General features: G+C 43.7%; 101 protein-coding genes, 2 tRNA genes, 3 rRNA genes and 1 pseudogene (2 of these 107 running past the window's edge). 40 read left to right on the top strand and 67 right to left on the bottom strand.

The window, feature by feature from the left end; translation table 11 throughout:
- The 6 genes from accC to ABDD95_RS03110 form a co-directional block, all read left to right on the top strand.
- On the top strand, positions 1-1,132 hold the 3' portion of the coding sequence (accC, locus tag ABDD95_RS03135) for an acetyl-CoA carboxylase biotin carboxylase subunit (RefSeq protein ID WP_345950444.1). It extends 209 nt beyond the left edge of the window; 1,132 of the gene's 1,341 nt are visible here — the last part of the coding sequence; the start codon falls outside the window, past its left edge; its stop codon occupies positions 1,130-1,132.
- Between the two features lie 71 nt (positions 1,133-1,203).
- Positions 1,204-2,076, top strand: coding sequence for a twin-arginine translocase subunit TatC (gene tatC / locus ABDD95_RS03130; RefSeq protein WP_345950443.1), 873 nt, complete (start codon positions 1,204-1,206; stop codon positions 2,074-2,076).
- Positions 2,077-2,115: 39 nt separating this feature from the next.
- The gene (gene rpiB / locus ABDD95_RS03125) at positions 2,116-2,550 is read left to right on the top strand and encodes a ribose 5-phosphate isomerase B (protein ID WP_345950442.1); all 435 of its coding nucleotides are present in this window, start codon (positions 2,116-2,118) and stop codon (positions 2,548-2,550) included.
- 83 nt (positions 2,551-2,633) lie between these two features.
- On the top strand, positions 2,634-4,181 hold the full coding sequence (locus ABDD95_RS03120) for a M28 family peptidase (protein ID WP_345950441.1): 1,548 nt from the start codon (positions 2,634-2,636) through the stop codon (positions 4,179-4,181).
- A 149-nt stretch (positions 4,182-4,330) separates the two neighbouring features.
- On the top strand, positions 4,331-5,722 hold the full coding sequence (locus ABDD95_RS03115; protein ID WP_345950440.1) for a LutB/LldF family L-lactate oxidation iron-sulfur protein: 1,392 nt from the start codon (positions 4,331-4,333) through the stop codon (positions 5,720-5,722).
- A 2-nt stretch (positions 5,723-5,724) separates the two neighbouring features.
- Positions 5,725-6,303, top strand: a complete 579-nt coding sequence (locus ABDD95_RS03110; protein WP_345950439.1) for a dihydrofolate reductase family protein — start codon at positions 5,725-5,727, stop codon at positions 6,301-6,303.
- Between the two features lie 89 nt (positions 6,304-6,392).
- Here ABDD95_RS03110 and ABDD95_RS03105 read toward each other — a convergent pair whose 3' ends face one another.
- From ABDD95_RS03105 to ABDD95_RS03095, 3 genes are all read right to left on the bottom strand, one after another.
- The gene (locus ABDD95_RS03105; protein WP_345950438.1) at positions 6,393-7,997 is read right to left on the bottom strand and encodes a catalase; all 1,605 of its coding nucleotides are present in this window, start codon (positions 7,995-7,997) and stop codon (positions 6,393-6,395) included.
- A 280-nt stretch (positions 7,998-8,277) separates the two neighbouring features.
- The gene (locus ABDD95_RS03100; RefSeq protein ID WP_345950437.1) at positions 8,278-10,065 is read right to left on the bottom strand and encodes a PAS domain-containing protein; all 1,788 of its coding nucleotides are present in this window, start codon (positions 10,063-10,065) and stop codon (positions 8,278-8,280) included.
- A 337-nt stretch (positions 10,066-10,402) separates the two neighbouring features.
- On the bottom strand, positions 10,403-11,521 hold the full coding sequence (locus ABDD95_RS03095) for a DUF6515 family protein (RefSeq protein ID WP_345950436.1): 1,119 nt from the start codon (positions 11,519-11,521) through the stop codon (positions 10,403-10,405).
- 197 nt (positions 11,522-11,718) lie between these two features.
- Between ABDD95_RS03095 and ABDD95_RS03090 the strand changes: the two genes are divergently transcribed.
- Positions 11,719-12,045, top strand: a complete 327-nt coding sequence (locus ABDD95_RS03090) for a hypothetical protein (RefSeq protein WP_345950435.1) — start codon at positions 11,719-11,721, stop codon at positions 12,043-12,045.
- A gap of 65 nt (positions 12,046-12,110) precedes the next feature.
- On the opposite strand, the gene ABDD95_RS03085 is transcribed toward ABDD95_RS03090, so the two are convergent.
- Genes ABDD95_RS03085 through ABDD95_RS03070 form a run of 4 tightly spaced genes read right to left on the bottom strand, consistent with a single transcriptional unit; the run spans position 12,111 to position 17,960 of the window.
- The gene (locus ABDD95_RS03085; RefSeq protein WP_345950434.1) at positions 12,111-12,584 is read right to left on the bottom strand and encodes a lipid-binding protein; all 474 of its coding nucleotides are present in this window, start codon (positions 12,582-12,584) and stop codon (positions 12,111-12,113) included.
- A 19-nt stretch (positions 12,585-12,603) separates the two neighbouring features.
- Positions 12,604-13,257, bottom strand: a complete 654-nt coding sequence (locus ABDD95_RS03080; protein ID WP_345950433.1) for a DUF5011 domain-containing protein — start codon at positions 13,255-13,257, stop codon at positions 12,604-12,606.
- A gap of 26 nt (positions 13,258-13,283) precedes the next feature.
- Positions 13,284-14,747: a SusD/RagB family nutrient-binding outer membrane lipoprotein gene (locus tag ABDD95_RS03075; RefSeq protein WP_345950432.1), complete on the bottom strand. Its 1,464-nt coding sequence runs from the start codon at positions 14,745-14,747 to the stop codon at positions 13,284-13,286.
- A gap of 15 nt (positions 14,748-14,762) precedes the next feature.
- Positions 14,763-17,960: a SusC/RagA family TonB-linked outer membrane protein gene (locus tag ABDD95_RS03070; protein WP_345950431.1), complete on the bottom strand. Its 3,198-nt coding sequence runs from the start codon at positions 17,958-17,960 to the stop codon at positions 14,763-14,765.
- Positions 17,961-18,131: 171 nt separating this feature from the next.
- On the opposite strand from ABDD95_RS03070, the gene ABDD95_RS03065 reads away from it, so the two are divergent.
- From ABDD95_RS03065 to ABDD95_RS03055, 3 genes are all read left to right on the top strand, one after another.
- Positions 18,132-18,464 carry a PadR family transcriptional regulator gene (locus ABDD95_RS03065; RefSeq protein WP_345950430.1) on the top strand — a complete coding sequence of 111 codons (333 nt, stop codon included), beginning with the start codon at positions 18,132-18,134 and terminating at the stop codon, positions 18,462-18,464.
- A gap of 26 nt (positions 18,465-18,490) precedes the next feature.
- Positions 18,491-20,251, top strand: a complete 1,761-nt coding sequence (locus tag ABDD95_RS03060; protein ID WP_345950429.1) for a PspC domain-containing protein — start codon at positions 18,491-18,493, stop codon at positions 20,249-20,251.
- A gap of 329 nt (positions 20,252-20,580) precedes the next feature.
- Positions 20,581-23,031, top strand: coding sequence for an outer membrane beta-barrel family protein (locus tag ABDD95_RS03055; RefSeq protein WP_345950428.1), 2,451 nt, complete (start codon positions 20,581-20,583; stop codon positions 23,029-23,031).
- Between the two features lie 85 nt (positions 23,032-23,116).
- Here the strand turns inward: ABDD95_RS03055 and ABDD95_RS03050 are convergent, their stop codons facing one another.
- Positions 23,117-25,633 (bottom strand): M14 metallopeptidase family protein, encoded by a 2,517-nt coding sequence (locus ABDD95_RS03050; RefSeq protein WP_345950427.1) that lies wholly within the window; start codon positions 25,631-25,633, stop codon positions 23,117-23,119.
- A gap of 112 nt (positions 25,634-25,745) precedes the next feature.
- Here ABDD95_RS03050 and recQ point away from each other — a divergent pair, with 112 nt between their 5' ends.
- Complete coding sequence (gene recQ / locus ABDD95_RS03045) at positions 25,746-27,896, top strand: DNA helicase RecQ (RefSeq protein WP_345950426.1); 2,151 nt, start codon at positions 25,746-25,748, stop codon at positions 27,894-27,896.
- A gap of 362 nt (positions 27,897-28,258) precedes the next feature.
- Here the strand turns inward: recQ and ABDD95_RS03040 are convergent, their stop codons facing one another.
- The 14 genes and pseudogenes from ABDD95_RS03040 to ABDD95_RS02975 all read right to left on the bottom strand — a co-directional run bounded on the left by ABDD95_RS03040 (position 28,259) and on the right by ABDD95_RS02975 (position 38,504).
- The gene (locus ABDD95_RS03040) at positions 28,259-28,978 is read right to left on the bottom strand and encodes a hypothetical protein (RefSeq protein WP_345950425.1); all 720 of its coding nucleotides are present in this window, start codon (positions 28,976-28,978) and stop codon (positions 28,259-28,261) included.
- 7 nt (positions 28,979-28,985) lie between these two features.
- Complete coding sequence (locus ABDD95_RS03035) at positions 28,986-29,360, bottom strand: GntR family transcriptional regulator (RefSeq protein ID WP_345950424.1); 375 nt, start codon at positions 29,358-29,360, stop codon at positions 28,986-28,988.
- A 4-nt stretch (positions 29,361-29,364) separates the two neighbouring features.
- Positions 29,365-30,144 carry a hypothetical protein gene (locus tag ABDD95_RS03030; protein ID WP_345950423.1) on the bottom strand — a complete coding sequence of 260 codons (780 nt, stop codon included), beginning with the start codon at positions 30,142-30,144 and terminating at the stop codon, positions 29,365-29,367.
- A gap of 7 nt (positions 30,145-30,151) precedes the next feature.
- Positions 30,152-30,976, bottom strand: coding sequence for an ATP-binding cassette domain-containing protein (locus tag ABDD95_RS03025; protein WP_345950422.1), 825 nt, complete (start codon positions 30,974-30,976; stop codon positions 30,152-30,154).
- A gap of 145 nt (positions 30,977-31,121) precedes the next feature.
- On the bottom strand, positions 31,122-31,946 hold the full coding sequence (locus tag ABDD95_RS03020; RefSeq protein WP_345950421.1) for an ion transporter: 825 nt from the start codon (positions 31,944-31,946) through the stop codon (positions 31,122-31,124).
- 137 nt (positions 31,947-32,083) lie between these two features.
- On the bottom strand, positions 32,084-32,533 hold the full coding sequence (locus ABDD95_RS03015; RefSeq protein WP_345950420.1) for a tail fiber domain-containing protein: 450 nt from the start codon (positions 32,531-32,533) through the stop codon (positions 32,084-32,086).
- Positions 32,534-32,625: 92 nt separating this feature from the next.
- Positions 32,626-32,970 carry a hypothetical protein gene (locus ABDD95_RS03010; protein ID WP_345950419.1) on the bottom strand — a complete coding sequence of 115 codons (345 nt, stop codon included), beginning with the start codon at positions 32,968-32,970 and terminating at the stop codon, positions 32,626-32,628.
- 98 nt (positions 32,971-33,068) lie between these two features.
- A complete protein-coding gene (locus ABDD95_RS03005) occupies positions 33,069-34,106 on the bottom strand; it encodes a DUF2157 domain-containing protein (RefSeq protein WP_345950418.1) in 1,038 nt (345 codons plus the stop codon).
- A 175-nt stretch (positions 34,107-34,281) separates the two neighbouring features.
- Positions 34,282-35,214, bottom strand: coding sequence for a bifunctional riboflavin kinase/FAD synthetase (locus tag ABDD95_RS03000; RefSeq protein WP_345950417.1), 933 nt, complete (start codon positions 35,212-35,214; stop codon positions 34,282-34,284).
- Positions 35,211-35,717, bottom strand: coding sequence for a DUF559 domain-containing protein (locus ABDD95_RS02995; RefSeq protein ID WP_345952087.1), 507 nt, complete (start codon positions 35,715-35,717; stop codon positions 35,211-35,213). The genes ABDD95_RS03000 and ABDD95_RS02995 overlap by 4 nt, the downstream gene beginning before the upstream one ends.
- Positions 35,694-36,386: pseudogene (gene truB, locus ABDD95_RS02990) on the bottom strand (tRNA pseudouridine(55) synthase TruB); the annotation flags it as partial. The pseudogene truB and the gene ABDD95_RS02995, both read right to left, overlap by 24 nt.
- A 162-nt stretch (positions 36,387-36,548) precedes the next feature.
- Positions 36,549-37,343: an undecaprenyl-diphosphate phosphatase gene (locus ABDD95_RS02985; protein ID WP_345950416.1), complete on the bottom strand. Its 795-nt coding sequence runs from the start codon at positions 37,341-37,343 to the stop codon at positions 36,549-36,551.
- Positions 37,340-37,621, bottom strand: coding sequence for a DUF3098 domain-containing protein (locus ABDD95_RS02980; protein ID WP_345950415.1), 282 nt, complete (start codon positions 37,619-37,621; stop codon positions 37,340-37,342). The genes ABDD95_RS02985 and ABDD95_RS02980 overlap by 4 nt, the downstream gene beginning before the upstream one ends.
- A 4-nt stretch (positions 37,622-37,625) precedes the next feature.
- Entirely contained in the window at positions 37,626-38,504 is an 879-nt protein-coding gene (locus ABDD95_RS02975) for a permease-like cell division protein FtsX (protein ID WP_345950414.1), read from the bottom strand.
- Positions 38,505-38,691: 187 nt separating this feature from the next.
- On the opposite strand from ABDD95_RS02975, the gene ABDD95_RS02970 reads away from it, so the two are divergent.
- Positions 38,692-38,937: a hypothetical protein gene (locus ABDD95_RS02970; protein WP_345950413.1), complete on the top strand. Its 246-nt coding sequence runs from the start codon at positions 38,692-38,694 to the stop codon at positions 38,935-38,937.
- A gap of 117 nt (positions 38,938-39,054) precedes the next feature.
- Here ABDD95_RS02970 and ABDD95_RS02965 read toward each other — a convergent pair whose 3' ends face one another.
- Entirely contained in the window at positions 39,055-40,860 is a 1,806-nt protein-coding gene (locus ABDD95_RS02965; protein ID WP_345950412.1) for an ABC transporter ATP-binding protein, read from the bottom strand.
- Positions 40,861-41,046: 186 nt separating this feature from the next.
- A complete protein-coding gene (truA, locus tag ABDD95_RS02960) occupies positions 41,047-41,793 on the bottom strand; it encodes a tRNA pseudouridine(38-40) synthase TruA (RefSeq protein ID WP_345950411.1) in 747 nt (248 codons plus the stop codon).
- A gap of 52 nt (positions 41,794-41,845) precedes the next feature.
- Between truA and ABDD95_RS02955 the strand changes: the two genes are divergently transcribed.
- Both ABDD95_RS02955 and ABDD95_RS02950 read left to right on the top strand, forming a co-directional pair.
- Positions 41,846-42,313: a DUF4293 domain-containing protein gene (locus tag ABDD95_RS02955; protein WP_345950410.1), complete on the top strand. Its 468-nt coding sequence runs from the start codon at positions 41,846-41,848 to the stop codon at positions 42,311-42,313.
- 162 nt (positions 42,314-42,475) lie between these two features.
- A complete protein-coding gene (locus ABDD95_RS02950) occupies positions 42,476-44,284 on the top strand; it encodes a DEAD/DEAH box helicase (RefSeq protein ID WP_345950409.1) in 1,809 nt (602 codons plus the stop codon).
- 92 nt (positions 44,285-44,376) lie between these two features.
- Here the strand turns inward: ABDD95_RS02950 and ABDD95_RS02945 are convergent, their stop codons facing one another.
- The 4 genes from ABDD95_RS02945 to ABDD95_RS02930 all read right to left on the bottom strand — a co-directional run bounded on the left by ABDD95_RS02945 (position 44,377) and on the right by ABDD95_RS02930 (position 46,826).
- Positions 44,377-44,985, bottom strand: coding sequence for a hypothetical protein (locus tag ABDD95_RS02945; RefSeq protein WP_345950408.1), 609 nt, complete (start codon positions 44,983-44,985; stop codon positions 44,377-44,379).
- 70 nt (positions 44,986-45,055) lie between these two features.
- On the bottom strand, positions 45,056-45,376 hold the full coding sequence (locus tag ABDD95_RS02940) for a hypothetical protein (protein WP_345950407.1): 321 nt from the start codon (positions 45,374-45,376) through the stop codon (positions 45,056-45,058).
- A gap of 59 nt (positions 45,377-45,435) precedes the next feature.
- Positions 45,436-45,792, bottom strand: a complete 357-nt coding sequence (locus tag ABDD95_RS02935; RefSeq protein ID WP_345950406.1) for a hypothetical protein — start codon at positions 45,790-45,792, stop codon at positions 45,436-45,438.
- A gap of 26 nt (positions 45,793-45,818) precedes the next feature.
- A complete protein-coding gene (locus ABDD95_RS02930) occupies positions 45,819-46,826 on the bottom strand; it encodes an NAD(P)H-dependent glycerol-3-phosphate dehydrogenase (RefSeq protein ID WP_345950405.1) in 1,008 nt (335 codons plus the stop codon).
- 211 nt (positions 46,827-47,037) lie between these two features.
- Between ABDD95_RS02930 and ABDD95_RS02925 the strand changes: the two genes are divergently transcribed.
- A complete protein-coding gene (locus tag ABDD95_RS02925) occupies positions 47,038-47,655 on the top strand; it encodes a polysaccharide deacetylase family protein (protein WP_345950404.1) in 618 nt (205 codons plus the stop codon).
- Positions 47,656-47,820: 165 nt separating this feature from the next.
- Here the strand turns inward: ABDD95_RS02925 and ABDD95_RS02920 are convergent, their stop codons facing one another.
- A complete protein-coding gene (locus tag ABDD95_RS02920) occupies positions 47,821-48,258 on the bottom strand; it encodes a hypothetical protein (protein WP_345950403.1) in 438 nt (145 codons plus the stop codon).
- A 127-nt stretch (positions 48,259-48,385) separates the two neighbouring features.
- Positions 48,386-49,201 carry a hypothetical protein gene (locus tag ABDD95_RS02915; RefSeq protein ID WP_345950402.1) on the bottom strand — a complete coding sequence of 272 codons (816 nt, stop codon included), beginning with the start codon at positions 49,199-49,201 and terminating at the stop codon, positions 48,386-48,388.
- Positions 49,202-49,341: 140 nt separating this feature from the next.
- Between ABDD95_RS02915 and map the strand changes: the two genes are divergently transcribed.
- Positions 49,342-50,109, top strand: a complete 768-nt coding sequence (gene map, locus ABDD95_RS02910; protein WP_345950401.1) for a type I methionyl aminopeptidase — start codon at positions 49,342-49,344, stop codon at positions 50,107-50,109.
- Positions 50,110-50,172: 63 nt separating this feature from the next.
- Here map and ABDD95_RS02905 read toward each other — a convergent pair whose 3' ends face one another.
- The 3 genes from ABDD95_RS02905 to ABDD95_RS02895 all read right to left on the bottom strand — a co-directional run bounded on the left by ABDD95_RS02905 (position 50,173) and on the right by ABDD95_RS02895 (position 53,082).
- On the bottom strand, positions 50,173-51,504 hold the full coding sequence (locus tag ABDD95_RS02905) for a Gfo/Idh/MocA family oxidoreductase (RefSeq protein WP_345950400.1): 1,332 nt from the start codon (positions 51,502-51,504) through the stop codon (positions 50,173-50,175).
- Between the two features lie 133 nt (positions 51,505-51,637).
- Positions 51,638-52,525, bottom strand: coding sequence for a glutamate--tRNA ligase family protein (locus ABDD95_RS02900; protein WP_345950399.1), 888 nt, complete (start codon positions 52,523-52,525; stop codon positions 51,638-51,640).
- A gap of 35 nt (positions 52,526-52,560) precedes the next feature.
- Positions 52,561-53,082, bottom strand: a complete 522-nt coding sequence (locus ABDD95_RS02895; protein ID WP_345950398.1) for a DinB family protein — start codon at positions 53,080-53,082, stop codon at positions 52,561-52,563.
- A 281-nt stretch (positions 53,083-53,363) separates the two neighbouring features.
- On the opposite strand from ABDD95_RS02895, the gene ABDD95_RS02890 reads away from it, so the two are divergent.
- Together ABDD95_RS02890 and ABDD95_RS02885 are read left to right on the top strand one after the other, a co-directional pair.
- Complete coding sequence (locus ABDD95_RS02890) at positions 53,364-55,631, top strand: aconitate hydratase (protein WP_345950397.1); 2,268 nt, start codon at positions 53,364-53,366, stop codon at positions 55,629-55,631.
- 83 nt (positions 55,632-55,714) lie between these two features.
- Positions 55,715-56,902: a retropepsin-like aspartic protease gene (locus tag ABDD95_RS02885; RefSeq protein WP_345950396.1), complete on the top strand. Its 1,188-nt coding sequence runs from the start codon at positions 55,715-55,717 to the stop codon at positions 56,900-56,902.
- Between the two features lie 9 nt (positions 56,903-56,911).
- Here the strand turns inward: ABDD95_RS02885 and ABDD95_RS02880 are convergent, their stop codons facing one another.
- Positions 56,912-57,331 (bottom strand): DUF983 domain-containing protein, encoded by a 420-nt coding sequence (locus ABDD95_RS02880; protein ID WP_345950395.1) that lies wholly within the window; start codon positions 57,329-57,331, stop codon positions 56,912-56,914.
- Entirely contained in the window at positions 57,309-58,211 is a 903-nt protein-coding gene (locus tag ABDD95_RS02875; protein WP_345950394.1) for a helix-turn-helix transcriptional regulator, read from the bottom strand. The genes ABDD95_RS02880 and ABDD95_RS02875 overlap by 23 nt, the downstream gene beginning before the upstream one ends.
- Before the next feature lie 186 nt (positions 58,212-58,397).
- On the opposite strand from ABDD95_RS02875, the gene ABDD95_RS02870 reads away from it, so the two are divergent.
- Entirely contained in the window at positions 58,398-59,045 is a 648-nt protein-coding gene (locus tag ABDD95_RS02870) for a DUF6624 domain-containing protein (protein ID WP_345950393.1), read from the top strand.
- Positions 59,046-59,111: 66 nt separating this feature from the next.
- Positions 59,112-59,795, top strand: coding sequence for an NAD-dependent epimerase/dehydratase family protein (locus ABDD95_RS02865; RefSeq protein ID WP_345950392.1), 684 nt, complete (start codon positions 59,112-59,114; stop codon positions 59,793-59,795).
- Here ABDD95_RS02865 and ABDD95_RS02860 read toward each other — a convergent pair.
- Together ABDD95_RS02860 and ABDD95_RS02855 are read right to left on the bottom strand one after the other, a co-directional pair.
- Entirely contained in the window at positions 59,792-61,288 is a 1,497-nt protein-coding gene (locus tag ABDD95_RS02860) for a hypothetical protein (RefSeq protein WP_345950391.1), read from the bottom strand. The genes ABDD95_RS02865 and ABDD95_RS02860 overlap by 4 nt on opposite strands.
- Before the next feature lie 127 nt (positions 61,289-61,415).
- Positions 61,416-63,050 (bottom strand): ABC transporter substrate-binding protein, encoded by a 1,635-nt coding sequence (locus tag ABDD95_RS02855; protein WP_345950390.1) that lies wholly within the window; start codon positions 63,048-63,050, stop codon positions 61,416-61,418.
- 95 nt (positions 63,051-63,145) lie between these two features.
- Here ABDD95_RS02855 and ABDD95_RS02850 point away from each other — a divergent pair, with 95 nt between their 5' ends.
- Together ABDD95_RS02850 and ABDD95_RS02845 are read left to right on the top strand one after the other, a co-directional pair.
- On the top strand, positions 63,146-63,733 hold the full coding sequence (locus ABDD95_RS02850; RefSeq protein WP_345950389.1) for a TMEM175 family protein: 588 nt from the start codon (positions 63,146-63,148) through the stop codon (positions 63,731-63,733).
- Positions 63,734-63,840: 107 nt separating this feature from the next.
- Positions 63,841-64,710, top strand: a complete 870-nt coding sequence (locus ABDD95_RS02845) for a DUF5694 domain-containing protein (protein WP_345950388.1) — start codon at positions 63,841-63,843, stop codon at positions 64,708-64,710.
- Between the two features lie 61 nt (positions 64,711-64,771).
- On the opposite strand, the gene ABDD95_RS02840 is transcribed toward ABDD95_RS02845, so the two are convergent.
- The 3 genes from ABDD95_RS02840 to uvrA all read right to left on the bottom strand — a co-directional run bounded on the left by ABDD95_RS02840 (position 64,772) and on the right by uvrA (position 68,998).
- Positions 64,772-65,251 carry a DinB family protein gene (locus ABDD95_RS02840; RefSeq protein ID WP_345950387.1) on the bottom strand — a complete coding sequence of 160 codons (480 nt, stop codon included), beginning with the start codon at positions 65,249-65,251 and terminating at the stop codon, positions 64,772-64,774.
- A gap of 21 nt (positions 65,252-65,272) precedes the next feature.
- On the bottom strand, positions 65,273-66,070 hold the full coding sequence (locus ABDD95_RS02835; protein WP_345950386.1) for a M90 family metallopeptidase: 798 nt from the start codon (positions 66,068-66,070) through the stop codon (positions 65,273-65,275).
- 105 nt (positions 66,071-66,175) lie between these two features.
- Positions 66,176-68,998, bottom strand: coding sequence for an excinuclease ABC subunit UvrA (gene uvrA / locus ABDD95_RS02830; RefSeq protein ID WP_345950385.1), 2,823 nt, complete (start codon positions 68,996-68,998; stop codon positions 66,176-66,178).
- A 583-nt stretch (positions 68,999-69,581) separates the two neighbouring features.
- Between uvrA and ABDD95_RS02825 the strand changes: the two genes are divergently transcribed.
- From ABDD95_RS02825 to ABDD95_RS02805, 5 genes are all read left to right on the top strand, one after another.
- Complete coding sequence (locus ABDD95_RS02825; protein WP_345950384.1) at positions 69,582-70,166, top strand: sigma-70 family RNA polymerase sigma factor; 585 nt, start codon at positions 69,582-69,584, stop codon at positions 70,164-70,166.
- A gap of 88 nt (positions 70,167-70,254) precedes the next feature.
- Positions 70,255-70,452 (top strand): hypothetical protein, encoded by a 198-nt coding sequence (locus ABDD95_RS02820; RefSeq protein ID WP_345950383.1) that lies wholly within the window; start codon positions 70,255-70,257, stop codon positions 70,450-70,452.
- Between the two features lie 51 nt (positions 70,453-70,503).
- Positions 70,504-71,256 (top strand): endonuclease III, encoded by a 753-nt coding sequence (nth, locus tag ABDD95_RS02815; protein WP_345950382.1) that lies wholly within the window; start codon positions 70,504-70,506, stop codon positions 71,254-71,256.
- Between the two features lie 57 nt (positions 71,257-71,313).
- Positions 71,314-72,042: a hypothetical protein gene (locus ABDD95_RS02810; RefSeq protein WP_345950381.1), complete on the top strand. Its 729-nt coding sequence runs from the start codon at positions 71,314-71,316 to the stop codon at positions 72,040-72,042.
- A 10-nt stretch (positions 72,043-72,052) separates the two neighbouring features.
- Positions 72,053-72,292: a hypothetical protein gene (locus tag ABDD95_RS02805; RefSeq protein ID WP_345950380.1), complete on the top strand. Its 240-nt coding sequence runs from the start codon at positions 72,053-72,055 to the stop codon at positions 72,290-72,292.
- 7 nt (positions 72,293-72,299) lie between these two features.
- Here the strand turns inward: ABDD95_RS02805 and ABDD95_RS02800 are convergent, their stop codons facing one another.
- The gene (locus tag ABDD95_RS02800; protein ID WP_345950379.1) at positions 72,300-72,737 is read right to left on the bottom strand and encodes a hypothetical protein; all 438 of its coding nucleotides are present in this window, start codon (positions 72,735-72,737) and stop codon (positions 72,300-72,302) included.
- 245 nt (positions 72,738-72,982) lie between these two features.
- On the opposite strand from ABDD95_RS02800, the gene ABDD95_RS02795 reads away from it, so the two are divergent.
- Positions 72,983-74,719 (top strand): phospho-sugar mutase, encoded by a 1,737-nt coding sequence (locus tag ABDD95_RS02795; protein ID WP_345950378.1) that lies wholly within the window; start codon positions 72,983-72,985, stop codon positions 74,717-74,719.
- Between the two features lie 87 nt (positions 74,720-74,806).
- Positions 74,807-75,277: an OsmC family protein gene (locus ABDD95_RS02790; protein WP_345950377.1), complete on the top strand. Its 471-nt coding sequence runs from the start codon at positions 74,807-74,809 to the stop codon at positions 75,275-75,277.
- 252 nt (positions 75,278-75,529) lie between these two features.
- Here the strand turns inward: ABDD95_RS02790 and ABDD95_RS02785 are convergent, their stop codons facing one another.
- From ABDD95_RS02785 to ABDD95_RS02770, 4 genes are all read right to left on the bottom strand, one after another.
- Entirely contained in the window at positions 75,530-76,876 is a 1,347-nt protein-coding gene (locus ABDD95_RS02785; protein ID WP_345950376.1) for a DUF418 domain-containing protein, read from the bottom strand.
- Between the two features lie 100 nt (positions 76,877-76,976).
- Positions 76,977-77,231, bottom strand: coding sequence for a DinB family protein (locus ABDD95_RS02780; RefSeq protein WP_352432925.1), 255 nt, complete (start codon positions 77,229-77,231; stop codon positions 76,977-76,979).
- Positions 77,141-77,518, bottom strand: a complete 378-nt coding sequence (locus ABDD95_RS02775; protein ID WP_345950375.1) for a DinB family protein — start codon at positions 77,516-77,518, stop codon at positions 77,141-77,143. Before ABDD95_RS02775 ends, ABDD95_RS02780 begins: the two co-directional genes overlap by 91 nt.
- Positions 77,519-77,585: 67 nt before the next feature.
- Positions 77,586-78,389: a methyltransferase, TIGR04325 family gene (locus ABDD95_RS02770; RefSeq protein ID WP_345950374.1), complete on the bottom strand. Its 804-nt coding sequence runs from the start codon at positions 78,387-78,389 to the stop codon at positions 77,586-77,588.
- A gap of 201 nt (positions 78,390-78,590) precedes the next feature.
- Between ABDD95_RS02770 and recA the strand changes: the two genes are divergently transcribed.
- Positions 78,591-79,610 (top strand): recombinase RecA, encoded by a 1,020-nt coding sequence (recA, locus tag ABDD95_RS02765; protein WP_345950373.1) that lies wholly within the window; start codon positions 78,591-78,593, stop codon positions 79,608-79,610.
- A gap of 233 nt (positions 79,611-79,843) precedes the next feature.
- Positions 79,844-80,875, top strand: a complete 1,032-nt coding sequence (locus ABDD95_RS02760) for an aldo/keto reductase (RefSeq protein ID WP_345950372.1) — start codon at positions 79,844-79,846, stop codon at positions 80,873-80,875.
- Between the two features lie 53 nt (positions 80,876-80,928).
- Here the strand turns inward: ABDD95_RS02760 and ABDD95_RS02755 are convergent, their stop codons facing one another.
- From ABDD95_RS02755 to tsaD, 3 genes are read right to left on the bottom strand one after another with little or no spacing between them, the layout of a single operon-like run.
- Positions 80,929-81,861, bottom strand: a complete 933-nt coding sequence (locus ABDD95_RS02755; protein WP_345950371.1) for an alpha/beta hydrolase — start codon at positions 81,859-81,861, stop codon at positions 80,929-80,931.
- An 11-nt stretch (positions 81,862-81,872) separates the two neighbouring features.
- On the bottom strand, positions 81,873-82,043 hold the full coding sequence (locus ABDD95_RS02750) for a hypothetical protein (RefSeq protein WP_345950370.1): 171 nt from the start codon (positions 82,041-82,043) through the stop codon (positions 81,873-81,875).
- Positions 82,044-82,053: 10 nt separating this feature from the next.
- Positions 82,054-83,055, bottom strand: a complete 1,002-nt coding sequence (gene tsaD / locus ABDD95_RS02745) for a tRNA (adenosine(37)-N6)-threonylcarbamoyltransferase complex transferase subunit TsaD (RefSeq protein ID WP_345950369.1) — start codon at positions 83,053-83,055, stop codon at positions 82,054-82,056.
- Positions 83,056-83,145: 90 nt separating this feature from the next.
- On the opposite strand from tsaD, the gene ABDD95_RS02740 reads away from it, so the two are divergent.
- Entirely contained in the window at positions 83,146-87,555 is a 4,410-nt protein-coding gene (locus ABDD95_RS02740) for a translocation/assembly module TamB domain-containing protein (RefSeq protein WP_345950368.1), read from the top strand.
- Positions 87,556-87,568: 13 nt separating this feature from the next.
- Here ABDD95_RS02740 and ABDD95_RS02735 read toward each other — a convergent pair whose 3' ends face one another.
- The 19 genes from ABDD95_RS02735 to ABDD95_RS02645 all read right to left on the bottom strand — a co-directional run bounded on the left by ABDD95_RS02735 (position 87,569) and on the right by ABDD95_RS02645 (position 105,741).
- Positions 87,569-88,756, bottom strand: coding sequence for a molybdopterin molybdotransferase MoeA (locus tag ABDD95_RS02735; RefSeq protein ID WP_345950367.1), 1,188 nt, complete (start codon positions 88,754-88,756; stop codon positions 87,569-87,571).
- The gene (locus ABDD95_RS02730) at positions 88,753-89,913 is read right to left on the bottom strand and encodes a HesA/MoeB/ThiF family protein (protein ID WP_345950366.1); all 1,161 of its coding nucleotides are present in this window, start codon (positions 89,911-89,913) and stop codon (positions 88,753-88,755) included. The genes ABDD95_RS02735 and ABDD95_RS02730 overlap by 4 nt, the downstream gene beginning before the upstream one ends.
- A gap of 2 nt (positions 89,914-89,915) precedes the next feature.
- Entirely contained in the window at positions 89,916-90,911 is a 996-nt protein-coding gene (moaA, locus tag ABDD95_RS02725; RefSeq protein ID WP_345950365.1) for a GTP 3',8-cyclase MoaA, read from the bottom strand.
- 4 nt (positions 90,912-90,915) lie between these two features.
- Positions 90,916-91,326: a molybdenum cofactor biosynthesis protein MoaE gene (locus tag ABDD95_RS02720; RefSeq protein WP_345950364.1), complete on the bottom strand. Its 411-nt coding sequence runs from the start codon at positions 91,324-91,326 to the stop codon at positions 90,916-90,918.
- Between the two features lie 17 nt (positions 91,327-91,343).
- A complete protein-coding gene (moaD, locus tag ABDD95_RS02715; RefSeq protein ID WP_345950363.1) occupies positions 91,344-91,583 on the bottom strand; it encodes a molybdopterin converting factor subunit 1 in 240 nt (79 codons plus the stop codon).
- Positions 91,584-91,640: 57 nt separating this feature from the next.
- On the bottom strand, positions 91,641-92,495 hold the full coding sequence (locus ABDD95_RS02710; RefSeq protein WP_345950362.1) for an ATP-binding cassette domain-containing protein: 855 nt from the start codon (positions 92,493-92,495) through the stop codon (positions 91,641-91,643).
- A complete protein-coding gene (gene modB / locus ABDD95_RS02705; protein WP_345950361.1) occupies positions 92,492-93,166 on the bottom strand; it encodes a molybdate ABC transporter permease subunit in 675 nt (224 codons plus the stop codon). Before modB ends, ABDD95_RS02710 begins: the two co-directional genes overlap by 4 nt.
- A 43-nt stretch (positions 93,167-93,209) precedes the next feature.
- A complete protein-coding gene (modA, locus tag ABDD95_RS02700) occupies positions 93,210-93,953 on the bottom strand; it encodes a molybdate ABC transporter substrate-binding protein (RefSeq protein WP_345950360.1) in 744 nt (247 codons plus the stop codon).
- A 5-nt stretch (positions 93,954-93,958) separates the two neighbouring features.
- A complete protein-coding gene (locus tag ABDD95_RS02695; RefSeq protein WP_345950359.1) occupies positions 93,959-94,450 on the bottom strand; it encodes a hypothetical protein in 492 nt (163 codons plus the stop codon).
- A gap of 37 nt (positions 94,451-94,487) precedes the next feature.
- Positions 94,488-95,636, bottom strand: coding sequence for an NTP transferase domain-containing protein (locus ABDD95_RS02690; RefSeq protein ID WP_345950358.1), 1,149 nt, complete (start codon positions 95,634-95,636; stop codon positions 94,488-94,490).
- The gene (gene moaC, locus ABDD95_RS02685) at positions 95,629-96,117 is read right to left on the bottom strand and encodes a cyclic pyranopterin monophosphate synthase MoaC (protein WP_345950357.1); all 489 of its coding nucleotides are present in this window, start codon (positions 96,115-96,117) and stop codon (positions 95,629-95,631) included. Before moaC ends, ABDD95_RS02690 begins: the two co-directional genes overlap by 8 nt.
- A 216-nt stretch (positions 96,118-96,333) precedes the next feature.
- Entirely contained in the window at positions 96,334-98,562 is a 2,229-nt protein-coding gene (locus ABDD95_RS02680; RefSeq protein ID WP_345950356.1) for a xanthine dehydrogenase family protein molybdopterin-binding subunit, read from the bottom strand.
- Positions 98,559-99,554: a xanthine dehydrogenase family protein subunit M gene (locus ABDD95_RS02675; protein ID WP_345950355.1), complete on the bottom strand. Its 996-nt coding sequence runs from the start codon at positions 99,552-99,554 to the stop codon at positions 98,559-98,561. The genes ABDD95_RS02680 and ABDD95_RS02675 overlap by 4 nt, the downstream gene beginning before the upstream one ends.
- Entirely contained in the window at positions 99,547-100,092 is a 546-nt protein-coding gene (locus tag ABDD95_RS02670; protein ID WP_345950354.1) for a 2Fe-2S iron-sulfur cluster-binding protein, read from the bottom strand. The genes ABDD95_RS02675 and ABDD95_RS02670 overlap by 8 nt, the downstream gene beginning before the upstream one ends.
- 393 nt (positions 100,093-100,485) lie before the next feature.
- Positions 100,486-100,597, bottom strand: a 5S ribosomal RNA gene (gene rrf, locus ABDD95_RS02665).
- A 154-nt stretch (positions 100,598-100,751) separates the two neighbouring features.
- Positions 100,752-103,636: ribosomal RNA gene (locus ABDD95_RS02660) — 23S ribosomal RNA — on the bottom strand.
- Positions 103,637-103,872: 236 nt separating this feature from the next.
- Positions 103,873-103,946, bottom strand: a tRNA-Ala gene (locus ABDD95_RS02655).
- A 21-nt stretch (positions 103,947-103,967) separates the two neighbouring features.
- A tRNA-Ile gene (locus tag ABDD95_RS02650) sits at positions 103,968-104,042 on the bottom strand.
- Between the two features lie 178 nt (positions 104,043-104,220).
- Positions 104,221-105,741 (bottom strand): 16S ribosomal RNA (locus tag ABDD95_RS02645).
- The 16S, 23S and 5S rRNA genes sit together here with 2 tRNA genes alongside, the layout of an rRNA operon.
- A 1,107-nt stretch (positions 105,742-106,848) precedes the next feature.
- On the opposite strand from ABDD95_RS02645, the gene ABDD95_RS02640 reads away from it, so the two are divergent.
- The 8 genes from ABDD95_RS02640 to ABDD95_RS02605 form a co-directional block, all read left to right on the top strand.
- The gene (locus tag ABDD95_RS02640; protein ID WP_345950353.1) at positions 106,849-107,667 is read left to right on the top strand and encodes a hypothetical protein; all 819 of its coding nucleotides are present in this window, start codon (positions 106,849-106,851) and stop codon (positions 107,665-107,667) included.
- Between the two features lie 391 nt (positions 107,668-108,058).
- Positions 108,059-108,994 (top strand): outer membrane protein assembly factor BamD, encoded by a 936-nt coding sequence (gene bamD, locus ABDD95_RS02635; RefSeq protein WP_345950352.1) that lies wholly within the window; start codon positions 108,059-108,061, stop codon positions 108,992-108,994.
- A gap of 14 nt (positions 108,995-109,008) precedes the next feature.
- Positions 109,009-109,344 carry a DNA-directed RNA polymerase subunit omega gene (locus tag ABDD95_RS02630; protein ID WP_345950351.1) on the top strand — a complete coding sequence of 112 codons (336 nt, stop codon included), beginning with the start codon at positions 109,009-109,011 and terminating at the stop codon, positions 109,342-109,344.
- Between the two features lie 142 nt (positions 109,345-109,486).
- Positions 109,487-110,686, top strand: a complete 1,200-nt coding sequence (coaBC, locus tag ABDD95_RS02625) for a bifunctional phosphopantothenoylcysteine decarboxylase/phosphopantothenate--cysteine ligase CoaBC (RefSeq protein WP_345950350.1) — start codon at positions 109,487-109,489, stop codon at positions 110,684-110,686.
- Positions 110,683-111,579 carry a DUF4835 family protein gene (locus tag ABDD95_RS02620; RefSeq protein ID WP_345950349.1) on the top strand — a complete coding sequence of 299 codons (897 nt, stop codon included), beginning with the start codon at positions 110,683-110,685 and terminating at the stop codon, positions 111,577-111,579. Before coaBC ends, ABDD95_RS02620 begins: the two co-directional genes overlap by 4 nt.
- A 93-nt stretch (positions 111,580-111,672) precedes the next feature.
- Positions 111,673-113,334 carry a DNA repair protein RecN gene (gene recN / locus ABDD95_RS02615; protein WP_345950348.1) on the top strand — a complete coding sequence of 554 codons (1,662 nt, stop codon included), beginning with the start codon at positions 111,673-111,675 and terminating at the stop codon, positions 113,332-113,334.
- A 246-nt stretch (positions 113,335-113,580) separates the two neighbouring features.
- Positions 113,581-114,393, top strand: a complete 813-nt coding sequence (locus tag ABDD95_RS02610; RefSeq protein WP_345950347.1) for an SDR family oxidoreductase — start codon at positions 113,581-113,583, stop codon at positions 114,391-114,393.
- A gap of 79 nt (positions 114,394-114,472) precedes the next feature.
- Positions 114,473-115,343 carry the 5' portion of a carboxypeptidase-like regulatory domain-containing protein gene (locus ABDD95_RS02605; RefSeq protein ID WP_345950346.1) on the top strand. Its footprint extends 353 nt past the window's final position, so 871 of the gene's 1,224 nt are visible here — the first part of the coding sequence; its start codon is at positions 114,473-114,475; the stop codon falls past the right edge of the window.

Genomic DNA, 115,343 nt, shown 5'->3' with positions numbered 1-115,343 from the left:
TGAGTTAACCAATGCTGATGCCATACATCCTGGTTACGGTTTCTTATCTGAGAATGCCAAGTTTTCGGCCATCTGCGCCGAGTACGGTATCAAGTTTATTGGTGCCACAGCCGATCAGATTAACGACATGGGCGATAAGGCAGCAGCCAAAGCAACCATGAAAAAAGCCGGTGTACCTACTATTCCGGGCTCTGAAGGCTTGCTCCACGACGTTAAAGAAGGCATACAAATAGCCAACAAAATAGGTTACCCGATTATACTGAAAGCTACCGCTGGAGGCGGCGGCCGTGGTATGCGTATTGTTTGGAACGATATGGAGTTTGAACCCGCCTGGGATTCGGCCCGTGCCGAGGCCGGCGCTGCCTTTGGTAACGATGGTATTTACCTGGAAAAATTTGTTGAAGATCCACGTCACATCGAGATACAAGTAGTAGGCGATCAGTATGGTAAAGTTTGCCACTTATCTGAACGCGATTGCTCTATCCAGCGTCGTCACCAAAAACTGGTTGAAGAATCGCCTTCGCCTTTCATGACCGAAAAACTGCGTAAAAAAATGGGTGAAGCTGCCATTAAAGGCGCCAAAGCTGTTAGATACGAAGGAGCTGGTACTATAGAGTTTTTGGTTGACAAACACCACAACTTCTATTTTATGGAGATGAACACCCGTATACAGGTGGAGCATCCGGTAACCGAAGAGGTGATCAATGTGGACCTTATCAAAGAGCAGATTAAAGTGGCAGCAGGTACACCTATATCGGGCAAAAATTACGAGCCTACTATGCATGCTATTGAGTGTCGTATTAACGCCGAGGATCCGTTTAACAACTTCCGTCCTTCGCCAGGCAAGATCACCAATTTTCACTCGCCGGGTGGCCATGGTGTTCGGGTTGATACGCACGTTTACAGTGGTTATGTAATTCCACCGAATTACGACTCCATGATAGCCAAACTCATTTGTGTTGCACAAACCCGCGAAGAAGCTTTAAATACCATGGAGCGTGCACTAAGTGAATTTGTAATCGAGGGTATCAAAACAACTATTCCATTCCACTTACAGTTGTTGCAAGATCCTAATTTCAGGGCTGGCAACTTTACTACCAAGTTTATGGAAAGCTTTGTGATAGCCGAATAATTTTCATGAAATAAAATTAAACTACAATACCATTCGTATGTAATACAGAATGGTATTTTTGTTTGCAGTACATGAGCGATAATAAGATAATAAAAGCAATAAAGGATAAGAGTAAAGACCTTGAGGTCGAAATGTCGTTTTTTGACCATATTGAGGTGCTTCGCTGGCACTTGATACGTGCGTGTATAGCAATCCTCATATTTACTTCCCTGGCCTTTTATTATTATGATTTCTTATTCGATAAGATTATCATGGGCCCAATGCGCCCTGATTTTTGGACCTACCGCATGCTATGTAAACTGGGCGATTACCTCAACCGCCCCGGTTTCTGCGTAAAAGAAATTCAGGGAAAGATCATCAATACTGAAATGGCCGGGCAGTTTACGCTGCAAATAAATTCGGCGCTTATAGTAGGTGTTACCCTCGGCTTTCCCTACCTGCTTTGGGAAATATGGCGCTTTATTAAACCGGCCCTGCATGATAATGAACGCAAAGCGGCTTCAGGGTTTGTGTTATATGCTTCATTGCTGTTTATACTGGGCATTCTGTTCGGTTACTTCATTATAGCGCCCGAGTCGATAAGCTTTTTGGCCGGTTATAAAATCAGCGATATTATAGAAAATACGTTTACTATCGATTCATATCTTTCATCAGTAGCTACGCTTACATTAGCTACTGGTGTAGTATTTCAGTTGCCAATCCTGGTTTATATCCTATCAACATTGGGTATCCTTACCCCCCAGTTTATGCGTTCGGGACGCCGCTATGCCATTGTAGCTATATTAATTATTGCGGCAGTTATTACCCCTACGCCCGATATGATGACCATGGCCATTGTTAGTTTACCGCTGTTTGTGCTTTATGAAGTGGGCATTGTTGTAGCCGGTTCGGTTGAACGACGTAAGCTCAAAAAGCATAGTGAGGTGATGAAGACCGGAAATTAAACAGGTGATAGAATCTTTCCTGTCAATTCTATAAAATTCATGAATACAGAACTTAAAATAGCCATAGGCTCCGATCATGCCGGCTTTAAGTATAAACAAGCCTTACTAGAGTGGTTGCCTCAAACTGCTATTAAGGATTTCGGCACTTACTCAACCGATTCAACCGATTATCCTGATTTTGCACACCCTGTGGCATCAGCTGTTGAGAGCGGTGAATTTGATTTTGGCATTCTCGTTTGTGGTAGTGCCAATGGTGTAGCTATCACAGCCAATAAACACCAGGGTATACGTGCCGCTATATGCTGGCAGCCCGAGTTGGCCAGTTTAGCACGCCAGCATAATAATGCCAATATTGTTTGCATACCCGAGCGCTTCATATCACTTGCCGATGCCAAAGCCATTGTAGAGTTGTTTTTAACAACCCAATTTGAAGGTGGCCGCCATGCTACACGGGTTGGTAAAATGTCTTGTTAGCATTTTATAAAAGTCACGCATTTGTTGCTCATGCAGTTGGTAAAGTTTCGTTACCTTGCTGCTTGTAATTGTTGTATTTGAAAATGAGAAAAACATTATTATGTAGCGCTGCCTTAGTTGCAGCACTGGGGGCATGTGCCCAAAAAAATACCACTGCGGTTAAATATGCGCAGTATATAACTGTTGCCGATGCTAAAAAGCACTTAAGCATTATCGCTTCCGACGCTTTTGAGGGTCGTGAAACCGGCAAACCAGGCGCTGACAAAGCAGCCGCTTACTTGGCTGGCGAGTTCAAAAAGATGGGCCTTCAGGCTCCGGTTAATGGGTCATATTTTTTGGATATACCTTTAACCAATACAGCTTTCACTCTCAAATCGGTTACCTTAAACGGCACCACGCTTACTTATGGTAAAGACTATACATCGATGGGTGGTACAGGCACACAAACTGTAAAAGCCAGCGAAGTAGTATTTGTGGGTTATGGTACCGAAGCGGAGTTAGCCAATGTTGACCTTACCGGCAAAGTAGCCTTAGTTATAGCCGAGCCTAAACCAGGCACCACCGTTGATAATTCCAATCCTCGTGCAGCCATGATGGCCTTTACACGTTTGGTACAAGGTATACGTGCAAAAAATGCAGCTTTAGTACTTGCAGTTGGCACTGTAACTCAAGGCAGCATGGCCGGTAAGCAAAGCGAGCGTATAACGCTTAAACAAGCTAACCCACGCCCTATCACGCCGCGTCCACTGGCACTGACCATTACATCTGCCGTTGCCGACCAGTTGCTTAAAGCAAGCGGTAAAACTTATGAGCAATTAAAAGCTACAACTGCTATACAAACCGTTAAGGCTGATGTTACAGCCGATTACGAAACTGTAGTAAAAGATGCCAAAGCAGTTGATGTTTTAGGCTTTTTACCAGGTTCGGACGCTAAATTAAAGGAAGAAGTTTTAGTTTTTTCGGCACACTATGACCATATTGGCATGGAACCCGAAGGTACGCCTGGCGACCGCATTAACAACGGCGCTGATGATGACGGTTCGGGTACTACCGGTATTTTGGAGATTGCCCGTGCATTCACACAAGCAAAAAAGGACGGTAAAGGCCCTCGCCGCAGTATCCTGTTCCTGGGTAACGTAGGTGAAGAAAAAGGTTTATTAGGTTCAGAGTATTACTCGGAGCACCCGGTATTTCCATTGGCTAATACCATTACCGATTTAAACATTGATATGATTGGCCGCCGCGACCCTGCTCACGAAAAAACACCTGATTATTGCTACCTGATTGGTTCTGATAAACTGAGCACCACGCTGCACAAGATCAGCGAGAATGCTAATAACACTTACACCAAGTTAGCGGTAGATTATAAATATAATGACCCGAAAGACCCTGAGCGTATTTACTACCGCTCAGATCATTATAACTTTGCGAAGCACGATGTGCCAATCGTATTTTATTTTGATGGTGTACACGCCGATTATCACCGTGTAAGCGATGAGGTAGATAAAATCGACTTTCCATTATTAGTTAAACGCGCACAGCTGGTATTTTATACCGGTTGGGATTTAGCCAACCGCGATGAACGCCCCGTTGTTGATGTGAAAAACGACATGCCGGCAAACAGAAATTAATGAATGTGTGAGTTGGAATGAATGAAAAGTTAACCGCTCAAACATTTTTGATCATAAAAAGGCAGCTTATACAAACTATAAGCTGCCTTTTTCTATTTTAACTACTCATTTATTCACTAAGTACTCACTCACCAATTATATTTGCGGATATGGGAAGCACGGCCGAGAAATTTTTGGTGGATTCGGAAGAGAAGGCATTCAACCCTGAACATCGCCAGATTATTAATTATAACATGGGCAAGTACCACACGGCAGTTGCCCGTGGCACTGCCCGTTTAGTCAATTTAGAAACGGCTAAGCGTAAAGCACACGTAGTAAAATGGCGGGTGATGGAAAACCTGGACAAGTTTTTACCCGAGTTTGAAGCTAATTTTCAGCGCCGTGGTGGCAAGGTAATCTGGGCCAATGATGTAGCTGAGGCACAGCAGGAAATACTTAGTATTCTGCAAAGGGCAAACGCTAAAAAGGTGGTCAAATCCAAAACTATGGCTACTGAAGAGATTCATTTAAATGAGTTTTTGGAGCAAAACAACATAGAGTCGTTAGAAACCGATTTGGGTGAGTACATTGTACAATTGCTTGGCCAAAAGCCTTATCATATTGTAACACCGGCTATGCACCTCTCTAAAGAGGATATAGCCAAACTGTTCCATGAAAAATTTGGCACTCCCATAGATGCCACACCCGAGCAACTTACGGCCAAAGCCCGCGAATTACTGCGCGACAAATACCTTCAGGCTGATGCAGGTATTACCGGCGCCAACTTTCTGATATCAGACACGGGCAGCATTGCCTTAAGTGAAAACGAGGGTAACACCCGCTTAAGCACTACCTTTCCTAAAATACATATTGCCGTTGTAGGTATTGAGAAAATTATACCGTCTATTGCTGATCTCGACCTGTTTTGGCCACTCTTGTCCACTCATGGCACCGGGCAAAACCTAACCGTATACAATACTATTTTAACGGGTCCGCGCCAGCCGGGCGAAAAGGATGGACCGGAAGAAATGTATGTAATATTACTGGATAACGGCCGTACCGATTTGCTTGCTCAGAAAGACCAGCGGCAGGGTCTGTACTGCATTAGATGCGGGGCGTGCTTAAATGCCTGCCCGGTGTATCAAAATGTGGGTGGCCATACCTATAATACCACCTATAGCGGGCCTATTGGATCGGTAATTACACCGCATATGAAAGGCATGGAAGAGTTTAAACACTTAAGCTATGCCTCCAGTTTATGCGGGCGTTGTACCGAGGTATGCCCTGTTAAAATTGATATTCACAAAATGCTGTTACTTAACCGGCGTGATGCTGTAAAATCGGGCGTGGTGAATACGGTTGAGAAGTGGAGCTGGGCCGGCTGGAAAAAAGCTATGCTAAGCCGTAAACTAACCGATTTTTTCGGCGGTAAAATGAAGAACTTTTTATTGCGTACTTTCTTCAAAAAATCATGGGGGCATCACCGCGAAATGCCTACCGTAGCCGAAAAATCATTTGCACAACGCTGGGCCGAAGAGCACAACCAAACCGAAAAAGATTGAAAATGAGAAAAGTTGTTTTAAACCTTGCCGTTAGCCTTGATGGATTTATTGAAGGCCCTAACGGCGAGTATGACTGGTGCCTTGCCGATCAGGACTACGGCATGACTGAATTTTTTGCGCAGACCGATACCATATTTATTGGGCGTAAAAGCTATGAGATGATTGCAGGCATGGAGGATGAGTACTTTCCGCATATCCAAAAGGTCTATGTTTTTTCAGATTCTTTGAATACAGCTGCCAATGCAAAGGTTGAGTTTATTAAAAGCGCAGATTTTGATGAACGCGTAAAAGCCATTTTAGAACTTGATGGTTCCAATATTTGGTTATTTGGCGGAGCCAACCTGCTATCAACTTTTCTTCAACGCAGATTAGTTGCCGAGATGCTGCTATCTGTTCACCCGCTTATATTAGGTAGCGGCAAGCCTTTATTTACGGAGCTTAGCAATCGGGTTGACCTGTTATTGCAAAACACCCAAACTTATGATACGGGTTTAGTACAGCTTAGGTATGCGCTAAAACCTATATTTGATAGCAGCCTGCTAGACACGCCTTTTGTGCATTCGGGTTTGGATGATTTTTGATGAGCAACCGATCACTGAAATTGCCAAACGGATATAAACAGAAAACGCCTGCAAATTTTGCAGGCGTTTTCTGTTTATATAAATATGAGTTAATAAGGCTTTGATTCCTGCGCAACGTCTTCTGCCTGCTTAACAGCTTCGTCAGAATGGGTAGCACCGATGGGACCTTTTGAGATATTAGCGCTGGCGGCTTGAATACCTTCGGCTACACGGCGGCCATAATCTGCATCGCACTGGGTAAACAGTTCAATCATTTTATCCTGTATATGTTTCTGAACAGGTGCTAAGGTGTTAACCAAGTTGTTAATCAGGTCATCACGCTCCCAATCTTCAAGCAGGTGATAGCGTTCGCCGGCTTGAGCAAAATTGTTGGTGCGGTCAATTTTTTTCCGAACCAGTTTAGTGGTCTTGTATTCCGGCTCATGATCTGCACCTGCTTTTGGTGCTTCCTGCAAACCGTTTAAAGTTGAAGGTTCATAGTTCACGTGCGCATTAGCACCTTGTGGTAAATCTACATGGTAAGCCATCTGTCCATCGCGCTGGTTAGTAGCCACGTGGGTTTTAGGTGCATTTATTGGCAGTTGCAAATAGTTTGACCCTACCCGGTAACGCTGCGTATCGGAGTAAGAGAAGGTACGCCCCTGCAACATTTTATCATCGCTAAAATCTAATCCATCAACCAACACACCTGTACCAAAGGCCGATTGTTCAACCTCAGCAAAGTAATTAACCGGGTTGCGGTTGAGGGTCATTTTCCCTACAGGTAGCCAAGGGAACTGATCTTCAGGCCATATTTTGGTATCATCCAAAGGGTCAAAATCCAGCTCAGGATGTTCCTCATCACTCATAATTTGAACCAGCAATTCCCATTGCGGATAATTACCAGCTTCAATAGCATCAAACAGATCTTGCGTAGCGTGGTTAAAGTTTTTAGCTTGTATGGCTTCGGCCTGCTCCTGTGTTAGGTTCTTAATGCCTTGCACCGGCTCCCAATGGTATTTTACCAATACGCCGGTTCCTTCTTTATTCACCCACTTGTAAGTGTTTACGCCCGAACCCTGCATTTGGCGGTAGTTAGCCGGAATGCCATAAGGCGAGAACAAGAACGTGATCATGTGCATAGCCTCAGGCGTATTGCTGATGAAATCGAAAATACGCTCGCCATCTTGCCTGTTGGTTACAGGATCGGGCTTAAAGGCATGGACAAGGTCGGGGAATTTCATCGCATCGCGAATGAAAAACACTTTGAGGTTATTACCTACCAAATCCCAGTTACCATCCTCTGTATAAAATTTAACGGCAAAACCACGCGGGTCGCGTAAGGTCTCGGGCGAGTTACCGCCGTGTATAACCGATGAAAAGCGTACGAACACGGGTGTTTGCTTGCCTTTCTCCTGAAATAGCCTGGCACGGGTATACTTACCTACCGGCTCATCACCTACCGTTCCGTAAGCTTCGAAGATACCGTGAGCACCTGCACCGCGGGCATGTACTACCCGCTCGGGGATACGCTCCCGGTCGAAATGAGATATCTTCTCCAGGAACTGATAATTTTCGAGCGTTGCCGGTCCGCGGTTACCTACTGTACGAATGTTCTGGTTATCCGTAACGGGGTGCCCTTGGCGGGTGGTTAAGGTTTTAGCACCTTCCCCCTCCTGCTGGCTGTTTGGGTTTAAAATTTTTCCGTTGTCCATAATGTTAAGTTTTGCTGGCGTAAGAATTAACGGTTTAGATCAATTATAATCTGTTTATTCTTTGAATCTACTTATAAAAGTACAGCTACACTTTGTAAAAGTTCAGGGTATCAAATAATAAGATGATATATAACATTTGTCTATAATAAGTTCTTGACTAATTAGACTGCATTTATAGACGCACATGTGCCCATATGTAATCACAAATAAGGCTTATTACAAACAGTCCACATAAACGAAAGTTTTTAAACGAATAATTAATACGCCATTCTTCTTGGCATTAGATATTCCGTAAAAGTTTGAAGTAGAATGTAGTGCCTTCGCCCGGATCGCTCTCAAACCATATTTTACCGTCCAAATGTTTAACAATCTCCTTGCATAAGTACAGCCCAATGCCCAAGCCTGGTGCTTTATAAACATCGTTTACCTGGTAAAATCTGTCAAAAATATACGGCTGCTGCTCCCGCGGTATACCTCGTCCAAAATCCTGAATGCTAAATGTTAGGTACGCTTCATCACACACCAGGTTAATAAATATTTCATTGCCTAACGGTGAGTACTTAACGGCGTTATCTATTAAATTGGTAATGAGCTGAATTGTACGGTTACGATCGGCGTTGATCTTGCAAGGCTGATTTTCGGTAATTACTAAGCGATGGGATGTAAATACCAATTGTAGGTCGCTAACCAGATCGGCAAGCAGCACATCCATTTCCAGTTCAGTTGCATTGAATGTTAATTTACCCGATTCTATACGTGATATATCAAGCAGGTCTTGCACTAATGCATCCAGTCTGCTTATCTGTAGTCGCATGCGCCCTAAGAAGCTAACTGCTTTAGGGTCATCAACGGTTTTTAAGCGCGATATTAGCTGCTCATAAGCTTTAATAGAGGTAATCGGCGTTTTCAGTTCATGGCTTACAGTGCTTATAAACTCATCCTTTTGCAACTCCAGATACTTTTGCCTGGTAATATCGGTACACGAGCCAACAAAGCCCAAAAATTCATCTTCCTGATAACGGGGCAAACCAGTTGAAGTTAGCCAGTGCAGTGAACCATCTTTCAGCATAATACGGTAATCAACGTTGTACTCAGCCCGGTTAATATGCGCCTTTGTAAAACGGTCAACAACCATCTCCAGGTCATCTGGATGAATGATCCGGCTCCACTGGCCTCGCAAATCCTCATTGCCTTGTACATCACACCAGTCTTTCCACTTTTGGTTGGCGTAAATGATAGCCCCGTCGAGATCTGACATCCATAAAGCTGTGGGCGATGCTGATGTAAGGGTATGCAAGCGCGCCTCCGTATCTAACCGGGCCTGCAACAATGCAACCTGTTCGCTGGTATCCATCATAGACCCTACCATACGCAGAGCTTTGCCATCTTTAAACAGGGTATAACCACGATCCAAAATGTAGGCATAAGTACCGTCAGCTCTTAGAAAGCGGTACTGCCCGGTCCAGTTCTTCTCTTGGGTGTTAATTACCTCATATATACTGCTCATTACCCGGTCCCGGTCATCGGGGTGGATACGGGCCGACCAGAATTTTGAACTTGACTCGATATCACTGGCCGTATAGCCGAACATCTGCATAAACGATTTGCTCCACAAAACCTCGTCACTTTCCAGGTTCCAGTCCCAAATAGCATCATGGGTAGCCTTTGAAATCAGATTAAACCGCTCAATAAGCAGTTCTTGTTCGGTAACATCATGCACCATCACCAGGCGGGCATTATAACCCTCATAGGCAACAGGATAAGAAATAAGTTGTACGTGAATGATGGCGCCATCTCCTTTTATATGCCTGAACGGGCGTTGCATTGTGTTGGCACCATTCAGGGCCCGCCTTACTTCCTCAAATCTTTCCAGATCTTCTTCCGGACGAATGTCACGTACCGTCATGCTTAAAAAAGCTTCGCGACTGTAACCATAGTGCTTGGTAGCGGCATCATTCACTTCAAGAAATCGCAAAGTAACCGTATCGAAAAACCACATGGGTTGTGGGTTTTGATAAAAAAGGATCTTAAAAAATGGCTCTACGCCTTGGTTTACAATTCCATCCATACACGGGCTTAATTAGGGAGTACTTATACATAGATAGATGCAAGCAAATATATCATTACGACTAACAATACAGCATCCCTATAAGCTTATTTACGTATAGACTACAAAAGAAGTTATGGCCGGAAAAAAAGAATCCTGCTGTTAGCTGAGAGGACAGCAAAAGCCGAGAGCCGGTTTCTTAATTATTCCGATACACCAAACCTAAGAGCAAAGTGCTGCATATTACCCGCTATCATTTTGCCGTGCTTTGTTAATGCAAACATTTTTATTTGTATAAGAATAAAAAAGGGTACGGCATATGCCGTACCCTTAGAAAAAAACTATTATCATTTATTAATTAATTCTGATCATCATTATCGTCATTACCGGGTACGCTGGTTACTACGAAAATCTTTTTGCCGCTGGCATCGCGTTGCTCGTGTAAATAAACACCTTCGGGAGTTACGTAATATTTTTCGCCATCTACCTTCACCTTACGGGCGCCATCAGGCAACTCTTCAATAACGTCTCCTATTTGCGGATAATCACCATTATCGTCGCCATTGTATTGGCTGTTGTTATTATCAGTATTCAACTCGCCGTCTTTACCGGCTACACGGTAAGCAATGCGGCCGTTGTCTTTAGTAACCGGCTGGTAGTATACACCATTCGATTCATAATATTCCTGACCATCAATAGTGATGGCTTCGGCATCATCGGGTAAACGATCTATCTCGGCACCTACCGGTGGTTCAACCACAGTATATTGATTGTTATACTGTTGATAATAAAAACCATTGCTGTAAAAATACGGGTTACCTCCCCAATTAAATGAGTAATAACCAAAAGGTAACACACCAAGACTAAAACCTAAACGTGGATAATAATAACTGTTGTAATAACCCCGGTAATTATGGTAGAAGCCAGTATACGGACGACCGTAGTAACCTCTTATACCACCACGATAGTACGAACGGCCATAAAAATAGCTGCGCCCAACACTACCTCTGTAACCCGGACGACCATAGAAACCCTGACGGCCTACATTGCCGCGGTAGCTGTAATTGCCGCGTGGATAACCAAAAGAACCTCTGGGTGCGCTGTAAGTACGGTTACGATCAAAGCTTCCGCGAGGTGTAATGCCTTGCCTGTCGCCAAAATTTGGACGCATGCCATAACTCTGGCGGCCTGGGCCTGAATTACCTCGTGGCGTATTGTAACTGCCCCGATTACCAAAATCGCCACCCCGTGGAGAAAAGCTGCCACCTGAGCGGCCCTGGAAACCACCGCCTGAACGACCTTGAAAACCGCCACCGCCAAAACCACCACCACGAGACCCGCCAAAACTGCCGCCGCGGTTGCCACCACCAAAACCACCGCCTCTTCCGCCGCGTTGTGCATCTGCAGTTAAGGAAAGGGACAGTGTTGTTAAAACGCTAAGTCCCAGTGTAAGCAAATATTTATTAAGTTTTTTCATGTATGATATGAGGAGTTTAAAGCTTACCTAAGCAAGCTGTTGTTTTTGTTTATTTGATTAGTTTGACTGTATAAACTGACTACGGTTTAACAGCGCTCTATTAATTTTTACTAAACATTAATTCCCTGCGCACACCCCTTGTTAACTTAAAGTAAAACCAGTAACGGCTTTGTACGTTGTTTAATAAAACCATATATATGACAGAATATGATGATGCTGGTTTAACTAATCAGGACGATTATTTAAACACCGATAACGATAAAATACAAGATATGGCCAACAGCGATGCTGCAAAGTTTAACACAGATGAGCAGGAAGAGGCCGTAAACGAACGCGAAGAGACCGAATACGAAGATGCTGAAGACATTGACGCCGGTAGCGCAGTGCCGCATAATGAAACGCAGCCTCCATTAACTACCCAAGGTGATATTGGCGAGGTTGAAGAAAATATGGGCGGCACCACAAACCTGTCGCTTGACCAGCTGAAGCAGGAAGGTGACCCGGAAGGACTTGATGGCGAATAACCGGAATTGGTTTAAACAAAAAAGGAGCAGTTACCTGCTCCTTTTTTGTTTAATGTGGTAAACGATTAATGATCGTCTGATAAAAACTTAGTTCTCCGGTAGCCCGTGTAGGTAACCTGGTTGTTACCAGAAGCATTTGAAAACGTAGCAGTAAACGTAATCAAGTCAGTAGGAACACCAGAGCCAGGTGCCTTTGTGCCATTTTTTACAATTTTACCAGCTGTTATAACTATCGGCTTAGCTATATAACTTCCTGTAATATCGGTGCCGTTTGGCTGAGAAAACGTACCATCAGTTAAGTTTACGTTGACCAAAGTTTGGTACCCGTAATCTTCTTCTTTTAGCCACATTTGGGTAGAAGAATTAGATGCAGTATTAAAGGTGGTAATTTTATAAAAAGAATCATCGCCATCATCGGCCTGAACCCAAAATTCACCAGCCATCTCTTGCACGTTTGTGCCTCCAGCTTCTATTTCATCTTTGCGACAAGAGCTAAACGCAAACGCAAATGCTACCAGTATATAAATTATCTTTTTCATAATGTTCATCAATAATTTGTTATTGTTTTAACCATCTGCGAGTTGAGCCGGCTATACCTTGATCAAGCAAATCAACAGAGTAATTCAAAGTACTACCCGATGTAAATCCGGCTAACTTTGCTGTCCCCTGCAAGCGGCCATAGGCTGTACTTTGCAGCGGAATAGTCCAGTTTAAACCATCGCTTGTAATAACGTATGCAGGAATTGTTGTAGCTGCTGAATACAAATTACTTGTTCTGTAAAAACCTGGAGCTAGTTTAGTAACCGTAGCAGTAGTACCTCCGGAAGCATAATCATAACTTCCGGCAACATTCACACCAGCCACTTCAGCAGTAGGTATTACAGCAACGTAACGGGTTACACTTGCAGGGAAACCATCGCTGTTGGTTGCACTGTAGCTGATGGTATATAACCCAACAACAGCTGTGTTAACTGTACCGGTTGCAGTTACTTTCAAATCCGAACTACCTTCTTTTGCAGCCGCTCCGGCATCAGTGTAAGTACTACCCTTTACTACAGAAGTATAAGTATCCCCTTTCATGGTAAACGTCGCGTAGTTCGTTATTTTCGACTCGCCAACGTACCCTTCCTTATAATCGAATTTATCTTTTTGGCATGAGTATACCGAAATACAAACTAATGCTATTCCAATAAGCTTTATATATTTTTTCATAATAAGAATCAATTTTTTTTGAACAATTATTTACCCCACCATACCGGTGTAGTTATAGGCACCTCGGCCGGAGTATTGTTGTTACGGCTACGCTCAACATCAGGAAACACCAGGCGCTTAGGGAACAATTTGCCAGTAGTTACACCAGTGGCAGAATAAACCCACTGACCAGGTACATAAGCAAGGGCAGTTGAGTACACAGGGCTAATTCTTGGATAGCCTGTACGCTCCTGCTCAAAAAAGCCTTCTAAAGTATGGCCAGTTTTAGGTAAAGAGGCCCATTTTTGTACAATGATAGCTTCAATCTTTTGTTCGGTTGTTCCTGCAGTTGGGAAAGGATAAAGGTTACCGCGCACAGCACCAACTTGTTCAAAAGCTGCATTAACCCCTTCGTTGTACAAAGCAGCAGTATTTACACCTCCATTAAACCGCAAATCAGCTTCAGCCTGCAAAAAATAAGACTCAGCAGCAGTCAGGAAAAAAACAGGATCTGTAGCGTCCTGATTAGGAGTATTAGCAGTTGAGTATTCAGGGCGTGCCGCAGGTGTTGCATTAAAATCGCCCTGATTAATTGAGGTAGTGGTAGCTGAGGTAAAATAAGGCACTATACGTGGGTCGCCATTGGTTTTCAAGTAAGAAACCAACGTAGTACTGGCCCTTAAGTTAGTTGAACTGTTTAAGGCAAATACGTTATAAGTGTAAAACGGATTACGTTTATCTGTGGCATCAGTGTACTGCGTAACGCCAGCATTTACTGTAAGGTAATCAGCTTTTCGGGCTACCAGCTTTTGGTATCCGGCTTGTGCTTCAGCCGGCTTGGCATTAATCATACGTAAATACATTCTTAATTCTAATGTATTTGCAAATTGGCGCCACTTATCCATATCACCGCCAAATACTAGGTCGGCGGTAGCAGCTGATCCAACCAGCTTACCATTGTAGTTCGTAGCCAAAGCTGCATCAATTTCGGCTAATAAACCTTTGTAAATGCTATAACCGTCATCAAACTTTGGTTGTATGTTCTCAATTCCCTTAAATGCCTCGGTATAGGGAACCTGGTCATACAAATCAACCAATGTTTCATATACAACAGCTTTCATCACCGTACACATTAAATAGTACTGATTGTTATTCGCAGCTTTTGCCTGCGTAATAGCTAACTGCAAATCGCTTAACGAGCCAGCAAATAATTCGCTATAATTGGCATTTAGATCGGTACGTATCAGATTGTAAGAATCAATACTGCGGTATTGGGCTGAACTGTTGGATTGTGTCCAATACTGTGACCAAACGCCTCCTAATATATTTAACTCGCCGCCAATGCGGCCCGCTGCTGAAAGAACAGCCGAAGGAAACAAAATTTGTGGTGTAGCCGCATCAACCGAAGGGTTGTTGGGGCTAACGTTTATATCAGCAATTTTGCTACAGCCAAATGACAAAAATGCTATGCCAAATGTAAGCGCTGATTTATATAATGTATTTCTTTTCATGTTTTTCAGATCAAATTAAAATGAAACTTTCAATGACGCTCCGAAATATCTTAACGGAGGTGCTGTTCTAAACTCTCCAAACTCACTGGTCAAATCTATACCCTGGTTAGACACTTCCGGATCAATAGTTTGATTACGTTTTGGCAACCATGTATATAGGTTGCGGCCAAATACCGTAAACATTGCTCTTTGTGCACCTATCTTTTGAGCAATAGCTACTGGGAGAGTGTAAGACAATGTAAGTTCACGCAACTTAACGAAGGTTTTGTCCAAAATACGGTTTTGGTAAGCTATCCCCTTGTTTTGGTTAGTATAGTAGTAATCGTCGTAATTGATTTCGCTGATAGGTGTAGTGTTTTCTACATACGTTGTCGTACCATTTGGGCCTGCAACAGCTTGTACCGAATTAGGAACGATGAACGGACGACGATCATTATATAATGTTTTTTGATCAGCACCCACAAAATTCAACAAATCTGCAGTTCCAGAATAGAAACGGCCACCCTGACGCCAGTCAAATGTAAAACTTAGTGCAAAGTTTTTTACGCGGATACTGTTGCTTAAGCCCATCTGAAAATCAGATTGTGATGTACCATAGTTACCCAACGCTGTAGAAGTAACCGGGAAGCCCTGGTTGTTAACTACAATACGGCCTTCTGGATCATAAACTGGTACAGGTGCCAGGAAAACTCCCAATGGTTGGCCAGCTATAGCAGCAAATTGAGCATCATAGGCAGAAGTCAATACAGCTTTTTCAAGACCGTTATTTAATTCAAGTACCAAGTTGCGGTTGCGTGTAAAATTGTAGTTTACATCCCAGGTAACTGTTTTGGTCTGTATTGGGGTGCCATGAATGGCAAGCTCAATACCACGGTTTCTTACTTTACCAAAGTTCAATATCGCAGTGGTGTATCCTGATGAAGGAGCTGTAGCAACCGGTAATATTTGATCTTTTTTAACACGGGCGTAGTAGGTAAAATCAAAACCTAAACGGTTTTTAAAGAAGTTAGCTTCGGCACCCAACTCGAGCTCGGTTTGCGTTTCAGGCTTCAGCGTGCCGTTGTTTAACTGGTTATTGATGGTATAACCTGGAACTCCATTAAAAGGTAATGTATTATTACCAAAGCCCAAAACCACGTTTGTAGCGTTAAGCGTGTTAATAATACGATATGGATCTGTATCACTACCGGTTTTACCATAGCTCGCTCTTAATTTAGCGCTCGAAACAGCAGTGTTTTGTAAACCTAACGACTCAATTATGTTATACGCTAAGCTAGCTCCTGGATAAAAATAGCTGTTACCACCTTTAGGTAGTGTTGAAGACCAGTCGTTACGGCCTGTAAGGGTTAAATAAAGGTAACGTTTGTAGCCAAATGTTGCCTGTCCGTATACACCTAATAAACGGCGATGTGTTTCTGATTCACTAGCAGTTGGCAAGTTAGAAGTATTAGATAGTTGATAGAATCCAGGAATAGTTAATCCTTGAACTTCAGTATACAGGCTACGGGTACCTCTGTCATTATAGTTCACACCTACCAAGCCATTCACGTCAAAGTCTGATGTAATTGTTGTATTGAATAAGGCGTTAAGTTTTGAATCATATTCAAATTGCTTAAACGATTCCTCAATAACGTTACCAACATCAGCTGCGCGCTTAGCGCCTTCCGGATTGGTTGGATCTATTGTATCATCTCCACCGTTCCAGCTGCCCGGCACAGGGCTGTTTACATTATGCCAGATTTTGTCGCCGGCATTATTAACGTCAACACCTTGCTGTATCTGGAATGACAGCCATTTGTTGGCTTTGTAATTCAGGTTAATGTTACCGTAAATCCTGTCACTGCGATAACGGCTGCCGTTTTCGTTTAAAACGTAGTATGGGTTTTCAGCAAATGGCGTAAAGTAATTATCTACGTTGAAATACCGGTTCTTGTAATCGCGTAAGTCACGGATTGGAATGTTACCCGGAATTTGCAGTATTTCCTCATAAAAACCAGCACCAATACCAGAATCACCCTGGCCGGTAGCTACAAACCTCGAAGCTTTGCTTACGTAGTTCATAGAAGCCTCGGCAGTAAAGCCTTTGTAAGAGGTAGATCCTTTTAAGCTGAAGTTGTTTCTTTTATAGCTATCGTTGCTGGTTGGCAGAATACCATTGCTATATACATTACCGTATGACATGTAATAGGTAGACGTTTCGTTACCACCGCTTAAGGCAATCTGGTTGTTGGTTTCAAAACCAGTATCAAAAGCATTCTTTACGTTATTATCTACATAAGAAAATGGCTTAAGCAATTGCGAGTTATTTACAATAGCACCCCAAGGCCTTACTACACCATCAAATTTGGGCCCCCAGTTACCATTTTCAGATATGTAAGATTGAGAATCCCAACCCTGTCCAAAAACCTTTTGAGGGTTATATACTGAAGCCAGGCTTGTTAGGGTAGTACCCAGTGTAACGTCAACAACAGGCTTACCTGCCTTGCCCCTCTTTGTAGTAATTAAAATAACACCGTTTGAACCACGAGAGCCGTATAAAGCAGTTGCAGCTGAACCTTTGAGGATACTCATGCTCTCAATAGAGTTAGGATCGATGTCGTTCGCATTGTTACCAAAATCGAAGTTATTATCTGAACCTGGACGTGAGTTGTCAATAGGCACACCATCTACGATGTATAAGGGCTGGTTACTTCCGGTAATGGAAGAGAAACTACGGATAATAACCTTAGTTGAACCACCTGGTGAACCCGAAGTGTTAGAAATATTAACACCAGCTACTTTACCTTGTATACCACTAAACAGGTTTATTGATGATGAAGCATTAATTTGCTCAGCAGTAACCGTTGTTTGGGCATAACCTAATGATTTCTTTTCGCGGCGTGTACCTAACGCTGTTACCACTACCTCACCTAGTTGCTTTACGTTAGGCTCTAAGGCAACATTCAGTACGTTACCTCTAGCTGCAGCCTCAAGTTGAACGTAGCCAATAAATGAAAACACCAAAGCACTGTTGGCTGGCGCCTTGATAGAGTATTTGCCGAACCCATCCGTACTAACCGCAGATTGGGTCCCTTTAATTTTCACAACAACACCAGGTAGGGGTTGTCCGTCGTCTTTACCTGTAACCGTACCTGTTACTGTACGGTCTTGCGCATAACTCTGCCCAAAAAAGAGCAAAACCATGCACAAACTCAGAAGTAGAAGTTTCTTCATTTGTTTGTTAATATAAGATCAGTTAATAGTTAATTAATAAAAGTAGGCTGAAGTTCCCAAATACACAAGTATTAGTTAAAAATTATTAAAAATTTATAAACATTCCATTTAAGAAAAATAATTTAGTACTATGTATTGCATAATACATTACAAAACATATATCTTTGTATTATGCTTGTAGAAAACACCCAAACCCAAATGCGAAAAGGCATACTCGAGTACTGCATACTGAGTATAATTGCCAGAGGCGAAATATACGCGTCGGATATAATTGCCGAATTGAAAAAAGCGCAACTTCTTGTAGTTGAGGGGACTCTGTACCCCCTGCTTACCCGACTGAAAAACAACGGCCTGCTCAGTTACAACTGGGTCGAATCTACATCGGGACCTCCACGAAAATATTATGTACTGTCTGATGAGGGCCTCCACGTGCTCCAACAGCTAGACAAAACCTGGCAGGAACTGGCATTTGCCGTGCAATCCTCTATCGAAGGAAGAAAATAAAAAACCTTAGTAAACTATAAATCATCATGAACAAAACAATCATTATCAATATAAACGGCACTGTATTTCACATAGAGGAGCAGGCTTACGAGCTACTTAAGGAGTACATGACCGATGTAAAACGTCATTTTTTCAACTCGGCCGACAGTTTGGAGATTACAACCGACATCGAAAACCGCATTGCTGAGATGTTTACCGAAATACTTGCCCGCGAAAACCGTCAGGCACTGGTAGATCAGGACGTACAAGCCGTTATAGAGCAGATGGGGTCGGTAAAGGATTTTGAAACGCTTGATGAAACAGGAGGTACTGCAGGCTTTGGCGAACCAGCTTTTGAAGCACCTATGGGTACTCGCCGCTTATTTCGCGATCAGGATGATCATTTAATAGGCGGTGTTTGTGCAGGTATTGCTAATTACTTTGATATACAAGCGGTTTGGGTAAGGTTATTCTTCGCTGTGGCATTCATATTTGCAGGCACAGGTTTCTTGGTATATATTATATTATGGATCATTGTTCCGAAGGCAGTTACCCGTGCCGACAGGATGGCCATGAAAGGTGAACCCCTAGATTTACAAGGCTTTAAACGAAACTTTGAAGCTGAATTGAGCGCAGTTGGCGGCCGTTTACATGATGTAAGGCAGGAAGCCCGCCCCTTAGCTTATAAAACCCGCGATTTTGTGAGCGATTTTTTCCATCACCTTGGCAAGTTTTTAGGAGGTGCTGGCAGTGTGCTGGTAAAGGTGCTGGGTGTTGGCATCATCTTGTCATGCATTGCCGGTATTATAGCCATTATAGTGTTATTAATAGGTACCATGTTTTTTGGAAATACCAATTTCTCCGTACCCGACATGTTCTTTAGCTACGAGTACATCAACCAGGTAAGAGTTGCCTTTGCCTTGTTAACTATCATACCGCTTACAGCGCTTATTGTAGTTATTTCAACTGCTGTGTTTAATACCGTATCGTTAAACAGGTCTGCTGGTTATACCTTGCTTATTATATGGGTAAGCTCCTTGTTTGTGTTGCTTTACCATGGCGCACGTGCGGCCGCAGAGTTCAAAGAATCAGCCGGGTTTACGCAAACTATTAATATAAAGCCTAATGCTAAACAGATATACTACCTGGAACTGAACGATGCCATGTTTTTAACCGCAGAAGACAGCGCCCGTTTAGACATCAAAAACAAGTTTAAAAACCTAACGCTGACCGATGAGGGCGATGATGACTTTGAGCCGCGTAACGTTAGAATTGATATCGAAAAAGGTGATGTACCTTACCCTGTATTAATTGAAGAATTCACCGCCCGAGGCAAAAATTTTGAGGATGCACTGGATCATGCCCGCAACACCCGCTATGTTTTTGTTCAGCAGGATTCTATCTTAAAATTTGATTCAAAACTTCGCAGATTGAAGAACAATCAGTGGTACAATGAAGAAGTAAAACTTACTTTACGCATTCCGCTTAACGCAACTATAATGGTAAGCAATAAGATGAATGAATTTATCTCCAACTATATGGATGTTGATGCTTGCTTTCCGGGTCAACGCGACCATTCGCGTACTGAACCCGCACCATTCATCATGACCGAGGAAGGTTTGAAGTGTAAGCTGGACAGCGCAATCACAGCTGTAAAACAAGACGCTCCTGTTAAAGATACAACCATAGCTCAAATGGATACCACAGTTAAGGTATCAACAGATACGGTATATATAGATAGCACTGTGGCTCCGGCACCAGTGCGCAAAAAAACGGTGGTAATACGCCGCTTACACAAAAAGCAATAAAACCGGCGCCCTGCCTGTGTACTAAGGTTCATGATGTCATGGGCAGGGCGCTAATTTTGCTAACACCGATCCTTACCATAACGTAGAGGAAGTGTGTTGTTAAAAAATTATGGTTAAAAGCTGGTGACGATAGTATTTTAAAAAATTTCATTTTTTGTGTAACCAGAAGCGCCCTTTCTGCATCTTACTATCAAATAACAGAACACAAGCTGCCCGCACTGGCAGATAAATCAAAAACAATCAAGTTTAACAAATTAAAAAAAGACTATAAATCTTTAACTGGATATCTATTGCCCAAACTTTACAAATCACATAAACCCTAACCCCACATGAAATCAATAATATATAACACACTTCTACTTTTAGGGCTTACAACCTGCCTGGCTACAGTAAAAGCACAAAACATAGGCCCTACCGGCAAAATCACAGGTTCGGTAATTACAGAACAAGGAAAACCTGCCGATTTTGCAACCGTTAGCCTGTTACGCGTTAAAGACTCTTCTATAGTAAAAAGCAGCCTAACCAACGAAAGCGGCCAATACGCTATTGAGCGTGTTGTAGCCGGTACTTATTTAATTAAAGCCACCATTATAGGGTATGATAAATCAGTTAGCGGACCAGTAACCGTTGCTGCAAACGCTGTAGTAAGCGTGCCCGTGCTGAAACTTGTACCAGGCAGCAACAGCTTAAAAGCTGTAAGTGTTGTAGCTACCAAGCCCTTAATTGAACGCAAGATAGACCGCACCGTAATGAATGTGGAGAACAGTGTGTTGGCCGCCGGCAATTCTGCCATGGAGATTTTAGAGCGTGCCCCTGGTGTTACGGTTGATAAGGATGACAACATAAGCTTAAAAGGCAAACAAGGGGTTACTGTGATGATTGATGGTAAGCTTACCTACCTTTCAGCACAACAGCTATCAAGCCTGCTGCGTTCTACTGATGGCAACTCTATTCAATCCATAGAAATCATCACCAACCCATCGGCTAAATATGATGCTGCCGGTAATTCAGGCATCATTAACATTAAGATGAAAAAGAACCGCAACGCCGGTACTAACGGCAGTATTGCAGCTACAGGCGGTTATGGCAACAATCACAAAGCCAGTTCATCATTAAACTTAAACCATAAAGATGGTAAGCTAAACGTTTTTGGTAACTACAGCTACTTTAACAACAAACGTCCGCAGGATATAAATCTGAACCGGACTATAAACAATGCCGGTGTTAATACATTTTTTAACGAGTCGACCGATATGTTAGGCAGTCGTAGCGCTCACAATTATAAATTAGGTGCAGACTATGATTTGAGCAAAACCAACACGCTTGGCATTCAACTAACCGGATACAACTCATCGTTTGATGCCAATACTTTCAATAACACACTAATTAGTCTGGATCGGATTAATAACAGCGCGGTGACTACAACCCGCAACACATCTGCCGAGAGATATAACAACATTACCGCTAATATTAACAACCGGATTATTTTAGACACTTTAGGCAAAGAGTTAAGTATGGATGCCGATTATTCACACTTCGCTAACAGGCAGAGTAACAATTACACCAACAACTTTTTCCAGGCTGATGGCAGCACTTTGAAATATGGCTCTTTGCTTAGAAACAACCTGCCTACCAAAATAAACATTGCCACCTACAAAGCCGATTATACCAACCCAATTGGAAAAACCATGAAGCTGGAAGCAGGTATAAAATTTAGCTATGTGGGTACTGATAATGATTTACGTACCGACTCGATATTGAACGGTAATTGGGTAACAGATGCCGGACGCACTAACCTGTACAAGTACACTGAAAACATTAATGCCGGTTATTTTAACTTTAGTAAGAGCTGGAAAAAAACCTCAGTTCAGGCTGGTTTGCGTGCGGAGCAAACGAACTCTAAAGGCGATTCACGCGACATTTACAATGTAGCCACTGTGAACGACAGACATTACCTGAGCTTATTTCCAAGCGTATTTGTAAACCATGAATTTTCGGACAATCACAGCCTCGGGTTAAATTACAGCCGCCGTATAGATCGCCCAAGTTATGATGACCTGAACAGCTTTACCCAGATACTGAACGCTTACACTTATGTGCAAGGTAATCCTAATTTAAAGCCACAGTACACCAACTCTTATGAATTGTCATACACTTTTAAAAAGAGGTTTAATGCTACTTTAGGCTACAGCCTAACAACCGATGTAATGGCTGAGGTACCTAGACAAATTGACGATAAAAAGATAACTTTTATTACCCGTGAAAACCTGGCCGAGCAAAATTCATTTAACCTGAACCTAAGCCTACCGTTCGGTATCACCAAATGGTGGAACATGAATAACAACGTTACCGGTTTTTACCTGGGCTTTAAATCTGCTGCACTTGAATTAGATAACGGACAGTATGCCCTTCAAGGCAATTCCATCAACACCTTTACCTTAAGTAAAACCGTAAAATTTGAAGGAACCTTTAACTATCAGTCTCCGTTAACCTACGCTTTATTCCATATTGGTCATCAATATAACTTTGATGCAGGTATCAGTAAATCTTTTGCGCAGAAAAAAGCTAATTTGAAATTTTCGGTTAGCGATGTGTTTAACACCCGTAAGCAAAACTTAACAGTGCGCCAGGGCAACTTAAACTTCAACGTGTTCCAAAAGAATGAAACGCGTGTGGCCCGCTTAACTTTCACTTATAATTTTGGTAACAGCAAAATACAAGCTCGCAAACGCACTACGGGTTCTGATGCGGAGAAAAGCCGTGTAAAATCGGGTAACTAAACTTAGCCGGCCAACAATAAGAGCCAAGAGACAGGGGACTTTGAAAATCAGCTCACCTGTCTCCTGGCTCTTTTTTGTATCTATCTTAATTTACCATAAATACAGCGTTACTAAACAACAGCTTACCGTTTTCCCAAAAACTGCGGAACAGAGGATCATCGGTCAGGTAAACTATAGATCCACGGCCCATTGATTGTACGCCGAACAATAAACCGTTACTTAATTTTTCTTTGGCTTTTTGGCCAGCAAAGCCTGATACATAACTATCCTTTTTAAGCACACCCACATTTACGCCGCTGTTATCCAAATAATCGTAAATATCATCCCCTAATTTTAAAGTGTAGTAGAAAGGAGGGTAGCCATAACCCAAAGGATGTGTATTATCAAGGTAAACCTTAAATATAGCGCCCGGCACATTGTACTTTATCGATTCGCGATCGCGGCTGTTATAGGCCGAAAGATCGGGCGTCTTTTTGCCGTCTTTATCATCCTTCTTTTCGTCCTTACTTTTTAAGGCAAATCCTTTTTTGTCAGCAAACTGGCGGATAGCACCTCCCATGGCAATCAGTTTGCCTCCATCATTAACCCAATCCTGCAAACGATCTAACGGAAAATTTGAGTAGCGGCCATCGGGCAATATTGCCACGTCAAAATCGCTCAGTTTGATTCTGCCTAAATCCTGGTAACGCACAATAGATACCGGGTAACCAATCTGCTGTTCAAAAAAGTGCCATACCTCGCCCATATCATTAGCTGAGACGCCCTCGCCTGATACCAACATTACACGTGGCTTGGTTATAAAACCTACTGCGCTGGAACCCAAATCGGCACCGGTATCGGCAAAACCCGTGGCTAAAGGTGTAAGCGTGCGCGAGTAGCGTTCACTTATCTCGTTAATCATCCGGTCAAAATTGGGCTGATTGTTACTGGCACGTGTGATAATGATAGAACCGGCATTGAACTTCTTATTGCCCATTGTAAACGCATCTGATGCATAGCGCACCTTTATACCTTTTTGCAGCAATGCCGATAAAAACTTCACGTCTTCTACAGAGGTCCACTGCGCTACATAAGCATAGGCCTTTCCAGTTTGTACAGGTTTGGCTGGCTGATGTGCTAACACAACTTCTTCATTTTTGCCGGGTGCCGGTTTATTAATGGCGTCCTTTAATCCGTAAGCTTTTAAGCCATACGCATAAGGTAACGACCATGCGGTGATGTCATAGGTGTTAGAGTCTGCAATGAAAGTTTTGGGTTCTAACAGCACATTCAACAATACCGCTTTGGGTTGGTAAGCGCTAATAACCATATCGTTTTTATTAATAGTAAAACTTTCGTTTTTACCATTAAAGTAGTTATAACCGCTGGCCTGTCGGCTTGTGCCTACCGAAAACGTAATTTGATTAGCGTACAATAGCTCTTGCAGCTTCCTCATCTTATCCTCATTTTCGTTTTTAATAACATAAGTTTTATACACGCCGGGCGGGTTGGTACGGCTGTTATCAAAATACTTTTTATACTCAGCAAGTATTTTAGACGCATTATTAGATGCCGTTTCTACGGTACTTAGCCCATTTGAGTGATGGTGAGCAATACGGTCGGCCAGGGTTAAGGTATCGCCGCTACGCATAGTAACTGCCAAACCACCTGCAGGCCCGCCACCCTGTTCGTAGGTCATACCAATAGAGCCGTTATAAAGCGGATAAGTATCACCGTATGATGGATAAAGTAAATCAAACACTTCTTTAGTAAAGTATAGCCAGCCATTTTGGTCAAAGTACTTAGCGTTATTTTTGCCAATGGTAGTCTGAAACTCGCGTTGCCATGGCGTGATATCTTTATGAAAAGGCTCTGCAGCAGGTGCAAAATAATATGGGTTATTGAAGCCCTGCTCGTGAAAATCCACATGAATTTGCGGCAGCCATTGGTTGTACAACCCTACCCTGCCTTGCACTTCTTTTTGTGTTTGCCAGGCCCAGTCGCGGTTTAAATCAAAATAATAATGATTTACGCGCCCGCCCGGCCAGGGTTCAATATGCTCGCGCGATGATGAATTGGGATCGGGCAGTAAGCCGCGTGTTTGGTTATAATAGTTCACGTACCGGTCGCGCCCGTCGGGGTTAAGGCAGGGGTCAATTACGATAACTGTATTTTTTAGCCAGGCTTGCGTACGCGTGTTAGCGGGGTTAACCAAATCATACAACGTTTGGAGCGCAGCCTCACTGCTGCTGGGCTCGTTGCCATGCACGTTATAGCTCAACCAAACAATAGCAGGTGCATTGCTCAAGGTTGCGGGTCCGTTACTTAAGCCGGCCAGGTAAAGATTGTGCTTTCGGATATCATCCAACCGGGCTATATTTTCTTCACTGCCTACAAAAGCTACCATAAGCGGGCGCCCCTCATTAGTGGTGCCGTAAGACTGCAACTTAACCAGTTTAGAGTTTTGTGCCACATGCCTTACATACTCTGCAATGCGGTAATGGTAAGTGTACTGACTACCCAGCTCATACCCTAAAAAATGCGCTGGAGACTGCAAGCCCTGGGCGGAAACTGAACGGATTAAGCTTGAACAAAGCAATAAAAGCGTAAAGATTTTCTTCATAACGTTGTATGCATTAAAACTAACAAACTATTGTCAATTACCTTACGGGTTGCTATAAATAATTGACCGTTTGCCCAATTTTGAGTATCTTTAATACCCTTTATTTATATACATGACCCCTATACAAGCCCTGCAAAAATATTTTGGTTATACCCAATTTCGTCATCAGCAGGAAGCCATTATACAACAACTGCTAAACGGAGGCGATGCCATGGTGCTGATGCCCACCGGCGGCGGTAAATCCTTATGCTATCAGTTACCGGCCGTATTGCTGCCCGGCCTAACCATTGTTATTTCGCCACTTATTGCTTTGATGAAAGATCAGGTAGACAGCCTGAACATTAACGGCATACCCGCGGCCTATTTAAATTCAACACAAAGCAACGGTGAGCAGCAAGATATTATTAACCGGTTAAAAGCCGGGCAGATTAAGTTGTTGTACCTGGCACCTGAGCGCTTGTTTAGCTCTGAAAGCCGATTGGTAGGCTTTTTAAAGTCGCTGCCCGTAAGCTTGATTGCTATTGATGAGGCACACTGTATTTCACACTGGGGGCACGATTTCAGGCCCGAATACCTGATGCTGTCGCATTTTAAAACGGAGTTCCCGGCCATTCCGGTTATAGCGCTTACCGCTACCGCCGACACCCTTACCCGGCAGGATATTAAAGAAAAGCTAGCCCTGCACCGGCCTGCCGAATTCGTATCCTCATTTAACCGCCCCAATATAAGTTATACTGTAGCGCCCAAGAAAAACAGTTACGCACAACTGCTCGATTTTTTGGCTTCCCGTAAGGATGACTCGGGCATCATTTACTGTCTTTCCCGTTCTTCTACCGAAGATGTAGCAGCCGACCTACGCAGCCAGGGATATGCAGCCAAGGCCTATCACGCGGGTTTGGATAACGAAACCAAAGCCCGTAACCAGGAACAATTCCTGCGCGATGAGGTTAAAATTATGGTGGCTACTATTGCTTTTGGTATGGGCATCAATAAATCGAACGTGCGCTATGTGGTACATTATGACCTGCCTAAGAACATAGAAGGTTATTACCAAGAAACCGGCCGCGCCGGGCGCGACGGCCTACCATCGGAGGCACTGCTGTTCTTTTCGGCTGGTGATGCGTTTAAGCTGCAGCGCTTTGCCAAGGTAGATGGCAATGAGGAGCAGAGCCGCATAATGCTTAAAAAGCTGGATGATATGGTTAAGTACTGCCAGCTGCAAACTTGCCGCCGCCAGTACCTCATGCACTACTTTAACGAACAGTTCCCTGAGCATTGTGGCTCCTGCGATGTTTGTTTAACGGAGTTTAAAAGGTTCGACGGCACTATATTGGCGCAAAAAGCGCTATCGGCAGTGGTGCGGCTTCATCAGCGGTTTGGCACTACCTACGTGATTGACCTGTTGCGCGGCTCCAAAAGCGAGAAGATCAGGGAAGAACACAAGCAACTGAAAACATACGGCATTGGGGCCGATGTGAGCAAGGCCGATTGGCAGCGCTACTTAAACCAACTGGTTACCCAAGGCTACCTGCAGGTTACTGATGACGCTTACCCGGTGCTTAGGCTAACCCCCGCCAGTGATGCTGTGCTGAAAGGCCACCAAAAAGTGGAATTTATTGAAGCAGAAGCAATAGAAGTTGCGGCCGATATACAAACACCGGCATATGAGGGTGGCCTTTTGGAGGATTTGAAAACTGTACGCTACAATATGGCCATGAACGAAAATGTACCTGCTTATATCATTCTCTCAGATGCTACGCTGCTGGAGATGGCAACCTATTTGCCGCAAACGGCTCAGGAGCTTGGCCGGATATCGGGCTTTGGTGAGGTGAAGCTAAACCGTTACGGTGCCGGATTTTTGCAGGCCATTAACGCTTACTGTGAGCAGCATGGGTTGTCGTCTCAAATAAGCAGCAAACGGGCTAAGCCACCAGCGCGTGCAAAAACTAAAACAGCCCGTGCGCCTAAAAGTGGCACGCAGCGCGAGAGTTTTGAGCTTTACCGCTCGGGCAAAACCATAGCCGAGATTGCGGCCCAGCGCAGCTTGTCGGTCAATACCATCGAGTCGCACTTGTGCAGTTTTATACAAACCGGCGAAATGGATGTGACCGAGATAGTACCTCAACAAAAAATGCAGGCTATACAAAAGGTGATAGAAAATTATGGTGCAGACCGACTGGCCCCGCTTAAAGAAGTGTTAGGCGACGGCTATAGTTATGCCGAAATTAAGGCAATGGTGAGCTGGACAAAGCGCGAAGAATAACAGGCTTTTCACCAATCATAGTTATCCCAGTGAGGTGTTCGATACTGCGGGAAGCTATTATGAAAAAGCTGATTACCTAAACCATAAAAGGTTAATGACAACATTGTGTCAGTAAGGTGACCCTTATTAATCCTCAATTTTAGCTCAGCAAGTGTCCATAAAGTACTATGCGAACACTTGTTCAGGACGAGACATACAGTAGAAATTGATAGCCGGGCAATCACCCTTCAAGCATTATGAACTGCTGTTTCGCCGCTAACATATGATCATCAACCGCACTATTGGCTTGTAGCCTTACCAACGCAAAACAAAAAAGCCACTGCCCCCGCGGCAGTGGCTATGAATACAAAACTAAAACTAAATTATTGTTGCGGCACCAGTTTCAGCGCTTGGCCCGATAAGGTAACCATAGTGCTGTCGCCAAAGTGGTAGTTACCTTTTACAATGGTTGGGTTATCTAAATTTAACTGGCTGCGGCCTTTAAGTTGCAGGTTAGCCGCCTGTATGGAGTTGCTGTTATAGATGAATAGTTCGGCTCTGTCTTTTGCTGTACCTAAATTAACATTAAGCATACCCAGCTTATTCTTAGATAGGAGGATATCAACACCCTTGTCTGCCGTGATACTAAGTGGTACGGTTTGGTTTAGCCCTATTATTTCTATTCTTCCATCGCCGTTAGCATTGTCCTCGTCATGTGCAGTTTTCAATTGGTGCGTACTTAAGCCTTTTAATTTAGGACAGGTTATTACTATGCTGGCGTAATATGGACGCCTGCGAAGATCTTTAGTAGTATCACAATTGATGTTGAGGGTTGTGCCCTGCTGTTCAATTTTTACCTGATCTTTCATGTTGTCATCAACCCACACGCCATACTTATCGCCCTGCTCTATTTTAACCCCTGCAATGTTAGTAGTGTTATGACTAATAGAATCAAAGTTACTCACTTTGAACTCTGTCATTCTGTAAAATTTGTTTTTGTAAGCACCCTTATCGTACTCGGCTTTCAGGGCAAAGTCATACCCTACGGTGTAAGCTACTACAATAAGCACAGCTGCAAGCAATATTTTATTACTGGTTTTCATGATGTGTTTAGTTTGAAAAGTTTTGGGCTTTAAAGGTTTCGTAATGCTGTTGTACCTCATTAAGGCTTATGTCTAACAGGTACAGGCTCCTGAAAAAATCGGGTAGTTCCTGTTGTAAAAAACGCTCCTTACGTATTACTTTAATTTTCTCTAAAGCATCGGGCGCTACAAACAAGCCAAGTCCACGCTTATTAAAAACCACTTCCTGATTTTGTAAATGTTCGTAGGTACGCATAACGGTGTTAGGATTTACTTGCAGCTCGCCTGCCAGCTCTCTTACTGAAGGCAACTTTTGCTCGGGCTGCCATTTACCCAGTGATATATGTTCGCTCACATACGCTGCTATTTGCAGATATATGGCTTCTTTGTCTTTAAAATTCATGTAATTAAACCTCCTTTTCTCTAAGCTTAAAGTAAGCGCATCCCCACACTAAAACTGAAATGAGCATGGTAATAATAAAGTGAACCACAGGCGCATCAAAGCCAGGTTCAATACTGCGATAGTGCCCGCCGTCGTCAAACCGCAAGTTTTCAAAAAGCACACCTTTGAAAATATCCCTGCCTATTATAGCTTGCAAAACAGGCTGGTTAATAAGCGTTAATACCAGCACAAAAATGAAGAACAAAAAAGCTGTTTTAATAAAATGCAGTTTCTCAAACCAAATTGCGCCGCAAAGTGTAAGTGCGTTAAATAATGCGTAGATGGTAAATACATAGTAAAACTTGCTGTTATCATCAAGGAGATTAACCAACTGCAATTTACCGGATGGAGCCGTATTACTGATACTAAGTACAATACCATCAACAGCATAAAATAGACCAATGTACACCAATTGATAGATGATGAAAGAGTACACCCAACCAATTAAATATTTTTCGAGATGTGAAGCCGGCAGTGTTAGTACGGGTACTGCCTTCTTTTTATCACCTAGCTCGGCAAAGATTAAGCTGGTGAATATACTGCCGGCAAACAATAAAAAAATGACAAAGATTACTCCTTGTGAGCCCGGTTGAAGATCTCCATGGTTTATGTATGAAATAAAACCCAGGCTTATAAATAACAAGCCGGCCAGCACAGCCGATGATAAAAGATAGGTTTTGCCATGCTCAAGCGTGTGCTTTTTAAACAGCATGGTAAAACGCTTAAAACTAAATGTATTGCTCATGATAAGGTTATTTTAAAATTTCGGTTAGTTGTTTATTATTGCTAATAATGGCATTAAATAGTATTTCCATATCTACCTTGCCGTAATCGCCGTCCGTGTTCGGCGTAATGGCATTTAAACCCAGCATACCCTCTTCGGCATAAATAAAATCAGTACGGGTGGTTGGTATGTTGCCAAAAGTTAGCTTCTCGGCAATTTCATCAAGCGATTTGTTAACCACAATTTGGCGGTTATGCACTACCACTATGGTGTCAATTAAGTTATCTAAATCGCGTACCTGGTGGGTTGATATAATTACACACTGCTCATCACTTAAAGCCGAGGCAATAATTTTTCGGAACTGGCTTTTTGAAGGAATATCGAGTCCGTTAGTTGGCTCATCCATAATAAGCAGTGCCGTGTTGGTTGCTAAACCAAAGGCAATCATTACCTTTTTTTGCTGACCGAATGAAAGCTTGGTTAAAAGCTTATCGGGCAGTACATCAAACTCCGATAAAAAGTTGGCAAACTGCTGCGGGTTAAAATTTGGATAAAAGTGCCCGGTGCTTTCGGCAAACTGCGTAGCGGTTACTGCCGGCATGTAAATTTCTTCGGGTACAAAAAATACCTCCTGCAGAAAATCTGGCTGGCGTTTGGCGGCGTTGTACCCTTTTACGGTACACTTACCGCTCCAAGGAAAAACCAACCCTGCCATGTTTTTAAGCAGGGTTGATTTGCCTGCACCATTTTTGCCTAATAACCCATATATATGGCCGGGCTTTAAGGTTAGGTTTAGGTTATCGAAAAGCTTTTGCTTGCCATAACCAAATGTTAATTGTGATAATTCAACCATAATAGTGTATTAGTTACATAGTACACTACAAATGTAGATAAGTAATTTACATTAACAAATAATTTTAAAAATATTTTTATTCTCAATTAAGAGGTGTAGTAGAATGGCTTATAAGAACCATAATGGACACAGAATTTAAAGGGCCTCAGGCGTATAGGTTAGAACCGCAATACTTACAGTAATTGGCATCGCCATCATGCCCTTCACGGCCGCAATTGGGGCATGACTCGGGCAATTCCTTCTTCTGCCGGGCTGCCATAGCCAGGTCATGCGTTAATATACCAGTGGGTACTGCTATAATGGCATAACCTATAAGCATTACTACTGAGGCCACAAACTTACCAACAGGCGTAACGGGCGATATGTCTCCATACCCAACCGTGGTAATAGTAACAATGGCCCAGTAAACACTCTCGGGGATGTTTGAAAAACCGTTCTCGCGTCGTTCCACCAGGTACATGATTGATCCTAATATAACGGCCAGCGTAAGCACGGTAAGCAGGAAGATACTGATTTTACGCAAGCTGCTTTTCAACGCCACGGTTAAAAAGTTAATTTCTGTAAGAAAGCGGCTTAATTTAAATATCCGGAAAACACGCAGCAACCGAAGCGCCCTGAATACCAGCAGTGATTGCGCGCCAACGAAAAATATGCTTAAATAAGAGGGAATTAATGCGAGCAAATCAATTATACCCAGCGGACTAACAACATAGCTGAGCGGCCGTTTAATGCTTACTAACCTTAAAACATACTCTATAGTGAACAGTATGGAGTAAGCCCATTCGAGATAATAGAACAATTCGCCATACTTTTGGTGAACGTTTTGTACGCTATCCAGCATTACCACAATGATGCTGGTGAAAATAGCTATCAGCAAGGCTACGTCGAATGCCTTACCTGCCCGCGTGTTCGACTCATAAATAACCTCATGCAGTTTAAAGCGCCAGTCTTGAGGTTCGCGTAATGCCATTTTTTTAAAATAGAAGCCGTTGTGAAAAATGATTGTAACAGGTAACTAACACCACATACGCAGCTTTGTGTTAGCACAGCCATTTTAACAAAAAAGCCCCGCAGTTAGCGGGGCTCATATATAAATGGGAACTTACATTACCTCACAGCGGCAGATGTAGTTCGGTTTTGTTTAAGCGATTGCACTTCAGCTTTCAGCGCGTCTATTTGCTGTTGCTGTTCTTTAATAGCGCCCAGTAACACCGGGATGAGGCTTTGCACATCAACCTTGCTTATATCGGCCGAGCGGTACTGATTTTTACCTGCCGGGTATAAAATACTTTCGGTTTTAACCAAACCAGGTAACGCCGATTGTACACTGGCTGCATTAAAGCCATATTGTGTTCCGGTAGGTAACTTGGTATTTTTAATTGCCTGCTGATTGTACTGGTAAGTAATAGGCTCAATCAAATTTACAGAGGCTAATGCACCGGTTATAGGTGTAGTGTTTTCTTTAAGCTGACTTTCGCTAACTTTTGTTTGGGCGTATCCTACAGTGGTGAAAGAGGCTAACGCTAATAATGCTATAACAAATTTTGAAGTTTTCATGATTTTAATAATTATATAACACAACATGCCCTCCTTGTTCAAAGGACGAACATTATTACTTTATTTTAGATGATTACAGATGCTAATGAAACTTAGCAGTTTGGCGGGGGCGTAAGTACGTCGGGACAAAAGCTATACCACAGCTTTGCTAAATAGCCAATGGGCTGACTTACCGGCAAGGAAAATACAGGTTCGTTAAAATTGTAAATAACGGTGTGGTGCAGCCAGGGCTTAATCGTTTCAACCCTAAAATTTTCAGATTCCTTAACCGGATCCTCAGCGCTTTTATCGTCTGCCTGCTTGGTAGTATTAACAGATTTGCCAAAAACAGACAGCACACGGATTCCGTTGCTCTCGAGTATACCAATAAGCAAGCAAAATATTATTCCGTATGTAAAAGCTTTGGCTCTCACGTCAATTCGTTTTATGTACTGCAAATTTACAATACTCTTTGGTTTAACTGTTTAAAAGTGCATTTGTTTTTTACACGGAAATGTAAGCTTTGCAGCATTAAATCCTAATGAGCTTCTAATAATTATTGGGTATCCAGGTTCCAAATTTTCTCTGCTTTACGTCCAATAAACCAAAATGATACGGCCAGTATGGCAAAGAATAAGGTATACGGTATGTGGTTCCACAAGTACTCAAAATACTTGGTATATATAAAGATGAGTACAAAGGTAATTCCAAACTCGCGGGCAATGCCGTCCTTGGTTTTCAGTCCGTACAAGGTAAAAGCCCCTGCTACAGCTAACGATATGATACCCCAATAGTATAAGCTCAGTTGTTTTACCTGCAGCCACTCCTCCAGCTGGCCGTAATTACCAAAAATACTAAGCAGCCAAAGCGATAAAAACAGGTACAGCAAACCAACTACATACGTAAGCTCCCAAAAAGGTTGTATCCATTTACGGCCTTTAAGCATATAGCAGCCCACCAGTAACACCAGGCCAAACAGCACAAAACGCAGAGGATAGTTCATGCCCAAAAAGTAATAGCTCCATTTGGTCTGGTAACCGGTTTCCGTGCCAAACCAGCTCCCCAGTGATACCAGCGCAAACAGCCATATTAAGCGAGAATTGAGCTTGATTCCTAAAAAGCCATACACAAACACCGAAAGTAAAAAGAGCAGGGAGTAATGCCCTGAGCCGTTATCGAAAGTTTTGCCTAGGTAAGCAATACAACATGCCGTAAACAGTATACCGGTAAATATAGTAGCCTCATTACTAAAAACTCGCTCGGGGGTAAGTTTTTGACGCCGCCTGCCCAGGTAAAAAGCGCCTGCAGCAATTATACCGGCACCTATACTAATAATAATATCGGGCGTATAATACAAGCTTTTAAGCCAGTTAATAACCTTATCGCTGATGATGAGCGAGCCGATGGCGATGGCGCCGCAAACCAAAGCTACCCAAAAAGAGTACTTAGCCAGGCGCATCCAATCAAATCCCTTAACCTCAGCCGAATTACGCAGAACCTGTGCCTGGTCTTCCGAAATAAGCTGTTCTTTTTCCCAGTGTGCAATCACCCGGTTTAAAAATTCGCTTTCCTGTTTATCGAGGTTAAGTTTCATGGAGTTAGTTCAGGAGTTGGTAGCCGAAGGTAAGGTGTTTAAACCCCAGTCAACTGCAACTAAAATTCGAATTTAATAACTTTGAACAATTTGCAGCAATGTAATAAAAATTAATAGGGTGATGGTTGATTGTTCATCGTTGATAGTATATCTACTCTGGTCGGGCTACAATAAACTACTCATTCTCCAGCAACTTCAGTACATCAATCTTATCCTGTGCCAACTGCTCCTTCAATCCTTCCAGCGAAGTAAACTTTACATCGTGCCTTACAAAATGTAAAAAGTTCATTCGTAAGGTTTGGTTGTAAATATCACGGTTAAAATCAAAAATATTAACCTCGATATTACGGGTCATGCCGTTGATGGTTGGCCTGTGACCAATGTAGGCCATGCCTTTAAATACTTCATCCCCCAATTGCACAGTAACCGCAAATATGCCATCGGCCGGTATGAGCTTGTAGCTTTCTTCTATCAGTAAGTTAGCCGTAGGATATCCCAGCTGCCTCCCAATTTGGTTGCCGCGTATTACACCGCCGGTTAAAAAGAAAGGATACCCTAAAAAAGCATTAGCCTGTGCAATATCGGCCTTAAGTAAGGCCTGCCGTATACGGGTGGAGCTTATGGCAACGTGGTCAATATCCTGCTCGGGTATCTCAATCACCTCGAAGCCGTAAACCGGCGCAGCATTTTGCAAATCGGCCAGTCCGCCCTGGCGATCTTTGCCAAAACGATGATCGTAACCAATAATGATTTTGCGTGTACCGATCTTATTAACTAATATATCGCGTATATAAGCCTCAGCAGTTTGGTTAGAAAAATCACGGGAGAAAGGCGTTATAATCAAATGATCTACGCCTAACTGCTCCAACAACGTAGCGCGTTCCTGTATGGTGGTAATCAGCTTTAGGTCCTGCTGCTCAGGGTGGATGATCATACGCGGATGCGGAAAGAAAGTGAGGATGACTGTTTCGCCGCCGGTTTGCCGTGCCAGTTCTTTAAGTCCGGCTATAATTTGCCGGTGCCCCTGGTGTACACCATCAAACGTACCAATGGTTACCACTGCATTGATCAGTGGTTTAAACTCATCTATATGGTGGTAGATCTTCATAAAGATGCCCCTCCCCGACCCTCCCCACTAGGGAGGGTGTTTTGATGATCAGGCATGCTACCTATTTTAGTTTTAATCGTTTCAAAGACTTGCTGTGGAAATTTCAACACCTCATCATTAGTAAAGCGCACAGCTTCGAATCCCCAATGATTTAACATGCCAGTTCTTATAGCATCAGCTTCTTTAGTTAGCTCGTGATACTCGCCGTCTACCTCAATAACTAAACCCTTTTGCAGGCATACGAAATCAGCAATATAATTATCTATTGCATGTTGCCTCCAAATTTTATAACCTGTACTATCTTGTCTTAATAACTGCCATAAAACATTTTCTGCCTCAGCAGAGAAATGGCGATTTACTCTACTATTATCTTTCAGAGGTTCATAACGGATGGAATCGGCATTCTCCCTAAAACTGGAAACATTTGTATTCTTTTCTAGAAGTTCCTCTTTCTGGGGAGGGTTTGGGAGGGGCTGATTTCTGATCACATTCACCAACTCCATTACCTCCCAGGCATCTTCAACCTTATAGTTACCGCTCCGGGTGCGCCTGAGCCTGGATAGATAGGCGCCGCTGTTCACTGCTTTGCCAAAATCGTTTACTAAGGAGCGTATATAAGTGCCCTTACTGCACACTACCCTAAAATCAATTTCAGGGAGTTCAATACGCGTAAGTTCAAATTCGGTTATGGTTAAGGTACGTGCTTTTAGTTCCACATCTTCGCCACGGCGGGCTTTTTCGTACAAGCGTTCGCCGTTTACTTTAATGGCCGAGTGCGCCGGCGGGTACTGCTGTATCTCGCCAATAAACTGGCTGCAGGCATCTCTTAAAGATTGCTCATTCAGATGAGCAGTTTCAAATTGCTGGTCTGCCTCAGTTTCCATATCATAAGACGGCGTGGTGGCACCGAGCGTCATCGTGCCGGTGTATTCCTTTTCCTCCGCCTGGAAGGTATCAATTTGCTTGGTCATTTTACCGGTGCAAACAATAAGCAAACCGGTAGCCAGCGGGTCTAATGTACCAGCATGACCAACTTTGAGCTTTAAGGGCTTAAACGCGTTGCGAACTTTGCCTACGATATCAAAGCTGGTCCAGCGATAGGGTTTGTTGATGAGCAGCAGCTCACCTTCGGCAAAGTTAAAGTCTTTATGTTTGGGATGTGATTCGCTCAAAATTCAATAGTAAAGTGCAAAAGTAACTATTAGAAACAAGAAACAAGAGCCAGTAACGAGCACCTTGTTGCGCAATAGTTTATAGAGGATATTACAAAAGCAAAAAGCCCGCGTAAAGCGGGCCTTATATATTCTTAGCTCTCGTTCTGTTAAGTTTATTAGTTATATAACTTCCAGGTTATGCCCGGTCATGTACAAGCCGATGATGACAGCGCCTACAATAATGCGGTACCAGCCAAAAAGAACGAAGCCCTTACGTTCTAAAAAGGTAATAAAAGTACGGATAGCCAACAGCGCGACTATAAAAGCAATTACATTACCAATGGCCAACAACTTAACTTCTTCGCCCGTAAAAACGTGACCTTCTTTGTAAAAGTCGTACAGTTTTTTGGCAGTAGCTGCAAACATGGTGGGTACAGCCAAAAAGAAGGAGAACTCAGCGGCTGCGGTACGGCTCAGCTTTTGCGACATACCCCCAACAATGGTGGATGCCGAACGTGAGGTACCCGGTATCATAGCTATACACTGAAAGAAACCAATTTTTAGTGCAGTAAGATAACTGATATCTTCTTCCTTCTCGATAGTAGGGTTGTTAAACCATTTATCCACAAAAAGCAAAATGATGCCACCTATAAATAAGGTTATGCCTACGGTAAGGGCGCTTTCCATCAGCTCGTCAATCTTATGGCTAAATAATACACCAAACACTGCGGCTGGTATAAAGGCCACCAGCAGTTTAATATAAAAATCGAACGACCGGAAAAAGCGCTTAAAGTATAGCACCACTACCGATAAGATTGCGCCTAACTGTATGGCTACAGTGAATAGCTTTACAAAATCGTTATTGGCAATACCCATGGCCGATGAGGCAATGATCATGTGCCCGGTCGACGACACCGGCAAAAACTCTGTTAGGCCCTCAATAATGGCCAGGATGATAGCATGTATTAAATTCATGCCTCAGCACCTGATTTTTTAAAGATAGCATAAAAGCCTAAGCCAAAACCGGCTAGTACCACCAGTGGTGCTATTACAATTTTAGTAGTGCTGTAAATATCGGTAGTGCCCGACATGATTACGAAGCCGAAAGCGACAACCAGAACGCTGGCCAGCAGCAACTGGTAATTAGCCTTTCCGAATACAAAATGCACCGGCGCGGTAGCCGTTGTTTTAGTTTCACCCAAAATGGATGGGCGGGTAGTGGTAGCCGTTGGCTTCACATATTTTTGTGCCATAATATTATCTGTATAGTTGATAAATTTTTAAACGTAAAAAGCGGTTAACGGCCAAAAAGGTGCTAAAACCTGCTATAAATATCCCCAGCAATACAATGCCTAAAAATACCAAGGCAAACTCGTAAGGGTTTTGCAAAATTACAAGGTCGGGTATTTGGCGGTAGGCCAGGTATAAGCTGCCTACCAATAGTATAGTTGCAATAAGCGCCCCTAACAAACCATGCCATATACCGTAAAGTAAAAATGGTTTGCGTATAAAGGCTTTGGTTGCCCCCACCAGCTGCATTGATTTAATCAAGAACCTTTGCGAGTAGATTGCCAAACGAATGGTATTATTAATTAAAGCAACAGATACCACCAGGAATATACCTGTAAAACCTAATATGATCAGCGTAATATTGGTCATGTTACGGTTCATCTGGTCAACCAGCGAAGTTTGGTATTTAACTTCCTTTACCAGCGGGTTTTGACGCAGTTGGTTGGCAAACCTAACCAAATCTGCATTGTTGGTATACTCCGCTTTCATGTATACATCAATAGACTGCGAGAGCGGGTTTACGCCTAAAAACTTCACAAAATCGCTGCCCAGGTCTTTTTGCAGATTACGTGCAGCCAGTTCCTTGCTCACATACTGGGTACGTTTTACATACTTATTGGCATCCAGCTGCCGTTGAAATTGCAGTACATCCGTTTCGCGAGCGCCTTCATCCACAAAAACGTTAACTACCATGTTTTCTTTAATGTAGCGCGAAACACCGTTAATGTGCACAATAATCAACCCCAGCATACCCACCATCAGTAATACCATAGCAATACCCAAAACCGTTGAGATGTAAATGGCTTTGGTTTTTTTGGCGGCCGTGCTTGCTTCAAATTCTTCCATATAGTACCAGTTGGAATGCGAAATTAAAAAACGCGTGGTTAAAGGTAAAACTTTATTGGTTATTAATACCATTTAGGTAAGCAGGGCGCTATGGTTTTAACAAAATTTAACGCATAATGCCTGTTACGCCGCACTGCTACATCTAAACAAAGCCGCATTGCGGCTGTTATTCAAAAAACAATAGTATATGACAACCCCAGCTAACTCTCATAACAAACCCTCTCCTTCAGACACGCCTACCGACAGGCCGGACGACAATGGCAACAAAACCGTAAGACGTGAAGAGGATGAAGAATACCATGCTGATAATGCAGATTTTGGCAACGTAGCCAAACAGCACGAGCAGGACGAAGAACCGGTAAATCCGATTAAAACGCCACCCGACGAATTTCAGGATCCGGAGAAGGATAATCCACCGATTCCGAAAAGCTAGTTTCGGAACCAAGAGTATAGAGTTAGCAATACAGGCAGAAGCCACATTGTTCAACGTTTAGTATGCAAATAGCAGTTCCAAATTGAAATCTTGACTCTATACTCTTTACTCTTAAAACTACCTCTCTATTCCTGCTGAGTTAAATTGCAGGTCGTAGAGTTTGCGGTAGTAGCCATCTTCTATACGCAAGAGTTCCTGGTGGGTGCCTACTTCTTTAATTTCGCCGTGGTCCAGCACTATAATTTTATCGGCTTTTTGAATGGTGGATAGCCGGTGGGCAATCACAATAGCTGTACGGCCTTGCATCAGCTTATCAATAGCGTTTTGAATGAGTATCTCCGTTTCGGTATCTACCGATGAGGTAGCCTCATCGAGCACCAGGATAGCGGGGTTATAAACCAGCGCCCGTACAAATGAAATAAGCTGCGCCTGCCCTGCCGAAAGCGTAGCGCCGCGTTCCATCACATTATAATCATACCCGCCGGGTAAACGTTCTATAAACTCATGTGCGCCTACATCGGTAGCCGCAGCGATGATCTGCTCACGGGTTATGGCCGGATTGTTAAGGCTGATGTTATTGGCAATAGTATCCGAAAACAAGAACACATCCTGTATAACGGTAGCAATCTGTGAGCGCAAAAAACCCAGCTCGAAATTTTCAATATCTACGCCATCAACCTGTACGCTGCCCTGCCCTATCTCGTAAAAACGGTTCAGGATGTTAATGGTTGACGATTTGCCTGCGCCTGTAGCCCCTACCAATGCCAGGGTTTCGCCGGGTTGGATGCTAAAGTTAATATTTTTGAGTACCCAGTTATCATCAATATAAGCAAACCAAACATTTTTAAATTCAATTTGCCCCTTTAAGGTGCCGGTTGTAATGGTGCCGGTGTTGGGTGCCGTCTCATCAGTATCCAGCACTTTAAAAATACGGTCGGCGCCAACCATACCCATTTGCAGGGTATTAAATTTATCGGCCAGCTGGCGTACGGGCCTAAACAGTAAGTTTAAAAAAGTCATGAACGCCAAAATTTTGCCCGGCGTTATGCCATGCTCATCGGCCGTTAAAGATGCCATTTGCTGATCGCTCAGGATACGTTTACAGCCATACCAAACCAGCAGGCCAATGGAGCAGGCCACAAAAACCTCCACCACCGGAAAAAAGATAGAGTAATACCAGTTGGAGCGAATATTAGCATCGCGGTACTTTTCATTTACGCCTCTGAATTTGCGCATTTCCTGCGCCTCGCGAGCAAAGTACTGGATAATGCTAACCCCCGATATATGTTCCTGTAAAAAGGTATTCAGTTGTGCCACATGGGTACGCACATCCTGAAACGACGATTTAATGGCCTCCTTAAACACATACGTCGCCCCCAGCAAAAAAGGCAGCGGTATAAGAGTGATCAGCGTTAGTTTCCAGTCCTTTACCAGCATGCAAATAATGATAGCAAACAACAGCAGTATATCGCCTATAATGGAAATCAGCCCTTCTGAAAAAATATCGGCTATGGTTTCCAGATCAGACACGGTACGGGTAATGAGCATGCCTATAGGCGTACGGTCAAAATACCGCAAACGCAAGCTCATGATATGGTTAAACACATGAATACGCAAATCGCGGATCACAGACTGGCCCAGTGCATTGGTAGAGTAGGTTTGATAATACTGGGCAACGGTTTGGACACCCAGTTGCAGGATCATTAAAATAACAATAAACACCAGCCCGTTGTAATTACCCGAGAGGATGTATTTATCCATCGCTGTTTCCATGAGGATGGGCTGCGCCAAAGTGATGATGGCTAAAAATATAGTAAGAGCAGCCGCAATGATAAACGTACGCTTGTATGGCTTTACATACTGCATTATGCGTTTAAGCAGCTCCCAATCAAATGCTTTACCGGTTACTTGAGCTTGAGACATGTATCATTTAATGAATGAGTGAAGGAGTGAATGAATGATTTGTTTTGTAAACACCACTCCTCCTGTCATTTTGAACGTTAGCGAGAAATCTCTTCTAGGCGATAGTTTGTATTGCCCGGAAACTCAATACCGTTCGAGATGACAAAGTTAATCATATATCATTCCGAAATCCTTAAATCAGCTGTTTTAAAGATACGGGTACTTTACTTCGGTTAAGTATAAACCACAGGCAGGCACAGATGTTCCGGCGTTGCTGCGGTTTTTACTTTCTATAATCTCGCGGATACCTTCGGGCTCAATTTCATGACGGCCAACCATCATGCAGGTGCCTACAATGGCCCGTACCATGTTGCGCAAAAAGCGGTCGGCCGAGATATGGAACACTAGTCCATCGTTCTTGCGTATCCACTCGGCCCGCATTAGCTGGCAGTTATTGGTAAATACCTGTGTATTTGATTTGCTGAAGCAACTAAAATCGGTGTACGCCATCATTACTTGTGCAGCTTGGTTCATGGCGTCCACATCTAACTCACCTTTAACCAGCCATGAGTAATTTTGCTTAAACGGATCCTTATGAAAGTGCAGGTGATACTCGTAAGAGCGCATAGTAGCATCAAACCGTGCGTGTGCCTCATCGTGTACCGGTAAAATGCGCTTTACGGCAATATCATACGGCAGTAACGCGTTCAAGCTCGCTTCAAATTTTACATTTGCAATACCAGGCGCTGCGTCCAAGTGCGCAAATAACTGCCTGGCATGTACGCCCGTATCAGTACGGCCTGCGCCTGTGGTTTCAACCGGGTGGCGCAACAGGGTAGTTAGCGCATCATTTAATTTTTGTTGTACCGTTACGGCATTGGGTTGCAGTTGCCAGCCGTGGTAAGCGGTACCCTGGTAAGCCAGTTCTAAAAAATAACGTTGTAGTTGAGCCACGGCGACAAATTTAGGCAAACAATTTTATCTTTGCCCTGCTAATACGCTTACCATGATACAACGTGTACAAAGTATATACCTGTTTTTAGCCAGCCTGGCTATGTTTGCTCTTTACCTGGTTACCATTGCTAATAATGTGTATTTAAACAATGTACCTACCAGTGTTAAAGTAACCGGCCTGTTTCAGGATGTGAACGGGGCACAAACACATACCCAAAACTTTGTGGCGCTTACGGCCGTTACCGCTGTTGTAGCTTTGCTGCCATTGGTGATTATATTTTTATTCCGTAACCGCAAACAGCAGGTTACACTTAGCTACAGCACTATACTGGTAATTATTGGCCACAGCTTTTGGCTGGCCCAAACGGTAAAAGCAGCTACAGGCGGTGCTATATTAGGCACCAACAACTTTGGCGTAGGTTTATTCCTGCCGCCTATTGCCATCCTGTTAATTCTTGCAGCCATTAAAGCTATTAAGCGCGATGATGCGCTTGTGCGGTCGGCAGACAGGTTAAGGTAAATATCGGCGTCATAGATTGGCAATAGTTAAGTATTTGTCAATCAAAAACTTATTACGGCGAGTCACTACAGTCTCATTTTAGAATAATGGTTTGAAATGGTGCATATCTTTCGTACCTTTGCACCCGATTTGACGATGTTGTCAAATTCGTTATTTTAATTCATGAACAACCCATTTATTGAACTGGGAATCCGTCATGATATTGTTAATGCCATCACTGAGTTAGGATTTGAAAATCCTACACCAATCCAGGAACAGTCAATTCCGGTATTGTTAACAGGCAGCAACGATTTTGTCGGATTAGCCCAAACCGGGACCGGAAAAACTGCTGCTTTTGGCTTACCATTATTGGAACTGCTGGATTTTGAAGAAAATTATCCACAGGCACTAATTCTGTGCCCTACACGTGAACTTTGTTTACAAATCACCAATGATTTGAAAAACTACTCCAAAAACATGAACAACGTAAATGTTGTGGCTGTTTATGGAGGTGCCAGTATTTCAGATCAGTTACGCCAAATTAAACGCGGCGTACAGATTGTTGTTGCTACACCGGGCCGTATGCTCGATATTATCAACCGCAAGGCTATTGATTTTTCGCAGGTACAATTTGTAGTACTGGATGAAGCTGATGAAATGCTCAACATGGGCTTTCAGGAAGACATTGACAGTATCTTATCCACCACGCCCGAGGATAAAAAAACATGGCTATTTTCAGCCACCATGCCAAGCGAGGTACGCCGCATTTCTAAAAAGTACATGACCGACCCTTTTGAGTTGACCATGGGCGAAAAGAATACCGGCAATGCCAATATTGAACACGAGTACTACATTGTACGTGCCCGTGATAAATATGCTGCATTTAAACGTATTGTTGACTTTAACCCCGAGATTTTTGGTATCGTATTTTGCCGTACCAAAATAGAGACTCAGGAAATTGCCGAGGCCCTGGTAAAAGACGGTTACAATGCCGACTCTTTACACGGAGACCTTTCGCAGCAACAACGCGATAAGGTAATGAAACGCTACCGTGAGCGTAACCTGCAGTTGCTTATCGCTACTGACGTTGCCGCCCGTGGTATTGACGTTAACGACGTTACACACGTTATTAACTACTCGTTACCTGATGAGATTGAGAACTACACCCACCGTAGCGGCCGTACAGCCCGTGCTGGTAAAACTGGTGTATCTATCGCTATCATCAACGCCAAAGAAGTTGGTAAAATACGCCAGATTGAGCGTGTTATTGGTAAAAAGTTCATCAAAGCTGAGATACCTACCGGTTTTGACGTTTGCGAAAAACAACTGTTTGGCCTGATACACAAGGTGCATAACGTTGAAGTAAACGAGCAGCAGATTGAGCAGTACCTGCCACGCATTATGGCCGAGTTTGCCGATTTAAGCAAAGAAGATATCATTAAGCGTTTTGCCTCTATTGAGTTTAACAGCTTTTTGGAATACTATAAAAACGCTCCGGATCTTAACGTTGCCGAAGATACCCGCATGGGTCGCGATTCGGGTGATAAATTTGCCCGCACAGGTGGTTCACGCGGAGACTTTACCCGCTTGTTTATTAACCTGGGTTCGGTTGATGGCTTTACCCGTGGCGATTTGTTAGGGTATTTTTGTAACCAAACCGGTATTGTTGGCCGCACCATTGGCAAAATTGATGTAAAGGGTGTTTACTCTTTCCTGGAAGTTGCCAATGAGGATAAAGACAAAGCATTTGAAAGCTTCAAATCTGCCGAATTTAAAGGCCGCGAGGTTAGGATAGAAGTATCTGCCGATGGCGACCGTGGCGAAAGCCGTGGCGGATTTGGCGGCGGCTACAAAAAACGCGAGGGTGGTGGTAACCGTCGTGATGGAGGTAGCAGCAGCAACCGCGGAGGCGAAAGAAGCAGCGGCGGTGGTTTCCGCGACTTTTCAGGCAAGCGCCGTGAAGACCGTGGCGAACGTCGTAAAAGATACTAGTGATTTAGTTTAAGCTTCAAAGCTTATTGAAGCAGTTAGTTTTAGTTTAGTTTTTAAGGCCTCCCGTTTGGGAGGCCTTATTTATTTATAGCTTAGTTGGTAAAATGATAATTGACGCCCAAGATCATCCCCTGATTAACGTTAAAACCAAATGTATTATAAGAAGCTGTAGTGCCCAAGGCCGTATCTTTGTTAGTTTGATGCAGGTATCTCAAACCGCCGTAGCCAAAGGTAATTGCAATATGCTTGGTTGGAAAAAGAGCCATATTGGGAGTGATATTCATATTGTAACTCTTAACACTTGCCCCCGCATCCCCTACTGAAAATAAATAACTCCCCGATAACTCTGGAAATAAGGCTAACTGGGGTATAATCATCCAGTAATGCCTTACCGACAAGCCAATACCTAAGAGTTTGGACTTGTGCCCTGATTTACTTGAATAATCTTCGTACTTGTAAAATGATGAATCTCTTGCGTAGGAATACTGTGGAGTAAGGCCGATACTCCAGTTATTCCCCAAAAACACGCCAACGGTAGGAAGCAGATCCATGTTAATGTGTTTGCTGTTGTTGGTTAGGTCTTTTGATGTTTGTGAATTATAGGAAATTCCACCGCCTACAAAAACGGTTCCCTTGTCGGTTTGTGCCTTAACGGCAATGGTTGAGATAATAAGAATTAAGGTTGAAATAAATTTGTTCATGTATTTTATGTTTCATCAAGAACGATAAAAGCATAAGAGATATATGACAAACCAAAAACTTAATAATTCCTTAACGCATAAAGGCCACACTCACTGAATCGGGATACAAAAGTTTGAGATTGTGGTCGTCGAGCTGCTGTATCACAAAGCGGGTATAAGGCTGGTTGCCTTCAAAAGAGGTGAAAATGGTGTCGCCTTTTAAGAAATAGTCTTCGGCAATGGGTGCATCTTCGGTCAGGATAAACTGCTTGCCTGTAATTTCAAGCTTTGTACTTCCATCGGATGTATGCCACTTACCTTTTAAATTACTTTTGGGAGAGTCGGAACAAGCGGCGAATAACAGTATAAATGCACATACAACGTGCACTGCAACTAACAAAGAATTTTTCATGGCAAACGGTAGAAATAAGAACACGAGCGCCTGCTTTACAAGCGCCCGTGGTAAAGGTATTACATAGGTTTAACAACCAAATCAGCTTCTCTCACATAAATGTGACGGCCTTTTTTGTTAACGTAATAATAAGCCGAGTTTTTATCGATATAGATGGTTTGTCCGCCCGGACCAACCTTGCTATCATACTTTTTATCAACAACGGCCGATTTACCTTTTGAGGCTACCTCGGCGGTTTTATTTCCGGCTTTTTTTGCACCTTTGCCTACAGCTTTTGCGCCGTCTTCGGCAGTATTACCTACCGCTTTAGCACCTTTTTTAATGGCTGTTCCGGTTTTTTTAACAACTTGAGCTTGAGTATCGGCAGCTACAAATAATCCCGCTGCCAGTAAAGCAACTTTAATTACGTTTTTCATGGTTTCAATTGAATTAATTTGTATAACTAACTCAATTGTTCTGCCAAACGTCTCATTTCCAGTACGGGGGCTTGTTTTTTATATAAAATACGGTAAACAGCCTCGCAAATAGGCATTCTTACGGTGTATTGTTTATTTATTTGGTGTAGGCAATTTACTGCATAATAGCCCTCAGCAACCATATTCATCTCCAACTGTGCAGAGGTTACCGTATAGCCTTTGCCTATCATGTTGCCAAAAGTACGGTTACGGCTAAATTGCGAATAGGCAGTTACCAGCAAATCGCCCAGGTAAGCCGATTCTTTAATATCCCGATCAATAGGATGTACGGCATCTACAAAATCTTTCATCTCGCGGATAGCGTTGGAAATCAGCACGGCCTGAAAGTTATCGCCATACCCTACTCCGTGGCAAATACCGCTGGCAACGGCATAAATATTTTTTAATACGGCCGCGTACTCGGTACCGTATATATCGTCGGATACGATGGTTTTGAGGTAACGGGTGTTTAACAAACCAGCCAGTTGCGTGGCCAATTCTGCATCGGCCGAGGCGATGGTTAAATAAGACAATTTCTCCAGCGCCACCTCCTCAGCATGGCAAGGCCCGCTGATTACCACCAGATCATTAAAAGGGATGTTATAAAACTTGTGTAAAAACTCGCCGATGATTAAATTCTCATCGGGCACAATACCCTTAATAGCCGATATGATTTTTTTGCCGGCCAGGTCGGCAGGTGTAATTTCGGCCAAGGCTGTTTTTAGGAAGGCGGCCGGTACGTTTAATAATACAAAATCGGCTTTAGCTACCAGGCTCTTCAGATCGGCCGAAATATTATCGGCAGGAACTTTAATTTCCACCGAGCTTAGGTAATTAGGATTACGCCTTAACTTTTGCACATCCTCCACAGCCTGCGGGTTACGCATCCACCAAAATATTTCCTTTTGCGTAGTATTGTCGGTAAGCATTTTTATGTTGGCGGTGGCCCAACTGCCCCCTCCTACTACCAAAATTTTATATGGTTCGCCTTGCATGGTTTAATTATAGGCCGTAAAATAGTTAAACGGATGGCAAAGATATAAGTTTTGGTGTGCAAATGTGCGTAAACGCCTGTGTGACGGTAAAAGACGCATGCAATGATGTAAAGTTTATGTTACGGTGGCATACCCAATAAAATTGGGCCGTTTAATTAGTCCTGTAACTGACTAATTAAACTACTTAAGCATAAAATAACTTACTTTGTGCATGTACCTGGTTAAAACGCCCTGGCTGCTCAAAAAGCTTTATCCAAAACTGGTTTGGAACCAAAACCGTACTGAGCCGGTATTGTACTTAACCTTTGATGATGGCCCCATACCCATTGTAACGCCATTTGTGCTTAGAACGCTAAAACACTACCATGCTAAAGCTACCTTTTTTTGCATTGGCGATAATGTACAGAAACACCCGGATATTTTTAAGCAATTACAAGCCGATGGACATGCCATTGGCAACCATACTTTTAATCACCTGAAAGGATGGAAGACCGAAGATGCCGTTTACACGCAGAATTTCCTACAGGCCGACGAGTTGTTGCATTCCTCCTTATTTCGCCCGCCCTATGGTCGCATTAAGCGCTCGCAAATAAAGCAACTCAAAGCCTTACGACCTGATTTACAAATTATAATGTGGGATGTACTGAGCGGCGATTTTGATATGACCTTAAAACCACACGACTGCCTGAAGGGGGTGCTAAAACACACCGGCAACGGTGCTATCATTGTATTTCATGATAGTTTAAAAGCCTTTAACCGGCTGGAATATGTGCTGCCAAGAGCGTTAGCAGAGTGGAGTAAGGCAGGTTACAGGTTTGAGACGTTGTGAGGCTATAAGCCTTACAATGGGCAACGTACAATTGATGCGCGGTACCAACACAAACTATTGCAGGCACTATTATAAAAGAGCCCATACATTCAATTACGCTATGTTAAGCACTCGTTGCACACAAGCGCTTAACATAGCGTAATTATAACGCCCTTAATCCCACGCTTAAAACGATTTTGTGGTCATGACCACTTGCGAACCTGGCGATTGCGCGGTGGCATCATCTTCGGCGGTAATAAACACCCGTTTTGGCTTTAATGGCGAAACCGCTCTTAATGTTGCTTTTAACGAATTGGTAAAAAAGCCGCTTATGCTTTTTAACTGCCCTATGTTTTTAGTCCCTTCACTCTCGGTCTCTAACCAGGTTACATAAGTTTTTTTAGGTGGCGTAAGTCTCGACGGATCAGCAAGACGTATAACTTCTATATCGATGGTATAATTTTTATTTTCGTCCCGGTCTATATCTATCTTACCCTCGGCAGCAGGCACAACCGTTGAGTTGATAAAAGCCACCTTTTTAGAGCATGCCGAAAAAGAAAAAGTCGCCAGGATTAAGAGCGAGTAAACAATTACATTTTTAAGTTGAGTAACAACAATCTTCATAAGAATAACTTTATTTATAACTGCTTATACAGCAGATTGAAGGACGCTTTGTTTCAACTTAAAAGAAAATTATTTAACCAATTTTATACACAATGCTACATTTTATTTCACAATCAATTAAAAAAGATTAATAATTGAAGGCAACCTCCAAACCATCCTTCAGATATTGAATTTTTTGTAGTTGCTTACTTACAATGGTGTAATTAAATTCTTTTACCACCGTTTCTTGCACCGCGTTATCCACTAAAAGCTTTCGGGTAATCTTTCCTGGCAACTGGTTTAAACGGCTTAGTACGGGGTAATTGTAATAGGCATAATCAACCATCAATAAATCCCAGCTACTAAGCAAGGCCCAGGGGTTAAATTGCACATCCGTGCTGTAATCGCTAAACGTATAAACCAGTTGTTGCTGGGGCTGACCCGGGTAAGTCACAGTAGCTTTCTGCAACTGATTCTGGGCGTCATAATCATAATTGGTCTGGGCTTTTATTACGCTTTTAAACTCATCATATGCCATATATTTCATGGCTTTAACGGTACCTGTGGTGTTGTACTCAAACTCCAACCGGGTGCCGTGGTAATCGCTGCTCATTACAAATTCTTTTATTGTAATGATTTGCCCCGCAGTGTTATAAGCTATTTCATCCTTTTTGATATCATCTTTTACTACACCAACAAGTTTACCATTCTGATAGGTAAAGTTGCGGGTATGGCCCCATGAAGCGGCCAGGCCGCCAATCGTTTTTTTCAGCGTTCCATCAACGTTATAGGTAAATTCTTCGGTTGCGGTATTGCTCCAGGTAGTTGATTTAAGGACCGGACCTACCGGCTGAACATTAACAATAGGAATAGTATTAGTTTGTGGCTGCTGCGTACTTTTTTGACAACTGCTTTGTAAAATGAGAAGCGACAATAAGGCCGCGATGGATCGTGTGAGTTTCATAAATTTGTGATAAGTATACCTCATGACGCAGACAACGGTTCATTTGTAACAGCAAACTATATTATTTCACAATTCATACCGAGGTATGACGCAACTTGGCAATACACTTTTTACTTTTGTTAATTCTTATATATTTTGATATGTCTATAACATCAGATGCAGAATTTACTGGTATGCAAAAAATTAGCGAGTGCGTAGCCCAGGTATTAAAAGCTATGCGCGAGTATTGCAAGCCAGGCATTAACACTCTGGAGCTTGACGAGTTCGGTGGCAGACTATTAAGCCAAATGGGCGCAAAATCTGCTCCGAAACTAACTTATGGCTTTCCGGGTCATACCTGTATCAGTGTAAACGAGGTTGTTGCTCACGGCCTGCCCTCAGCCAATGTGGTTTTGCAAGAAGGAGATTTGATTAATATTGATGTATCGGCCGAGCTGGACGGTTACTGGGCCGATAACGGCGGATCTTTTGTGTTGGGAGAAGACAAGCATAATCATGCTGCGTTGGTTAAGGCTTCAAAAGAAATACTGGAAAGCGCTTTAAACCAGATACGCGGCGGGGTAAAGATAGCCGACATTGGACGGCTTATAGAAACCCAGGCAGCCAAAAGAGGCTACAAGGTTATCAAAAACCTGGCTGGCCATGGTGTAGGCAGAAGCTTACATGAGGAGCCGCACGATATATTGAACTGTTATGATCGCTACAACACTACCCGCTTTAAAAAGAACAGCATTGTAGCCATTGAAACCTTTATAGCCACTCAATCGACCTATGCGCAAACTGCAGAGGGCGATAAATGGACCTTAAAAGGCAACAAAGGCGGCTTTGTGGCACAGCATGAGCATACCATTATGGTTACCGGCGGCCTACCTGTCATTTTAACGCAGGCAAACGAAATTTTAGATTAAGATTTTAAAACCGAAGGCTACTAAAAATCAGGAGCCTTCGGTTTTCTTTTTACTGGCAGAACATCATACACTCCCCCTTGTAGGATGCGGCTTAATGGAAACTAAATCCTGAACCTTTACCGGCTTGCCACTATCTATACTATTACGGGCAGCAATGCCAACCATAATAGACATGGCCCCATCACGGCTGCCTGCCCCCTGCTTGTAAGGATCGGCACCCGGGTTAAAAATCTGTTTACGCAAACGCATATCGCCTCCGCCATGCCCGACTTCGGTATTATCTATGCGGATGTATTCTGTTTTACCAAAGTTTTTGGTGAGCTGTATTTCATCATACTTTTCCATTGGCCAGGGCTGCTTTTCGTGTATCCAGGCATCCAGCTTACCTTTGGTACCGCTAAAGGAAATACGATAACCCTCGTAAGGCGAGTATGCCGTTAAAGAGTAACTAACCTGTACTTTATTGGCATACTTAATCTGTACAGCCATCTTATCAAAAATATCTATATCCTCCTTCCAAACGCAGCCATCGCGGTGGTAGCCGTCGTATTTCTCATTATCGGCATACAGCTTCATCAGCCGCTCGTCTTTGGTCATGTCAAAATAAAACTGACACTTGTCTTTATAAGGGCAAGGTCTGCAATGGGTATACCTGAATGGATTGTTTTTACCATAAAAGTCTAAGGAACCATAGGCAAATACTTCTTCCGGATCAGAGTTAAGCCACCAGTTCAGTAAATCAAAATGGTGGGTTGCTTTATGCACCAGCAGCGATCCGCTGTTTTCGCGCTTGCGGTGCCAGCGGCGAAAGTAATCGGCGCCGTGCGAGGTGTCCAGGTACCAGTGAAAATCAACCGAGGTTACTTTTCCTATTTCACCGCTATTTAGCAATTCCCAAATTTTTTGCCGGTGGGGTGAGTAACGGTAGTTAAAGGTAACGTATACTTTTTTGCCGGTACGCTTTTCGGCATCCAATATGGTTTGGCATTTATCTTCGTCGGTGGTCATAGGTTTTTCGGTTACGATATTGCAACCGGCTTCCAGACCTTTAACAATCATTTCGTGGTGGGTGCTGTCCATAGTGGTCACAATGAGCACCTCTGGCTTAGTTTCCTTCAGCATCTTATCCAAATCAGTATAAGTGGGGCAGGTTACTTTTAACATCTTTTTGGCAGTTTCTACCCGGCCGGGGTTCTTATCGCACAGGCCTACAAACTCCATACGGCTACCGTGCTCGCTTAGCACTTCGGTGCCCCACATGCCCGTACCCCGGTGACCGGTACCCACCATAGCCACCCGTTGCTTAGCCAGCGTGGCCGATGCCAATAAAGTTTCAGATAGCAAAGTACCGGCCGCAACGGCGCCCGTTTGCTGTATAAATTTTCTGCGAAGCATATAATTGGTTTACTTGGTTAGTAGAAACTAAGCTAAATTTTTACCGGTTAAGTTGCTACTTTACCAGAAATAAAATTTGCGCAATCGTTTGCGTAAAGAGTAACGCGACTGAGGGTATGCTATGCTAACTTGCTTAAAAGCTGCGGTGCCCAAAGTAAGCTTCAGCCAATTGCTGCCAGTCGGCAATCGTTTCCCCAACACCTAACTGCCGGGCTATTTGCTGGTACACATCTGCCGACTTATAACCCTGCTCCCGCAAATAACGAATTGAAGTAGCGCCAGCCGATTTGGATAACTTTGCATGACCATCCCCCAATAGCAGATCATGGTGATGAAACTTTATTTGCTGAAAGCTATCCTCCTTTAATATCCCCGACAGATAAAATTGAGCCAGTGTTGATGCCCACAAATCAGCTCCCCGCATAATATGCGTAATACCAAAATGCAAATCATCAACCAGTGAACTTAATTGGTAAGCCGGATAGCCATCCCTTTTACGTACCACAAAGTGTTGAATTGCCGCAGGCAACGAGGCTGATTGAATGCCCACCGGCCAGTTATTTACCAGCACTGGCTCGCCTGTAGCAGTGAGTAAACGCCAGCTGGCTGCATCGGTTGTAAGCGGCAACACTTTCATACAACAGGTACCAGGATAACTTTCATCGGCACTTAAACTGCGTATTTGTGAGCGGGAACAGGTACAGGCAAATACTTGTCTGCTTTGCTGCAATTGGATTAGGGCCTGCTGGTACAAATCCATCCGGTGCAGTTGCGACCACTCGCTTTCAAAATCCTGCATATTGCGCGGACCCTCATGCCAGGGAATCTCCAGAAAGTTAAGCGTATCAAACACATCCTGCACGTACGCCGGGTTGGCGCGCTGCCTATCCAGGTCATCAATACGCAGCAGTATACTGGCGTTTACACGCTGGGCGAGCGCAGCCGTTAATGCAAACGACAACACGTTGCCCAAGTGCAGGAAACCACTTGGAGTGGGTGCTATGCGTATTTTATTCACCATGTAATTAACGGGTAAAAGTAGATCCCAGCATCTGCTTATCTCTTCAAACCAAAATCAAATCTTTCATCAACAACCCGCTTAAGCATACCCAGCTGACCACAATGCCACATGGTATGCTTTATGTTCCAGTCTAAGGCTTCAAATTTATTATGAGCGATGGGGTGTGGCGTGGGCGACGGCTCCAATGCATTATCCAGTCCCGATTCAGGCAATGCGCTAAGTGTTTGAATCGATTTTTGCTGCATAAAAAGCAACTGCTCATATAACTCCTCCGGATTTACATTTTCAGCTGCCTCTTCTGGAGATTTATCCATAAAACGGTCTGCATAATCTTTTAACGGGATCTTTTGCAATACATCCATTTGATGACCAATAACCACCATGATAGAATGAAAATAAATGCCAACCAATATATGCCCTGCCTGCCAGCAAATGTTAGAATCCATAACCTTGGGCGTATCCTTCCATTTATGATAAGGGACAGAGTTTAATAGCTTATTCGTCCAGTTGTAAGCATCGTTGGTTTGCTTAACAAGCATTTCAATTTGATTCATCATTGTGAGTTGAATATATCCAGTTTTATACCTAAAACAGATGACAAGATGCGTAAGCTACGCTCACCCGAATGCAATATGCAAAACGTCAATCTGAGATAACAGCATAATTAATTTTTTTAAGATAATGCTAATTAACCAACCACTATTCAGAACAAATCTAAATAGCATTTGCGCAAACCTGTACTACCATTTGGGCGTTAAATTTTGTACATTCGCGGCGTTCCCCCTTTACAGGGCTTTCGAACAGCAAATTGTTCATTTTTTACCTAAAAATCAATCAAATGGCTTTTGATTTAGATATGATTAAAAAGGTGTACGACCGCTACAGCAGCCGTATTGAAGCTGCCCGCCAAGCGACCGGCAAACCTTTGACTTTAACTGAGAAAATTTTATATGCCCACCTAACTGAAGGCGATGCTAAAGCAGCCTATCAGCGTGGTGTTGACTATGTAGATTTTGCACCTGACCGCGTGGCTATGCAAGATGCAACAGCGCAGATGGCGTTGCTGCAATTTATGCAAGCTGGTCGTCCGCAGGTGGCTGTACCTTCAACTGTACATTGTGACCACTTAATACAAGCTAAAATTGGCGCTGCAGAAGATTTAAGCACCGCTAAAGATATCAATAGCGAAGTTTATGACTTCCTGGCTTCTGTTTCTGATAAATACGGCATTGGTTTCTGGAAACCGGGTGCAGGTATTATTCACCAGGTAGTATTAGAGAACTATGCTTTCCCGGGTGGTATGATGATCGGTACCGATTCGCATACACCTAATGCAGGTGGTTTAGGTATGATTGCCATTGGTGTTGGCGGTGCTGATGCTTGCGACGTAATGGCTGGTTTACCATGGGAGCTTAAATTCCCTAAACTGATTGGTGTTCACTTAACCGGCAAACTATCGGGCTGGGCATCAGCAAAAGACGTTATCCTGAAAGTGGCTGGTATATTAACCGTTAAAGGTGGTACCGGTGCTATTGTGGAGTACTTTGGCGAAGGCGCACGTTCACTATCAGCAACTGGTAAAGGTACTATCTGTAACATGGGTGCCGAGATCGGTGCAACTACATCCATCTTCGGTTACGATGAAAAAATGGCTGCTTACTTACGCGGCACGCAACGTGAAGATATTGCGGGCTTAGCCGATGCAGTTAGAGAGCACTTAACCGGCGATGCTGAAGTTTATGCAACGCCTGAGCAATACTTTGACCAGGTGATCGAAATTAACCTGAGCGAGCTTGAGCCACACGTTAACGGTCCGTTTACTCCGGATTTGGCATGGCCTATTTCTAAATTTGCTACTGCAGTTAAAGAAAACGGCTGGCCTACCGAGCTGGAAGTTGGCTTGATTGGTTCATGTACCAACTCATCTTATGAGGATATTACCCGTGCCGCTTCTATTGCAAAACAAGCTACCGATAAAAACTTAAAAACCAAAGCTGAGTACACCGTAACGCCAGGTTCAGAGCTGGTACGTTATACTGTAGAGCGCGATGGTTACTTAAATACGTTTGAGCAAATTGGTGGTGTAGTACTGGCTAACGCCTGCGGCCCTTGTATTGGTCAATGGTCACGCCATACTGATGATCCTACCCGCAAAAACTCTATCATCACTTCGTTTAACCGTAACTTTGCTAAACGCCAGGATGGTAACCCGAATACACACGCTTTCGTAGCCTCTCCGGAGATTGTTACGGCGTTTGCTATTGCAGGTGATCTAACCTTTAACCCGTTAACCGATACCCTGACCAACGAAAACGGCGAGCAGGTGAAACTAGACGAGCCACTAGGTATTGAATTACCGGTAAAAGGTTTTGCGGTTGAAGATGCGGGCTACCAGGCCCCTGCCGAAGATGGCAGCCAGGTGGAAGTTTTGGTTGATCCGAAATCATCACGTTTGCAACTGCTTGATCCATTTGCAGCATGGGAAGGTACCGACATTAAAGACCTGCGCTTGTTAATTAAAGCTAAAGGTAAATGTACTACCGACCACATTTCTATGGCTGGTCCATGGTTAAAATTCCGTGGTCACCTGGATAACATCAGTAACAACATGCTGATTGGCGCTATTAACTATTATAACAACACTGCCGACAGCGTTAAAAACCAATTGACCGGCGAGTACGGCCCGGTTCCTGCTACACAGCGCGATTACAAGGCTAACGGCATCGGTTCAATCGTTGTAGGAGACGAGAACTATGGCGAAGGTTCATCACGCGAGCATGCTGCAATGGAGCCACGTCACCTGGGCGTTCGTGTAATCCTGGTAAAATCATTTGCCCGTATCCACGAAACCAACCTGAAAAAACAAGGTATGCTGGGTATCACTTTTGCTGATACTGCCGACTACGATAAAGTTCAGGAAGATGACCGCATTGACGTTTTAGGTTTAACCGAGTTTGCCCCCGGCAAACAGTTAACCGTAGTATTACACCACGCCGATGGAACTGAGGATTCATTCCCGGTTAACCATACTTACAACGCTCAGCAAATTGAGTGGTTTAAGGCCGGTGGTGCATTAAACATCATCCGCAGGCAACAAGTTGCTTAATTAAGCAACCCTATTTTATACAAGCGCCATTGCATTGCAGTGGCGCTTTTTGTTTACGCCCTGTTTTTTGTTAGTTTTAAACTATGCGTTATTCTGGTGTACGAATATTTTGGGCAAGCCTCCTCGTGTTTATTAGCATCTGCTTTAACAGCTGCAGTCAAAGCATCGATTACAATAAGGGAGGGACCGATGCTAAAAACTACTATCAGGAAATTCCTTATGAAATGATTAACGGGAAGCTGTTCATACAGGTAACCATTAACCAGCGCACAGCCCGCTTTTTGCTGGATACCGGTGCACCAACCCAGCTCACGCCGGACTTGGCCAAGGAATTAAACAGCCTGTTTCTAAACAGCATTGTTGCTACAGATGCCAACGGCAATAAAGACTCGCTCAATCTGGTAGAGTTAAATACGATAAGCTTGGGCAAAATTTCTTTTACCAATGTCCCCGCTTTGATAGTAGCCAATGAATTATATGATTGCTGGAAAATTGAAGGGGTTATAGGCAGCAATTTGCTCCGTAACGCTATTGTTAAAATTGCCCCCGTAAAAAAGGTGCTTATTTTGACCGATAATGAGCAAAGGCTAGGGCTGAACAAAAGCCATAGCGCTAAACTGAACTTGCTCAGAAACAAGCAAAGCAGCCCTATATTAAAAATCGACTTAAATAACCGGGTTAACCTCGAGGTAGAGTTCGACTCGGGTGATAACGGCTTTTTACTGCTATCGCCACAGCATATGCAACAGTTGGGCCGCTTTGGCGCGTTTAACGTAATTGAAAAAGGCTTTGGCGCAGTACACCGCAGTATTTACGGCTTGCAAAAAATGGATTCGACTTACCGGCTTGTATTTCCAACAGTAACCGTTGCAGGTGTTACCTTTAAGCATGCAGCGGTAGAAACCATAGCCAATACAACACCCCGTTTAGGCACTACCCTACTGCAATATGGCGCTGTTACCTTAGATTATAAACACGGCAAGTTTTACTTTGACCCAAACTCCAGCAATATAGACTTGACCGAAAAACAATGGCCGGTTGATTTTACCACACAAGGAGAAAAACTTATTGCCGGTGTAGTATGGGGTAATCTGCAAAATCAGATTACTCCCGGCGACCATATCACAGCCATCAATGATGTCCCCTTCCCCAAAACTAACCTGTGCCAATGGCTCAATGGCAAACCCATTTTAGAAAATGTAGAACAGGTTACTTTAACTATCAAAAACACAAAAGGTGAGATTAGAAAAGTGCAAATAACTAAACAGTAATTGCTGCCGTTACCTGTTCATTCGGTTAGGGTCAAAATGCAAATTGGGCGTTAACCAGTATAACAATATCACCCGCGAAAAACGAAAGTTGAACGGGGCCAGTAACAATGCCGAGGTTAACAGTATACCTATATACAGCCACGGCGATTCCAGATTGCCGGTGAGTATGTACGTGGCGACAGCCAGTGTAACCATTTCGGCCACGTTCATGGCGTAGCTTACAAACATGGCCACGTAAAAATAACCGGGCTCTATTTCAAAATGGAAACCGCAGTGCGGGCATTCGTTATGCATTTTTTGTCCACCAAACTGGTACATGCCGTTGGCAAACATGTTGCCGGTGCGGCATTTTGGGCACTTGGCATGTACGGCTGATTTAATTTCTGACGGATGGGCCATACGTGTTTTATCTAAGCTTAACGTTTTCATGGTTTATTGATTTTAAGGCCTCTTTCCTGAATTCTTCAGGTGTGATGCCCGTGTGTTTCTTAAAAAATTTGGTAAAATAAGAGTTATCGTCAAAATGCAGGCGCCCGGCTATTTCGGCTATGGTAAGCTCCAGGTTAATAAGCAGGCGCTTAGCTTCCAGCACAATGCGGTTACGGATCACCTCGCCGGCCGGTATTCCCAGCACATCCTTACAAAGCGCATTTAAATGGTTGGGCGTAATGTAAAGCAGTTCGGCGTAATCTTTGGGCAAACGCAGTTCGGCATAATGCTGCTCAATCAGCTTCTGAAAGTTTTTGAGCAAGGTATAATTATAGGCATTAGGCTGTTTAACGTTTTGCTCAAAACCCAGCCTACCAATGCTGATGAACAGTTGTAATAGTAATGCACGTACCATATCCACACCCATGCGCTGCGCATCATCGCTTTCATTAACCAGGTGTTCAAACAATTGTATAACGGCTGCCTGCACAGCTTGCGGCAGGTTAATAACAGCGTCGGTAATGTTGCCGCTTAAAAAAGGGAACTGCTCCAGGTAATCGGGCTTTAACAGGAATGATTGAAAGAACAGTGTAGAAAAATTGATGACATAACCATCAACCTTACCGGCAAAGTCCCAGCTGTGTACCTGTCCGGGCACCATAAAATAAATTTGATAAGGTTTCACCTTAAACTGCTCAAAATCTATAGCGTGTGTACCCGCCCCTTCGGTAAAAAATACCAAATGGTAAAAAGTATGTTTATGCGCCAAGTGAAGCTTGTGGTGTTGTGCCAGGTAAGGTGCAAACCGGCTTATTAGTATATCTTCCTGCTTAAAGTCAGAGAGTGTGCATATATCATAAACTGGTATTTCCTTTTTCATAACATTACAAATGTACACTACAAATTACCACCAACTATGGTAGTATTTAGGGCCGTTATGGTACTATTTACTGATGGTTTTATTTTTCGGTTATATCTTACACACTTCTTTTAAGTACATCCTGTTAAACTTTCTTTCTAACTTGTTCATTTACATTAACTTTGCTCATATCTAGCCTTAAGCGTTATGAAAAAAGTCGCTTTGCTTTTTTTACTGATTGCCGGCCTGCATGCCGGGGCACAAACCAACCCTCAGTTAAAACACCAACTGGACAGCATTATGGTGCTCGACCAAAAGTACCGCGATACGTTAATGCAATTAATGATGCCGGTCACTAAAGATGCGATGTTGAGAAAATTAGGGATGGGACCTGCACAAGCTAACGCACATTACTGGAAGCTACAAGGCAGGATTGACTCGCTTAACTTAATCTTTATTGAGAACACATTTAAGCAGTATGGCTACCCCGGTAAAAAGCTGGTAGGTGAGCCGGCTAACGAGTCGGCTTGGAATGTGATACAACACTCGGGTAAAATAGCTCGCTATATTACTGTTATTGAAACTGCCGCCAACCACCGCGAGCTACCCTACCGTTTGTACGCCATGATGTTGGACCGCCACCTGATGGACGAAGGTAAAGAGCAGATATACGGCACCCAGGCTACCTGCCGTAACCTTAAAAATGGGAAGCAGGATTGCTTTATATGGCCGGTAAAAAATCCGTCCACGGTAAATGCCCGCCGCATTAATGCAGGCTTTACCACAACCGTTGAGGAGAATGCCAAGCGTTTAGGCGTTAACTACCGGGTGGTAAACATAAAAGAAGTAAAATAGCCTTATCACCGTTTTTAAACAAAGTTATGGTAAGTCTGTACTTAACGGTATAAAATCAGGGAGCTTATGAACCAAACATCAACACTTCTGCGGGTTATTATAACAGGAGCCACTGGCATGGTAGGCGAAGGCGTTCTGCACGAATGCCTGGAAGCTGCCGAGGTAGCGGAAGTGCTGCTGCTTAACCGCCGCCCATCGGGCATTCAGCACCCTAAAGTTACCGAAGTTGTGCATGCCGATCTGTTTGATCTTACAGCTGTTGAAAACCAGTTGATTGGTTACAACGCTTGTTTCTTTTGCCTCGGTATGTCATCAGTTGGTGTAAGCAAGGAGGAATATTACAAAACTACTTATGAACTGACCATAAAAGTGGCTACCACACTGAGCCGCTTAAATGGTAACATGACATTTAGCTACATATCGGGCGCTGGTACCAATAGCAGCGAGCAGGGTGGCAGTAACTGGAGCCGGGTAAAAGGCAAAACCGAGAACGATTTAAAGCTGCTGCCCTTTAAGCAAGTGTACAACTTTAGGCCGGGCTTTATGCTGCCCACACCCGGGCTAAAAAATACGCTTAACTTTTACAAGTATATTAATTGGTTATATCCTGTATTACGGCCATTGTTTCCGGGCGCTTTTGGTACCTTAAAAGAGCTTGGGCAAGGAATGATTAATGCTACTGCCTACGGTTATCCAAAACAAACGCTGGAAGTTAAAGACATACGGGCGGCGGCAGAGCGTAAGCCTTAAAGCCTTACGCCTATTACTAAAAACACTGCACAAACTATCAGCAGTATAGCCATTAACGGCCAAACAAACTTCCACCATGATTTAAGGCTGATGCCTACCAGTGCGAGCGAAGGTAACAGCAAGCCAGTTGGGGTAATGAAGCCCATAATGCCCATACCAAACAAGTAGCTATTTACAATCTCCCTACCGGGCACGTGTGCTGCGGCGGCCAGCCCACCCATAATAGGCATCGTAACTACCGCCATACCAGACGAGCTCGAAATAAATAAGGTGAACAAACAATACAATACCAGCATCATCACCATAAACACGCCCGATGGCATACCACTCACCAATTGGGATGCCTCGTAAACAATGGTATCGCTAATGTTGCCGCCATCCAGTATAGCGGTAACGCCCCGGGCCGCCCCAATAATGAAAGCTACGCTTAATAAACCTTCGGCACCTTTAATAAACGTTTCTATAAAATCCTTTTGCCCCATGCGCTGCAGTATGGCAATTAACACAGCAGCTACCAAAAACACGGCCGACATTTCCAGCAGCCACCAGTGCCATACCACAACACCCGTTATCATGGTGGCAAATGCCAAAAAGAAAACGATTAGCAATAAAATAGTGCGTGATGTTAGCGGGCTGCCGCCGCCCTGTTCGCTAAATGCTGGGAACGGGCTTTGCACAGCGCCATCAGACCGGTAAACCAGCGAAGCAGAAGGATTATTACGCACTTTTTGCGCGTACCGGAACACGTAAGTGATGTATATAGCGGATGACAAGACAAACATCAACAAGCGGCCATTCAGACCATCGGTCCAGCTGATACCACAGGCATTTGATGCAATTATGGTAGAGAAAGGATTGGAGAATGAAGATAGCGTACCCAGTTGCGTACCACCAAATATAATCGCTACCGGAACCAGCAAATCATACCCCGCAGCTAAAAACAAGGGTACCAGTACAGGGTAAAATGCAAAGGCTTCCTCGGCCATACCGTAAGATGCGCCGCCAAAAGTGAGCAGGAATGTAATAATGATAATGAGCCAGCCCTCACGGCCGCGCATGGTTGCAGATAAGCTCTTCAGACCGGCCTCCAAAGCGCCGGTAGCATTAAAAACCTGAATAAAGCCGCCAATGAGCAGCACAAACAAAATAATATCAATAGTATCATAAATACCTTTAATGGGAGCCTCAATTACACTTACTACCCCCTGAGAATTTCGCGGTAGCCGATGATAACTGCCGGGCACAGATACCGGCTTGCGTATAGTTCCATTGGTAAAAGCCGCAACGGGCGCGCTTATGTGCAAGCTGTCCAGCGTTTTTTGAGTAACAGAAAGCTGCACTTCGGTACCGTTTTTATTCAGGACAAAGTATGGGGCCGAGTAGGTTAGCGTATAAAACTTACCGGCAGGAACCAGCCATGTTGCCAGTGCAGCCAATATAATGACCACCATTAAAACGGATAGCGGATGTGGTATTTTACTGATTAAGCGCATGCTATCTTAATAATTTGTCCTTACTGCTCCTTCTTAATAAGAAAGCAAGGGTGTGTTCGTTAGTCGCCTGGTGAGCCCTTGCTGTCACGCAAGCATCTGCCTTTATGAGGGGCAATTTGACGTTCACTTATTCTTTTTTGACATTCTTTAATATCAGCAAATTGAGCGGGTTAATGCTATAACCGCTCAGGTTGTTTTGGTAAAGGTTAACCAGCTTGTCATAATACAAAATCACCACAGGCGATTGCTGCATCATCAGGTTGTCCATTTGCTGGTATAATTTAAATCGCTGCTGATTGTCGCTTATGCGGTAAGCCTGCTCAAACAGTGCATCAAACTGCCGGTTATGAAAGCCCGTATAATTGGGCCCGAATGGTATCTTATTTTTCCCGTAAAATACCGACAGGTAATTTTCAGCATCTGGGTAATCGGCAATCCATGATGCTCTAAAGAAATTAACGCCATTTTTGGCAATCAAATCGCGCAAGCTGGCTCCCTGTACAAGCTCCACCCGTGTGCGTATGCCTACCTTTTGCAGCTCGCCCTGTATAAATTCAATTAGGTCGCGGTAGCTTGTAGTGGTACTCAACACTACCTCGGGTAAATTTTTACCACCCGGAAACCCGGCCTCTACCAGCAGTTGCTTGGCTTTTTCGGGATTATAGCGGTATCCATGCACCGCAGCAGTATCAAACCCGGGCATACCCTGCGGTATAAAGCCGGCATATCCCGGCGTACCGGTACTGTTGCGCAAAAATTTGATCATGTTGGGTTTGTTAATAGCGTAATTAACCGCCTGCCTAATCTTTAATTGCTTTAAAGGCGAGTTTTTAACAATGGCAATATTGGTATCAACCAATATACCCAGGTATTCGGTATTTAAATAGGGGGCAATGTGAACCTTAAACCTGCCTTTGTATTTTTTGGTTACCCGACCCGATTTGGTTAGAATATCATCGCGATAGCTGCCATCGATGCCATTAAAAAAGTCGAGCTTTTTTTTGATGAACTCCATAAATGCGGTCTGCTTATCGCTGATAAAGGTTGACCTTATAGCATCCAGGTGAGGTAGCGGCCCGCCTTGCTTATCCTTTTCCCAGTAATGTTCGTTCTTGAGCAACACCATTACCTCGCCTTCTTTCCAGTACTTAAATTTAAACGGACCGGTTCCCACGGGGTGGCTCCGGAAATCCTTGCCATAGTGTTCAACTACCTCGCGTGGAACTAAAGAACAGTATTGGGCAGTAAGCACACTCAACAACGGCGGAAAGGGCTGCTTTAACCGGATTTGAAAGGTAGTATCGTTCAATGCTACAAACGCCTCTTTACCGGTTACCTTATCACTAAAAATCCATGAACCTGACGAGGCTACTTTTGGGTCAATAAGGCGGCCGAAGCTGTAGGCAAAATCAGCAGCGGTGGCTATCCTCCCCTTTCCTCCGGCAAATAAGGCATCGTCCTGAAAGCGCACATCGTTGCGTAAATGAAAGGTATAAATGGTTCCATCAGCAGACAGCTCCCAGGTTTTGGCAACGCAGGGTATCACGTGCAGGCTATCATTAATCTGTACTAACCCGTTATAAATTTGGTTATCCATCCACACTGCATTCTGGTTCCGTGCAAAAGCCGGGTCCAGCGAGCTAAGACCTTGATCGAGGTTGACGCTAAAGATGGTTTTATGCGATGAATCATTTGCCGGGCGGCAACCCGCCATTATACATGCCCACAGTAACAGCAGCCAGTATTGTTTGTAGCTATACATTGTGCTAAATATCCGAAAATATTTCATTGATAGCTTACAACCGCCCTTTTGCGTTACTATTTTTACTGTACATTAGCTTTACTTAAACCAACTGCATGAATAAAGGACGCTTAGAGGCATTTAGCGATGGTGTGATCGCCATTATCATCACCATTATGGTACTGGAACTAAAAACACCCCACGGCGGCACACCCGCCGATTTAAAGCCGTTGATACCGGTGGCTTTAAGCTATATACTCAGCTTTGTTTATGTAGGCATATACTGGAACAACCATCACCACATGCTGCATGCCGTGCGACAGGTACGGGGTAGCGTGCTTTGGGCCAACCTGCACTTGCTGTTCTGGCTATCCGTTATTCCGTTTGTAACCAGTTGGATGGGCGAAAACCACTTTTCGAAATGGCCCGTGGCGCTTTACGGTGTTATATTATTGATGAATGGCGCGGCTTACAGTATACTGGCCTTATTACTGGTTAAACAAGCCGGGCCACAATCAACATTGGCAATAGCTATTGGCAAGGATTGGAAAGGAAAGCTTTCGGTAATAATTTACCTTGTTTCGGTAGCAGTGGCCTTTATAGAACCGGCGATCAGTTTGGTTTTATATACCCTCGTTGCCCTGATGTGGATCATACCCGACAGACGTATTGAACGTGTGCTGTTAGAAAAAGAAGACAGCTAAAATAACCTCCTCACCATCAGCATTAAAGCTCAATTTAATATAAATTATGCGGCAGGCGTGTAACGATAGCTTACTTTTAAGCTCTTAATTATATATACCTATCCTGCATGAAACCATTATATAGCCTGCTTATACTATTAACCGGCCTTGTACTACCCGGATTTTCACAAACACAAAAACCGCAAGATAAAATCAGCATTATGCTGATGGGCAGCACACACTTTGGGCAAGAAGCTTTTCACAAACAAGGCCCGTCTATGGACCTGTTCAGCGCGGGCCGCCAAAAGGAAATAGCCGCTATTAACAACCAACTGGCGGCTTACAAGCCCGATATGATTCTCATTGAGCGAGAGCCAAGTGAGCAGCATATGGTGGATAGCTTATACCAGCTATTTAAATCCGGAAAACTTGAGTTTATCCAGTTGGAGCATGGCCGTGCTGAACAATACCAGTTTGGCTACAACATAGCGCGAAAATTGAATTTACCGCGTGTTTATGCTGTAGACTTTTATACCAGCGTACCTACCCGCTTAATTAAGGAGGGGAAGAATTTAGAGCATTTTACTGATGCCATGAACGCCTACTCAGCAATAGGACGAACGCTTGATGGGGATTTGAAAGAACAAAAGCTAAGCCTGAAAGGCTACCTGCTAAAGTTGAACTCGCCCCAACTTTACCAGCTTACCTATTATAACATTTACATTAACCCGGCGAAAATCACCAACGGTAGCTTTGGCAAAACCGACCAAATTACGGATACCGCCCGGATTGACAAAGAACACATTGGCGCCGATTATATCTCTTTATTCTACAGCCGCGAGCTTAAAATTTATAGTAACATCCTAAGCGTACAGCAAGCTTACCAGGGCAAACGCATTTTGCTTATTATGGGCCAGCGTCATGCGGCGGTATTGTCTAAGATTTTTGAAAATGACCCTGCTTATCAATTAGTGCCCATAAGCCAGTATTTGAAATAACACTTTGCAAGTTTGATGCATTATCACAACTCAATTTATGGCGTATCAATCAAGCTAGTATTTAGAACCTGATTACATCCGCATCGGGCGGTGTATGCCCCAACAGCCTGAACATACTTAACAACTGCCCTTTATGGTGAAACTCATGCGTAATTACATGGGTAAATATCTCAAGCGGGGTTGATTGCTCGTTTTGGCCGTTTGCGGTGATGCCGCTAACTACCTCGTTTAATTTACTACGGTAATGGTTTAAAAAGGTATCCACCATTAAATCAACCATACTGTATAGCTCCCTAATGCTGCTTATACTGGTGAAGGCATTTTCATTGGCATATTCCCGATTGAACTGCATGGCAAAGTTAGCCGTCCAGTGCAAGTATACGTTGGCATTGTGCACTAGCAAGTAGGCTATGCTTTTACCAAACGCAGGTACCGGCACCTGTAACAGATCGCTTAAATGCTGTGCAGCAAAATCCAACACTACCTCGCGCGAACCTTTAATCATCTGATATTGCTGTTGCAATATGGCTATCTCTTCCATAAAAATAATTGGAATGCTAATTTACTCAGCAGCCGGGTCTTGTGCAAACAGGCGACTTAATTGCTGGTAAAGCTCAGGGTGTTTGTTTTGTAGCTGTTCGGGCTTTTCAAAAAAGTACTCGGCAGCTACGGCCAAAAATTCCGCTTCGTTGGTAGCGGCATAAGGGTTAATATCTGACTTGCCTTTCTCAATCCTGTTAATCTCCTGGTGCATCATTTTTAGCCAGGGGGCTGCATACTCATGCGGCAGCAGGTTTTCAGGCACGCCATCTGTAGCGCCATCAGACTTATCGAGCAGATGCACAAACTCATGTATACCCGTATTCTGCTTTCCCGACGAACTGGAAAAACCATTTCTTAATGCGGCCCTCGATAACAACATTTGCCCGTTCATAAAGCCTGAGCCAACCATGCCCATAATGTTACGGCTGCCGTCCTCCCCTTCAAACTGAAAATCATTGTTAAAAGCATCAGGGTATAAAATAACGTTGGTCAGGTTGTTATACCGCCACTCGTTGTAACCAAAAATAGGGATTACGGCACTTGCAGCTACCAGTACACGGTCAACATCATCAACCTCTAACCCTACGCCTTCAATCCGGATGCTTTGTATAAACCCGGCAATCATGCCCTCAAACTTTTGCTTTTCCGGTTCATCGAGCTTTTGAAAATAAGGCACATGCTCGGTTAGCAGCTGTTTGTAATTTGAATCCAATGGTTGTAACGGCGTTTCGGCCGACCGCTTTTTACCAAAAAGTTTAACACCAATGAAGGCTAACAAGAGTATTACAATAACGGCTACAACAATAAAAGAGGTCATAATTACAGATTAGTTAGGTAAAGTAAACATTGCACAAACCATATAGTTGATACCGCTAAAACTTTTACCATACAAAAGAGGCACTTTAAAAGTGCCTCTTCAATTTTATTTTTTTAACCGTTCCTTTAAAAACTGCCCGGTAAAACTTTTCTTGTCTTTAAGCAGATCTTCGGGCAAACCCTCAAAAACCAGGGCACCGCCATTGTTGCCACCGCCAGGACCGATGTCGATCACCCAGTCGGCGCACTTAATTACATCCATGTTGTGCTCTATTACAATAATGGTATTGCCTTGTTCCAGCAGGGCGTCAAATGATTTTAGGAGCTTCTTGATATCGGCAAAGTGTAAGCCGGTAGTAGGCTCATCAAAAATGAACAGTGTTTTGCTGGCATTATTACCTTTAATAAGGAAAGATGCCAGTTTAATGCGCTGCGCCTCGCCGCCCGAAAGCGTGTTAGACGATTGCCCTAATTGTACATAACCCAAACCTACATCTTGCAAAGGTTTTATTTTGTTGATGATCTTTTGCTCTTTTACAAAAAATTCCAGCGCCTCATCAATCGTCATTTGAAGGATTTCTGAAACGTTTTTTTCCTGGTAAGTTACGTCAAGTATATGCTGCTTAAAGCGGTTGCCGTTACACGCCTCGCAAGGCAAAAAGATATCAGCCATAAATTGCATTTCAATCTTTACCTCGCCCTCGCCCTGGCATACATCACAGCGGCCGCCCTCTACGTTAAATGAGAATGCCGATGGTTTTAAACCCGCAGCTTTAGCCGCCGGCTGGCTAGCATAAAGATTACGTATCTCATCCCACGCCTTTACATAAGTAACCGGGTTTGAGCGCGATGAACGGCCTATCGGGTTCTGGTCTACCAGCTCAACAGATTCTATTTTGCCATAATCGCCTTCAATACTATCATAAGAACCGGTTTGTTCGCCTGAGTAATTACCCAATACCTTTTGCAGTGCCGGGTGCAGTATACGTTTCACCAAACTGGTTTTACCCGAGCCAGATACACCGGTTACTACCGAAAGTACGCCCAACGGAAACTTCACATCTACATGCTTTAAGTTATTTTCGCGGGCGCCTTTTATCTGGATGAAATCATTCCACTTACGGCGTTGTGCAGGTACAACTATCTCTTCGCGGCCGCTCAGGTATTTTCCGGTTAAGCTATTATCATCGGTTAAGATTTGCGCATAAGTACCCGAAAATATAAGCTGACCACCGTGTGTGCCAGCCTCTGGGCCAATATCAATCAGGTGATCGGCAGCTTGCATAATTTCTTCTTCATGCTCTACTACCAATACGGTATTACCTACATCGCGCAGGGATTTTAATACCGTAATTAGTCGCTGGGTATCGCGCGGGTGCAGGCCAATACTAGGTTCATCCAGCACATAAACCGACCCTACCAGGCTGCTTCCCAATGAGGTAGCCAGGTTAATACGCTGCGATTCACCGCCCGAAAGAGTATTTGAGAGCCGGTTGAGCGTTAGGTACCCTAAGCCCACATCGTTCAAGAAAGATATGCGGTTGGTTATTTCCATCAGCAAACGCTTACCAATTTTGGCATCGTGTGCATCCAGTTGCAAATCACCAAAAAACTGCTGTGCAATATCCAGCGGCATCAGCACAATATCGGTAATAGAGTGGCCGGCCACTTTTACATAAGTGGCATCAGGCCGTAAACGGCTGCCCTTACAATCAGGACAGGTGGTTTTACCGCGGTAGCGCGACAATATTACCCGGTATTGTATCTTGTAGGTTTGTTCCTCTATCTCTTTAAAGAAAGCATCCAGCCCTCTGAAGTATTTATTACCTGTCCACAAAAGCTTCTTTTGCTTATCGGTTAACTGGCTGTAAGACCGATGTATTGGAAAATCAAACTTATCGGCCTGGCGAATAAGGTTTTGGTTCCACTCGCCCATTTTTTCGCCGCGCCAGGGCGCTATGGCGTTATCATATATAGATTTGCTTTTATCGGGTATAACCAAATCCTCATCTATACCAATCACCTTACCATAACCTTCGCATTTACGGCAAGCACCATACGGGTTATTAAAGCTAAAAAAATTGGGCGTAGGCTCTTCAAACCTAATCCCATCCAACTCAAAACGGTCACAAAAAAAGCTTTCCTTCTCCTGTTCGCTTTCAGGCTCCTGGTATTTTAAGTAGCAATCGCCTTTACCCTCAAAAAAAGCAGTTTGGGCCGAATCGGCTATACGGCTCAGCGTTTCCTCTTCATTGTTCTTGGTTACACGATCTACTACAATACGTAGCGGATCATTATCAGCCAGCGAATCGTTCCCTATAGATTCGTCTTCCAACAAACTTTCAATGCGTGATACTTGTCCGCGGTATTCCACACGTACAAAACCTTTTTGCAGCAACACTGCCAGTTCCTCTTTCAGGCTGCGGTTGTTATGCGGGTGCAGCGGACAAAGTATGGTCAGTTGCGTATCATCAGGCTGGGCCTGCGCAAAGTTAACCACATCGGTAACGGTATCTTTTTTTACCTGCAGGCCCGATACTGGTGAAAAGGTTTTACCAATACGCGAGAACAGCAGTTTAAGGTAATCGTAAATTTCGGTACTGGTGCCTACGGTTGAGCGGGGGTTGCTGGTAATTACCTTTTGCTCAATGGCAATGGCAGGTGCAATGCCTTTTATATAATCTACGTCGGGCTTATTCATGCGGCCCAAAAACTGGCGCGCGTAAGAGGATAAACTCTCTACATAGCGGCGTTGCCCCTCGGCGTACAGCGTATCAAACGCCAGTGATGATTTGCCCGATCCAGACATACCAGTTATAACCACCAACTGGTTTTTAGGTATGGCAATGTCCATGTTCTTCAAATTATGTACACGGGCGCCTTTAATAATAATATGGTGTTGAGGATCTTTCTCAGTTTCTATGCTCATTCTATTTTGAGTTCAGGGGCTGATGGTTATGGCTAGTGATTAACCACTCTTTATTCGCTAATTACAAACCTAACTTTACAACTTATTTAATGTGCAAAAATCCTAAATTATTTAGCATTATGCAAGCATTGATTACTTTACTGCATACTTAAACACTTAAGTAAAAGAAAGGTGATATAAATCCATAGGTTATTGTAGAAAAACTTACGAAAAAGTCGCTAACTTTCCTCTCCCAAAAGTTGTGCGATATTTCCAATTAACAGGCAATGACGGTTAAACCTTCAGTACAAAAAGCAGTCAAATAATACAAAGCAGCTTGTTACATAGTATCAAGATGTTACGTATATATAACCAATAACCTAAGACATTATTATCAGTAAATGTTCTTTTCAAGACGCGTTCAGTTTGTGCGCCAGGGAGTTTGTCATTGTAATGTGTTATAACATATAACCTTAAAAATTATTTGCATGTTAACACAATATTTAGTTTATTTGATATAGTAATTAAGAGGAACCCCTATCGATTAGAACTTTACTTGAAACGTAGTTTAATTTAAATTAATTGATTTTAAAGTAGAAGTTCTATGGATTTTCATTTGAAAAGTGATCAGGATTTAATCCATCTGTATATAGACGGCCATGAGGGAGGGCTTGTTGAGCTCATCCGCCGTTATCAAACTAAAATTTACACATCCATTTACTTGCTGGTTAAAGATGAATACCTGGCCGAGGATATTTTCCAGGATACCTTCATCAAAGTAATTAACACGCTAAAGGCCGGCAAATATAACGAGGAAGGTAAATTTTTACCCTGGGTAAGCCGCATTGCCCATAACTTGGTGATTGACCATTTTCGCCGTGAAAAACGCACGCCTTTAGTGAGCGGTGGCGACGACTTTGACATTTTTGAAGTGTTAGGTCATTATGACGAGAGCACCGAAGACCGCATGGTACGCGAGCAAACCCACAAAGATTTAAAAGCATTAATCCATTTATTACCGGCTGAGCAAAAAGAAGTATTGATTATGCGCCACTTTGGCGACATGAGCTTTAAGGAAATTGCCGACGTAACCGAGGTGAGCATAAACACTGCCCTGGGCCGCATGCGCTATGCCTTAAATAACTTACGCAAGATGATGCAGACCAAAGAGTTGAGTTTGAAGAACTGATTGTAATTAAAATTAAAAATTTATATCGCCCGCTAAAATATTAGATAAGCGATATGCGTTATGGTGTAATACAAACACTTTAAAGCTTATGGGCGAAACTTCTACAAGATTTTTAAACGCACTTACAAACAACACTATGGTGGAGGGATTAGATGTAACCGAACACGTGGACGCCGATGAACTGTTGTTTCATCATGCTATCCGCACTGAACTGGATCTTTTGCAAAAAAAGCCAAAACAGCAAACCATCGAAAACCTGCTCAACTATTCGAAAAGCTTGCGTTAACAAACTACCAAAGCCCTGCCAACGCAGGGCTTTTTGTATATTTGTACCCTCATGTTAAAAAAAGAACGCTACCAGTTATTTGTTGATTATTTCTCAAAAAACCAACCTAACCCGGTAACCGAGCTGCATTATTCCAATCCATATGAGCTACTAGTGGCTGTAATACTATCGGCCCAATGCACCGATAAGCGCATCAATCAGATCACGCCTGCCCTATTCCAACGCTTTCCGACGGTTGAAGACCTGGCTGCATCTTCATCAGATGAAATTTTTACTTACATACGCAGCGTAAGCTATCCTAACAATAAAGCCAAGCACCTGGCCGGCATGGCAAAAATGCTGGTAGAGCAATTTAACAGCCAGGTACCCTCAGATTTGGATGAGCTGCAAAAGCTCCCCGGCGTAGGCCGTAAAACGGCTAACGTAATAGCATCTGTAGTGTATGATGCACCGGCCATAGCAGTAGATACCCACGTATTTAGAGTAGCCAACCGCTTAGGTTTAACCACCAACGCAAAAACACCGCTGGCGGTAGAGAAACAATTAGTTGAGTATTTGCCCAAGCAAACACTGGGTTTTGCACACCACTGGCTTATACTGCACGGCCGCTACATTTGTGTGGCCCGTAAACCCAAATGCGAGATATGCCCCCTTACCCATTTTTGTAAGTATTACCAAAGCGGTAAGGCAGCGCTGGTGTTCAGCAAAACGGCTAAGGTAGCAAAGGTAAAAACGGTTAAAGCGGCAAAAGCAGTTAAGGCTGATGTAATAGGCGACGATTTAAGCCTTAGCTCAGGCAGTTAATGGTCCTGCACTTAATCACTTTGATTTAATTAAAGGTTAATGCTATTTTTGAATACCATGAGACACGCTTTTTTAATGCTTGCCTGTATTGCAATCATGATTTGCTCCTGCAAAAAGGATAAGATCAACACTGTTAAACAGGAGCAGGACGACCCTAACTGGATTAAGTTGGAAATTCCTAATGCACGCGATGCTTATGCTTTTGCCGGTAGTATTGATGATACACTACTGGTTACCACTTGGGTTAAGGCTTACTTTACCACCAACAAAGGGAAAACCTGGCAAGAATCAAAGAATTTTAACGGACAGGTACAGGGCTTAATTACATCGGGCGATTCAGTTATTGCACTGGCTGCAACCGGCGGCCTCGAACTTGAAGGAACTTACGGAGCTGGCCTTGCACAATATTACACGTTAGATTATGGCAGAAGCTGGAATCCTTATTTAAAACCTGATGGAGGTTATCGCTCCAAATCAATTGGAATTTCACAGTCGGCCGATAAACAGGTTACTTACAAGTTAAAGTATAATGTTTCGCCGCTTACAAAAAACGATTATACCGCCTATATACATAACCCTACGCAAATTACAAGAACCATTTACGGCAGCACCAATCTGATTAATTTTCCATTCAAGAGAAAAATACACAACTTATACCTGGATAATCATGACCGCTTATATGTGGCAGCGTCGGGCGGTGCGTACATTGCCGAAACTAATAGCTTTAATGGTGGCGGTACTGATGACTCGGCCATAATCTACATATCGCGCAATACACTGCCTTAACTTAACCAATGTGAATACTGCATGGGTGTGCCAATCCGCAATTATTGATGGGCAATATTACGAGATACAAGGGCTTAACATTTGGGATTATGAGTGGACGAACACCCAGGAGTTGGTATCGGTTAAAGACCCAATATATGGACAGACACATGTAATGGCCATTTACCAGATCATTACGGCTACTCAAACTATAACCTTTGCTGCAGGCGAATTCTCAAACCTTGTTTGGGGTATCTACACTCAAGTTTAACTCACCTTCAATGAATGAAGTACGCTTTTACCAACTGCATAGCCGCTTTCTCATCATCCGCGCAAACATCGCAAAAGGTGCCTATGCCATTAACCGGGCCTTCGTACTCCCAGGCAAATAGCTTATTGTATTTTTTTGTTGGTCCAATTACCCGCAAATTAATTCCTTCAGGTATCACATATAGTTGATAATTGCCGGGCAGGCCAACTTTAAACCCCGGTTTGCCCTTATAAGTGGTTTTACCCAAGTATTGCGCAGGCTGAGTCTTGTCATTCTTTCCATAAGAGTAAATGATTTCCACACGCTTACTACCCTTAGTCCAGAAAGAAAAGTGCTCATAAGCAGCAGTGCCCCGTTTACCAGATGAATAATTAGCAACTTTTTGTGCAAATGCACTTGCAGATAGTATTAATAGAGCTGTAGCTACATAAATTGTTTTGGTCATGACAGGCAGATTTGGTTTGTTAATTAAGGTAAAGACAAACAAATTTGCGAAAAGTTGAGAACCATTTTGGTTAGCCTTGGTTAGTGGACTACAAGATTGTTGCTTACCCCAAGGTTAAATGCACACATAGCGTAAAACACTAAACGTATTTAACACATAAATGGAATATGATAATGTGATAAATCCTTTTTATTATCATATTTGAACTAAAACAATCGTCACTACCAGAACAAAATATATTACATATGCAGGAGTTAGACCCAACCATTTTACAAAAAGCAAATTCATGGCTCGAAGGTAATTATGATGCCGATGTTAAACAGGCCGTACAAAAGTTACTGGACGACAAAGCATATACAGAATTAACCGACTCGTTTTACCGCGATCTGGAATTTGGTACCGGTGGCTTGCGCGGCATTATGGGGCCGGGTTCAAACCGGGTAAATAAATATACTATTGGTGTGGCTACGCAAGGCCTGGCTAATTATCTTAAAAAGACCTATCCCGGCGAGCAGGTAAAGGTGGCAATTGCGCATGATAGCCGCAACAACTCTGATGTATTGGCCGGTATTACGGCCGATGTATTTTCGGCTAACGGCATTTATGTTTACTTCTTTAAAGCTTTGCGTCCTACTCCCGAACTGTCGTTTGCAGTTAGGCATTTAGGGTGCAAAAGCGGTGTTATGTTAACGGCTTCGCACAATCCTAAAGAGTACAACGGCTATAAGGCCTACGGGGCTGATGGTGGCCAGTACGTAGCGCCTCATGATAAAGCGGTGTTGCAGGAAGTAGCAGCAATTAAAAGTATAGACGAAGTAAAGTTTACCCGCAACGAAGCTAACATTGAGCTGATTGGTGAGGAGATTGATAAACTCTATCTGGATAGCATTGCTACGCTTTCCATATCGCCTGAGGCTATACAGCGCCAAAAAGGTTTAAAAATAGTTTACTCGCCTATACATGGCACCGGCATTACTTTGGTTCCTAAAGCTTTGGAACAGTTTGGTTTTGAGAACGTAATTCTGGTAGAAGAGCAAACCACGCCTGATGGCAACTTTCCAACCGTGGTTTACCCTAACCCTGAGGAAAAAGAAGCTCTAACCCTGGCCCTCAAAAAAGCGCAGGACGTTGACGCCGACCTGGTAATGGCAACCGACCCTGATGCCGACCGCGTAGGCATTGCAGTAAAAAACAGCAGCGGCGAGTTTGTGCTGCTGAACGGTAACCAAACAGCTAGCTTGCTTATTGATTACCTGTTAACCGCCTGGGAAGAGAAAGGCAAATTAACTGGTAATGAGTACATCGTAAAAACTATTGTAACCTCATATCTGCTCGATGCTATAGCGGCCGACAAGGGCGTAAAATGCTACAACACCCTTACCGGCTTTAAATTTATCGGCGAGCTGATGACCCAGTTTGAAGGCAAACAAACCTTTATTGGCGGTGGCGAAGAAAGCTATGGTTACCTTATCGGCGAGTTTGTACGCGATAAAGATGCTGTAGTATCGGCAGCATTTATTGCCGAGATGACGGCTTTTTACAAAGATAAAGGCAACAGCCTGTTTGATGCACTGGCCAACATCTATCTTAAATATGGTTTCTACAAAGAAAAACTGATCTCCATAACCAAAAAAGGTAAGGAAGGAGCCGAGGAGATTAAAGCCATGATGCAGCGCTACCGTACCAATCCGCCTGCAACATTGGGTGGTTCAAAAGTAGTTGCGTTAAAAGATTATGAGCAGCGTGTGGAAACAGACTTGAATACCAATACGACTAAGCCTATCGAGCTACCTAAGTCAGACGTATTACAGTTCGTTACCGAAGATGGCAGTATTATATCCGCTCGTCCATCAGGCACCGAGCCTAAAATTAAATTCTATTGCAGCGTAAAAGGTGAATTAACCAGAAAAGAGGTTTATCAGGAAACCGACCAGCAAATGGATGCCAAGATTGACGCCATAATGCAGGATTTAGGTGTTTAATGTTACTCCATGATTATAACGATCCCGGGCTATTCAGTCCGGGATTTTTGTTTAAAAAGTAATTGTACAGCTTACTATCTTATTGATATGCACAAACAACACACCTACGCCTCAACCCTAACCTGGACCGGCAACACAGGCCAAGGTACCTCAAACTATCGCGTTTATGAGCGTTCTTACGAAATCAGCATCGGCAATAAAGCGGTAATTCAGGGATCGTCAGATCCGGCTTTTCGTGGCGATGCAGATAAACATAACCCGGAGGAAATGTTGCTGGCTTCGTTATCGAGTTGTCACATGCTTTGGTTTTTGCATGTGTGCGCCGAAGCAGGTGTTAATGTATTAGCCTATACCGATAAGGCTACCGCTGTTATGATTGAGGAAACTAATGGCAGCGGCTACTTTACCGAGGCTACACTGAAGCCGCACGTGCTAGTTAGCGACGCTACAATGCTTGCAAAGTTGGATGAACTGCACCACACAGCTAACCGGTTTTGCTTTGTTGCCAATTCGGTTAAGTTTCCTGTATACCATAAGGGCACGGGTGAAGTAGCATAATTTTAAAATGGCATAAAACTCTGTGTAAAAAAACGCCAGCTTATCTTAAAGCAGCCTGGTCAAAACTGTGCCATTAACATTTTACTTTATGCTTCATAAATACCTAATATTACGGCGAATTTTATAGCGCTGCTAATATTGGTAAAGTTAAAGCGGCGGGTAACATCAATTCACTTACTATAATTGGTTTAACTGGAACAATCAGGGCTAATTTAAAACAATAGATGACTTACCGTTGGTCTATCACTCCAATTAAACAGCAACTGCTATTTGTTGTGCATTGCGCCGCATAGGTTGTAACTGCCAATAAGTTAAGCTACGCCACAGCCATTCGAGCGGTCCAAACAAAAAATACTTTAGCCATACCGGGCTTACAATTAGTTGTATGACCCATATCACAGCAACTACATAGTATAATTGGTAATACTGCAGGTCTGCAAATTTATTTAAGCCATAACCAAAAAAGTAAAGCGTACAAAACATAGTTTGCATAATGTAATTGGTAAAAGCCATTTGTCCAACAGCGGCCAGGCGGTTAGTTAACCCTTTAAACACCCCGGCACGTACCATAAGCAACAGTACGCTGGCATGTGCCATAACCAACAATATACGTTGAAAGGGATAAATTAACCCCCACCACGACATGGCATGCGTTTCGAGGTAATGTATAGAAGCCGCACTGCCATGCGCTTGCCGGTAATCATGGTAGTAATCTAACATAACCAATGGCAGGCCAACACCGTAGCCAACCAGCGCTGTTAACCTGTATTGGGTGGCCGTCCACCCGCCGGTCATAAATCCCCACTTATAAAGAGCCATGCCCAGCATCATTAAGGCCAGCACATCCCATATTAAAAAAATAAAGTATTTAGTTTGAAAGCCCCAGGTTAGCGGACGTATATAACTGGCCACCCCGTTGTAGTCAGATTTCATACTGCGGGTATGCGCGGCTATCTCGGTTTTATTGGGCAAAAACTCTTTTTCGGTTGCCCGCCAGGTGGTAATCGCTTGCAGTTGCTGTTTACTTAATGGCTTGTTTTGTTTTTGCAGGGCTATAGCGCTATTGTAAGCCAGCCGCTGCCCTCTGATATTTTGATAGAATAATGTAGACGCCGTAAAATCCAATATAGCTACAATAGGTACTGCCCAAACCAGGTACTTAGGCTTCATGTTACGAAAAATAAAAGCCAGCATACCTATAACGCCGTATCCGTATAAGATGTCACCCTCCCAAAGTAAAACATGGGCATGTATCAGGCCAAACAATACCAGCCAGCCCATGCGTCTAAAAAACAAGGCCTTAAACGGTTGTCCGTTCTGCGCTTTACGCATTACAAAAAGCAGTATGCCGGCCCCAAAAACCATAGAGAACAAGGCACGCATCTTACCTTCAAATAATACCGTAATTACAGCGTCCGTCCAAAAATTAATGCTGTGTGTATCCTGATGAAAAACGTCCGAATACCTTTCGGGCATGGCAAAACCCGGAATGTTCATCAGAAGGATTCCCAATAAGGCTATGCCCCGCAAAATGTCAATAGACTGTATACGGTCGGCTTGGGCAACCGGCTGTGCTTTGGATAAGGTTTGAGCTGGCATAATGTGAGTGTTAGTGGTTGTTATTACTAAGTTATATTACTAATAATTGTAAACCAATACTTTAACTCTTTTTAACAGCTCGTATTTTAAATTGGAGTATTTATACCAAACACAACTTGTGAAAAATATTGCGCAGTTGATGAACATGCCGCTGCGTGTGATATATAATGAAGTAAAGCCATTCAATGCGGGTATACGGACCCGAGCCCAGCAATTCAAAACCTATGCATTCATAAGTATAATCATAAGCAGCAGCGGCTTGTGTTACCTTACCGCGGGTTGCTTCCAATTGCTGCAAAAGCGTATCCTTATCTTTTGCCCCATCAGAAGGCACCACAAACTCCGGCGATTGCATCTTGATGGTAAAATCCAGAAACGCACTCCTGATTTCTTCCCGTTTTCGTCGGGCTTACGATTAGCCGGCCTGGCGCTGCCTCCAAATAATTCACCGATGCTCGATTGTGATTTTAACACGTGCTCTGCTAATTGCCCCGCCGTCCAACTGCCCTCAAAAGGTACCTGGTTAAATTGTGCAGGTGTAAATTTGCTTAACAATCTCAGCAGTTGCTGGGTAGTTTCTTCATACTCGCTTATGGCTTGTGCTATCATATCATTAAAAATATGATACAAAGCTATAGGCATTGCCGGTTCAAGGCAGGGTGCTAACACGGCAATCTACAATGCCAATTGCGACATTAACTGCCTGCTATTATTTTCTGCGCCACAGCTTGCCGGTATAATCCAGTTCCTGTAATCCCAACTGTACTTTCTGACCCGACGTAAAGCCCCAGACCGGTTCAAAGGCGTTTTGTAAGAACATATTCATTTTAGCCTCGCTAAAAAACCAGCATGGATATGAAGCATCATAAAAAGCAGGCGGCACGCTTTGAATTGTGAGGCGGTCTTCAGGCTCATCAATAAATGCAGTACGGTCTATCATCAGGTAGGGAATATTAGATTCTACCACCTTTGTTAACAGTTCGTATGGCCTTTCCATATATTGCAGTGAACTGGAGAACAGCAATAACTGTGGTGTACCGTTGTTCTTACACGCCTCCTCAAGTGAATAGTAAAAGTGCAGATGTTCATCCTCAAAATTCCTGCGGCCTTCTTCTACAAACATAGCTTGTTCAACCAGGCGCCATTCTAATGTTTGCAGGTGCTTTAAAAAAGGAAGATTTTGCCGGTACGATGTGCCCAGCGAGCCGCCATAATCAACCAGGCTAAGCCTGTTGTCGTTTTGCGATGCTATCCACAGTAGTGCAGCTAAAAGCGGATAAGCTACTTCAATATTGCTATAAGTAATGCCATCACGCTCATAAGCATACTTGCCCTCTTTAACTTGCAATGCGCCGGCCTTAACACGGTGCAATACCGTTTGGGCATTATAGCCGGTGGTTTTTTGCAGCGCATCCTGCCAGTTAGCATAGCGCCCATGCCACCCGTACTTAAAACTGTATCTAATAGCTCTCTTTAGTATCTCTGGCACAAACTCGCCTTTCTTAAATGGCATAATGATGATCTGTAATGGAATATTTTTGCTGTATATTTATGCTATACGGAAAATAAGACTAACGGGTTTATTAAACCCTTAATAAACCAAAACCTCGTTTAAAAATTTAAGTTACCTACCTTTATATCAACCAAAAATAAATTACTAATTTTTTTAGTATATAAACTTTATTAAGTATATTTGTTATAGAAAATAAACAAGATGAGTAACGCAAGCGCAGATAAATTAAAAGCATTGCAGCTTACACTGGATAAGCTGGAAAAATCGTACGGTAAAGGAACCATCATGAAACTGGGCGATTCTGTAATCGAGCCTATAGAGGTAATTCCGACCGGTTCGTTAACGTTGGACCTGGCTTTAGGTGTAGGCGGATTACCCAAAGGCCGTGTAATTGAGATTTACGGTCCCGAATCATCAGGTAAAACCACTTTGGCTATCCATGCCATTGCGGAATCGCAGAAGAGAGGCGGCATTGCAGCCTTTATTGATGCTGAGCATGCCTTTGATCGTTTCTATGCTCAAAAATTAGGAGTAGATGTAGAGAACCTACTGATCTCTCAACCTGACAACGGTGAGCAGGCTTTAGAAATTGCCGACAACCTGATCCGCTCGGGCGCCATTGATATATTAGTAATTGACTCGGTAGCAGCATTGGTACCTAAAGGCGAAATTGAAGGAGAAATGGGCGACTCTAAAATGGGTTTACATGCCCGCTTAATGTCACAGGCCTTACGGAAGCTTACCGGTACCATTAGCAAAACCGGATGTTGCTGTATTTTCATTAACCAGTTACGCGATAAGATTGGTGTAATGTTTGGTAACCCCGAAACTACTACCGGTGGTAACGCCTTAAAATTCTATGCTTCTGTACGTTTGGATGTACGCCGTATATCTCAAATTAAAGATAGTGATGAAGTATCGGGTAACCGTGTAAAGGTAAAAATTGTAAAAAATAAAGTGGCACCTCCGTTCCGTTTAGCCGAGTTTGACATTATGTTTGGCGAAGGTATATCCAAAGCCGGCGAGATCATTGACCTGGGTGTTGAGCATAACATCATTAAAAAAGCAGGTTCATGGTTTAGCTACGGCGACAGCCGCTTAGGCCAGGGTCGTGATGCTGTAAAACAATTAATTATCGACAATCCGGAATTAGCCGAGGAACTGGAAAACAAGATTAAACAAGTTGTATCAGGTGATAACATGCCTGAGGAAGTGGAATAAGCTTTTTAAATCTGATTAATTATACAAGCCGCTTTTAAGCGGCTTTTTTTGTGTGCCATTATTATTTAGTTTGTTGAAGCATCAGATGATAACTGCGTTTACAATATAGATGATGCTTATGCCGAAAGTAAAAGACCTTCTGTGCATCCTGATAAATAACTGACAAACATTTGCGGCATAGTGTGTTATTTTAATACCAGCAAATACATTCATTTCAACTACAAATACACACTATGGAATTCAGACAATTAGGCGCATCGGGGCTATTTGTACCGGTGCTTAGCTTTGGCACAGCAACCTTTGGCGGCGGCAACGAATTTTTTAAGGCTTGGGGCAATACCCAGGTTGATGAGGCTAAACGCCTGGTGAACCTTTGCCTTGATGCAGGTGTTAACTTTTTCGACACAGCCAATATTTACTCAGGCGGCGCTTCTGAAGAAATCTTAGGCCAGGCGTTAGAAGGCTTACGCAGCCAGGTACTTATATCCACCAAAGCAACCTTTCCTATGAGCGATAAGCCAAACGATTTTGGTTCATCACGCTCACACCTTATAAAACAATGTGAAGACAGCTTGCGCCGCCTCAAGACCGATCATATTGATATTTACCACATGCACGGTTTTGATGCCAACACACCGGTTGAGGAAACATTAAAAGCTTTAGATGACCTGGTCACCAGTGGCAAGATACGTTACATTGCCTGCTCAAATTTTTCGGGTTGGCACTTAATGAAATCTTTATCCATATCAGAACGTTACGGCTGGTCTAAATATGTAGCCCACCAGGCATATTATTCATTACTCGACCGCGAATTTGAGTGGGAATTGATGCCGTTAGGTATTGAACACAAAGTAAGCACTATCGTTTGGAGTCCGCTATCGTCGGGCCGTTTAGGTGGCAAGTTCCGCAGAAACCAGCCGATTCCCGAAAATAACCGCATGGCCCAAGGCGGATCACATGGTCCGGCTACCAACTTTGAGTTGTTGTACAAAATTGTGGATGCCTTAGATGAAGTAGCCGAGGAGACCGGCAAATCAGTACCGCAAGTGGCCTTAAACTGGTTGCTACAGCGCCCAACTATTGCCAACATTATAATTGGCGCACGCGATGAAGAGCAACTAAAACAAAATTTGGGCGCCGTGGGCTGGAACTTAACTACCGACCAAGTTAAAAAACTGGACGCTGCCAGCGACCGCGACCCGATATATCCTTACTGGCACCAACGTCAAAACCCGCAACTGATACCGCCGCCTAAGTTTTATTAATCGGCAATTATATAAGATAAGAAAAGCCGCTTTGTTGGTCAAAGCGGCTTTTCTTATTTTAAAACTTTATTTAGGAAACCTGTAATATATGCCACTGTAGGTGTAAACCAGGGCTCAAATAGGCAAAACGCATGAGGAGAATCCGGAAAGGTATGCACCTCGTTATAAATATGATACTGGTTTAAGATGTTTATATAATCGGTACGACCAGCATGCATTCGGTCTACCGAACTGTTGATGAAAAGCGTAGGTGGTGTGCGGGAACCAACATGGGCCAAAGCGCCTGCTTGTTGCCATAATTCCGGTTTTTCAGTTTTGGTATAACCAAACCAATTTGTGCCAGCCGAAACAGACTTACTGTCGTCACCCTCGCCCGATTCGGGGTGAATGAAAGCGAGCGTGCCATCAATATCAACAATGGCTTTAATGCCAGGTACGGTAGTACCTAACAAGGTGGCCAACTGCCCTCCTGCCGAAAAGCCGCAAACAACTATTCTTTGCGTATCTACTTTGTATTTTTTTGCATTGGCTTTTATCCAGCTAATAGCAGCTTGCAGATCTTGCACGGCTGCCGGGTACAAAGCATGGGTTGATAAGCGGTAAGCAGGTGTAAAGCAAACAAAACCTTGCTCCGCCAGTCGCGCAGCAAGTGGGTGATGCTGTGTACGGCTACCGGAGCGCCAGCCACCACCATGAATAATGATTACGGCGGGCAAAAGCTTTTGAGCTGCTTTCTTTGGCCTAAACACATCTAATAGCAACTTCTGATCGTTTACTGTTAGATAATTGATATTTTGATTTGCCTTTACCAATGGCGGCAGACTGTCTTTTACCAATTGTATTTGCGGATACTTCTTTTTAGCGTTTTTGTAAGCGCTATAATTAGTAAAAGAGGCATCGGGCTGTTGTGTAAGGCCGGCAGTGCGCTGGGCGTATGTACCCGTAGCCACCAATAAGCTTGCAATCAAAAAAAGGCACCTTACCATAAGTTTTTTAATTATTTGCCGCCTGTACGCACATACATGTAAACAATAGCAATAACAACAGTTAAGCCAAGTACCACCAAACCGGTGATGCCTTTGCGCTTGTCCTGCCGCATTACCCAAATTAACAACCCTACCAGGGGAACTACAAAAATCAACCAGAATATTAGTGAGGGTATGCTCATAAAATTATGTTTAAAATGGCATGCGGGCCAGCGGCGCCACATGTTGGTCCGTAAAATCACCTTTTAAATATTTATGGTAACCGGCTATGGCTATCATTGCAGCATTGTCGGTACAATACTCCATTTTGGGTATAAAAGTATTCCAGTGGTATTTTGCGCCAACATCGAGCAAACCTTGCCGTAAACCGGTGTTAGCCGAAACGCCTCCGGCCAAAGCTATATCCTTAATGCCATAAGCCTTTGCTGCTTTGGTTAATTTGTTCAGCAATATGGTCACAATGCGTTTTTCAACAGAAGCGCAAATATCGGCTAAGTTGTCCTTTACAAAGGCGGCATTTTTAGCTTCGTTGTTTTGGATGAAATACAAGATAGCTGTTTTTAACCCGCTAAAGCTAAAGTTATAGCCGGGTATCTGCGGCTCCGGAAACTGGAAAGCATCCGGATTGCCCAATCGGGCATGCTTATCAATCAGCGGACCGCCGGGATAGGGCAAACCCAGTATTTTACTGGTCTTATCCATTGCCTCGCCTGCAGCGTCGTCCTGCGTGTGGCCAATCACTTCCATATCAAAGTGATCCTTTACCAAAACTATTTGTGTATGTCCGCCCGAAACAGTCAAACATAAAAAGGGAAATGATGGTTTAGGTTCATCAATAAAGTGCGCCAAAATATGGGCCTGCATGTGGTTCACCTCAATAAGTGGAAGGTTATTAGCCAGGGCAAATGCTTTGGCAAATGATACGCCCACTAAAAGTGAACCTAAAAGGCCTGGTCCGCGTGTAAAAGCTACTGCATCAATATCATTTTTGCGTATTTTTGCGTTAGATATTGCTTGCTGTACAGCAGGAATGATATTCTGTTGATGAACCCTTGATGCCAGCTCAGGCACAACGCCTCCATAGGCCTCATGTATGGTTTGGTTGGCTATGATGTTACTAAGCATCGCACCATCCGCACATACAGCAGCCGAGGTTTCATCGCAAGAAGATTCTATTCCTAAAATTACAGGCACTTGATATGTTTTTAAAGCTACAAAATTATCAAAAAAATACTCAAAATAGCGCTTGTTCTGGTACTCATTGTGCTGCTCATTGTCAGTATAATGTTAGTTCTTATCCAGTACAAGCCGGTACAAACCTGGGCTGCCCGTAAAGCTGCAAAATACCTTTCGGAAGAGCTGCATACCAAGGTTGATATCAAGAGCCTTTACGTTAAGCCATTCTCGTCGGTTGTGTTGGAGGATTTTTATGTGCTCGACAAACAAAAAGACACGCTGCTACGCACCCCCCTGCTTGAAGTAGAGCTTAGCAATTTTTCGATCTTCAACAGCCTGAAAGACCGGCATATAGAGTTTAAGCGCATACAGTTGAATAATGGCTCTGTCTACCTGAAGAAGCTAAAAGATAGCACTACAAACGTACAATTCATTATAGATTATTTCAACCGCCCGGCAGATACCATAAAAAAAGCCGGCAAACCCTGGACACTGAATTTTGATCGCATTGGCATCAGTAATTTTCACTTCAGGTACAAAAATTCGTTAAACCGTACTGCTACCCCACATCAGGTTAATTTTAACGATTTGGATGTTAGTCGTTTTACTACCGTGCTTACCGGCATGGATTTGAAAAACCACCTTTTTAAGGGCAATCTGCAAAATTTAACACTGCATGAAAAAAGTGGGTTTATTGTTAAAAGCCTTTCTGTAAATGCTACGGTTGACACTAACCAGATCAGACTGCAAAACCTTTTTCTGGCTACGCCAAACTCCAGGCTGAAAGACTATTTTAGAATGCGCTATAAATCATTTGATGATTTTAGTGATTTCGAGAACAAGGTGGTGATGGATGCCGATTTGAAGAGCTCTCACTTGTCATCAGCTGATATTGGTTATTTTACCAGCTCATTAGGCAAAATCAACTTCGAACTTGATTTAAGCGGGCGTGCCAGCGGCAAGGTAAATAACATTAAAGCTCGTAACCTTACTGTATCTGCAGGTCAGGCTACTTACCTAAAAGGTAATTTTGAGCTAAAAGGGTTGCCCGAGTGGGAAACCACCCGCCTGGCGCTCAGCTTTGACCAACTGGCCACTAATAAAAAAGATCTCGATAATTTATACAGCCGCTTTACTGGCACGCCCAACCGTAAACTTCCTGAGTTTTTGGCCAAGTTTGGCAACATCAGCTTTAATGGTCAGTTAAACGGCACCCAAAACAATTTTAATCTTAAAGGCACCTTTAAAACCTTACTGGGCCGCCTCAATCCTAACATTAATTTGCGGTTTATTGACAAGGGTGTTCCGGCTTACAAGGGCACTGTTGCAGCCACTAATTTTAATTTGGCCCATTTGCTGGATAACAGCATGCTTGGCCGCAGTACATTTTCTGCCAAGATTGATGGCAGCGGTGATGAGCTGAAAAACCTGCGAACCGATCTGGATGCGCAAATAAATTACCTGGACTTTAAGGGATATACTTACCATAACATTAGCACTAAAGGCAGCTTTAAAAATCAGATTGCCAAAGCCAACGTTAAGGTGGCCGACCGTAATATAAAGCTAAATTTAACCGGCAATGTGAATCTCAAACCTGCATCGCCACAATACCAGTTGGCCGGAACAATTAAAGACGCTCGGTTAAACAAGCTTGGATTTATTAAAGACACGCTTACGCTAAGCACCACTATTAACACTAACTTTTCGGGTAGCAACGCTAATAATTTACAGGGCTTTGTAAGCCTCACGCCTACCCGTGTAAGTACGCCGCATGAGAATTACGTGGTCGACTCGCTAATGTTAACGGCAACGGGCTTAGGCAGCAACCGCACCATCAGCCTGCAATCTGACCTGGCCGATGGCAGTATTAAAGGCCGGTTTGATTTAAATACCTTGCCGTCTTACTATAAAACCATTGCCAAAAAGTACATCCCCTCATTAAAGACCAAGATATACAAACCCGGTTTTCAAGACTTTGAGTTTAGGCTTAATCTCAAAAACCTCGATCCTGCTTTGCTCATTTTTGCACCCGATTTGAAAATTCCGGAGGGCGGTACTTTCGTAGGCCGGTTCAATTCGGCTAACAAAACCGCCACGCTGAGCGGCCTTATTAAAAAGGTACAGTACGGCAAGATGGTGTTTCATGATTTCATTGTGGATGAGAGCACCGCCGATAGTTTATTGAACCTTAACGTCTCGTTAAGTAAAGTAGATTTAACCGATAGCTTGTACATTAAAGATATTAACATTACCAACTTTTTACGTAATGACAGCCTAAATTTCAACGTGAAACTATCAGATAAAAACGCCACCAACCAATTAGACTTATATGGCCTGGTGGAGTTTGGACGCGACACCACGGCTAAGCTTAAGCTACTGCCATCTGAGGTAGTTTTGGAGCGCGAATCATGGCGACTTACAGAGCAGGTTCGTATACGCTTGCTGAACGGTAAAACCCAGGTTGAAGGATTTGAACTGAGTAACGGTGAGCAGCACGTACGTATTAACGGTTTCATATCATCGAGCGCAAAGGATAGACTAAAGTTGCAGTTTGACAAATTCAGAATGTCTACGCTTAACCAATTAACCAAGTCGGGCGGGGTATTGCTTGGGGGCGCTCTTAGCGGTGATGTAAATTTAAGTGCCGTATTGAAAGCGCCCGGCATAGATGCCGATATGCGCATTGATTCGCTCATGATGAACAAGACCCTGGTGGGCGATGTAAAAATCGTATCAGACCTGGACAATGAGCGTAAGCGGGCCAACGTAAAAATGAACATCCTTAACCGAGGGTTGGAGACGCTGAATATAGCCGGCGCTTACTATCTTAATAAGGAATCGGGTGATAAGTTGGATTTCGATGTCCGCATGGATCAAACAGAGGCGGTTATTTTTGCACCGTTTATCAAGAATTTGGTTTCTGATGTTAAAGGCACCATCTCGGCTGACTTGAAACTTACAGGCGCTCCATCCAACCCGCAACTGAACGGTGATATCACCCTTGCTAACACCGGCGTTACGGTTGACTATTTGAAAGTACCTTACACCATTAATGACAAACTCACTGTAAGCAACAGCGTTATCAAGATTGACGGCATGACGCTGACCGACCCAAGAGGCGGCAAGGCAATAGCCAATGGCACGGTAGACTTAACTAACATTTCCACTCCCACTTTAGACATTAACATACAAGCAACCAAGTTAATGGCGCTGAATACTACTTTTAGAGATAACCGCCTCTATTATGGTACAGCCTTTGGTACCGGCCGCTTTAGCTTCACCGGCCCTATTGATAATATGAATATCGACATCAAGGCCAAAACTGAAGAAGGTACGGTATTCAATATCCCATTAAACACATCGGCCACAGCAGGTGAATACGATTTTATACGCTTTGTGAGCCATACCGATTCTACTAAGGTTATTTCGAGCAGAAATGCGTTCAAAGGCGTAACGCTGAACTTTGACCTTTCGGCAGATGAGAAAACATTAGTGCGCATCACAACAGACTTAGGTTTACTGGAAGGCCGCGGAACCGCCAGTGGGCTTAAACTTAACATTAACAGCCTGGGCGATTTTGATATGCGGGGCGACTTCCTAATCAATTCGGGTAAATTTGAATTTACGGCCAAAAACTTTATCAGCAAAAACTTTCAAATTAACCAGGGTGGTTCACTACGCTGGACAGGAAATCCATCAAATGCCGAGATCAATCTAAACGCCATCTATGAGTTAAGAGCTAATATTGCACCATTGTACCAGGCCGCTGGCCAGCAATCACCACAGGGCACAAGGCAGGAATTGGTACAGGCGCAGCTTTATTTAACACGTACCTTGCTACAACCTAACATTGAATTTGATTTTAACTTCCCGCTCAATCCAAGCATTAAGGATGATATGGGTGCCTATCTTTCAGACGTTAATAACCGTAACCAGCAGGCATTAAGCCTCATTGTAAGACGACAATTTGCACCTGGTACAGGTACCAATATCAATGAACAGGTTTTAGGTACGGCAACATCTGCAGCCAGCGAGTTTTTCTTTAACAAACTCAATAGCTATATTGCACAATCAACCAATTTCCGAAGTCTGGATATCAATATACGCTCACAAAGTGACGCCAGTGCATCACTGCGATTATTCAACGATCGTGTTTTGCTTAACGGAAGTGTATACAACGCGTTAGGGACTAATGACCTTTTTAGCAATAATTCGGCTAATATCTTCAACTCTGGATTTAGAGCATTAACAACCGACTTCAATGCAGAATATCTTATCCGTAGCGATGGCCAGTTACGGGGCAGGTTTTCTTATCGTGTGTTGAATACCACTACAATTACTAGTTCGATCTCTGCTGCACAGTATGTTAATGGTTTAGGCTTAATCTATCAACGTGATTTTGATACGTTTGGCGAGTTTTTCAGGAATTTGTTTAGGAGAGGCAGAACGCCTTCTACACCAGTACAGCCGTCAAACAGTACAACGCCGGCTATTATTGACGACCCGGACGAAGAGTAAGTTTAATTTTTGCTTAGAAAAGCTGAACGTTGAATGTTTGCCCAGCCTCAAACTGAATTCGCTCCGCAGGCAAACTGATAAAGCCTTCGGCGTGCATTAAATTCACCACATCACCCGATGTTGAGGTATCCACCGGCGTAGCAATTATCTTATCCTCCTGACTCGACAGGCGTACCAACACATGATGGGTAAGCGCTGGTTTAAAGGTGGTGCTTTTACCAAGCTCAGCTTTAATAGTTGATAGCGGTACCCCAAGCGAACTGTATAACCAGGCTTTAAAGTACAACTGGAAACAGACCCAGGTAGAAACCGGGTTACCAGGAAAACCAAACGCAAGCACGCCGCTTTTAAACTTGCCAAACAATAGGGGCTTACCCGGTTTTTGTGCAATACTGTGAAAAACAGTTTGCATACCCAATTGCTGTAAAACTTGTGGCAGGTAGTCAAACTTACCTTTAGAAACCGCGCCAGAAAAGAGTAGCACGTCATACTGCTGAAGCATGGTTGATAGCTGTGTCGTCATGCCCACAGGTTCATCGGGTAAATGATAACCGGCGGCCTTAATACCCTCTTCCTGTAGCGCAGCTAAGAGCATGTAACTATTTGATTGCCTGATTTGATGTGGTTTGGGCTGTTGAGTTACCGGTACAAGTTCATCTCCGGTTGCACAAACGGCTATGCGTGGCAGGCAATAAACCTTTACCCTGCTCAGCCCCACTGATGCCATTATTGCTATTATTGCCGGCGTAATTTTAACACCCGGTTTAACCAATGTCTGTTGTGCTTTTTCATCGGTGCCTTGCAGGTGCACATTTTGGTAAGGCGTTACAGCATCCAGGTTTACCTGTGCCACCTGTTCGGCTATCTCTAAATCCTCATACCTGATCACGGCGTCTGTACCTATGGGCAACACAGCGCCGGTCATTATTTCGATACACTTGTCGGGATTGTATAATTGCTTTTGCGAGTGCCCTGCCGGCTGAATATCCTCAATAGGGAATTGTCGAATTCCATTTGCAAAAGTTGCACTGTTAACAGCTATGCCATCCATTGTGGCGCGGTGAAAAGGTGGGAAGTCGCGGTCGGCAATTACCGGCTGAGCCAATATGCGGCCGACAGATTGTAGCAGATCGACCTCCTCGGGGTGGAAGCTTTGTGCTTGATCATTTACGAGTTGCAGCGCCTCAGATACAGCTATCATAAGGTCCCTCCTAATTTTTCACCGGGGAGGACCTCCGATGTTACAATATACTCATCGTCGAACTCATCCTGCCAATATTCCATCCCTCCAATTACACTATAGATAGTTGCAGTTGGATAGTAAGCTTGCAACATTTGAGCAGCTTTGTTGCTGCGGGCGCCTTTTTGGCAAAATGTTACCACGGGTATATCTGTTTGCAAAGTAATATCAGCCGGCTTAAACTGCATTAAAGGCATCGAAACAGCCCCTTTCAAATGTTCATCAGCAAACTCATTTGCCTCACGAACATCAATCAGTTTAAAAATTTTTCCAGCTTCGTACCAGTCATATAATTCCTCTACCGAAAGCGGTGCTACAGTATTACAAACGACCGCTTCGTAGCTTGGCTGCAAAGTGGTTAGCTGCCTGTTAGCAGGCTTGGCTTTCAATTTTATTTTATATTGCTCATCCTGCAAAAAGTCAAATATCTGCAGGTAGCCTGATAGTGTTTGCCCAACGCCGGTAATAACTTTAATAGCTTGTAGGGCTTGCTGGCAACCTACAATACCTGGCACAACACCCAATACACCCGCCGTATTGCAATCGGGTATCTCACCTGCCACTGGCGCCGTTGGATAAAGGCACCGATAGGTTGGCCCACCCCGATAGTTAAATACGCTTACATGCCCTTCATACTGTTGCACAGCACCATACACCAGCGGTTTGTTGAGTATAACGCAGGCATCGTTCAGCAAATAGCGGGCACTGAAATTATCGGTCGCATCTATTACTACATCATATTTTTGGATGATAGGTAACGCATTTTGAGGTATTATGGCTTCGTTATACACCTGAAAGCTCACGTCGCGGTTCAGGCCTTGTAGTTTAGCGGCGGCCACTGCTGCTTTGCTTTGGCCAACCTCGCTCTCGTTGTACAAAACCTGTCTATGCAGATTAGTAGAGCTAATAACATCATGATCTATAATGCCAATTTTGCCTACGCCCATCCCTGTTAAATATTGCAGAACGGGCACACCAAGTCCTCCAGCACCTACAACCAACACACTGGCTTTGCTTAACTTTTGTTGCGCCGCTTCACCAAAATTAGCCAATTGCATTTGGCGGGAGTAACGATTGTTGAAAGAAGAGGTTGGTTCTGTATGTGAAAACGTTTCCATAGCTATCCACCCAAAACCGACATTGATGTATGAATAGCACCTTTACTGGCAACTTCGGCAGCATAGCCGTTGCGCTCACGCTGACTTACAGCATGCAATATAGCTTGTTCTAAATCAGCTAAGGATGCCCCTTTGCGCAATAAATCGCGCAGGTTAATTACAGGCGGGCCATACAAGCACGTGCGCAGTTCGCCCGTTGCCGAAAGGCGGATACGGTTACAGGTGCCGCAAAAAGTACGGCTAAAGGAAGGGATAATCCCAAAGCTCCCTTTATAACCCGATATTTTATAATTAACCGAAGTTGAATTGGCATCGCTGATTAAGCGATTAATTTCAGGATAATATTGCTCGATGTGACCATAGATACGCTTGTAATCCCAGTCTGACTGTACCTGCGATCCGTCGCTGCCGTTGAAAGGCATTTCTTCCAGAAAACGTACGGATAGTGAATGATTTTTGGTAAGTTCAATAAAGGGCACAATGTCCTGAATATTTTTATTCTCGGCTACCACGCAGTTTAGTTTTACCTCAAAGCCGTTATCCAGCAACTTGAAAATTCCGGCATAAACGCTGTCGAAGGTGTCGCGGCGCGTTATGTGTTCAAAGCGCTCGCGACTCAATGAATCCAAACTGATATTGATCTTGCGGATACCCATTTGCAATAACTCAGCCTGGTATTTGGCAGAGAGCGTACCATTGCTGGTAACCGTAATTTCGTTTAAGCCTTCTATAACACTCAACTTTTTGAGAAAAGGCATAATACCATTACGCACAAAAGGCTCGCCGCCGGTAATGCGTATTTTGGATATACCCAGGTTACAGAAAGTGGTTGATAAAAGCAGCATCTCGTCAAAAGTCATCAACTCCTTGCGCGGAGCAAAGTTGATGCCTTCTTCGGGCATGCAATAATAGCATCTGAAATTGCAGCGGTCGGTTACCGAAAGCCGCAGGTAATTCAGCTGCCTGCCATATTTATCAATCAATAAGCTCTGCTTCATTATATTAAGGATGGGCGTTTACCCAAACACTATTATCTTCGTAAAATTCCTTTTTCCAAATAGGCACTGTCTTTTTCAACTCATCGATTAAAAAGCGGCAGGCCTCAAAAGAGGCATCGCGATGTGCCGATGATACACCTATAACAACTACCGGCGTTCCAGGATCCTTAGCGCCCACCGCATGTATTATAGCCAGATTAACCAGTGGCCATTTACTGTAAGCCTCATTAGCCAAATGCTCCATTTGCCGGATGGCCATAGCATCATAAGCTTCAAAATCCAGTCTGATTACTTCTTTGCCTTTTGAATGATTGCGTACCGTACCTATAAAAAAGTTAACGGCACCAGCCTCGGCCGAATGCAGGTAGGCATACGCCTCATTCAAATCTATATGTTCAACTAACTTAATTAACACGTTTTATCGTTTGCTTATTATCCGCCGCTAACCGGCGGAATTAATGCAATTTCCTGATCGGGGTTTATTAAATCTTCATCGCTGGCATACTCACTGTCTACCGCTACGGCCAGTGAGGTTAGGCCCTGCATGGCCGGGTATTGCTGCGCTAACCAATTCTTTAAGGCCTTTACCGTACCAATACCGGCATCGGCAGGAATGGTAAGCCTGCTCTGTCCTGTAATTTCGCGGGTTATCCCAAAAAGCAATACTTTCATCTGTTGTCTGTTTAAGAAACTGACCGTTATACTAAAGGTTTCTTAATAATTATAAAGTTACAAAAGCTTTTGTAAAGATAAGTCAGCCGCATGTATACTTACCCGGGTGCCGATGCTTAAACCTGCTGTTTGTTCAGTTTCACTCAGCTGAATTACAGCATGACCGGTTAGTACCTGTATGATACCATTGTTCACTGCAATAACCTCACCTATAACTATTAGTCCGTTAGTATACTGCTGTAAGCCGAATACTTGTGCCGGACTGCCAACTTGTTGTATGGTGCCTGCATCCAAACTAATAACGTTCTCAGCCAGTTTGTAAACCTCGGGTACATCGTGGCTTACCAGCAATGTAGTGACGCCATATTTATGATGCACTATTTTCAACTCATCCTGTAAAGCTATACGGGTGCTATGGTCAAGCGCCGAGAGCGGTTCATCCAGCAACAGCAATTGCGGCCTGCGTAATAAGGCCCGGGCCAGCGCCACGCGTTGCTTCTGCCCACCTGATAGTAACTCCGGTCTTTTATCGGCCAGCGCCTGCATATTCAGGGTAAGCAGTAATGAGTTCACCTGTAGCTTGTCTCCTGCATCCGGTAAGGCATACAGCAAGTTTTCGCGCACTGTCATGTTCGGAAAAAGCGCATAATCCTGAAAAAGAAAACCAACATTCCGTTTTTGCGGGGGAAGATTAACTTTACGTACTGTATCCAGCCAAACTTCTCCATTCACTTCTATGTAGCCTTCTTCTGGCTGCATTAGTCCTGCAAGTATCCGTAAAAGAGAGGTCTTGCCGGCACCCGAAGGCCCGAAAACCGCGGTAAAAGAACCTTGGGCCAGGTCTGTATTTACTACCAATTCGCCATTCCCGCCAGCCATGTGAAGTTTTTTACGGATATCGATTCTAATCATACCGGCAAACCCTTTCTGGCAAGTCGCTTGTTAATGAGATAAACTGAGAGCAGAATAATGAAGGCTACAACCAGTATGATACCGGCATAAACATGCGCCGCCTTAAAGTTTAAAGCTTCAACCTCTGTGTAAATTGCAATACTGGCAACCCGTGTAACCCCTGGTATATTGCCGCCTATCATCAGCACCAGGCCAAACTCGCCTATAGTATGCGCAAAAGTGAGTATGGTGCCGGTTAATAAGGCCGGCTTAATATTAGGCAGCAGTACATGTAGAAACGTTTGCCAATTGGATTTTCCCAATGTTTGCGAAGCTTCGCGCAAACTAGGAGGTAAGGCCTCCAGTCCCGCTTGTACAGGGTGCACCATAAATGGCAAACTGTAAATAATGGACCCGATAACCAACCCGGGGAATGAAAAAACCAATCGTACATTGAATACCCATTCGAGAAACTTACCCAAGCCGCTGTTAGGGCTAAAGGCCAGTAAGAGGTAAAAGCCTAAAACAGAGGGCGGCAATACCAGCGGCAAGCCAACAATAGCCTCGGCAACGGGCTTTAAGGGAGATTTAGTTTTGGCCAGCAAAGCCGCCAATGGTATACCTATGGCCAGCAAGCAAACGGTTGTTACCATTGCCAGTTTTAGGGTAAGCCATAAAGGTTGATAATCCATCTTTAATTCAGATTGCTGATACTTGATTTCAGGAAGCCCCTATCTACCTGTAGCCATATTGCTTGAAAATCTGTTTAGCTTTTGCACTGAACAGAAAATTATAAAACGCCTGTGCATACTTGCTATTCTTTCCGGCTGCTGGCTTTATGATAACCACGCCTTGTGCAATGGGCCTGTATAGTTTGTTACTTACTTCAGTCCAGGCCCCTATACTTTTCTGTGCCGGCTCAAACACTACCGACTTGGCCGTAAAAGCGGCATCAACAGCACCGGTAAGCAAGTATTGATTTACCTGGGCAACGCTTTCGCCATACACTATTTTAGGTTGCAGATCATCAGCCAGTTTTAGCTTTTTGAGCGCCTGCATGGCCGCCTCGCCGTAAGGTGCCAGCGCGGGATTAGCAATGGCCACTTTGCGAAACTCATTTTCTTTTAGCGATGCCAAACCGGCTTTTAACGGCTGTTTGCTCCATACTACTAAAGCGCCATAGGCATACACCTTGGGCTTGCCTGTAGTAAACCCTTTATCAAATAGTTCCTGCGGGTATTTCATATCGGCCGACAAGAACGCGTCAAAAGGCGCCCTCTGCTCAATTTGGGCGGTTAACTTTCCGGATGAACCAACTATAAGTTCGGCTTTAATACCGGTTTGCTGCTTAAAGGCTTTGGCCAGCACACCGGCTACAAACTGTGCATTAGCAGCTACTGCAATGCGCAGCTTTTGCGCTGTTGCGGCAAACGGCATTATCATCAATAAAGCAAGAATAGAAATCCATTGCTTTTTCATTCTAATTATTGTTTAAGAGTTACTACTTCAATACTCACTACCTGGCGCACCCAACGGGCATGCTCCTTTTCGGCCGGTACAATCATTTGATAGGGCCCGTTCTCTGAAGCCAATAACTTTTTGTCTTCCTTATCGGCCAGTAAAATGGTACGGTTAGCAAAAAGAGGGTCAATTTCGGGAAGGGAGTAAATAGCTTTGTAATTATCGGCAGCGGTAACAACAATGTAGCTGATAATGCTTTTATGTTTAGCGGTATCTCCTAACAAAATGCCGGCTTTGGCAAGCAGGTTGGCCACCGTTACACCGGTATAGCGGTGCACTTTGTCGTCATGCGCTTTGGCCATTACTACCGCCTGCTTCATTTCACGAAACATTGTTTTATTAATGGTAAAAGTTGCAATGCTATCGCCGCTAATAGTAATGTTTTGAGCTACTGATTGCAGGCCAAAAGCCATGCACAGCAACAATGGGCACATTACTATATAAAATTTCCTCATGAGTATATATTAGTTTAACCGGCAAGATAGCAGTTTTTTATAAACCACCTTGCTGCAAGCGAGCCATTGCTTCCTGCCGTTGCGCCGGGTAGTTTACATTCTGCAGCTCCTCAACAGCAGGAGCTTGTAACAATTCCACGTCAGAATTAATGAGGACTTTGCGCGGACAAGAGTACCCCTGATTTAAAAACTGTAGCATTACCGGATAGGCCCTGGGTTCCCAAATAGTAATTAAAGGCTCCGGAAACTGGTTTTCACTATCCATAAAACAGGTAGCTATTTTAGATAGATTACGATTTTCTATCAGATGATTTAGGGTTTGCGCGGTTAAGTATGGCAGGTCGCAAGCTACGGTAAGCCAGGCCGCGTTGGGGTTTTGCTGAAAGGCAGATAGGATGCCACCAAAAGGTCCTAAACCTATAAAGCTATCTAACACAACAGGCAGTTGCTCCTGCTGGTTAACCCATTGCTGGCTGGCATAAGATACAAAGGTTTCCGTGCACAACGCACTCATCATCTCATACATATGCAACCGCTGGCTTTTTCCAAAGTATTGTATGCTGCCTTTATCCGTTTGCATACGCTGGCTTTGCCCGCCAGCTAATACCAAGCCGTTAAGAACCGGCAAACGGCTAAGCAAATATTTGTCAATAAAAGTTGTTAAAGCCAACACATCAGCCATCTTTAAAATAGGCACAGCTGCGCCGGCAGGTAAGTGGTTGGTGAGGTAATCTGGAATCGAACTGACGCCATCTGTCAACAAAATAAGCTGTACATTGGTAAGTTTCTCCAGTTTTTTATCTAAAGGTTTAACCGGATCTATCACTACAATTTGGCTTTGTGCCGCAAAGTGATTGCCATTTACCAACACCAGGTCCTGTTCATTAAATACCGTGCGGTTTTGGAAAGCATTAAACTTTTGCTTGTAAGCAAACACACGGTGGCTAACTTTATCGGTAAACTCAAGTGCTGCGCCATGAGCTAAAACTGAGTTTTCATCTGCCTGAGCCGCTTGATGATCGGCATCAACAAAAGCGACTTGGTATTTGGCGTAAAGCTCTTGTATAATTTGGTTAGACAGCTTGCGGATGTTAGCACAATTAGTACCTAAAATGGCCAGTTCATTTCGGTGGAACTCCCCCAATGAAGGCTTTGCCAGCTTAGCATGTTTTTGATGATTATCCATTGAAATCGCTTTTGCCTCCTGTTTTCTCCAGCAGTTTGGTTTCTTTAATAAGGATGTTATGCGAAAATGCTTTGCACATATCATAAATAGTTAGTGCAGCTACGCTGGCGCCGGTTAAGGCTTCCATTTCTACGCCGGTTTTTGATGTGACGGCAGCCGTACATCCTATCACCACTTCCTGCTCTTCGTTAATCGTAATTTCAATCTTACAGCTTTCCAACGCCAGCGGGTGGCACAGTGGTATCAGGTCTGCCGTCTTTTTTGCAGCCATAGTGCCGGCTATAATGGCTGTTTGAAATACAGGTCCCTTTTTAGTTTGGATATCATTGCCCTGCAGGTGCTGCATTATTTCTGGCCCTAAAACCACTGTACTTTGAGCTTTGGCTATGCGTTTAGTCACCTGCTTATCGCTCACATCAACCATGGTTGGGTAGTTGGTATCGGGGTTAATATGCGAGAATGTTTTGACGGGTTGATTCATAGAAGTGCTTGGATGCATACAAAGCTAAACATAAAACTTGGCCCTGTCCATCCTATAGGAGTATTGTAACTTTCTAAAAGATGCCTTCTCTAACAATAGTTAGAGAAGGCATCTTTTCAAATTAATTAACTTATTACTTTGAAAAGATCTCACGCATACGGCAGAAATAACATCATTTATCTAGTCCTTCCCTTCTCGGGAGGGTTTAATAAAAGCTTACATCAGTTTATTTAACTGTATAGGCAAATCTCTTACTCGTTTGCCTGTTGCATGATATACGGCATTGGCTATTGCTGCAGCCACACCAACAATGCCTATTTCGCCCACTCCCTTAACGCCCAATGGATTTACAACTTCATCGTGCTCCTCTACAAAAATGATGTCCACATCTTTAATATCGGCGTTGACGGGTACATGGTACTCGGCAAGGTCATGGTTGATGAAGCGGGCAATGTTGTTGTCCATTACCGAATCCTCATGCAGGGCCATACTAATACCCCAAACTACACCACCTAACACCTGACTGCGCGCCATTTTAGTGTTGATGATACGTCCGGCAGCTACAGCTGTTACCACACGGTTAACATGTACGGTTCCTAAATCCTCATCTACTGCCACTTCGGCAAAAACGGCCGAATGTGTATAGCGGGAGTATTTTTTCTGCTTAAGCATGTTGGGCAGTGACGTAACATCGGCTTCAATATAATTTGCCTCGCTCATTTTCATTACCTCTGTAAGCGTGTAATAAACGTCGGGCTTGTCTTTTAAGCTAATACTGCCGTTTGCAAAAATCACATCTTCATCATCGGCATCGGCAAAAGGTGAATTTGGTAGCTTACGTGCCATTTTAAACAGCTTGCCTTTAACATCATCACAAACCAGCTTTACAGCTGAGCCAATGGTAGCAGCAGTCCAGGAGCCACCTTGCAGCGGCGCCATAGGCATAACACTGTCACCCAACTTAAATTGCACGTCTTCTAACGGCAGCCCCAAAGTTTCCGCAGCTATTTGGGTCATACTGGTGTAGGTACCGGTGCCTATGTCGGCAGTTGCACTGCTAACCGTTAGCTTGCCATCAATGGTAAACATTGCTTTTGCCCTGGCCGGCATTTGCTGCGCTTCCCACGCACCTGTAGCCATGCCCGATCCAATGAGGTAGTTGCCTTTACGGGTAGCACGAGGTTCTGCCTTACGCTGATCCCAGCCAAACTTTTCAGCCCCCTGCCGGTAACATTCCCTCAACTCCTTGCTCGAAAAGGGCAAATCATCATTCAGATCCTTCTCCGCATAATTTATTAAGCGGAACTCAAGCGGATCGATACCGGCTTTGTAAGCAGTTTCATCAATGGCACACTCAATAGCATACACGCCGGTTACACCGCCGGGCGCTCGCATATCTAAAGGGGTATACACATCAAGAGGAACTATTTTATGCGAGAAACTAACATTTTGGCAATTGTATAAAAAGCCCGACCAGTTGACAATATTCTCAGTATACTCCTCAAATTGCGATGTTTCGCTAAAAGTATTGTTGATGACAGCCTGTAGCTTACCATCAGCAGACGCGCCAATGGTTATTTTTTGCAGCGTTGCCGGGCGATGTCCGAATGAAAACATTTGCTGCCGTGTGAGCACTACTTTAATTGAGCGCTTCAATTCCATAGCTGCCATTACAGCCAGGTACAATTGGTATTGTGGCCGTAAGCCAGCACCAAATGCACCACCCACAAAAGGTGATATGACACGTGCTTCATCTGTAGACAAGCCGAACACACTTTTCACATAGCTTTGGCTGTTGAGCACGCTTTGCGTTTTATCATATATGGTTAATTTATCATCATCGCCATAAATAACAGTTGTAGCATGCATCTCCATAGGGTTGTGGTGCTCGCTACCGTGAAAATAATCGGCTTGATGTTGAATAGCAGACTTATCGAAAGCTTTCTGTGCATCGCCACGGGGCTTGGTAACCGGTACCTTATAGGATTTAGGCTTTTTAGCTTTATCTAAATTAAGCTCTATGCCCGACTGCAGGTTTTCATCTATCTCGTATTCGAAATGAATTAAGGTTGATGCATAACGCGCCAGCTCAAACGTTTCGGCCACTACTAAAGCAATAGGCTGTAAGCTGAATTGAATTTCATTGTTTTGAAAAGGCCTAAATGGCGAGCCGTCTTTAGGTGCGTCCTGATCTTTGTAACTCCGGTCAAACCAGGCAAAGTCGGGCACATTTTCGTGCGTAAAAACTTGTAAAACTCCCTTTTGACTAAGTGCCTGCCGCGTATTTACGGCGGTAATTTTACCCTTGGCTATAGGACTTGATACCACGTAACCGTAGGTAATTCCGGCAGCTACGTTAAATTCGGCAGCATATTTCGCCTGCCCGGTTACCTTAGCGCGGCCATCTACCCGGCTAATGGGTTTGCCTATATATTCTGTACTCATGCTTGTTCCTCCAGTTTAGCTGCCTTTAATAACGCTCTTACAATTGCCCGCTTTGCGAGATCTATTTTAAAGGTATTGTCGCCAAAGCCTTTTGCACCTTCCAAAGCAATTTCTGCTGCTTTCTTAAAATTTTCAGTTAATGCTACCTGATTGGTCAGTGCAGCTTCCGCTTCAATACTTCTCCAGGGCTTATGCGCAACGCCACCCAAGGCTAGGCGTGCTTCGGTAATTACATTACCATCCATTTTTAGCCCTACGGCTACGGATACTAATGCAAAAGCGTACGAGGCCCTATCACGAACCTTTAGATATTCAAAGTTCTCAGCAAATCCTTCAGTTGGTAAATCTATGGATGTAACGATATCGCCTGCATCGAGCGTGTTATCCAAATCCGGCCGGTCTCCCGGTAAGCGATGAAAATCGGCAAATGGAATACTCCGGTCACCGTTTTTTCCGGTTATGTTTACCGTAGCCCCTAACGCTGCGAGCGCTACACACATATCACTGGGATGCGTTGCGATGCACTGTTCGCTGGCACCTAAAATAGCATGTATACGGTTGTACCCGTTTACGGCCGAGCAGCCTGAACCCGGCTCGCGCTTATTACAGGGCGTGGCTTTATCATAAAAATAATAACAGCGTGTGCGCTGCATAAGGTTGCCCCCATTGGTAGCCATGTTACGCAGCTGTGGAGAGGCTCCGGCTAATATGGCTTTTGACAAGAGCGGATATCGTTCCTCCACCTTTTCGTTCCAGGCGGTATCAGCATTGGTTACTAAAGCCCCTAAACGCAGGCCGCCGTTATTGGTATCTTCAATACTATGAAAAGCAAGATGAGTGATATCGATTAGGTGATCGGGACTCTCGACGCTTATTTTCATTAAGTCGAGCAGGTTTGTACCACCAGCTATGTATTTAGGGCTGTCGTGCTCGTCCAGTTCCCTTATAGCAGCATCTGTGCTATTAACGCTTACATAGGTAAACTTATTCATGACTACCGGCTCCTTTCACTTGCTCAATAGCATCCAAAATGTGGGGGTAAGCACCACACCGACAGATATTGCCACTCATGAGTTCACTTATTTCATCACGCGTTGTTGCTTTACCTTCATTAATTAAACCAACGGCCGAACAAATTTGACCGGGTGTGCAATAACCGCATTGGTAGGCATCATGTTCAACAAATGCCGCCTGAACCGGATGCAGTTCGTCTCCTTTTGAAAGACCTTCGATAGTAGTGATTTGGCAACCTTGCTTCATAACCGCCAATGTGAGACAAGAGTTGATGCGTTTACCATCAATCAACACTGTACATGCACCACACTGACCGTGGTCACATCCTTTTTTAGTACCGGTGAGACCAACATATTCCCTGAGCGCATCTAACAAACTGACCCAAGGCTCAATCTTAAGATGAATCTCCTGTCCATTTATGTTGAGGACTACATTGTGCGCTGAGTCAGGGTCGGGCACAGCATGAGCTAAGGGCCAGGTATGTCCTTGATGCGTCTGGTCGATTATTGTATTCATTAGCAAAGCGTTTAATGCATTATTCGGGAAATGCTAAGATTTAAACACTTGTAACTTAAATTAGTTCTGTAGGGAAAAAGACAGGTAATTATTTATAAGTATTCCAGATAGTAAGCCACCAGTGCCTGATTGTGCGGCAAGGAAGTCGATAAAATCGGAATAAGATTCTCCTGAACATGAAGGGAAAAAAAACAGATGATGGTTCGCAACGAAATGACCTACTCGATACTGATAAACGGAGATAAGAATGAGAATACGGGTAAACCAGCAGGCCAGGGCAGGAAGGCCGCAGGCAAGTTAGTACAGCTTCTGGAGCTAAATCAGCGAGGTGTGTTAGGCTATAAAAGCAGAAAACCCCCTGTAATGCTTAGTTACAGGGGGTTAACTGAAAAGGTTTGGCGCCGACCTACTCTCCCACATTTTACTGCAGTACCATTGGCTCTGGCGGGCTTAACTTCTCTGTTCGGAATGGGAAGAGGTGGACACCGCCGATATAGGCACCTGAATATTTTTAATGTTTTTGAGCAGTCCTTTATGAAACGGACTACCTTAAACAATGACAATAATTGAAAGAAGTAATGTTAGTTCTGAGTAAACAACAGCACATGTTGTTTTTGATGGTATGGTGTGACCGGAAAGATCACACCACTTATCTGTTGACGAAGAAAGCTTCGGGCAATTAGTATTACTCGGCTATGATGTCACCACCTTTACACCTGTAACCTATCAACGTAGTAGTCTACTACGACCCTCAATGGAAGTCTCATCTTGTGGCTAGTTTCGCACTTAGATGCTTTCAGCGCTTATCTATTCCCAACGTAGCTACTCTGCAGTACAGCTGGCGCCATAACAGATTCACTAGAGGTTAGTCCAACCCGGTCCTCTCGTACTAAGGTCAGCCCCACTCAAACTTCCAACGCCCACAACAGATAGGGACCGAACTGTCTCGCGACGTTCTGAACCCAGCTCGCGTGCCACTTTAATCGGCGAACAGCCGAACCCTTGGGACCTTCTCCAGCCCCAGGATGTGACGAGCCGACATCGAGGTGCCAAACCTCCCCGTCGATATGAGCTCTTGGGGGAGATCAGCCTGTTATCCCCAGCGTACCTTTTATCCTTTGAGCGATGGCCCTTCCATGCAGAACCACCGGATCACTATATCCGTCTTTCGACCCTGCTCGGCTTGTCTGCCTCACAGTCAAGCAAGCTTATGCTATTGCACTCCACGTACGGTTACCAAGCGTACTGAGCTTACCTTTGAAAGCCTCCGTTACCTTTTTGGAGGCGACCACCCCAGTCAAACTACCCGCCAAACAATGTCCTCTGCCGTGCAGAGTTAGACACCAAATACAGAAAGGGTGGTATTTCAACGTTGACTAACCGACTCCTAGCGAAGCCGGATCACAGTCTCCCACCTATCCTACACATCCTGTATCCGATATCAATGTTAAGTTGTAGTGAAGGTGCATGGGGTCTTTCCGTCCCGTTGCGGGTAACCGGCGTCTTCACCGATACCACAATTTCACCGAGCTCATGGCTGAGACAGCGCCCAGATCGTTACACCATTCGTGCAGGTCGGAACTTACCCGACAAGGAATTTCGCTACCTTAGGACCGTTATAGTTACGGCCGCCGTTTACCGGGGCTTCGATTCAATGCTTCGCCTTGCGACTAACATCCCCTCTTAACCTTCCGGCACCGGGCAGGTGTCAGGCCTTATACGTCATCTTTCGATTTTGCAAAGCCATGTGTTTTTGTTAAACAGTCGCCTGGGCCTTTTCACTGCGGCTGCCATTGCTGACAGCGCCCCTTCTCCCGAAGTTACAGGGCCATTTTGCCGAGTTCCTTAGCCATGAATCACTCGAGCACCTTAGGATTCTCTCCTCGACTACCTGTGTCGGTTTACGGTACGGGTTTTGATAACCTGAAGCTTAGCAGGTTTTCTTGGAAGTCTGATTACCATCACTATCACGCCACCCGAAGGCTTTGTGTACTATCAGCTTTCAGCAAACAATGCGTACTTTACTACATCGCCTATACCTACGGCCTTTAACGTTCTATTCCGTCAGAACGCGGATGTGTCACTACTCCGTCACTGCATCGCAGTTATCAAAAGTACTGGAATATTAACCAGTTGTCCATCGGAATCTCCACTCGGATTATCCTTAGGCCCCGACTAACCCTGATCCGATTAGCGTTGATCAGGAAACCTTAGTCTTTCGGTGGGCGGGTTTCTCTCCCGCCTTATCGTTACTTATGCCTACATTTGCTTTTCTATAACCTCCACATGCACTTGTCGTGTCATGCTTCGCCGGCGATAGAATGCTCCCCTACCAGTGTATATAAATATACAATCCATAGCTTCGGTATACTATTTAATGCCCGTTTATTATCCATGCCCGACCGCTCGACTAGTGAGCTGTTACGCACTCTTTAAATGAATGGCTGCTTCCAAGCCAACATCCTAGCTGTCTGTGCAGTCGGACCTCGTTAGTTCAACTTAATAGTAATTTGGGGACCTTAGCTGATGGTCTGGGTTCTTTCCCTCTCGGCCCTGGACCTTAGCACCCAGAGCCTCACTGCAGCGTATATTATTCAGCATTCGGAGTTTGTCTGGATTTGGTAGGATTTGACTCCCCCGCACCCAATCAGTAGCTCTACCTCTGTATAACTTTACCGCCACGCTGTTCCTAAAAACATTTCGGGGAGTACGAGCTATTTCCCAGTTTGATTAGCCTTTCACCCCTACCCACAAATCATCCGGAAACTTTTCAACGTTTATCGGTTCGGTCCTCCAGTACCTGTTACGGCACCTTCAACCTGTCCATGGGTAGATCACAAGGTTTCGCGTCTACCTCCTCTGACTGCACGCCCTATTCAGACTCGCTTTCGCTTCGGCTTCGTGTCTTAAACACTTAACCTTGCCAGAGAAGAGTAACTCGTAGGCTCATTATGCAAAAGGCACGCCGTCACAGAACAAGTCTGCTCCGACCGCTTGTAAGCACACGGTTTCAGGTTCTATTTCACTCCCCTGTTCGGGGTTCTTTTCACCTTTCCCTCACGGTACTGGTTCACTATCGGTCTCTCAGTAGTATTTAGCCTTACCGGATGGTGCCGGCAGATTCCTACAGGGCGTCTCCGACCCCGCAGTACTCAGGATTCTACTAGGTTATTATTCCTTACGCGTACGCAGCTCTCATGCTCTATGGCGGGCCTTCCCATGCCCTTCCGCTTCAGTTTAATATACCACATCGTAGTCCTACAACCCCCACTATGCCGTAACATGGTGGGTTTGGGCTGTTTCCCTTTCGCTCGCCACTACTCAGGAAATCACTATTGTTTTCTCTTCCTCTGCTTACTTAGATGTTTCAGTTCAGCAGGTTTGCGCATTATTGCAATCCATCTTCAATGGATTAGGTTTCCCCATTCGGAAATCTACGGATCAATTCATATTTGCTAATCCCCGTAGCTTATCGCAGCTTATCACGTCCTTCATCGCCTCTGAGAGCCAAGGCATCCCCCGTGTGCCCTTTCTTACTTTCTTCTACACATGCCGCTTTTGCTCGGCATGGTATGCTTTATTTAGATAGTTACTTTGTTATCAGGTTTTCCAGTTATTCCTTATCTGCCTTGCGGCTTATAAATAGTAACTTGATTACTTACTAACTCGTAACTGTCCTTCACTGTTGTTTTCTCAGTTTTACAATTACTTCTTCCAATATGTCAAAGAACTTTCGAATTAGACAGGCAAATGATTGCTCATTTGCTTATCACATCTGTGTGGAGAATAACGGATTCGAACCGTTGACCCCCTGCGTGCAAGGCAGGTGCTCTAGCCAGCTGAGCTAATTCCCCATAAAAGATTTCCCTTTGTAGTAGTCTCGAGCAGATTTGAACTGCTGACCCCTACATTATCAGTGTAGTGCTCTAACCAAACTGAGCTACGAGACTTTGTTTAATGGTTACAGCCACTCTATATATTATCTATATAGTACTGATATGGCTTTTCTTTTCTGGGTTTCTTCTTTTTTCTTCTAATCTTAAGAAATACATGTGCGTAGCAGGATTCTGTCTTTTTACTTACCTCTCTTTTTCGGCTCGTGTTACTTGGTACTGAATACTGCTCCAGAAAGGAGGTATTCCAGCCGCACCTTCCGGTACGGCTACCTTGTTACGACTTAGCCCCAGTTACCGGTTTTACCCTAGGACGCTCCTTGCGGTTACATACTTCAGGTACCCCCAGCTTCCATGGCTTGACGGGCGGTGTGTACAAGGCCCGGGAACGTATTCACCGCGTCATTGCTGATACGCGATTACTAGCGAATCCAACTTCACGGGGTCGAGTTGCAGACCCCGATCCGAACTGTGAATGGCTTTTAGAGATTGGCATCCTGTTGCCAGGTAGCAGCCCTCTGTACCATCCATTGTAGCACGTGTGTAGCCCCGGACGTAAGGGCCATGATGACTTGACGTCGTCCCCTCCTTCCTCTCTACTTGCGTAGGCAGTCTGTTTAGAGTCCCCACCTTAAATGCTGGCAACTAAACATAGGGGTTGCGCTCGTTGCGGGACTTAACCCAACACCTCACGGCACGAGCTGACGACAGCCATGCAGCACCTAGTTTCGTGTCCCGAAGGACTGATCCGTCTCTGGATCATTCACTAACTTTCAAGCCCGGGTAAGGTTCCTCGCGTATCATCGAATTAAACCACATGCTCCTCCGCTTGTGCGGGCCCCCGTCAATTCCTTTGAGTTTCACCCTTGCGGGCGTACTCCCCAGGTGGAATACTTAACGCTTTCGCTTAGACGCTGACCGTATATCGCCAACATCGAGTATTCATCGTTTAGGGCGTGGACTACCAGGGTATCTAATCCTGTTTGATCCCCACGCTTTCGTGCCTCAGTGTCAATCACACTTTAGTGAGCTGCCTTCGCAATCGGTGTTCTGTGACATATCTATGCATTTCACCGCTACTTGTCACATTCCGCCCACTTCAACTGTATTCAAGCCCATCAGTATCAAAGGCACTGCGATAGTTAAGCTACCGTCTTTCACCCCTGACTTAATAGGCCACCTACGCACCCTTTAAACCCAATAAATCCGGATAACGCTTGGATCCTCCGTATTACCGCGGCTGCTGGCACGGAGTTAGCCGATCCTTATTCTTACCGTACATTCAGCTCTCTTCACGAAGAAAGGTTTATTCCGGTACAAAAGCAGTTTACAACCCGTAGGGCCGTCTTCCTGCACGCGGCATGGCTGGTTCAGAGTTGCCTCCATTGACCAATATTCCTTACTGCTGCCTCCCGTAGGAGTCTGGTCCGTGTCTCAGTACCAGTGTGGGGGGTCATCCTCTCAGATCCCCTAGACATCGTCGCCTTGGTGGGCCGTTACCCCGCCAACTAGCTAATGTCCCGCATGCCCATCGTTGTCCTATAAATATTTGATCATTATGCAATGCTGCACTGTGATTTTATGCGGTGTTAATCTCTCTTTCGAGAGGCTATCCCCCTGACAACGGTAGGTTACATACGTGTTACGCACCCGTGCGCCACTCTCATGGGGAGCAAGCTCCCCAATCCCGTCCGACTTGCATGTATTAGGCCTGCCGCTAGCGTTCATCCTGAGCCAGGATCAAACTCTCCATTGTAAAATGTTTTGTTTGTATCCAGACCCTATTACTCAAAATAGAAATCTGATTATTTGTATATCTTTATACAGTATTCAGTGTAACTCCAATTTCGAAAGGTTTTCTTTTTTTTGATAGAGTCGACAACCTTAAGTTATCGCTCCCGCTACGCTACATGTTACTTCTTAAAAGAACTTTATCGCTTCCCCGTCACGGTTCCGCTTTTTATATCTGCTCATCCTAGCGATGAGTGATTTTGCTTTTGTTTTTCCCTCTCTTTCCGTCCGCTTTCGCTTTCGTTCCGTTTGGGAGTGCAAAGGTAACTAAGTTTTTGATTTCTCCAAAATTTATTTCTAAATTTTTTTGAGACTCCTCAAACAGCTTTTCGCCGTTTTTCTTATCCCTGTGCCGCTTTTCAATCTATTCCCGATCATTGCGATTGGGAGTGCAAAGGTAGAAATCTTTTTGACATCCCCAAAACTTTTTTTAAAGTTTTTTGTGATGCCCCGACTGGCTATCCGCCTCTCTTCGGATCTCCTCCTCTCTTGCTGACGCATCTTCCAATGCTTCAACAATCCTTCGCCCCTTTTCAATGTACTAACCGCATTCCTTCGTTTGCGGGTTGCAAAGGTAGCGCTTTTTTCCTTTTTATAAAACCTTTCTCCTCTTTTTGTGTTACATCCCCCTTAACTCCCTACCCTTCAACCCCTTTCTTTTTCTAAAACGCCCGCACTGCCTTAATCAGGTTGCTTATCGCATATAAGTAAGTTCTTAAACTGCCCTTTTAATCTGTTATAATGATACAGGCGTTATATTAGATGTTAAACTCCATTGAGAGATCAAGATTTGTAATACTTTTCAATAATAAAGACAATCTTATGTTCAACCAGCTCTTGATAGGACCTTAAACTGTTCATTTTATACATCCATCCATTTTTAAAATTAGTTGCAGGCATAAGCTGAGGTCTATTATATAATGTAGTTGTTGTCTTTTTTATGTATTCTTCCAGTGCAATACTCCATCATCAGTCAATCAAGGTTGACGATAGTTTTCTTTAAAAACACAAATCAACTCTCAATTGCCGAAAGTGCCACGGTTTTGGTAAATTAGGGGCAGTAAATCTTAACATGGCTCCTAATTTATTTTACCTGTCGTTCCTTTGCTGTTTTACTATAGCTTTTAATGTTTCGGTATTTGCACAGAAACCAGATCTATACATTGAACCCAAGCTTTCCAACAACAAAGGCATTAACCCCTTTAATTACGATAATAAGATTTTTGTTGAAAGCAAGACTTACATATATGACTATTTTATTGTCAAAGGCCACGATACACTCAAATATGCAATTACATCACAACCAGAAGGCGCTAAGTCATGGCATTATGTACCCGCTATGCAAAAGGATAGTAGTACAATTGAATATCTGGGTATAAAGACTTTGGGAAAAATAGGTCCTATAATGATGGACAAACCAAATTACAATCAGACGGAGGTATTCCTCTACCATTATAATTTTGATTTCAAACCTTTAGAGACCGAACTAACGGGGGTAATTGAGAATAAGGAAAATATCTGGTTACACCCATTTCGCTTTCATGCGCTAGAGATTCTGCAACTGTCTCCCTTTCCTTACATCAAGCTGCCGCTTAAATCCGGTCAAATTTATGATTGGAATCTCGAAATCGGTGAAAAATGGCCTGAATTTAAAGCCTTCAATTGGACAGGTAAGCTTACTCTCCATTGCAAATATGTTGTGCAAGGTAAGGAAGCGCTCAGCTTACCCATTGGAACTGTCCAAACAATAAAAGTTAAGGGTATTGCGAATACCACCAGTGGCCATAGCATTCTCGTGTCTTACTTCAGCGAACAATTCGGATTTGTAAAGCTGGTATATCACAACTTAGATGGGTCAAGTATTACCATGACTCTTAAACAGATCAAATAGGTTTGCCTTTTGAATATGTTATAGCATTCACTTTTGGTTACATGTTTTCAATGGATAAATCCCCTCTGTGTTCTCGCGGCAATAAGCCTGGATGCTCTACCTATTATATAGGTAGAGCAATATCAGATGTTTCAATTACAGGAAGCTATTGTTCTGCTAATATTGCTTTAACACCGGCGTAAGTTAACACATTGTTGCTAAGGGCATCCTGTTTAAGCCTTGCAAGCGGGTTATATTTAGTGTTCAGCTCACCTACGTTGGTTCAGTTGTCAGTTCATAGTTAAAAGATGTTAAATGTGAAGCGGAAACATACTATAACACAATAAGGCGTTTATTTTCGCGCTTAAAATAAATAATTGATTGATTTACATTATATAATTATCTTTGCAGGATGTTTAAAAAGCAACGTGCTATAATTGCAGGCTTATTAGTTACCGCGGTACTTATTACTGGCAGCTGTAAAAGCAGCTACGAGAGATTAAAGGAGAGTAACGACCGGGCTAAACAATACCAGCAGGCCGTAAAATTCTATAACAAAAAACAATACTCAAAAGCACTGGAGTTATTTGAGTTACTTACACCAAAATACAGAGGATTAAGTGAGGCTGAAGACTTATTCTTTTATTACGCCTACGCTAACTATAACTTAAAGGATTACACTTCGGCCCGTTACCATTTTAAAAACTTTGCCGATCTGTACCCATCAAGTACCCGTGCTGAGGAATGCCGTTACATGTCTGCCTATTGTTATTATCTGGATTCACCTATTCCGTCGCTTGACCAGGAGAATACCACCAAGGCTATTGAGACTTTACAATTGTTTATAAACCTTTATCCTAAAAGTGAACGTAGCGTTCAAGCCGGTAAGTTGATTCAGGACCTGCGCGATAAATTAGAAACCAAAGCTTACAATAATGCAAGGCTTTATTTAGATATCGGCGATTACCTGTCGGCAGTTATGGCATTCAATAATGCCCTGCGCGATTATCCGGATACTAAGTATGCAGAAGAAATGGAGTTTTTAACTGTTAAGGCCCAGTACTTGTATGCCAAGAACAGTGCCGAATTCCGTCAGGAAGAGCGCTATACGCAATCAATGACCTATGCTGATCAATTTGCTGAAAAATATGCAAACAGCAAGTATACTAAAGAAGCAGCCGAATACCGTAAAGACAGCGAGCGTGGTATTGCAAACGCCAAACGTTATTTAGCGCGGTTAGAAGCTGAGGGTAAACTGGCCAAAAAACTAGCAGATAGGGATACGGCTAAAGCGCCGCAACAACAGTCAATTACTGATAAACATAATCAAAGAAGTCCGCAACAATAAAATATAAAACGAACATGAGCAATAATCCTAATAATAAACCAACTGTAGCAGGCAGTACCGTAACCCGCGATTTGCGCGACCTGGATAAAACAACAGACAACCTGTATGAGTCTATCGTTATCATGTCGAAACGTGCAAACCAGATATCAAACAACATTAAAGAAGAGCTGCATCAGAAATTATCTGAGTTTGCCTCTGCAAATGATAACCTGGAAGAAGTGTTTGAGAACCGTGAGCAGATCGAAATTTCGAAACATTACGAGCGCTTGCCCAAACCTACGTTAGTAGCAGTTCAGGAATTTTTAGAAAACAAGGTTTATTTCCGCAACCCTAACAAAGAGAGAGATTAATTCTCTTACCTGTAAAAACAAGATTTTAGAAAAAAAGCCCTTTTACTTTCAAAAGGGCTTTTTTTATTGTAAGATACCGCCGCGAAATTGAATAAGCCATTCAGTTTATACGATATTAGCTGGGTTTACATATTTTTGTACTATGCTCGAAGGCAAGAAAATTGTTTTAGGTGTTTGCGGTAGTATAGCGGCCTATAAATCTGCTACGCTTGTGCGCTTGTTAATAAAGGCCGGTGCCGACGTACAGGTAGTGATGACCAAAGACGCTACCAGCTTTATTACGCCGCTTACGCTCTCCACACTTTCCAAAAAACCGGTACTCATACAATATTTTGAACCTGGCACCGGTCAATGGAATAACCATGTAGAACTGGGCCTATGGGCCGATTTATTCCTGATTGCCCCAGCGAGCGCCAACACTATGGCTAAAATGGCCGGTGGACAGTGTGATAATCTACTTACTGCGGCATACTTATCGGCCAAGTGCCCGGTTTACTTTGCACCTGCAATGGATCTGGATATGTGGCGCCACCAAGCTACCTTAAGCAATGTGCAAAAGCTGCAAAGCTATGGTAATATACTTATACAGCCAGGCAGTGGTGAACTGGCCAGCGGCTTGCATGGTGAAGGTCGCATGGCGGAGCCTGAGGAAATTGTAAGTTTTGTAACCGATCAACTATCAGAGAGCCTTCCGCTGGCTGGTAAACGAATGCTGGTTACGGCTGGTCCTACTTACGAGGCAATTGATCCTGTGCGTTTTATAGGTAACCATTCTTCCGGCAAAATGGGATTTGCCATCGCCGATGAATTGGCCAAACAGGGTGCTGTGGTAACACTTATAGCGGGTCCATCTGCACAAACGTTACAACAAACCGGTATAAACCGTATTGATATTACATCAGCTGCAGAAATGCTGGAAGCTTGCTTGCAACATTTTGACATTGCTGATGCTTGCATAATGAGCGCTGCCGTGGCCGATTATACACCTATAAATGTGTCATCCCAAAAAATCAAAAAGCAGAGTGACACCTTTGGCATAGATCTAAAGAAAACGACTGACGTATTAAGAGTACTGGGCGAACGCAAACGACACAATCAATTACTCATTGGTTTTGCGCTCGAAACCCAAAACGAGGAGCAGAACGCTATAGATAAGCTGCACAAAAAAAACCTCGACCTGATTATTTTAAATTCACTTAATGATGTTGGCGCAGGCTTTAAGCTTGATACCAATAAAATAACAATGATTGACCGGCAGCTCCATAAAACAATCTTTGAAACCAAGCGTAAAAGCGAGGTGGCTGCTGACATATGCCATAAGATAATTACGTTGTTGAAATGATGAAGAAGCTGGGGTTGTTATTGTTGTGGTTAGGAATTGTGCATACAGCTATTGCACAGGATTTAAATGCCCGTGTACAAGTACTATCGCCGAAAATTGCGACAACCAATAAGCGCATTTTCACTTCGCTACAAACCGCCATGCGTGAGTTTTTGAACGGACGCAAGTGGAGCGCCGATGCTGTACAACCGCAAGAAAAGGTAGATTGCAGCTTTGTACTAACGGTTACCAATTGGGATAACGGAACTAGTTTTAGTGGCGAACTCCAGGTGCAGTCGACCCGTCCAGTTTATAACGCCGCTTATAACTCCCCCGTTTTTAGTATTAACGACCGCGATTTTGACTTCACCTACACCGAAGGGCAAACCATTGACTTTAATAACCAAACCTTCGAAAGCAACTTAAGCTCGGTGATGGCTTTTTATGCCTACATGATTATGGCTTTTGATTACGACAGCTTTTCTAAATTCGGCGGCACTTCATATTATGCCAACGCACAAACGGTAGTTATTAACGCGCAAAGTTCATCATACCGTGGCTGGAAAGCATTTGATAATAATACCAACCGCTATTGGCTGTCGGAAAACACCATGAACAAAACTTACATTCCGCTGCGTGAGTTTTTATATACCTACCATAGGCAAGGGCTGGATTTAATGGCCGACAATGCAGCTACCGGCCGTAAAAATATAACGGCCGCTTTACCGGTACTTACCCAGTTGGATCGTGTACGAGTCGGTGCCACTTTGCCCACCTTATTTTTTCTGGCTAAGCGCAATGAGTTAGTCTCTATTTATTCAAAAGCCGATCCCCAGGAAAAGCTGCAGGCCATGAACATCCTTAACCAAGCCGACCCGGCTAATGGAAATTTGTATCAAACCTTACAACAATAAACCACTTTAGTACATCTGTAAGTTTGTTATAAAACACATCTGTTAGGCATTGATTTTGTAATTGAGTATCTTTGTATTCAAGGATAAATCTACATGCTGCATCAGCTCAACATTCATAATTACGCTTTAATTGATAACCTGGAAATTGGCTTTGACGCCAGTTTAAATATCATAACCGGCGAAACCGGGGCCGGTAAATCTATTATATTAGGTGCCCTATCACTTATTTTGGGTCAGCGTGCTGAGAGTAAGTACTTCTTCAATCAGCAAAAGAAGTGCGTGATTGAAGGTACTTTTAAGATTGCCGACTTTCACCTTAAAGCTTTTTTTGAAGAGAACGACCTGGATTACGAACCTGAAACAGTTTTAAGGCGCGAAATATCGGCCGATGGCAAATCACGTGCGTTTGTGAACGACACACCAGTTAATTTGGCTACTTTAAAGCTTTTAGGCGAGCAATTGATAGATATTCACTCGCAACAGGCTACCCGCGAAATTAATGATCCGGGCTTTCAGTTGCTGGTTGTGGACGGCGTGGCCAAACATCAGCCTTTGCTCAACCAATATCAAACTGACTACAGGGCTTACAAAAAAGCAACGTCCCGGCTTCAGCAGCTGATCGATGAAAATAATAAAGCCAAAACAGACCTCGATTATTTTCAGTTTCAATTTGATGAATTAGAAAAGGCAGGCCTATCGGCCGATGAGCAGGAAGAACTGGAGCAGGAGCTTTACACGCTGAACAATGCCGAGGAAATAAAACGCAAACTGAATGGCGCACTTCAATTATTGCAGGACAGCGAAGTGGCCGTTACTTTACAAGTAAAAGAAGCCGGACAGCAGCTCTTATCACTTAATAAATTTAATCCGCAGATTGCTGAATTGCATGAGCGACTTAACAGCTCATTAATTGAGCTGAAAGATATAGCTTCTGAAATTGAGCTGATAGAACAGCAAACGCAAACCAACGAGGCACGTGCCGATGAGATCAATACACGCTTAAGCCTGATTTACAATTTGCAAAAGAAGCACCGGGTTAGCAGCAATGCCGAGTTACTGGCTTTGCAGGAAGAGCTATCGGGCAAGATACAGCAAGTGCTTTTTGGGGACGAAGAAATTGAATCGTTACAGGAGCAAATAAAATTGCAAAGAGACGATTTACAGCAACTGGCTAAGCAATTATCTGACAACCGCATTAAAGCCCTCCCCGACATTGAAACTCAGGTTATGGATACCCTGGCTGAAATGGGGATGGGCAATGCCCTTCTTAAAATTGAGCATACTTATACCACTAACCAGGAACTTACTAAAACCGGTGCAGACCAAATACGCTTTTTATTTACGGCCAACAAAGGACATAACTTGGCCGAAATGAGTAAAGTGGCTTCAGGTGGCGAGCTGTCGCGGTTAATGCTGAGCATAAAATCTATCATTGCAAGATATACCGCATTACCGACCATTATTTTTGATGAGATAGATACAGGTGTGTCTGGCGAGGTAGCCAATAAGGTGGGTGTTATTATGGAACGTTTAGCCGACAACCTGCAGGTAATTACCATTACACACCTGCCGCAAATAGCCAGCAAAGGGCAAAGCCATTATTTTGTATATAAAAATAATGAAACAGCTACCACTTATACCCAAATACGCCAGCTAACCGATGAGGAACGCGTTTTAGAGATTGCCAAAATGTTAAGCGGCGACAAGCCGGGCGAAAGTGCGTTGCAGAACGCAAGGGAATTACTGAACAGTTAGGCACAAAACACGTGTTAGGGATTGAAGCGGATACCGGCCAGTGACTAAGGCCTGTGCAGTATGAGCGTAAAGCCCGGCCCGAAGGGAACACCCATATTGAAAAACTAAGTACAATGATTACGTACTGCTTTAGGTAGTATACCTATTGGCAAACGCATATGACAGCATAAACTGAGATTTATCGTTAAATAAATTTCTTTAAAATAATTTCTACCTTTACCACCCGATTAACAATTCGAAAACAACATGGCTTATAATTTATTACAAGGTAAAAAGGGAATCATTTTTGGCGCCCTTGATGAAAAATCAATTGCCTGGAAAACAGCCCAGCGCTGCAGAGCCGAAGGCGCTGAACTGGTTTTAACAAACGCCCCTATTGCCTTGCGCATGGGTACCATTAACCAACTGGCCGAAGAGGTAAACGCCCCCGTTATTCCGGCTGATGTTACCGTTACTGCCGATATTGAAAACCTGTTTACGCAGGCGCAAGAGCACTTTGGCGGTAAAATTGACTTTGTATTGCACTCTATAGGCATGAGCATTAATGTTCGTAAAGGCATTCATTATACCGAAAACAATTATGAGTTTACCCACAAGGGCATGGATATCTCGGCTTTAAGCTTACACCGTATATTACAGGTAGCCATGAAACAGGATGCCATTAGCGAGTGGGGATCAGTTGTCGCTTTATCATACATTGCTGCTCAACGTGTTTTCCCTGATTATAACGACATGGCCGATAACAAAGCAATGCTGGAAAGTATTGCCCGCAACTTTGGTTACCAGTATGGTGTAAAGAAAAACGTCCGTATCAACACTATTTCACAATCACCTACCCGTACTACTGCAGGTTCGGGCGTTAAAGGTTTTGATGGCTTTGTTGATTTTGCCGAAAAGATGAGTCCGCTTGGTAATGCCACTGCCGACCAGTGCGCCGACTATTGCGTCACCTTGTTCTCTGACCTTACCCGCATGGTAACTATGCAAAACCTTTTCCATGATGGTGGTTTCTCCTTTACCGGTGTTACACAGGCCATCATCGATCAAATGAATAAATAAATATCTCATATAAAAAAGCCATAGTTAACTATGGCTTTTTTTTGCCCTGATATAACTAATCATTTAGTTATATTTGAATATGCGAAGCATTCTAGTTATATGGTTACTTATCTTGCCTGCGTTAGCTCATGCCCAGTATACCATATCGGGAAACATCATTAACTTGTATGATAAAAAGCCTGTTGCAAAGGCAAGTGTTTTTTTGAGCAACACAACTATTGGCACTGCCTCAGCAGACGATGGTAGTTATTTGTTACGTAATGTGAAGCCTGGTCAGTATGACATGGTAATCACTGCCATTGGTTATGAAACCCTATACAAAACCATAAAAGTAGAGCAAACCCTTAACATACCTTACATTGAACTTACACCTAAGACGGTTGAACTAAACGCAGTTGTAGTTAAGCCAGATCCCGAATGGCAGAACAACTACCGGATTTTTAAAGACGAACTACTGGGTCCAAGCGATTATGCGTTGCAGTGTAAGATATTGAACCCGGAGATACTTGACTTAAATTTTGATAAGGCTAAACGTACATTAACTGCTTCCACCAACGATTATCTTGAAGTTGAGAATAAAGCGCTTGGTTATAAGCTTAAATATTTACTTACCAACTTTATTAAAGATTATCATACCGCTTCCCTTTATTACCAGGGCAATGTATTATTTATTCCTATGCAAGGGAAGCCTTCCCAAGTGCGCAAATGGTACAAGAACCGGCTCGAAGCTTATATGGGTTCTTCACAACATTATTTACGCTCATTATTGGGAAATCAACTAATGGAACAAGGGTTTCGAAGCATGCGATTAATTCGTAAGCCAAATCTTCAACGTCCACCTGATAGCTTAATACAAGCTAAGATTGCAAAATACGGGAGTGCCGCCATAAGCATTCATGGTAACAGTATTATTATGCAAAAAAAAGATTCTCTGGATTATTGGCTGGAAA

The organism is Mucilaginibacter sp. PAMB04274, assembly GCF_039634385.2.
GTDB lineage: Bacteria > Bacteroidota > Bacteroidia > Sphingobacteriales > Sphingobacteriaceae > Mucilaginibacter.
The sequence above is the reverse complement of the archived record's forward strand: the minus strand, read 5'-3'. Positions and strand labels throughout refer to the sequence as shown.

Bases quoted from the DNA above. Each gene is read 5' to 3' on its own strand.
- ABDD95_RS02900 (WP_345950399.1), bottom strand. From the start codon at position 52,525: ATGGTGAATAAAATACGCATAGCACCCACTCCAAGTGGTTTCCTGCAC.
- ABDD95_RS03080 (WP_345950433.1), bottom strand. From the start codon at position 13,257: ATGAAAAAATATATAAAGCTTATTGGAATAGCATTAGTTTGTATTTCG.
- ABDD95_RS02870 (WP_345950393.1), top strand. From the start codon at position 58,398: ATGAAAAAAGTCGCTTTGCTTTTTTTACTGATTGCCGGCCTGCATGCC.
- ABDD95_RS03040 (WP_345950425.1), bottom strand. From the start codon at position 28,978: ATGAAAACCAGTAATAAAATATTGCTTGCAGCTGTGCTTATTGTAGTA.
- ABDD95_RS03100 (WP_345950437.1), bottom strand. From the start codon at position 10,065: ATGGATGGAATTGTAAACCAAGGCGTAGAGCCATTTTTTAAGATCCTT.
- ABDD95_RS02850 (WP_345950389.1), top strand. From the start codon at position 63,146: ATGAATAAAGGACGCTTAGAGGCATTTAGCGATGGTGTGATCGCCATT.
- ABDD95_RS02780 (WP_352432925.1), bottom strand. From the start codon at position 77,231: ATGCAATCGCCGGAGTTTGTGGTGCCTTCTGATGGGGCAAAAGATAAG.
- ABDD95_RS02640 (WP_345950353.1), top strand. From the start codon at position 106,849: ATGGCTCCTAATTTATTTTACCTGTCGTTCCTTTGCTGTTTTACTATA.
- ABDD95_RS02970 (WP_345950413.1), top strand. From the start codon at position 38,692: ATGACAACCCCAGCTAACTCTCATAACAAACCCTCTCCTTCAGACACG.
- ABDD95_RS02775 (WP_345950375.1), bottom strand. From the start codon at position 77,518: ATGCCTATAGCTTTGTATCATATTTTTAATGATATGATAGCACAAGCC.
- ABDD95_RS02710 (WP_345950362.1), bottom strand. From the start codon at position 92,495: ATGATTAGAATCGATATCCGTAAAAAACTTCACATGGCTGGCGGGAAT.
- ABDD95_RS02925 (WP_345950404.1), top strand. From the start codon at position 47,038: ATGTACCTGGTTAAAACGCCCTGGCTGCTCAAAAAGCTTTATCCAAAA.
- ABDD95_RS02860 (WP_345950391.1), bottom strand. From the start codon at position 61,288: ATGCGCTTAATCAGTAAAATACCACATCCGCTATCCGTTTTAATGGTG.
- ABDD95_RS02800 (WP_345950379.1), bottom strand. From the start codon at position 72,737: ATGACCAAAACAATTTATGTAGCTACAGCTCTATTAATACTATCTGCA.
- ABDD95_RS02755 (WP_345950371.1), bottom strand. From the start codon at position 81,861: ATGGTAAGGTGCCTTTTTTTGATTGCAAGCTTATTGGTGGCTACGGGT.
- ABDD95_RS02865 (WP_345950392.1), top strand. From the start codon at position 59,112: ATGAACCAAACATCAACACTTCTGCGGGTTATTATAACAGGAGCCACT.
- modA (WP_345950360.1), bottom strand. From the start codon at position 93,953: ATGAAAAAGCAATGGATTTCTATTCTTGCTTTATTGATGATAATGCCG.
- ABDD95_RS02945 (WP_345950408.1), bottom strand. From the start codon at position 44,985: ATGAACAAATTTATTTCAACCTTAATTCTTATTATCTCAACCATTGCC.
- ABDD95_RS02940 (WP_345950407.1), bottom strand. From the start codon at position 45,376: ATGAAAAATTCTTTGTTAGTTGCAGTGCACGTTGTATGTGCATTTATA.
- ABDD95_RS02895 (WP_345950398.1), bottom strand. From the start codon at position 53,082: ATGATGAATCAAATTGAAATGCTTGTTAAGCAAACCAACGATGCTTAC.
- ABDD95_RS03075 (WP_345950432.1), bottom strand. From the start codon at position 14,747: ATGAAAAGAAATACATTATATAAATCAGCGCTTACATTTGGCATAGCA.
- recN (WP_345950348.1), top strand. From the start codon at position 111,673: ATGCTGCATCAGCTCAACATTCATAATTACGCTTTAATTGATAACCTG.
- ABDD95_RS02695 (WP_345950359.1), bottom strand. From the start codon at position 94,450: ATGAGGAAATTTTATATAGTAATGTGCCCATTGTTGCTGTGCATGGCT.
- ABDD95_RS02680 (WP_345950356.1), bottom strand. From the start codon at position 98,562: ATGAGTACAGAATATATAGGCAAACCCATTAGCCGGGTAGATGGCCGC.
- ABDD95_RS03070 (WP_345950431.1), bottom strand. From the start codon at position 17,960: ATGAAGAAACTTCTACTTCTGAGTTTGTGCATGGTTTTGCTCTTTTTT.
- ABDD95_RS03085 (WP_345950434.1), bottom strand. From the start codon at position 12,584: ATGAAAAAGATAATTTATATACTGGTAGCATTTGCGTTTGCGTTTAGC.
- ABDD95_RS02855 (WP_345950390.1), bottom strand. From the start codon at position 63,050: ATGTATAGCTACAAACAATACTGGCTGCTGTTACTGTGGGCATGTATA.
- ABDD95_RS02930 (WP_345950405.1), bottom strand. From the start codon at position 46,826: ATGCAAGGCGAACCATATAAAATTTTGGTAGTAGGAGGGGGCAGTTGG.
- bamD (WP_345950352.1), top strand. From the start codon at position 108,059: ATGTTTAAAAAGCAACGTGCTATAATTGCAGGCTTATTAGTTACCGCG.
- ABDD95_RS03020 (WP_345950421.1), bottom strand. From the start codon at position 31,946: ATGGCATTACGCGAACCTCAAGACTGGCGCTTTAAACTGCATGAGGTT.
- ABDD95_RS02730 (WP_345950366.1), bottom strand. From the start codon at position 89,913: ATGGAAACGTTTTCACATACAGAACCAACCTCTTCTTTCAACAATCGT.
- nth (WP_345950382.1), top strand. From the start codon at position 70,504: ATGTTAAAAAAAGAACGCTACCAGTTATTTGTTGATTATTTCTCAAAA.
- ABDD95_RS03110 (WP_345950439.1), top strand. From the start codon at position 5,725: ATGAGAAAAGTTGTTTTAAACCTTGCCGTTAGCCTTGATGGATTTATT.
- ABDD95_RS02610 (WP_345950347.1), top strand. From the start codon at position 113,581: ATGGCTTATAATTTATTACAAGGTAAAAAGGGAATCATTTTTGGCGCC.
- ABDD95_RS02790 (WP_345950377.1), top strand. From the start codon at position 74,807: ATGCACAAACAACACACCTACGCCTCAACCCTAACCTGGACCGGCAAC.
- ABDD95_RS03090 (WP_345950435.1), top strand. From the start codon at position 11,719: ATGACAGAATATGATGATGCTGGTTTAACTAATCAGGACGATTATTTA.
- ABDD95_RS03060 (WP_345950429.1), top strand. From the start codon at position 18,491: ATGAACAAAACAATCATTATCAATATAAACGGCACTGTATTTCACATA.
- ABDD95_RS02620 (WP_345950349.1), top strand. From the start codon at position 110,683: ATGATGAAGAAGCTGGGGTTGTTATTGTTGTGGTTAGGAATTGTGCAT.
- ABDD95_RS02670 (WP_345950354.1), bottom strand. From the start codon at position 100,092: ATGAATACAATAATCGACCAGACGCATCAAGGACATACCTGGCCCTTA.
- ABDD95_RS03050 (WP_345950427.1), bottom strand. From the start codon at position 25,633: ATGAAGAAAATCTTTACGCTTTTATTGCTTTGTTCAAGCTTAATCCGT.
- ABDD95_RS03000 (WP_345950417.1), bottom strand. From the start codon at position 35,214: ATGAAGATCTACCACCATATAGATGAGTTTAAACCACTGATCAATGCA.
- ABDD95_RS03015 (WP_345950420.1), bottom strand. From the start codon at position 32,533: ATGAAAACTTCAAAATTTGTTATAGCATTATTAGCGTTAGCCTCTTTC.
- recQ (WP_345950426.1), top strand. From the start codon at position 25,746: ATGACCCCTATACAAGCCCTGCAAAAATATTTTGGTTATACCCAATTT.
- ABDD95_RS02795 (WP_345950378.1), top strand. From the start codon at position 72,983: ATGCAGGAGTTAGACCCAACCATTTTACAAAAAGCAAATTCATGGCTC.
- ABDD95_RS03025 (WP_345950422.1), bottom strand. From the start codon at position 30,976: ATGGTTGAATTATCACAATTAACATTTGGTTATGGCAAGCAAAAGCTT.
- ABDD95_RS02880 (WP_345950395.1), bottom strand. From the start codon at position 57,331: ATGAAAACGTTAAGCTTAGATAAAACACGTATGGCCCATCCGTCAGAA.
- ABDD95_RS03030 (WP_345950423.1), bottom strand. From the start codon at position 30,144: ATGAGCAATACATTTAGTTTTAAGCGTTTTACCATGCTGTTTAAAAAG.
- ABDD95_RS02690 (WP_345950358.1), bottom strand. From the start codon at position 95,636: ATGGATAATCATCAAAAACATGCTAAGCTGGCAAAGCCTTCATTGGGG.
- ABDD95_RS02760 (WP_345950372.1), top strand. From the start codon at position 79,844: ATGGAATTCAGACAATTAGGCGCATCGGGGCTATTTGTACCGGTGCTT.
- ABDD95_RS02835 (WP_345950386.1), bottom strand. From the start codon at position 66,070: ATGACCTCTTTTATTGTTGTAGCCGTTATTGTAATACTCTTGTTAGCC.
- ABDD95_RS02675 (WP_345950355.1), bottom strand. From the start codon at position 99,554: ATGAATAAGTTTACCTATGTAAGCGTTAATAGCACAGATGCTGCTATA.
- ABDD95_RS03120 (WP_345950441.1), top strand. From the start codon at position 2,634: ATGAGAAAAACATTATTATGTAGCGCTGCCTTAGTTGCAGCACTGGGG.
- ABDD95_RS02975 (WP_345950414.1), bottom strand. From the start codon at position 38,504: ATGGAAGAATTTGAAGCAAGCACGGCCGCCAAAAAAACCAAAGCCATT.
- ABDD95_RS03105 (WP_345950438.1), bottom strand. From the start codon at position 7,997: ATGGACAACGGAAAAATTTTAAACCCAAACAGCCAGCAGGAGGGGGAA.
- ABDD95_RS02735 (WP_345950367.1), bottom strand. From the start codon at position 88,756: ATGATAGCTGTATCTGAGGCGCTGCAACTCGTAAATGATCAAGCACAA.
- ABDD95_RS03115 (WP_345950440.1), top strand. From the start codon at position 4,331: ATGGGAAGCACGGCCGAGAAATTTTTGGTGGATTCGGAAGAGAAGGCA.
- ABDD95_RS02915 (WP_345950402.1), bottom strand. From the start codon at position 49,201: ATGAAACTCACACGATCCATCGCGGCCTTATTGTCGCTTCTCATTTTA.
- ABDD95_RS02985 (WP_345950416.1), bottom strand. From the start codon at position 37,343: ATGAATTTAATACATGCTATCATCCTGGCCATTATTGAGGGCCTAACA.
- ABDD95_RS02810 (WP_345950381.1), top strand. From the start codon at position 71,314: ATGAGACACGCTTTTTTAATGCTTGCCTGTATTGCAATCATGATTTGC.
- ABDD95_RS02905 (WP_345950400.1), bottom strand. From the start codon at position 51,504: ATGCTTCGCAGAAAATTTATACAGCAAACGGGCGCCGTTGCGGCCGGT.
- coaBC (WP_345950350.1), top strand. From the start codon at position 109,487: ATGCTCGAAGGCAAGAAAATTGTTTTAGGTGTTTGCGGTAGTATAGCG.
- ABDD95_RS02965 (WP_345950412.1), bottom strand. From the start codon at position 40,860: ATGTCTCAAGCTCAAGTAACCGGTAAAGCATTTGATTGGGAGCTGCTT.
- ABDD95_RS02630 (WP_345950351.1), top strand. From the start codon at position 109,009: ATGAGCAATAATCCTAATAATAAACCAACTGTAGCAGGCAGTACCGTA.
- modB (WP_345950361.1), bottom strand. From the start codon at position 93,166: ATGGATTATCAACCTTTATGGCTTACCCTAAAACTGGCAATGGTAACA.
- ABDD95_RS02740 (WP_345950368.1), top strand. From the start codon at position 83,146: ATGTTAGTTCTTATCCAGTACAAGCCGGTACAAACCTGGGCTGCCCGT.
- ABDD95_RS02845 (WP_345950388.1), top strand. From the start codon at position 63,841: ATGAAACCATTATATAGCCTGCTTATACTATTAACCGGCCTTGTACTA.
- ABDD95_RS02750 (WP_345950370.1), bottom strand. From the start codon at position 82,043: ATGAGCATACCCTCACTAATATTCTGGTTGATTTTTGTAGTTCCCCTG.
- ABDD95_RS02875 (WP_345950394.1), bottom strand. From the start codon at position 58,211: ATGAAAAAGGAAATACCAGTTTATGATATATGCACACTCTCTGACTTT.
- ABDD95_RS02920 (WP_345950403.1), bottom strand. From the start codon at position 48,258: ATGAAGATTGTTGTTACTCAACTTAAAAATGTAATTGTTTACTCGCTC.
- ABDD95_RS02820 (WP_345950383.1), top strand. From the start codon at position 70,255: ATGGGCGAAACTTCTACAAGATTTTTAAACGCACTTACAAACAACACT.
- recA (WP_345950373.1), top strand. From the start codon at position 78,591: ATGAGTAACGCAAGCGCAGATAAATTAAAAGCATTGCAGCTTACACTG.
- ABDD95_RS03065 (WP_345950430.1), top strand. From the start codon at position 18,132: ATGCTTGTAGAAAACACCCAAACCCAAATGCGAAAAGGCATACTCGAG.
- uvrA (WP_345950385.1), bottom strand. From the start codon at position 68,998: ATGAGCATAGAAACTGAGAAAGATCCTCAACACCATATTATTATTAAA.
- ABDD95_RS02955 (WP_345950410.1), top strand. From the start codon at position 41,846: ATGATACAACGTGTACAAAGTATATACCTGTTTTTAGCCAGCCTGGCT.
- ABDD95_RS03035 (WP_345950424.1), bottom strand. From the start codon at position 29,360: ATGAATTTTAAAGACAAAGAAGCCATATATCTGCAAATAGCAGCGTAT.
- ABDD95_RS02980 (WP_345950415.1), bottom strand. From the start codon at position 37,621: ATGGCACAAAAATATGTGAAGCCAACGGCTACCACTACCCGCCCATCC.
- moaD (WP_345950363.1), bottom strand. From the start codon at position 91,583: ATGAAAGTATTGCTTTTTGGGATAACCCGCGAAATTACAGGACAGAGC.
- rpiB (WP_345950442.1), top strand. From the start codon at position 2,116: ATGAATACAGAACTTAAAATAGCCATAGGCTCCGATCATGCCGGCTTT.
- ABDD95_RS03095 (WP_345950436.1), bottom strand. From the start codon at position 11,521: ATGAAAAAACTTAATAAATATTTGCTTACACTGGGACTTAGCGTTTTA.
- ABDD95_RS02935 (WP_345950406.1), bottom strand. From the start codon at position 45,792: ATGAAAAACGTAATTAAAGTTGCTTTACTGGCAGCGGGATTATTTGTA.
- ABDD95_RS03055 (WP_345950428.1), top strand. From the start codon at position 20,581: ATGAAATCAATAATATATAACACACTTCTACTTTTAGGGCTTACAACC.
- ABDD95_RS02890 (WP_345950397.1), top strand. From the start codon at position 53,364: ATGGCTTTTGATTTAGATATGATTAAAAAGGTGTACGACCGCTACAGC.
- ABDD95_RS02785 (WP_345950376.1), bottom strand. From the start codon at position 76,876: ATGCCAGCTCAAACCTTATCCAAAGCACAGCCGGTTGCCCAAGCCGAC.
- ABDD95_RS02840 (WP_345950387.1), bottom strand. From the start codon at position 65,251: ATGGAAGAGATAGCCATATTGCAACAGCAATATCAGATGATTAAAGGT.
- ABDD95_RS03005 (WP_345950418.1), bottom strand. From the start codon at position 34,106: ATGAAACTTAACCTCGATAAACAGGAAAGCGAATTTTTAAACCGGGTG.
- ABDD95_RS02770 (WP_345950374.1), bottom strand. From the start codon at position 78,389: ATGCCATTTAAGAAAGGCGAGTTTGTGCCAGAGATACTAAAGAGAGCT.
- ABDD95_RS02950 (WP_345950409.1), top strand. From the start codon at position 42,476: ATGAACAACCCATTTATTGAACTGGGAATCCGTCATGATATTGTTAAT.
- moaA (WP_345950365.1), bottom strand. From the start codon at position 90,911: ATGAAGCAGAGCTTATTGATTGATAAATATGGCAGGCAGCTGAATTAC.
- ABDD95_RS02885 (WP_345950396.1), top strand. From the start codon at position 55,715: ATGCGTTATTCTGGTGTACGAATATTTTGGGCAAGCCTCCTCGTGTTT.
- moaC (WP_345950357.1), bottom strand. From the start codon at position 96,117: ATGAATCAACCCGTCAAAACATTCTCGCATATTAACCCCGATACCAAC.
- ABDD95_RS02995 (WP_345952087.1), bottom strand. From the start codon at position 35,717: ATGGAGTTGGTGAATGTGATCAGAAATCAGCCCCTCCCAAACCCTCCC.
- tatC (WP_345950443.1), top strand. From the start codon at position 1,204: ATGAGCGATAATAAGATAATAAAAGCAATAAAGGATAAGAGTAAAGAC.
- ABDD95_RS02825 (WP_345950384.1), top strand. From the start codon at position 69,582: ATGGATTTTCATTTGAAAAGTGATCAGGATTTAATCCATCTGTATATA.
- map (WP_345950401.1), top strand. From the start codon at position 49,342: ATGTCTATAACATCAGATGCAGAATTTACTGGTATGCAAAAAATTAGC.